Annotated in this window: 83 protein-coding genes, 2 tRNA genes, 2 other RNA genes and 2 pseudogenes; 37 read left to right on the top strand and 52 right to left on the bottom strand. The window is 37.4% G+C overall.

The genetic code is table 11. The features are described 5' to 3' along the window. The first annotated feature begins 94 nt into the window (after nt 1–94). The 7 genes from ACFIQC_RS04740 (at nt 95) to ACFIQC_RS04710 (ending at nt 4,757) form a co-directional block, all read left to right on the top strand. Nucleotides 95–1,132, top strand: a complete 1,038-nt coding sequence (locus tag ACFIQC_RS04740) for a tyrosine-type recombinase/integrase (RefSeq protein ID WP_375621395.1) — start codon at nt 95–97, stop codon at nt 1,130–1,132. A 236-nt stretch (nt 1,133–1,368) separates the two neighbouring features. After that, nucleotides 1,369–2,295: a D-2-hydroxyacid dehydrogenase family protein gene (locus tag ACFIQC_RS04735; protein WP_375629925.1), complete on the top strand. Its 927-nt coding sequence runs from the start codon at nt 1,369–1,371 to the stop codon at nt 2,293–2,295. 229 nt (nt 2,296–2,524) lie between these two features. After that, a complete protein-coding gene (locus ACFIQC_RS04730; protein WP_375621342.1) occupies nt 2,525–2,953 on the top strand; it encodes an MFS transporter in 429 nt (142 codons plus the stop codon). 88 nt (nt 2,954–3,041) lie between these two features. Next, a complete protein-coding gene (locus ACFIQC_RS04725) occupies nt 3,042–3,200 on the top strand; it encodes a hypothetical protein (RefSeq protein ID WP_375706803.1) in 159 nt (52 codons plus the stop codon). Further along, nucleotides 3,197–3,436 (top strand): hypothetical protein, encoded by a 240-nt coding sequence (locus tag ACFIQC_RS04720; protein WP_375706802.1) that lies wholly within the window; start codon nt 3,197–3,199, stop codon nt 3,434–3,436. Before ACFIQC_RS04725 ends, ACFIQC_RS04720 begins: the two co-directional genes overlap by 4 nt. A 492-nt stretch (nt 3,437–3,928) precedes the next feature. After that, nucleotides 3,929–4,282 (top strand): hypothetical protein, encoded by a 354-nt coding sequence (locus ACFIQC_RS04715; protein ID WP_375706801.1) that lies wholly within the window; start codon nt 3,929–3,931, stop codon nt 4,280–4,282. Further along, a complete protein-coding gene (locus ACFIQC_RS04710; RefSeq protein ID WP_375706804.1) occupies nt 4,233–4,757 on the top strand; it encodes a TauD/TfdA family dioxygenase in 525 nt (174 codons plus the stop codon). The genes ACFIQC_RS04715 and ACFIQC_RS04710 overlap by 50 nt, the downstream gene beginning before the upstream one ends. Nucleotides 4,758–5,427: 670 nt before the next feature. Here ACFIQC_RS04710 and ACFIQC_RS04705 read toward each other — a convergent pair. The 7 genes from ACFIQC_RS04705 to ACFIQC_RS04675 form a co-directional block, all read right to left on the bottom strand. Further along, entirely contained in the window at nt 5,428–7,227 is a 1,800-nt protein-coding gene (locus ACFIQC_RS04705) for an acetolactate synthase 3 large subunit (protein WP_375706800.1), read from the bottom strand. Between the two features lie 270 nt (nt 7,228–7,497). Next, on the bottom strand, nt 7,498–8,370 hold the full coding sequence (gene miaA, locus ACFIQC_RS04700) for a tRNA (adenosine(37)-N6)-dimethylallyltransferase MiaA (protein WP_375706799.1): 873 nt from the start codon (nt 8,368–8,370) through the stop codon (nt 7,498–7,500). Between the two features lie 706 nt (nt 8,371–9,076). After that, complete coding sequence (locus tag ACFIQC_RS04695) at nt 9,077–10,600, bottom strand: Do family serine endopeptidase (RefSeq protein WP_375621346.1); 1,524 nt, start codon at nt 10,598–10,600, stop codon at nt 9,077–9,079. Nucleotides 10,601–10,751: 151 nt separating this feature from the next. Next, nucleotides 10,752–11,690, bottom strand: coding sequence for a protease modulator HflC (gene hflC, locus ACFIQC_RS04690; protein WP_375621347.1), 939 nt, complete (start codon nt 11,688–11,690; stop codon nt 10,752–10,754). Nucleotides 11,691–11,692: 2 nt separating this feature from the next. After that, nucleotides 11,693–12,832, bottom strand: a complete 1,140-nt coding sequence (gene hflK / locus ACFIQC_RS04685; protein ID WP_375612019.1) for an FtsH protease activity modulator HflK — start codon at nt 12,830–12,832, stop codon at nt 11,693–11,695. 119 nt (nt 12,833–12,951) lie between these two features. Further along, a complete protein-coding gene (locus ACFIQC_RS04680; protein WP_375706798.1) occupies nt 12,952–13,461 on the bottom strand; it encodes a dihydrofolate reductase in 510 nt (169 codons plus the stop codon). After that, on the bottom strand, nt 13,458–14,252 hold the full coding sequence (locus tag ACFIQC_RS04675) for a thymidylate synthase (RefSeq protein WP_375612017.1): 795 nt from the start codon (nt 14,250–14,252) through the stop codon (nt 13,458–13,460). The genes ACFIQC_RS04680 and ACFIQC_RS04675 overlap by 4 nt, the downstream gene beginning before the upstream one ends. Before the next feature lie 213 nt (nt 14,253–14,465). Here ACFIQC_RS04675 and ACFIQC_RS04670 point away from each other — a divergent pair, with 213 nt between their 5' ends. The 3 genes from ACFIQC_RS04670 (at nt 14,466) to ACFIQC_RS04660 (ending at nt 19,996) form a co-directional block, all read left to right on the top strand. Further along, nucleotides 14,466–15,773, top strand: a complete 1,308-nt coding sequence (locus ACFIQC_RS04670) for an MFS family transporter (protein WP_375706797.1) — start codon at nt 14,466–14,468, stop codon at nt 15,771–15,773. Nucleotides 15,774–16,726: 953 nt separating this feature from the next. Further along, nucleotides 16,727–18,037, top strand: a complete 1,311-nt coding sequence (locus ACFIQC_RS04665; protein ID WP_375621351.1) for an MFS family transporter — start codon at nt 16,727–16,729, stop codon at nt 18,035–18,037. Between the two features lie 651 nt (nt 18,038–18,688). Next, nucleotides 18,689–19,996: an MFS transporter gene (locus ACFIQC_RS04660; protein ID WP_273790760.1), complete on the top strand. Its 1,308-nt coding sequence runs from the start codon at nt 18,689–18,691 to the stop codon at nt 19,994–19,996. 68 nt (nt 19,997–20,064) lie between these two features. Here ACFIQC_RS04660 and ACFIQC_RS04655 read toward each other — a convergent pair whose 3' ends face one another. Continuing rightward, a complete protein-coding gene (locus ACFIQC_RS04655) occupies nt 20,065–20,370 on the bottom strand; it encodes a DUF2853 family protein (protein WP_375618238.1) in 306 nt (101 codons plus the stop codon). A gap of 96 nt (nt 20,371–20,466) precedes the next feature. Here ACFIQC_RS04655 and ssrA point away from each other — a divergent pair. From ssrA to ACFIQC_RS04630, 5 genes are all read left to right on the top strand, one after another. Beyond that, nucleotides 20,467–20,823: a transfer-messenger RNA gene (gene ssrA / locus ACFIQC_RS04650) on the top strand. Nucleotides 20,824–21,002: 179 nt separating this feature from the next. Continuing rightward, on the top strand, nt 21,003–21,554 hold the full coding sequence (locus tag ACFIQC_RS04645; RefSeq protein WP_375612012.1) for an SspB family protein: 552 nt from the start codon (nt 21,003–21,005) through the stop codon (nt 21,552–21,554). Between the two features lie 8 nt (nt 21,555–21,562). After that, on the top strand, nt 21,563–21,745 hold the full coding sequence (locus ACFIQC_RS04640; protein WP_375612011.1) for a DUF4169 family protein: 183 nt from the start codon (nt 21,563–21,565) through the stop codon (nt 21,743–21,745). A gap of 10 nt (nt 21,746–21,755) precedes the next feature. Beyond that, nucleotides 21,756–22,007: a ribbon-helix-helix domain-containing protein gene (locus ACFIQC_RS04635; protein WP_273788067.1), complete on the top strand. Its 252-nt coding sequence runs from the start codon at nt 21,756–21,758 to the stop codon at nt 22,005–22,007. 120 nt (nt 22,008–22,127) lie between these two features. Continuing rightward, complete coding sequence (locus ACFIQC_RS04630) at nt 22,128–24,467, top strand: ATP-dependent helicase (protein ID WP_375706796.1); 2,340 nt, start codon at nt 22,128–22,130, stop codon at nt 24,465–24,467. Nucleotides 24,468–24,523: 56 nt separating this feature from the next. Here ACFIQC_RS04630 and ACFIQC_RS04625 read toward each other — a convergent pair whose 3' ends face one another. Next, nucleotides 24,524–25,153: a DapH/DapD/GlmU-related protein gene (locus ACFIQC_RS04625; protein WP_375668342.1), complete on the bottom strand. Its 630-nt coding sequence runs from the start codon at nt 25,151–25,153 to the stop codon at nt 24,524–24,526. A gap of 136 nt (nt 25,154–25,289) precedes the next feature. Between ACFIQC_RS04625 and ACFIQC_RS04620 the strand changes: the two genes are divergently transcribed. The 3 genes from ACFIQC_RS04620 to ACFIQC_RS04610 are packed head-to-tail and all read left to right on the top strand — an operon-like array spanning nt 25,290 to nt 28,616. After that, nucleotides 25,290–25,871 carry an SCO family protein gene (locus tag ACFIQC_RS04620; RefSeq protein ID WP_375621357.1) on the top strand — a complete coding sequence of 194 codons (582 nt, stop codon included), beginning with the start codon at nt 25,290–25,292 and terminating at the stop codon, nt 25,869–25,871. A 26-nt stretch (nt 25,872–25,897) separates the two neighbouring features. Next, entirely contained in the window at nt 25,898–26,767 is an 870-nt protein-coding gene (locus tag ACFIQC_RS04615; RefSeq protein WP_375621358.1) for a 50S ribosomal protein L11 methyltransferase, read from the top strand. A gap of 22 nt (nt 26,768–26,789) precedes the next feature. Next, nucleotides 26,790–28,616 (top strand): aminopeptidase P family protein, encoded by a 1,827-nt coding sequence (locus ACFIQC_RS04610; RefSeq protein WP_375646526.1) that lies wholly within the window; start codon nt 26,790–26,792, stop codon nt 28,614–28,616. A gap of 595 nt (nt 28,617–29,211) precedes the next feature. On the opposite strand, the gene ligA is transcribed toward ACFIQC_RS04610, so the two are convergent. The 24 genes from ligA to ettA form a co-directional block, all read right to left on the bottom strand. After that, the gene (ligA, locus tag ACFIQC_RS04605; protein ID WP_375706795.1) at nt 29,212–31,371 is read right to left on the bottom strand and encodes an NAD-dependent DNA ligase LigA; all 2,160 of its coding nucleotides are present in this window, start codon (nt 31,369–31,371) and stop codon (nt 29,212–29,214) included. A gap of 111 nt (nt 31,372–31,482) precedes the next feature. After that, a complete protein-coding gene (gene recN, locus ACFIQC_RS04600; RefSeq protein WP_375629951.1) occupies nt 31,483–33,144 on the bottom strand; it encodes a DNA repair protein RecN in 1,662 nt (553 codons plus the stop codon). A 6-nt stretch (nt 33,145–33,150) separates the two neighbouring features. Next, a complete protein-coding gene (locus ACFIQC_RS04595) occupies nt 33,151–34,044 on the bottom strand; it encodes an outer membrane protein assembly factor BamD (RefSeq protein ID WP_375613374.1) in 894 nt (297 codons plus the stop codon). 158 nt (nt 34,045–34,202) lie between these two features. After that, the gene (lpxC, locus tag ACFIQC_RS04590; protein ID WP_375613373.1) at nt 34,203–35,087 is read right to left on the bottom strand and encodes a UDP-3-O-acyl-N-acetylglucosamine deacetylase; all 885 of its coding nucleotides are present in this window, start codon (nt 35,085–35,087) and stop codon (nt 34,203–34,205) included. A 213-nt stretch (nt 35,088–35,300) separates the two neighbouring features. After that, nucleotides 35,301–37,073, bottom strand: coding sequence for a cell division protein FtsZ (gene ftsZ, locus ACFIQC_RS04585; RefSeq protein WP_375621364.1), 1,773 nt, complete (start codon nt 37,071–37,073; stop codon nt 35,301–35,303). Nucleotides 37,074–37,136: 63 nt separating this feature from the next. After that, nucleotides 37,137–38,438 (bottom strand): cell division protein FtsA, encoded by a 1,302-nt coding sequence (gene ftsA / locus ACFIQC_RS04580; RefSeq protein ID WP_375613372.1) that lies wholly within the window; start codon nt 38,436–38,438, stop codon nt 37,137–37,139. Then, the gene (locus ACFIQC_RS04575; protein WP_375613371.1) at nt 38,435–39,346 is read right to left on the bottom strand and encodes a cell division protein FtsQ/DivIB; all 912 of its coding nucleotides are present in this window, start codon (nt 39,344–39,346) and stop codon (nt 38,435–38,437) included. The genes ftsA and ACFIQC_RS04575 overlap by 4 nt, the downstream gene beginning before the upstream one ends. Beyond that, nucleotides 39,334–40,254: a D-alanine--D-alanine ligase gene (locus ACFIQC_RS04570; RefSeq protein WP_375611998.1), complete on the bottom strand. Its 921-nt coding sequence runs from the start codon at nt 40,252–40,254 to the stop codon at nt 39,334–39,336. Before ACFIQC_RS04570 ends, ACFIQC_RS04575 begins: the two co-directional genes overlap by 13 nt. A gap of 237 nt (nt 40,255–40,491) precedes the next feature. Next, nucleotides 40,492–41,469, bottom strand: coding sequence for a UDP-N-acetylmuramate dehydrogenase (gene murB, locus ACFIQC_RS04565; RefSeq protein WP_375640841.1), 978 nt, complete (start codon nt 41,467–41,469; stop codon nt 40,492–40,494). Further along, nucleotides 41,447–42,874 (bottom strand): UDP-N-acetylmuramate--L-alanine ligase, encoded by a 1,428-nt coding sequence (murC, locus tag ACFIQC_RS04560; protein ID WP_375621368.1) that lies wholly within the window; start codon nt 42,872–42,874, stop codon nt 41,447–41,449. Before murC ends, murB begins: the two co-directional genes overlap by 23 nt. After that, nucleotides 42,858–43,994 (bottom strand): undecaprenyldiphospho-muramoylpentapeptide beta-N-acetylglucosaminyltransferase, encoded by a 1,137-nt coding sequence (murG, locus tag ACFIQC_RS04555; protein ID WP_375706794.1) that lies wholly within the window; start codon nt 43,992–43,994, stop codon nt 42,858–42,860. The genes murC and murG overlap by 17 nt, the downstream gene beginning before the upstream one ends. Continuing rightward, complete coding sequence (locus ACFIQC_RS04550; RefSeq protein WP_375706793.1) at nt 43,987–45,141, bottom strand: FtsW/RodA/SpoVE family cell cycle protein; 1,155 nt, start codon at nt 45,139–45,141, stop codon at nt 43,987–43,989. Before ACFIQC_RS04550 ends, murG begins: the two co-directional genes overlap by 8 nt. 143 nt (nt 45,142–45,284) lie before the next feature. Beyond that, nucleotides 45,285–46,679: a UDP-N-acetylmuramoyl-L-alanine--D-glutamate ligase gene (gene murD / locus ACFIQC_RS04545; protein ID WP_375640839.1), complete on the bottom strand. Its 1,395-nt coding sequence runs from the start codon at nt 46,677–46,679 to the stop codon at nt 45,285–45,287. Between the two features lie 4 nt (nt 46,680–46,683). Continuing rightward, on the bottom strand, nt 46,684–47,754 hold the full coding sequence (gene mraY, locus ACFIQC_RS04540) for a phospho-N-acetylmuramoyl-pentapeptide-transferase (protein ID WP_375628822.1): 1,071 nt from the start codon (nt 47,752–47,754) through the stop codon (nt 46,684–46,686). A 22-nt stretch (nt 47,755–47,776) separates the two neighbouring features. Next, complete coding sequence (locus ACFIQC_RS04535) at nt 47,777–49,198, bottom strand: UDP-N-acetylmuramoylalanyl-D-glutamyl-2,6-diaminopimelate--D-alanyl-D-alanine ligase (protein WP_375706792.1); 1,422 nt, start codon at nt 49,196–49,198, stop codon at nt 47,777–47,779. Continuing rightward, on the bottom strand, nt 49,195–50,646 hold the full coding sequence (locus ACFIQC_RS04530; protein WP_375640836.1) for a UDP-N-acetylmuramoyl-L-alanyl-D-glutamate--2,6-diaminopimelate ligase: 1,452 nt from the start codon (nt 50,644–50,646) through the stop codon (nt 49,195–49,197). The genes ACFIQC_RS04535 and ACFIQC_RS04530 overlap by 4 nt, the downstream gene beginning before the upstream one ends. Nucleotides 50,647–50,669: 23 nt before the next feature. After that, a complete protein-coding gene (locus ACFIQC_RS04525; RefSeq protein WP_375706791.1) occupies nt 50,670–52,412 on the bottom strand; it encodes a peptidoglycan D,D-transpeptidase FtsI family protein in 1,743 nt (580 codons plus the stop codon). Beyond that, a complete protein-coding gene (locus tag ACFIQC_RS04520) occupies nt 52,412–52,816 on the bottom strand; it encodes a hypothetical protein (protein ID WP_375611988.1) in 405 nt (134 codons plus the stop codon). The genes ACFIQC_RS04525 and ACFIQC_RS04520 overlap by 1 nt, the downstream gene beginning before the upstream one ends. Beyond that, the gene (rsmH, locus tag ACFIQC_RS04515; protein ID WP_375611987.1) at nt 52,813–53,811 is read right to left on the bottom strand and encodes a 16S rRNA (cytosine(1402)-N(4))-methyltransferase RsmH; all 999 of its coding nucleotides are present in this window, start codon (nt 53,809–53,811) and stop codon (nt 52,813–52,815) included. The genes ACFIQC_RS04520 and rsmH overlap by 4 nt, the downstream gene beginning before the upstream one ends. Nucleotides 53,812–54,075: 264 nt before the next feature. Further along, an RNA gene (rnpB, locus tag ACFIQC_RS04510) (RNase P RNA component class A) lies at nt 54,076–54,466 on the bottom strand. A gap of 83 nt (nt 54,467–54,549) precedes the next feature. Beyond that, a complete protein-coding gene (locus ACFIQC_RS04505; protein ID WP_375613362.1) occupies nt 54,550–55,059 on the bottom strand; it encodes a lytic transglycosylase domain-containing protein in 510 nt (169 codons plus the stop codon). A gap of 1,361 nt (nt 55,060–56,420) precedes the next feature. Continuing rightward, nucleotides 56,421–56,798 (bottom strand): hypothetical protein, encoded by a 378-nt coding sequence (locus ACFIQC_RS04500; RefSeq protein WP_375613361.1) that lies wholly within the window; start codon nt 56,796–56,798, stop codon nt 56,421–56,423. 2,157 nt (nt 56,799–58,955) lie between these two features. Further along, nucleotides 58,956–59,894, bottom strand: coding sequence for an ArsR/SmtB family transcription factor (locus ACFIQC_RS04495; RefSeq protein ID WP_375621373.1), 939 nt, complete (start codon nt 59,892–59,894; stop codon nt 58,956–58,958). Nucleotides 59,895–60,560: 666 nt separating this feature from the next. Continuing rightward, nucleotides 60,561–62,210, bottom strand: a complete 1,650-nt coding sequence (ettA, locus tag ACFIQC_RS04490) for an energy-dependent translational throttle protein EttA (protein WP_375611983.1) — start codon at nt 62,208–62,210, stop codon at nt 60,561–60,563. Between the two features lie 160 nt (nt 62,211–62,370). Here ettA and ACFIQC_RS04485 point away from each other — a divergent pair, with 160 nt between their 5' ends. After that, a complete protein-coding gene (locus tag ACFIQC_RS04485) occupies nt 62,371–62,907 on the top strand; it encodes a hypothetical protein (protein WP_375611982.1) in 537 nt (178 codons plus the stop codon). Between the two features lie 46 nt (nt 62,908–62,953). Further along, nucleotides 62,954–63,562, top strand: coding sequence for a bifunctional nicotinamidase/pyrazinamidase (gene pncA, locus ACFIQC_RS04480; protein WP_375621374.1), 609 nt, complete (start codon nt 62,954–62,956; stop codon nt 63,560–63,562). A 450-nt stretch (nt 63,563–64,012) separates the two neighbouring features. Here the strand turns inward: pncA and ACFIQC_RS04475 are convergent, their stop codons facing one another. Then, nucleotides 64,013–65,065, bottom strand: coding sequence for a DUF475 domain-containing protein (locus tag ACFIQC_RS04475; protein WP_375706790.1), 1,053 nt, complete (start codon nt 65,063–65,065; stop codon nt 64,013–64,015). A gap of 357 nt (nt 65,066–65,422) precedes the next feature. On the opposite strand from ACFIQC_RS04475, the gene ACFIQC_RS04470 reads away from it, so the two are divergent. After that, on the top strand, nt 65,423–65,962 hold the full coding sequence (locus ACFIQC_RS04470) for a helix-turn-helix domain-containing protein (RefSeq protein WP_375621376.1): 540 nt from the start codon (nt 65,423–65,425) through the stop codon (nt 65,960–65,962). Between the two features lie 388 nt (nt 65,963–66,350). Next, complete coding sequence (locus ACFIQC_RS04465; RefSeq protein ID WP_142416545.1) at nt 66,351–66,530, top strand: DUF1508 domain-containing protein; 180 nt, start codon at nt 66,351–66,353, stop codon at nt 66,528–66,530. Between the two features lie 530 nt (nt 66,531–67,060). Here the strand turns inward: ACFIQC_RS04465 and ACFIQC_RS04460 are convergent. From ACFIQC_RS04460 to ACFIQC_RS04445, 4 genes are all read right to left on the bottom strand, one after another. Beyond that, on the bottom strand, nt 67,061–67,231 hold the full coding sequence (locus ACFIQC_RS04460; RefSeq protein ID WP_375621377.1) for a hypothetical protein: 171 nt from the start codon (nt 67,229–67,231) through the stop codon (nt 67,061–67,063). A 52-nt stretch (nt 67,232–67,283) separates the two neighbouring features. Next, nucleotides 67,284–67,595, bottom strand: coding sequence for a hypothetical protein (locus tag ACFIQC_RS04455; protein ID WP_375611977.1), 312 nt, complete (start codon nt 67,593–67,595; stop codon nt 67,284–67,286). Nucleotides 67,596–67,900: 305 nt separating this feature from the next. After that, nucleotides 67,901–68,149 (bottom strand): hypothetical protein, encoded by a 249-nt coding sequence (locus tag ACFIQC_RS04450; RefSeq protein ID WP_375613353.1) that lies wholly within the window; start codon nt 68,147–68,149, stop codon nt 67,901–67,903. A gap of 21 nt (nt 68,150–68,170) precedes the next feature. Next, nucleotides 68,171–68,296, bottom strand: coding sequence for a hypothetical protein (locus tag ACFIQC_RS04445; protein ID WP_375611975.1), 126 nt, complete (start codon nt 68,294–68,296; stop codon nt 68,171–68,173). Between the two features lie 609 nt (nt 68,297–68,905). Here ACFIQC_RS04445 and ACFIQC_RS04440 point away from each other — a divergent pair. Beyond that, nucleotides 68,906–69,220 carry a helix-turn-helix domain-containing protein gene (locus ACFIQC_RS04440; protein ID WP_007347852.1) on the top strand — a complete coding sequence of 105 codons (315 nt, stop codon included), beginning with the start codon at nt 68,906–68,908 and terminating at the stop codon, nt 69,218–69,220. Here the strand turns inward: ACFIQC_RS04440 and ACFIQC_RS04435 are convergent. Both ACFIQC_RS04435 and ACFIQC_RS04430 read right to left on the bottom strand, forming a co-directional pair. After that, the gene (locus ACFIQC_RS04435; RefSeq protein ID WP_375611974.1) at nt 69,144–69,326 is read right to left on the bottom strand and encodes a hypothetical protein; all 183 of its coding nucleotides are present in this window, start codon (nt 69,324–69,326) and stop codon (nt 69,144–69,146) included. The two genes, ACFIQC_RS04440 and ACFIQC_RS04435, sit on opposite strands and share 77 nt — an antisense overlap. A gap of 1,697 nt (nt 69,327–71,023) precedes the next feature. After that, nucleotides 71,024–71,100: transfer RNA gene (locus tag ACFIQC_RS04430), tRNA-Ile, on the bottom strand. A 170-nt stretch (nt 71,101–71,270) separates the two neighbouring features. Between ACFIQC_RS04430 and ACFIQC_RS04425 the strand changes: the two genes are divergently transcribed. Further along, nucleotides 71,271–72,014, top strand: a complete 744-nt coding sequence (locus ACFIQC_RS04425; RefSeq protein ID WP_375621378.1) for an SIMPL domain-containing protein — start codon at nt 71,271–71,273, stop codon at nt 72,012–72,014. Nucleotides 72,015–72,043: 29 nt separating this feature from the next. On the opposite strand, the gene ACFIQC_RS04420 is transcribed toward ACFIQC_RS04425, so the two are convergent. The 3 genes from ACFIQC_RS04420 to dnaG form a co-directional block, all read right to left on the bottom strand. Then, complete coding sequence (locus ACFIQC_RS04420; protein ID WP_375628795.1) at nt 72,044–72,505, bottom strand: YcgN family cysteine cluster protein; 462 nt, start codon at nt 72,503–72,505, stop codon at nt 72,044–72,046. 611 nt (nt 72,506–73,116) lie between these two features. Then, nucleotides 73,117–75,132 carry an RNA polymerase sigma factor RpoD gene (gene rpoD / locus ACFIQC_RS04415; RefSeq protein WP_375613401.1) on the bottom strand — a complete coding sequence of 672 codons (2,016 nt, stop codon included), beginning with the start codon at nt 75,130–75,132 and terminating at the stop codon, nt 73,117–73,119. 390 nt (nt 75,133–75,522) lie between these two features. Then, nucleotides 75,523–77,460, bottom strand: coding sequence for a DNA primase (gene dnaG, locus ACFIQC_RS04410; RefSeq protein ID WP_375702853.1), 1,938 nt, complete (start codon nt 77,458–77,460; stop codon nt 75,523–75,525). A 134-nt stretch (nt 77,461–77,594) separates the two neighbouring features. Here dnaG and ACFIQC_RS04405 point away from each other — a divergent pair, with 134 nt between their 5' ends. From ACFIQC_RS04405 to ubiC, 4 genes are all read left to right on the top strand, one after another. Further along, nucleotides 77,595–78,812, top strand: coding sequence for a mechanosensitive ion channel family protein (locus tag ACFIQC_RS04405; RefSeq protein ID WP_375621381.1), 1,218 nt, complete (start codon nt 77,595–77,597; stop codon nt 78,810–78,812). A gap of 69 nt (nt 78,813–78,881) precedes the next feature. Beyond that, nucleotides 78,882–80,573: a Na/Pi cotransporter family protein gene (locus tag ACFIQC_RS04400; protein ID WP_375621382.1), complete on the top strand. Its 1,692-nt coding sequence runs from the start codon at nt 78,882–78,884 to the stop codon at nt 80,571–80,573. Nucleotides 80,574–81,430: 857 nt separating this feature from the next. Beyond that, nucleotides 81,431–81,682 (top strand): GlsB/YeaQ/YmgE family stress response membrane protein, encoded by a 252-nt coding sequence (locus ACFIQC_RS04395; protein WP_375611967.1) that lies wholly within the window; start codon nt 81,431–81,433, stop codon nt 81,680–81,682. A 1,157-nt stretch (nt 81,683–82,839) separates the two neighbouring features. Then, complete coding sequence (ubiC, locus tag ACFIQC_RS04390) at nt 82,840–83,346, top strand: chorismate lyase (protein ID WP_375611966.1); 507 nt, start codon at nt 82,840–82,842, stop codon at nt 83,344–83,346. A 676-nt stretch (nt 83,347–84,022) separates the two neighbouring features. Here ubiC and ACFIQC_RS04385 read toward each other — a convergent pair. Further along, nucleotides 84,023–84,520 (bottom strand): GatB/YqeY domain-containing protein, encoded by a 498-nt coding sequence (locus ACFIQC_RS04385; protein WP_375706789.1) that lies wholly within the window; start codon nt 84,518–84,520, stop codon nt 84,023–84,025. A 234-nt stretch (nt 84,521–84,754) separates the two neighbouring features. On the opposite strand from ACFIQC_RS04385, the gene carA reads away from it, so the two are divergent. After that, a complete protein-coding gene (gene carA / locus ACFIQC_RS04380) occupies nt 84,755–85,951 on the top strand; it encodes a glutamine-hydrolyzing carbamoyl-phosphate synthase small subunit (protein WP_375706788.1) in 1,197 nt (398 codons plus the stop codon). 869 nt (nt 85,952–86,820) lie between these two features. Here carA and ACFIQC_RS04375 read toward each other — a convergent pair. Continuing rightward, entirely contained in the window at nt 86,821–88,041 is a 1,221-nt protein-coding gene (locus tag ACFIQC_RS04375; RefSeq protein WP_375629975.1) for an MFS transporter, read from the bottom strand. Nucleotides 88,042–88,568: 527 nt separating this feature from the next. Between ACFIQC_RS04375 and ACFIQC_RS04370 the strand changes: the two genes are divergently transcribed. Beyond that, nucleotides 88,569–89,408 carry a DUF1460 domain-containing protein gene (locus ACFIQC_RS04370; RefSeq protein ID WP_375611962.1) on the top strand — a complete coding sequence of 280 codons (840 nt, stop codon included), beginning with the start codon at nt 88,569–88,571 and terminating at the stop codon, nt 89,406–89,408. 711 nt (nt 89,409–90,119) lie between these two features. On the opposite strand, the gene ACFIQC_RS04365 is transcribed toward ACFIQC_RS04370, so the two are convergent. Continuing rightward, entirely contained in the window at nt 90,120–91,028 is a 909-nt protein-coding gene (locus ACFIQC_RS04365) for a cation diffusion facilitator family transporter (protein ID WP_375621387.1), read from the bottom strand. A gap of 767 nt (nt 91,029–91,795) precedes the next feature. Here ACFIQC_RS04365 and ACFIQC_RS04360 point away from each other — a divergent pair. Beyond that, nucleotides 91,796–92,605 (top strand): annotated as a pseudogene (locus ACFIQC_RS04360) (TrmH family RNA methyltransferase). A gap of 277 nt (nt 92,606–92,882) precedes the next feature. On the opposite strand, the gene mnmA reads toward ACFIQC_RS04360, so the two are convergent. Next, nucleotides 92,883–94,106 (bottom strand): tRNA 2-thiouridine(34) synthase MnmA, encoded by a 1,224-nt coding sequence (mnmA, locus tag ACFIQC_RS04355; protein ID WP_375621388.1) that lies wholly within the window; start codon nt 94,104–94,106, stop codon nt 92,883–92,885. Between the two features lie 390 nt (nt 94,107–94,496). Between mnmA and ACFIQC_RS04350 the strand changes: the two genes are divergently transcribed. Continuing rightward, nucleotides 94,497–94,772, top strand: coding sequence for a DUF1153 domain-containing protein (locus tag ACFIQC_RS04350; protein ID WP_273790817.1), 276 nt, complete (start codon nt 94,497–94,499; stop codon nt 94,770–94,772). A gap of 139 nt (nt 94,773–94,911) precedes the next feature. On the opposite strand, the gene ACFIQC_RS04345 is transcribed toward ACFIQC_RS04350, so the two are convergent. Further along, nucleotides 94,912–95,298 carry a flagellar export protein FliJ gene (locus ACFIQC_RS04345; RefSeq protein ID WP_375606932.1) on the bottom strand — a complete coding sequence of 129 codons (387 nt, stop codon included), beginning with the start codon at nt 95,296–95,298 and terminating at the stop codon, nt 94,912–94,914. A 563-nt stretch (nt 95,299–95,861) separates the two neighbouring features. On the opposite strand from ACFIQC_RS04345, the gene ctrA reads away from it, so the two are divergent. Next, a complete protein-coding gene (gene ctrA, locus ACFIQC_RS04340) occupies nt 95,862–96,563 on the top strand; it encodes a response regulator transcription factor CtrA (protein ID WP_273790819.1) in 702 nt (233 codons plus the stop codon). A gap of 223 nt (nt 96,564–96,786) precedes the next feature. Here the strand turns inward: ctrA and chpT are convergent, their stop codons facing one another. Next, nucleotides 96,787–97,425, bottom strand: a complete 639-nt coding sequence (gene chpT, locus ACFIQC_RS04335; RefSeq protein ID WP_375632317.1) for a histidine phosphotransferase ChpT — start codon at nt 97,423–97,425, stop codon at nt 96,787–96,789. A 214-nt stretch (nt 97,426–97,639) separates the two neighbouring features. Between chpT and ACFIQC_RS04330 the strand changes: the two genes are divergently transcribed. From ACFIQC_RS04330 to ACFIQC_RS04320, 3 genes are read left to right on the top strand one after another with little or no spacing between them, the layout of a single operon-like run. Next, nucleotides 97,640–98,236 (top strand): DUF1134 domain-containing protein, encoded by a 597-nt coding sequence (locus ACFIQC_RS04330; protein ID WP_375613340.1) that lies wholly within the window; start codon nt 97,640–97,642, stop codon nt 98,234–98,236. A gap of 27 nt (nt 98,237–98,263) precedes the next feature. Further along, complete coding sequence (locus ACFIQC_RS04325; RefSeq protein ID WP_375611956.1) at nt 98,264–98,650, top strand: hypothetical protein; 387 nt, start codon at nt 98,264–98,266, stop codon at nt 98,648–98,650. Next, the gene (locus tag ACFIQC_RS04320) at nt 98,640–98,906 is read left to right on the top strand and encodes a hypothetical protein (RefSeq protein WP_375611955.1); all 267 of its coding nucleotides are present in this window, start codon (nt 98,640–98,642) and stop codon (nt 98,904–98,906) included. Before ACFIQC_RS04325 ends, ACFIQC_RS04320 begins: the two co-directional genes overlap by 11 nt. 324 nt (nt 98,907–99,230) lie before the next feature. On the opposite strand, the gene ACFIQC_RS04315 is transcribed toward ACFIQC_RS04320, so the two are convergent. Together ACFIQC_RS04315 and ACFIQC_RS04310 are read right to left on the bottom strand one after the other, a co-directional pair. Beyond that, on the bottom strand, nt 99,231–100,349 hold the full coding sequence (locus ACFIQC_RS04315) for a DegT/DnrJ/EryC1/StrS family aminotransferase (RefSeq protein WP_375611954.1): 1,119 nt from the start codon (nt 100,347–100,349) through the stop codon (nt 99,231–99,233). Nucleotides 100,350–100,398: 49 nt separating this feature from the next. Continuing rightward, nucleotides 100,399–101,355 carry a Gfo/Idh/MocA family protein gene (locus ACFIQC_RS04310; protein ID WP_375613400.1) on the bottom strand — a complete coding sequence of 319 codons (957 nt, stop codon included), beginning with the start codon at nt 101,353–101,355 and terminating at the stop codon, nt 100,399–100,401. Between the two features lie 164 nt (nt 101,356–101,519). Here ACFIQC_RS04310 and ACFIQC_RS04305 point away from each other — a divergent pair. After that, nucleotides 101,520–101,596, top strand: a tRNA-Met gene (locus tag ACFIQC_RS04305). Between the two features lie 589 nt (nt 101,597–102,185). Here the strand turns inward: ACFIQC_RS04305 and ACFIQC_RS04300 are convergent. Next, nucleotides 102,186–102,407, bottom strand: a pseudogene (locus tag ACFIQC_RS04300) (hypothetical protein); the annotation flags it as partial.

The following is a 102,407-nucleotide window of genomic DNA, read 5'->3' as shown; positions in this document are numbered from 1 at the left end:
TCCAATACCAAATTCAGTTAGCCACCCAGACAAACTTTTAGATTTGTCAAAGAATGAATATTACGAAACCGCACTCTTTAAGATGTAAAATACCATGCCAAAACCACGTCCTCCTCATCTTGTCAAAGAAGTCACACGTCATGGTAAAATTATATGGTATGTACGTATTGGTCATGGACCACGTATTAGAATCCGCGGAACCTATGGAACGCAAGAGTTTGTTGACAACTACAAAAGCGCACTTGCCGAGTTACAAGGGCTTATACTTCCTAAATCAAAAACTGGTAAGCTAGTCGAAGGTTCATTCGCATGGCTCCTTAAACAGTATTTTAATAGCTCCAATTGGCATAACCTCGCTAAAGCCACAAAGAAACAAAGAGAATACACTCTTATGAAAGTGTGCGATACTATAGGTCACATTTCATACCAAGCAATCGAAAAGAAACATATCATAGCCGGTGTTGAACGGCGCAAAGAAACACCAGCAATGGCTAGAGACTTTCTACAATCCCTAAATGGGCTTTTTAAATGGGCAATTGAACACGGACTTTTGGAAAGCAACCCTACTTTAGGTATCACAAGACCTCCTCTTAAAAATAAAGAGGGCTTTCCCGTTTGGACAGAAGAAGATGTTGAAAAATATTACCAACGCTGGTCACATGGTACCCATGAACGTGTTTGGATTGATGTTCTTTTATATACGGGTCTGCGTCGTGGTGATGCGGTCCGCATTGGCTGGAAAGACGTCAAAGATAATATCATTCACATCAAAACAGAAAAGAGCCAATTTAAAACAGATGTCTTTCTACCTATTTTACCGGAATTAGCCAAAACGCTTGAAGTTGGTCCTATTGGAGAAGAAACATTCATTTGTGGTAAACGCGGGAAAAAAATACCCAAAAAAAGCTTCGGAATTACATTTTATAATGCTTGTACCCAAGCAGGTATCAAAAAATCAGCGCATGGCTTAAGAAAATTAGCAGCAACACGCGCAGCTAACTCTGGTGCAACAGTATCACAATTGAAAGCACTCTTTGGCTGGACAAATGACAGTATGGCATCTCTTTATACCAAGAGCGCAGATCGCAAAAAACTCTCCCTTGAATCGATACAAAAGCTCCAAAAAAGTTAGGGATAGAGATAAAAAAACATAATAGAATCAATAAGCACCTAATCCCTTACTACAAATATAACTTTTTGATTTAATTATTATTTGTTACCGTTGCTAGAAATAACAATAAATCAAGGGATATAATTTGTTAATAGGCTTGGCGTTATGTCAAAATATCAGCGATGAGATTGCTTTTTGGTTGTTTTAGAAATGAAATAATGAGCTCAAATATTGATGAATGAAACGGGAGGTTTAAATTGAAAATATTAATTCCAGATGACTATCAAAAAGCCACCCTAACATTACAGTCTATTACAAAATTAATGACATCACATGAAGTGCTGGTTATAAATAATTTAGCTAAAGAATGTGATTTAGAAGATAAGCTCAAAGAGATAGATATTCTTATCTTAATCAGAGAGCGGACTATAGTTGATAGAAATCTTCTCCTGAAACTGCCAAATTTAAAATTAATCTGCCAAACAGGCCCTATAGGTTCACATATTGATATAGAAACTTGTAGAGACTTAGGAATTGAAATATTAGACGGTGGTGGAGATCCAACTTCTGCTGCTGAATTTGCGTGGCTCTTAATTATGTCTGCGCGTAGAAAACTCTGTAAATCTGTATCTGATATGAAAAAAGGACGATGGCAAACAACATTTGGCAACCAAATGAAAGGGGCTACTCTTGGAATATTCGGGTTTGGCCGTATTGGTAAAATGGTTGCTCAATATGCTCAAGCTTTTGGCATGTCCATTTTGGTTTATGGGAGCGAGCGTTCAACGCAAGAAGCAAAAAATTTAGGTTATCATTTTACGCATTCAAAAGATGAATTTTTTACACGTCCTGACGTTATATCCGTCCATTTACGTTTAAGCGATAAAACCAGAGAAATCATAAAATTAGATGATCTATTGAGCATGAAACCTCATGCTATTTTTGTCAACACAGCGCGTTCAGCTTTGGTTGAAAAAGGGGCGATAGAAAAAATACTAAGTTTGGAAAATTCAATTTACTTTGCACTGGATGTTTATGACAGCGAGCCAGTATATGAAAGCAAATTATTGCAATCAGATAGAGTTCTTTGCACACCGCATCTGGGCTATGTGACTGAAGAAAGCTTTGAGAATTATTTTGAAAAAGCTTGCCAAAATATAGCTTCTTTTATAAAGAGCACTTAATGCCGGCTGAGCCAATGTTTGTAAAATTATCTTATATCACTAGCATATCAAATTTGTACGACACATAATAGCTTATTTCCTTAAATTAAGCATATTCCTTAGCTTTCATATTCATACCAATCGTATTGACAGATTTTTATGTAATCAGCATAAAATACCTCATTTATTATTGCAATCATTATTAAAAAAGGCTACTTCATTGGAATGCACTTTAATTGGAGGGGGCATAGTGGGCAATAATAAATTTATAGAAAAAAATTATTATAGATGGATTGTATTACTTGTTGCCACGATCGCTCAAGCATCAGCCTGCTTCTTTGTTCAAGGGATTGGTCCTTTAGCTGAATTTTTTAAGAAGGATTTCTCGCTTAGTGACTCTCAGATAGGTTTACTATCTTCAGCAGCACAGTTCCTACCTATTATTGGATTACTTGTAGCTGGTGAATTACTAGACAAGTTTAACGAGCACTATATTATTGGAGTTGGCGCGATCGGCGTTTCTGTCGCTCTTTTGTTGGAAGCAATCGCAGATAACTATATTTCCCTTTTGGTTTGTTTGCTAATTGTAGGGGGATTTATAGTTCTGCTCAACTCGGTAGTGCTAAATCCGTTTCTTCATGGTTTCCACAATCGCAACGCGGATTTGCAATGGGAATAAGGCAGGCGGGGCTACCATTAGGTAGAGGCATTAGCTGGGTATAGTTATTCCTGCGAGTGCCCTTGTCTATGGCATACAAGGTGCGTTTTTGGTCGGTGCCATCGTTTCTTTTTTAGGGGGATGTATATTTATTATTTTTTATCACGCACCAGCAAAAGTTGTCGCTATCGCTCCAGAAAGCAAGGCAAAAGTTTCGTTCTATGCAAATGTAAGGTCACGTCTTGCGATGTGGCTGCGCTTCATATGAAGAATATTATTTTTCCAAGCGTTTCACTTGTGATCGTTCAATATGTTTTAACCATTTTTATAACGATCTATTTTTATAGAATCTATCACCTGTCTTTAGATAAAAGTACTTATTTATTTTTTGTTTCACAGGCTTCTGGTGCCTTAGGAAGAATTATTTTAGCAGCATGGAGTGATCATTGTAGAAAAGGACGGTTTTTTCCTGTCTTGTTTTGTATGATTGCAGTCGTTTTTTGATTTTTAATATTAATTTTGGGCATGAGTAGATCCATAATTTATTTAACTATTTTATCTGCTTGGTTAGTTTTTGGAAGAATGGGATAGTATGGCCCTTGGGCTGCTTATATTGTAGACTCTTAAGCCGAAAGAAAGCGTTGTGTTTTCTCTGGGTTTAGCAATATCTGTAAATCAAATCGCAATTATTACTACTCCACCATTATTTGGATTAATCCAAGATTTTACAGAAACTTATTTACTAACATGGCTGATTTTAATTATTGTTTTTTCACTTTTCTTAATAAGAAAGTAGGGAAATATAATTGGGGAGGAAATTATAATGATAAATGAAAATACTTTTGAGTTGAGCAATATCGAAAGAGACAAACTTTGAGAGGCTTTAGACCATGTTATTTATGATCCATACGGGTGGTATTGAATATTCGGTTGAGCTAAAAAATAGCATTTTCGCTGCTACCCCATAGAATATTAACAATTCTTATGAACCAAAAGGTGTCTATTACTCCCAGACCATATCTAATCTTTGAAAATCTTCCAATTGATAGACAAATTAATACGTCACCTAATCCTTATAATTTAGATGCGTCTTGTAAAAGTGGCTATATTAGCGAAAATTTAATTATGATGTTTTCTTTATTGATCGGAGAGCCTTATTCAATTAAGTTTGAAGGCGAACATATAGTAAATAACATAGTTCCTTTAGAGGATAATAAAAAAGATTATACAGGATTAGGATCTGAAGTTGAGTTAGATTTTCATACAGAAAATGCTGCACTAAAATTTATAACGGATTTAAATTTATCTCCTAAAGGGGATAATTTTATCTGGTGTTCGCAATGGTGTTGATGGCCCGTTAACGAGAATATCTGATGCACGTCTCGCTCTAAAACTTTTAAGTGAGGAGGATTTGAGGAGCTTAAGGGATAATTTATATATAATTAATGTTTCCTATAGATGGAGAAAAAATGGGGTAATCTCTACAAGTAAAGTGCCCCTAGTTCAAGGGGACGGTGAATTCCCAGATATCAGTGCTGTTTTTTATCCGGGCATGTTAGAGCCACAATCAAAAAAAGCCAAGGAAGCTTTAGATCATTTTTATGAAGCTATTAAGGCTGTATCTTTTGGAATTGATGTACAACCAGGAAGATTATTATACATTGATAACAGAATGGCTCTACACTCTAGAGATAAATTTTTTGGATCATTTGATCGTTATGAAAATCCAATGCGATGGATTCAAAGAGTGTTTGTGTCTGCAGATTTATGGAATCATAGATATGTAGAACAAATAAAAGAAAGAGTATTTGATTTTCAATGTTAATGTCCTGATAATGATATGATGTTGAGTATTCTTCTGGTTTATATATTGACGATACATCTCATATGTATAGATTTCTCCCGCATAATCAGGTGAGGCTACTACCTGATTATAAGCTATGGTGGCCAATTGATTTTCTATGACTGCATTTGATCTTTGTTATTTTTGCCCTTCCTTTCAAGCCGCTTGGAGGATTCTCCTATCAAGCCCTTGAAAGAGGAATTTTGAGTAATTTCATAATGCAAAACCAAAACATAGTAACAAACTTTTCTATTGTTTTCATAGGCATAATGGCTTGCATGGTTGCACCCTTCAAGCAGTGTGGCTTTTTTTCTTGCACGATGAAATCATTCATATATGAGACAACATAATTAATTTATAACAGATAATTCAATGTATTATCTAAAAAATGCAACGAAATAGCTATTAATGTGAACATATGAATTAAAAAAACAAACATCGCGTACAAATAAATTCAAACATAATTGGGCACACGACTTATAACATTTTTTAGATGAACAAATAATAATACACCCCATATCTTTAAACAAAGAATGAAAATCATAAAATGAGCTCTAAGGATAATAGGAACTCTCCACAAAGAAGAGACAGAGATGAAAACTCCAAAGACTTCATCATCACCATTCTTCACTATTTTGTTAACATATTCATTTTATACAAGAATCTTTCCCTCGGAAGAAATAGCATTTGCAATAGCTTCTTCGCTTGCCTCATCGGGTAATAACATCTCATTATGAGCACATCCCGATGGGATCATAGGAAAACAGTTTTCTAAATGATAAACACGACAATCAAAAAGAACAGGCCTATCACAGTCAATCATCTGCTGAATTTTATCATCAAGTTCATCGGGTTTTGAACAATGAATTCCCACGGCTCCATAAGCTTGTGCCAATTTCACAAAGTCAGGCATAGATTCCGTATAAGAATGAGAAAGACGATTACCATGCAGCAATTGCTGCCACTGGCGGACCATTCCCATATACTGATTATTTAAAATGAAAATTTTCACCGGTGTGTCATGCTGAATAGCTGTTGCAAGCTCTTGAATATTCATCTGAATGGAGGCATCACCAGAAATACACACAACAAGCGCATCAGGATGCGCTATTTGAACACCTATAGCAGCAGGTAAACCATATCCCATCGTTCCAAGACCACCAGAAGTCATCCAATGTTTTGGTTCATCAAAATGATAATACTGTGCTGCCCACATCTGATGCTGCCCGACATCCGTTGTAATATAAGCATTCGCATCTTTGGTAAAAGCATACAGCCGTTCAAGAGCATATTGCGGCATAATGACATCTTTTTTCTCCGCATATGCCAATGAATTACGAGTTTTCCAACGGTTAATTTGCGTCCACCACGCCTCACGGACTTCACTGTTAAACGCTGGTTGCTGTATCTTTAAGAGTTGCGTCATATCTCCTAAAACACAAGCCACATCACCAATAATTGGAACTTCTGCTTTTACAATTTTATTGATAGAAGAAGGGTCAATATCAATATGAATAATACGCGCATGAGGTGCAAATGCATCAAGGCGCCCAGTGATACGATCATCAAATCGTGCTCCAACAGCTAACATGACATCACAATCATGCATGGCCATATTAGCCTCATAGGTTCCATGCATTCCAAGCATTCCAAGCCAATTTTTACCGGAAGCAGGATAAGCACCAAGTCCCATTAATGTTGAAGTAATCGGAAAATCCCCCAATTGAACCAAATTACGTAAAAGCTGTATAGCTTTCATCCCCGATGAAATAACACCACCTCCAGAATAAATAATAGGGCGTTTTGCCTCAACTAAAAGAGAAACGGCAGATTCAATAGCCTTAGTATTCCCTTTCAACGATGGAAAAGAATGTAAAGACTCCTGAACTTGAGGTGCTCTATAAAATCCTGAAGCAAATTGAACATCCTTAGGAATATCAATCAAAACCGGCCCAGGACGACCTGATTGAGCAAGAAAAAAAGCTTCATGAATAATAGCCGCAAGATCATTGACATTTTTAACCAGCCAATTACGCTTCGTACAAGGCTTTGTAATTCCAACTGTATCAGCCTCTTGAAAAGCATTTGTTCCAATCACCGTTGTTGACACCTGCCCAGAAAAACAAATAAGAGGTATCGAATCCATAAGAGCATCTTGCAAAGGTGTAACAGCATTCGTTGCCCCTGGACCAGAAGTCACAAGCATAACCCCTACCTTCCCTGTGCTGCGTGCATAGCCTTCAGCTGCATGCCCTGCAGCTTGTTCATGGCGCACCAAAATATGCTGGAGTGTATCTTGGTGATAAAGAACATCAAAAATAGGCAAAACAGCCCCACCAGGATAACCAAAAATATGTTCAACGCCTTGATCTATAAGAGCTTGAACCACTATTTCAGCGCCCGACATTATTTTTCCATCTGCACTCTCTTGCTTTCTTGGATCATTTCTCATTTTTCCCACTCACCTACTTTATAGGACAATAAAAAAGCCCCTAACGGAGCCCATAAAAAAAGCCCCCAAAGGAGCCCATTACACAACACATACTGTATGATTACCCCCATTATTCCAACGTATAAAATATATAAAAAATTCCTTGTAGAGAGATTTCTAATTCCATTGATACCATTCGTCAATAAAAAATTATATTTTCTAAAAAATTTCTTTTTCACGAATTATCTTTTATCTTTCGATAAGTTTCTTTGCAAAGCTCTAACTCTTGTATCAAAAAGTAAGCATCCATTCTTCATCAAATTGATTACGAAACCATGTCATTTGTCTTTTTGCATATCTCCTCGTTTGTATTTTTACCGCTTCAAGAGCATTCTCAAAGCTTCTATGTCCATCCAAATAAGCCATAAATTCAGGTATACCAATAGCCTTCATTGCTGGTAAAGAAGGGGAAAGTTTAAGTTTTTTCATAGCCACCACTTCTTCTAAAGCTCCTCTTTCAATCATAGAATCCAAGCGTTTATGAATACGTTCATAAAGCAGAGAACGTGGTGGCATGAGAAGAATTTTTTCGGTCAAATTCGGCGCAATGATAGGTGTTGTTTTTTGTTTCTGCCACCAACTGAGCGTCTTACCGGTTGCATCATAAACTTCCAAAGCACGGACAATACGCTGTCTATCGTGCGAAGAAATTTTTTCAGCAACAACAGCATCAATCTGCAACAACTGGCGATAAAGACTTTCAGGTCCCTCTTTATCAAGCAGCAAACGCCACTTCTGCCGCACAACATCTGGAACATGAGGGATTTCCGAAATCCCCTCTAAAAGAGCACGAAAATAAAGTCCTGTCCCACCAACAAAAATAACTGATCTTAAAGAAAAAGTAGTCAATAGCTTCTCGACATCACACAACCATTGCCCTACCGAATAATTCAAAATAGGACTCACATGACCATAAAGATAATGGGGAACAATCGCGGTATCAGCCTCCCCCGGCCGTGCCGTTAAAATATTTAAAACATCATAAACCTGCATTGAATCAGTATTAATAATGAGAGCATTTTTTTCTTGAGCCATTTGCAAGGCAAGTTCTGACTTCCCACTTGCCGTTGGCCCCGCTATTAATGTAACTGTTCTCTGTGCCATGAATAGCAATTTCTCCCAATCAATAATTTATTACAACATGCAGACACCCCCAAAGCCTTCCTGTATTTTCTCTCCATTATCATAGAGTAAATACTTCAAACAAAAAATACGAACACAAATTCCCCTTAAGACAAAGCCCCTTATGAAACTTATAAAAAAGAAAAAATGGACTTAATAACAACACCAAAGGAATTTCCAAGCATTTTTTGCTATCGTAATTCAATAACAAACCACAGCTATAATAATTCTGTTCGTTAAGGCCATTAAAAATATACTCTTTGTCATCATTTATGAAAATAATACTAAGTTTAATCTATACAATCAAATAGCTTTATTTTTTCCTATAAAAATAGCATGCTAAGCCGGTTTATAATAAGAGCCTCATAAAGCATCATATCAATACCATTTACTTGCGCATCACAAGCAGAGATAAAAATTGACTTAAGAAAGGTGTACCAATATCTCTTATGCAGCATTTCAAAGTCTAGGCTGTTACAATATTGAGAACTGAAAAATACTATGATGACACCAATTTATACTTTGATATTCAGCATAAAGATATAATGATTTCCAATAGATTTTATATTGCACACCCCATGCTCTCTATCGTGAAATGAGCTTGAGAAATATTGGACATCACATGGCTGACTTGCAAAATATCCCACACACTAAGGCTGATAAAAAACAAAAAATAATTTTTTAAGGATCAATCCATTAGGAGCGTTACGAACCGTAACTCTCCATCTGGACGTGCTACAATAAATAGAGCATTTTTGCGTCCAGCTTCACGTAATTTATGAATACGTTTTTTAGCCTCATCAATTGTTGTGATAGAACTCTGATTGATATCAACAATCACTTCACCAACGCGAATACGCTTTTTATCCGCTGCACTATTTTGTGCAACAGATGTCACCACTAGTCCTCGAAGTTTATCTGAAATTGAATAACGATGACGCAAATCCTCTGTCAGTTCAGATAACGTCATTCCCATAAATTGCATTGTCACGTTTTTCGACAAATCTTGATTTTTTTTATCATCAACTTCTTCTGTATCTTCATTTGGATCTGTTTCAATCAAACGTCCAAGCTTAACTTTTACTGTTGCTTCTTGCCCATTGCGTAAAATAGTAACGTCCACCACTTTTCCTTCTGAACTTTCTGCAACTAAACGCGGCAAATCACGTGCATGCTTAATTTTGGAATTACCAAAGGAAAGAATAACATCTCCAGTTTGTAACTGGCTATTATCTACATTATTTTCTTCCGTCTGTTCTATTTTACCAGCCACCAATGCTCCCACAGCATTGTCCAATTTTAAACTTTTTGCAATATCCTCTGTTACCGGCTGAATACGAATAGCCAACCAACCACGCCTTATTTCTCCAAAATCACGCAATTGATTAATAACAGAAAGAGCCATATCCGATGGAATAGCAAATCCAATACCGATAGATCCTCCCGAAGGTGAAACAATTGCTGTATTAATGCCAATGACTTCACCATTTCTATCAAATAACGGCCCACCAGAATTTCCCCGATTAATTGCTGCATCTGTTTGAATAAAATTATCATAGGGACCAGCATTAAGATCACGGTTACGTGCAGAAATAATACCAACCGTCACACTTCCACCAAAACCATAAGGATTACCAATAGCCATAACCCAGTCACCAATACGTGCTTTTTCTGAGTCACCAAAACGCACAGCTTTTAATTTTTTACTTCCTGCATCGACTTGAAGCAACGCCAAATCAGTTTTGCTATCCTTTCCAAGAAGCTTTGCCTTTAGTTTTGTACCATCCGTAAAATTAACTTCAATATCATCAGCATCTACAATAACATGATAGTTTGTAACAATAATCCCTTTTTGCGCATCAATCACAAAACCAGACCCTAAAGAACGCACCTTTTGAAATTGACTATCTTTTTGACCATCCTTGGGTGTAAAAAAATCACTGAAATATTCCTCCAGCAATGAACCTTTTGGGATAACGGGTACCGAGGTGTTTGCATCCTGTTCTGTTCCTTCAACAGTCTGCGCCGTAGAAATATTCACAACTGTTTCCAAAAGCTCAGAAGCTAAATCAGGAATAGAAAGCAATGCCTTGCTTGTCTCGGCTCCCCAAGACAAACTCACTGATCCTGATAGAAACAAAGTCACACAAAAAACAACTCTTGTGATAAAAAACTTTAAAAACGTATTTTTACTCACGACACTTCTATCCATGACATGCCTTTAATCAAAGATGCAAAGAGCCCCACTAAATTTATCTACGTAAAACCAGCACGGCTCGATACTCTCTACCACTTTTACCATAAAAGAAAATGGTCACAGATCATTCTTTTCATGCAAAATCTCGTATCTGCAATCCATTATTTTATCTATTCTCTCCCGATTTTGGATCAGTTTTACTGAAGCCAGTATTCATTGTCGGTAAGAATGCTTTATTTGCCTGCGGCGGATTACGAAAATAGAAAAAGAAATCCTCATTTGGAGAAATCACCATCGGTGTTTTCTCTAAATTCTTGTATTGTTCCATCGCCAACCAAAAATCGTAAAAAGACGGATTAGCCTCCCTCGCATTCAATAAAAGACGAATACTTTCAGCTTGACCTTCACCGCGGGTAATTTCAGCATCACGCTTTGCAGCTGCTACAATTTCTTCATATTCACGATTAGCTTCTGCCACAATACGATCTCGCTCCTGCTGACCACGAGCCCGGATATTTTCCGCAGCAGCTTCACGTTCAGCTGCCATTTGCCGATAGACATCTTCTGAAACAGCATCAGTCAAATCGGTTTTACGAATACGCACATCAACAATGGTAATACCCAACGAGCCTGCATCTACAGAAAATTGCTTCTGTACTTCAGCCATCATCGCGCCTCGTTCATCCGATAAGGCTGCTTTAAATTCTCGCTTACCATAAACAGCACGCAAAGCGTCAATAAACCGTGGTGCAAGGTTTTCACGTGCCGCAATTTGTGGACGCCCAGAAGCAATGCGCTGTAAAAACAACTTAGGATCTGTAATACGGTAAATAAAGAACGCATCCACCTCATAATACGCACCACCACGAACCTGTACAGATTGTGTAGGAACATCGTAACGCAATAACCGATTATCAACAATGATCATCTTATCGATAAAGGGCGCCTTGAAATAGATTCCAGGATTAGATTCTACCTGAACAATTTGTCCAAAACGCTTAATTGCTACTTGTTGACGAGGATAGACGATAAATACGGACATCCACAAAATCATCAAAACAAACACTATAGCACTAAAAACAAACAAAAAGCGAGATTGCTGCATAATTAATCTCCTCCAGAAATACGAGAATCTAAGAGTAACGCAGGACGCGCTGCTGTTGCCTTTACTTTTTCCGATGACTTGCTACGCAACAATTCATTCAAAGGTAAATAAGGCACCGCTGGAGAATTTGCCTGATCAAGAACCAGCTTATTTGGTGAAGAAAGAATCCGCCCCATCGTCTCCATATAGAGACGGTAGCGAGCAGCTTCTGGTGAAATCGCAGCCTCTCGAGCTATCGCCTGAAAACGTTCAGCACGCCCTGTTGCCTCTTCAACCATTTGTGCCTTTTCACCTTTTGCGATTTCCCGTGTGCGTGAAGCTTCACCATTTGCTAAACCAATTTTCGTAAAACGCACACGATTCCCCTCTTCAATCATTCTTCCACGTTCCTGCTCCGCCTGCTGAACAGAATTAAACGCAGCAGCAACCTTTGTCGGAGGAGCAGCTTCACTGATAGAAACACGGCTTATTTCGACACCAAGTTGATATTTATCCACAGTCAACTGGATAATCTTTCTAACGTCATTAGCAACTTCTTCTTTCTTGTCACGTAAAACATCATCAACCGGCCGCGAACCAATGACCTCACGCATTGCACTCTCAGCAACTTGGCGGACAGTTCCCTCTTGATCATTCACATTGAATAAAAACTGACTAGGGTATGAAATCCGGTAATAAACGGAAAAATTAACATTAACGATATTTTGATCACTCGAAAGCATTAAACCATCACTTTGTTGCGCCTGACCGGGCTTCCCACCAATCGCGATTGTTTTTTCCGTTAAAGGGACTTTCATATAGGTCTCAATTGGCCAAAAATGAAAATGCAACCCATCACCAATAATGCCTTCTTTAGGGATGCCAAAACGCAACTCTACCGCTTGTTCATTTTGCTGAACAATATAAATTGACTGATATAGCCAAAAAAACACAATAAGCAGAAGGAATAAAACAGAAAAACTACTTCTCCCGAATTGTTTAAATTGATCCTGCCCTTTGCGCAAAATTTCATTAAGATTAGGACCATTTTCGCCACCATTACCGCCACCAGAACCAAAGAGATTCTTAGCTGGTGTTTTTTTGTCACCACTGTTTTTATCGCCACTCCACGGGCCACCACCATTTTGATTTGTCCAGGGCATTATCACCTCTTTAACTGATTACCACTACTCGAACACCAACCATTTGCTTGATCTTATAGGGTGTCTCTTACCTCATTACAATACAACTGATAAACCCTTCCACTTCATATTACAAAAAATTATTTCCGCTCATAAACAACAAAACGTGTCGGATGACTATCTTTATCCCCTTTTGGAATATCTTGTGTTTGCACAATAGTCCACTTTTCTTTATCAAAAACAGGAAAAAAACTATCACCTTCTATAGAAGCTAAAACTTCTGTAAGGAATATTTTATCAGCCATATGCAACCCTTGTTGAAAAATTTCACCACCACCAATAATAAAAATTTCCTCTACATCATTTTGAGAAGCAACATTTGTTGCAAGAGAACAAGCTTGCGATAAAGAGTGAGCAACAACAGCCCCTTCAGCACAAAAGGTACAATCACGAGTAATAACGATATTTGTACGCCCTGGTAAAGGTCTCCCAATAGAATCCCAAGTTTTTCGCCCCATAACAATGGGCTTACCCAATGTCAAAGCTTTAAAGCGTTGCAAATCCGTTGATAAATGCCACGGCATTACACCTTCACGACCGATAACACCATTTTCTGCAACAGCAGCAATTAAACAAATGGAAATCATCATATTGCTACCGGCGCTTTAATATGGGGTTGTGCTTCATAATTAAGCAACTCAAAATCCTCAAATTGAAAAGAAAAAAGATCTGTTACCGCTGGATTTATGCGCATACATGGCAAAGCATTTGGTCTACGAGACAATTGATATTTTGCCTGTTCAAAATGATTAGAATAAAGATGAGCATCTCCCAGAGTATGAATAAAATCGCCTACTTTAAGACCGCTTACTTGCGCAATCATCATCGTTAGCAATGCGTAGGATGCAATATTGAATGGAACACCTAAGAAAATATCCGCCGAACGCTGATAAAGTTGACAAGATAATTTCCCCTCCGCAATGTAAAATTGAAAAAGACAATGACACGGAGGCAACGCCATTTCCTCTATTAATGCAGGATTCCAAGCTGATACAATCAAGCGACGAGAATCTGGCGTTTCCTTAATCATCGTTAAAAGATTGTTAATTTGATCAATATGGCGTCCATCAGGAGCAGGCCAAGAACGCCACTGATAACCATAAACAGGACCAAGATTTCCCTTTTCATCAGCCCACTCGTCCCAAATTGACACACCATGCTCTTTCAACCAAGCGATATTTGTATCGCCTTTAAGAAACCACAAAAGTTCATAAATAATTGAACGTAAGTGTAGTTTCTTTGTTGTCAACAACGGAAATCCTGCTTGTAAATCAAAGCGCATCTGATACCCAAAGATAGATCGCGTTCCAACACCCGTTCGATCTGTCCGATCAATACCCTGATTTAAAACATGAGATAAAAGAGCAAGATATGATTTCATGAGGGTATTATGTCCGATTCTTCTTATTATAGAAAATAAAAACTGTAAAATCCGTACAAACATAATTCAAATCTTTTTCCAAAAACATCTTACACAAGAAATTATCATGATCTGACTAAATTTTTGATGCAAAAGATAAAATACTATAGACAGCTTCTAAAAAAATGACATAAATGAACAAAGATGGATGAACATCAAATAAAGGGATCGACTATGGAAAAACAAGAAGCTTTAAAACCACATGATACAAGAAAACGTATCTGGGCTATCGTGTCCAGTGCATCAGGTAATCTAGTAGAATGGTATGACTTTTATGTTTATTCCTTTACATCTATTTATTTTGCATCACAATTCTTTCCCTCAGATGGCAATGACGTTACGCAACTTTTAAAAGCGGCGGGTGTTTTTGCTATTGGTTTTCTTATGCGCCCAATCGGCGGATGGCTTTTTGGCTTCATTGCCGATCGTTACGGACGCAAACGCTCAATGCTTATCTCTGTTTTTATGATGTGTGGTGGTTCGTTCTTAATCGCCCTACTTCCTACCTATGAAACCATTGGAATGGCAGCAGGAATTCTTTTACTTTTACTCAGAATGCTTCAGGGGCTTTCTGTCGGTGGTGAATATGGTACAACAGCAACTTATATGAGCGAAGTCGCCCTCAAAAATCGCCGCGGATTTTTTAGCTCTTTCCAATATACCACACTGATTGGAGGTCAACTTCTAGCCAGTCTCGTTATATTCATTTTAGCGCTTTATCTCACCGAAGATCAGCTAAAAGCGTGGGGCTGGCGTATTCCATTTGCCATTGGTGGATGCGGCGCAATTGTTGCGATTTATCTACGCCGCACACTCCATGAGACAACGACCAAAGAAAGTCGTTCTAGTGCACAAGCTGGTAGTATTAGGGGACTTCTGAGCAACCACCGAAAAGCTTTCTTTCTGGTTATTGGCTTTACAGCTGGAGGATCGCTCACATTCTACACCTATACGACTTACATGCAGAAATATCTGATCACAACCACTGGCTTTGATAAACATACAGCCACAACAATCATGACAGCTGCACTCTTTGTTTTCATGTTACTCCAACCCCTCTTTGGTGCTCTTGCAGATAAAATTGGAACAAGAACTTCACTCCTTATTTGGAGTGTCTTATCTATTATCTTTACCATTCCTGGACTTAATATGATTGGTAGTACTAATAGTACATGGATTGCTTTATCAGTCATTACTGGAATGCTCTGCATTATGAGCTTTTATACATCTATCTCTGGCATTGTAAAATCAGAAATGTTTCCCGCTTCAGTACGAGCAATAGGAGTTGGGCTCTCTTATGCTATTGCCAACGCACTGTTTGGCGGTTCTGCTGAATATGTCGCGCTTGGATTAAAAGATCTTGGATATGAATCTGTCTTCTATTTTTATATAACCGGCATGATGATTATTGCATTCATTGCTGTTCTCTTAATGCCAGATGCTCGCAAAAAAGGGTATTTACAAGGAGACGATATTCATTAACCTTTAATGTTAACAAACAAGGATTTTAATAAAAAAGCCCGGAGTACTGGGCTTTTTTATATCCTTTCCGATAGAAGTTTAAAGCTCACAATTTTTTATCCCTTCAAACACTCTAAAGAAGCAATGTTCCCTCCTGCACACGCCGCTTATAAAAATAAATGGCTTCATATTATTATGTAATAAATACTTCTTTAGCTGAATTTAATTCACTGAAGATAAAAAACGTTTGATTTATTTTAATATTCCCATGCCCACTCAAAATCGAAGAAAAGTGATTATCTTTCAAGAAATTTTATCAATAATAAAGATTACACTCATGATTTTGTTTAATACGTTCTTAATAGTACCCCCTCATGCAAAACAAATCCTTTCATGAAAAATAGAAAATACCATTTTATTATAAATTCGCACACTTTTTTGAGAAACATTTCTCAATGCACCCAACTCCATTTCACAACGGCACCCGTGAATGACATCACGTAAAAGCCCCGTAAAGTATAAACATGGGCATCACTCTCTTTACACTTAATAAAAGTGCAAGCCGCTATCATTATACTATTGAGGAACTCTTAATATTGTACTCCCCCTTAACACTTAAGATCATTCCTAAAAAGTATTTTAACTGATACACCAACCTAGCATGCAATAGTCAGTAACATCATTTTACGAAACAACATCAAGCATATAAACTAAAGAGTATCATATCTTCATAAACACTCTGCATATGCAAATAATTCACAATCAAACAAAAAATAATATTTCCTTAAGGATAGTAAAAAGCGTATAATTTACGCAATGTAACAACACCATGAGCCCAAAACACCACTGATAGCTCTAGAAAAAATCTTTATGTTTCCCTAAAAAATTATCATGATACAATAGCGTTTTTATAATGCACATCGTAAATAGCTTTAAAAAGAAGAAAAGTTATAAATCTAAAAGGGGAATACTTCATGAATAATCAAACAACTTTAGATCCAAATGATACAAGGAAACGTATTTTTGCTATCATATCCAGCGCATCAGGAAATCTGGTAGAATGGTACGACTTTTATGCTTACTCCTTTGCATCGGTTTATTTTGCATCACAATTTTTTCCTGAAGATGAAGATATTGTTACACAACTGTTAAAAACGGCAGGAATCTTTTTTATTGGCTTTCTTATGCGTCCAATTGGAGCATGGCTCTTTGGATACATTGCGGATCGTTATGGACGTAAACGCTCAATGCTTATTTCTGTTTTTATGATGTGTGGTGGCTCTTTTCTCATTGCCATACTTCCCACTTATAAAACCTTGGGAATAACAGCAGCATTTCTTCTCCTTTTAATCCGTATGTTTCAAGGGCTTTCCGTTGGCGGTGAATATGGTACAGCAGCAACGTATATGAGTGAAGTTGCGCCCAAAAATCGTCGTGGTCTCTTTGCTTCTTTTCAATATGCAACAACGATCTCAGGTCAACTTCTGGCAAGTTTTATAATATTTATTTTAGCCATTTACCTTAACGAGGATCAGTTAAAAGCATGGGGATGGCGTATTCCCTTTATCATTGGTGGCTTTGGAGCAATCGTTGCAATTTATCTGCGTAGCTTGCTTCATGAAACAACAACCCTCAAAAGCCGCTCTGAACAACACGCTGGTAGTCTTAAAGAACTTTTTCGTAATCATAAAAAAGCTTTCTTTTTGGTTGTTGGCTTTACAGCTGGTGGATCTCTCACATTTTATACATACACCACTTATATGCAAAAATATCTGATCACAACCACTGGTTTTGATAAACAAACCGCAACAACGATAATGACTGCCGCCCTCTTTGTTTTTGTGCTACTCCAACCCCTTTTTGGTTCCCTAGCCGATAAAATTGGAGCAAGAGCTTCACTCATTAGTTGGGGGGCATTATCCATTATCTGCACCATTCCTGTACTTAAAATGATCGGTAATGCCCATAATCCATGGACAGCACTCTTAATTATTATTGGAATACTCTGTGTTATGAGTTTTTATACGTCCATTGCTGGTATCATAAAAGCAGAATTGTTCCCTGCTTCAATCCGAGCAATTGGTGTTGGATTTGCTTTTGCCATTGGCAACGCACTCTTTGGCGGTTCTGCTGAATATGTAGCGCTTGGATTAAAAAATATGGGATACGAATCTGTTTTCTTTTTTTACATCGTTGGTATGATGGTCATTGCACTCATCTCTATTCTTCTTATGCCCGATATAGATAAAGGAGGATATCTCGATAAAGACGATAGACTTCATTAAACTTATTTTCTGGATAAAAAAAGCCCAAGAAATTGGGCTTTTTTTGATCTCCTCTCCACCCTAGTAAAGAACGAAAAGCCCGCCCCGCATTCGTCTTACAAACAACTCAGTTTCTTTTAAATTGTCTATAGTTACTGCCCTCTTTATGTAATTTACTTGATAAGATTCTATGGGCAGCCCTACCCTAAATATTTATCACGATATCTAAAAAACACCTCATACGGAAAACCTTATCTGAGGCTTACCTCACCCTCCTAAATGATGATGTGTTATGATACAATAAGATAATTAAGGACACAAAATCCCCTTTTACATTACTTAAGCTTTTTGAAATATTTTCAGTTTTGGGGCTTTCTGCTCATAAAGACCATCTCTTCTATAATCTTCCGGTATGCCAATAATTGCATTCTTCTCATAAAGTTTAAAGGTATCTTGATCTACTTTTCAATGTCCTCTCCCTTTAAATGCAACGTGATAACTTTTTATTCTATAACACAAGTAAAAATCTTAAAACGAATGACAACATAACTCTAATAAATCATCTTAAAGAGTTTCCCTAAGAAATTGTTATAATACCATTGAATTTTTCTGGAAATCATAAACAATTATGTTTAGAAAATATGAACTATAAATCCAAAAGGGGAACAATTCATGAAAAATGAAACAACTTCAGCATCACAGGATGCAAGAAAACGTGTTTTTGCTATTATAGCAAGCGCATCAGGAAATCTCGTAGAATGGTATGATTTTTACGTGTACTCATTTGCATCAATTTATTTTGCATCACAATTCTTTCCCTCCGATGGTGATACGATTACACCACTGTTAAAAACCGCGGGTGTGTTTTTTATTGGCTTTCTTATGCGCCCTATTGGAGCTTGGTTTTTAGGATTTGTCGCCGATCGTTATGGACGTAAACGCTCGATGCTTATATCCATTTTTATGATGTGTGGTGGCTCTTTTTTCATCGCCATACTTCCCACCTATGAAACCTTAGGAATAACATCAGCAATCCTTTTACTTTTAGCTCGGATGATGCAAGGACTTTCAGCGGGTGGTGAATATGGTACAGCAGCCACTTATATGAGCGAAGTTGCTCTCAAAAAACATCGTGGGCTTTTTGCTTCTTTCCAATCAGCCACCCTTATTACAGGTCAACTTCTTGCCAGCTTCATTATATTTATTCTAGCATCTTATCTCTCTGAAGATCAGTTAAAAGCATGGGGATGGCGTATTCCTTTTGTAATTGGTGGATTCGGGGCAGTGATTGCGATTTATCTGCGTCGTTCTCTCCACGAAACAACCACGAAAGAAAGCCGCTCTCACAAACACTCTGGCAGTCTTAAGGAACTTCTCACCAAGCATACAAAAGCCGTTGTCGTAATTGCATGCTTTGCATCAGGAGGATCACTCACGTTTTACACCTTTACGACTTATATGCAAAAATATCTGATCACAACCACCGGCTTTGATAAACATACCGCAACAACGATTATGACAGCTGTACTATTTATTTTCATCCTATTCCAACCCATAGCTGGTATCATAGCCGATAAAATTGGAACAAAAACTTTACTTATCATTTGGAGTATACTCTCTGTCATCTTTACATTTCCTGGACTCTGGATAATCGGTAATACGCATAGTATATGGGTTGCCTTTTCCGTCATTATTGGCTTGCTCTTCATTATGAGCATGTATACATCCATCTCTGGTGTCGTCAAATCAGCAATGTTTCCCTCTTCAATACGCGCATTAGGCGTTAGCATCTCTCATGCCATTGGCAACGCCTTATTTGGTGGTTCTGCTGAATACGTTGCGCTTGGATTAAAAAAGTACGGTCATGAATCTCTCTTTTATTTTTATATAACCGTCGTGATGATCATGGCATTCATTGCTCTTCTCTTTGTCCCGAGTATGCGTAAAGGAGGCTACCTCCAAGAGGATGAAAAACATTAACCCTTTTTATCAACGAAAAAGCCCAAGAAATTGGGCTTTTTTTATCATTATCACAAATTTAATATTGTTTAAATTTTATGAAGTGCATTAAGTTGCTTAGCAACTAGATAATAAAAAGTCATACGACTTTTTCTACGCTCTCCAGACATCATCTCAGCCACTTTTGAAACAGCCATTTTAGCACTCTTCTCATCGGCTTCTAAAACATCTTGAACCCATTTTTCAACACGTTCTAACTCTTTTGGATCCGATGTAGCAACAAGCGCTGCATCCTGCTTTTTCATCACTAAAGCTAAACGACGGCTAAGTCGTTCTACTGCTGCTTCATCGGGATTTGAATCATATAGTTTAATATCTGCTAGATTATTTGTCATTTTGCATCATCTCCTCTCCAAAAATGAGCGGACTATACTTTACAGCCGCATCATATAGCTCCATAAATAATTAGAGGATTAAAAATATTAACAACCCCCCTTTTCCTAAGACTGTTCTTCATCTATATTTAGAGGGCTGGTTCACCAGCTATGGTAATAAATGGACGGTGAAATAAACCTATTGGACCCGGGGGCGGTACCCGGCGCCTCCACCAAAATATAAGAAACCAAAATTATATTTTGGTGGGGGCGAAATAGGATCGACAAGGGTGTAAAGATCGCTCTTTTACTCGGCATTGTACCACCGTTATCGGGCTAAATGAGTAGTTGCAAATGACAACTATGCGGAAGCACGTCTCGCCGCTTAAGGTGGTGTGAATGTTTCAATTTAAGTCTTAAACCGTCGCAGGTTTAAGCGGGGTTCGGAGGCACCTGGCAACAGAAGCCTTCACTTTTTTAAATGTTGTTGATTGATCTTTCAGACATTATCAGACATTATTTACCATAGAGTTTCGTATTTATTCGATTTATTGAGGTGCATCGTAGAAAAAATCTGCTAATTTAAAATATATTCTGTCACACAATATCAATACGCCCCATTCTGCTACGTGAAATAAAAGGAATAAACTTCGATGGTTAAAGATCAAATCCGTTACGATATTCTCGTTCAGGATGCGCTTCGTGGAGTTATCCGTAAAGTTTTATCGGAAGTTGCCAAAGCAGGTCTTCCGGGAAATCATCATTTTTTTATAACTTTTTTGACAAATGCCCCAGGCGTTAAAATTTCTCCTCGGCTAAAAAATCGCTATCCCGAGCAAATGACAATCGTCTTACAACATCAATTTAGAGATCTCAGTGTTTCAGAAACAGCTTTCGAAGTAACCCTCTCTTTCAGGGAAATAACCGAAAAGCTCGTGATTCCTTTTACTTCCATTCAGGTCTTTTATGATCCTGTAGCAGCATTTGAAGCAGCATTTGATCTGCCCTCAAATCTGACCTCTGGAGAAAGTGAAAATTCAGAAAATACCTCAACTACGCCTATTACCTTATCAAACAAACAAAAAAAAGAAAATACGCTTACAAAAGAACAAAATCTCAGTACAAATAAAGAACCTTCAAATAACGATGCAAAACAAAATCAAAGTGCTGATGTTGTCTCTTTAGATTCCTTTCGGAAAAAATAATTTTTCTCATGACTGAATTGATTAATCTTCGCCAATTTCGAAAACAAAAAAAACGTACAGAAAAATCTCTTTGTGCTGAGCAAAATCGTTATCGTTTTGGACGAACAAAAACTGAAAAAAATTTTGAGCAGCAAAAATCTTTAAAAATGCAAAAATTTCTTGATCAAAATCGTTTGCGAAACGACGAATAAAGGTGGAAAAATGCACGAAAATAATTCTATCGATTGGTCAAAAGTCATTCCACGAAAGATATCTGTTCGCGTTGATGGACACGCAACAAGCGTCTCTTTAGAACCACCATTTTTAGATATTCTAAAAGATATAGCCCGCAAAAAAGGACAATCTTTAGCCTTTATTATTACCGATATTGATAGCAAAAGACCACAACAAGTAAATCTTTCGGCTTCGTTACGCGTTTATGCCCTTCAAAGCGTTCTCACCCAACGCCTTTAATGTTTGTGCTTATTTTTTTACGTTCTCTTTCTGTCTGTTCAACTGAAACTGTTGTGACTTTTTAAGAGAAGTTTTTTTAATCTAGAACTTCAATAAAAAAAAGACTACAAAAGAGAGATAATGAGTAATTTTTCTGATCATACCATACCTTTCTTTGAAGAAGATTCCCCTCCAGACCATGATAAGAAGAGCTCTGGTTTTTTCTCCCATACTCTAAAAGAACAAAAATCATATAACACAGACTATTTAGAACAACTCAATCCAGAACAGCAACAAGCTGTTATGAATACTGAGGGACCTCTTTTAGTTCTTGCAGGTGCTGGTACAGGAAAAACACGCGTTTTAACAACCCGTATTTCTCACATTTTACGCTCTGGACTTGCCTCTCCTCAGCAAATACTTGCTGTCACTTTCACCAACAAAGCAGCACGTGAAATGAAAATACGTATTGGTGAACTTATTGGAGAAGTTGTTGAAGGTATGCCTTGGCTTGGAACCTTTCATTCCACTGGAGCTAAAATTTTACGCCGTCACGCAGAGCTTGTTGATTTAAAAAGAAACTTTACAATTCTCGATAGCGATGATGTTCTTCGACTTTTAAAACAACTTATTCAAGCTGAAGGATTAGACGATAAGCGTTGGCCCGCACGAAACCTTGCCATGATGATTGATTCTTGGAAAAATCAAGGACTCTCACCAACACATATCTCAAAAAGTGATGCTCATTCCTTTGGTAATGGCATGGGACGTGAACTTTATCACAGTTATCAAAATCGATTAAAAGATCTTAATGCTTGTGATTTTGGTGACCTTCTACTTCATTCTATCTCTATCTTCCAACATAATCCAGATATCCTTCGCGAATATCATTCTCAATTTCGTTATATTCTCGTCGATGAATATCAGGATACAAATACAGCACAATATCTTTGGCTTCGCCTTTTGGCCCAACATCCTCAAGGTCAACATGTTAATCTTTGTTGTGTTGGCGATGATGATCAATCCATTTATGGATGGCGTGGTGCAAAAGTCGAAAACATATTACGTTTTGAAAAAGATTTTCCTTCTGCTAAAATTATTCGTCTAGAACGCAATTATCGCTCAACATCTCATATTCTCAAAACCGCCTCCCATCTCATTGCGCATAATGAAGAAAGACTGGGAAAAGTCCTTTTTTCTGCTCAAATAAAGAGCGAGGAAGAAAAGGTAAAAATTCATTCAGCATGGGATTCGGCAGAAGAAGCACGAGCAATTGGAGAAGAAATCGAACGCGCACAACAAACCGGTCATGCATTAAATCATATGGCTATATTGGTACGCGCATCATTTCAAATGCGTGAATTTGAAGATCGCTTTGTAACGCTTGGCCTTAATTATCGCGTTATTGGTGGTCCTCGTTTTTATGAGCGGATGGAAATACGTGATGCCATGGCTTATTTACGCGTTGTTGTCCAACCCACTGATGATTTAGCTTTTGAGCGTGTTATTAATACACCGAAACGCGGCATAGGAGATGCAACCCTGCGCATTCTTTATGAGAGTGCACGTGCACGTGCTGTTCCTCTCTTTTCTGCTGCCGCTGACATCATTGAAACAGATGAATTAAAGCCTAAGGCACGCAGTGCGTTACGAAGCCTCATTGAAAACTTCCGCCGCTGGCAAAATATGCTTCAAGACACTCCTCATAGAGAACTTGCCGAGATCGTCCTTGATGATTCTGGTTATACAACCATGTGGTTAGAAGATCGCTCACCAGAGGCTCCTACAAGACTAGAAAATCTTAAAGAAATGATTCGTTCCATGGAACAATTTGAAAATCTTCAAAGTTTTTTGGAACATGTTGCACTCGTTATGGAAACGGAAAATAATGAAAATATGGATGCAGTCAACATCATGACACTTCATTCAGCCAAAGGGCTTGAATTTGAAACAATTTTTCTTCCAGGTTGGGAAGAAGGACTCTTTCCCCACCAGCGCTCATTAGATGAAGGTGGACGTTCAGGATTAGAAGAAGAACGGCGCCTTGCTTACGTAGGTCTAACAAGAGCAAAAAAACATTTGCATATATGGTTTGTATCGAATCGAAGAATTCATGGACTTTGGCAACCTGCTCTTCCCTCCCGTTTTCTAGATGAATTACCAGCAGAACATATAGAAGTTGTAGAAATGGAAACATCCTATGGTGGTTATGGAAAATCTTCCTTTCAACATCACGATTCCTTTTATACTGACTATGCAACAGCAAGACAAAAGCGTGCACAAAAAAACAAGAATATTGAAGGGAAAGTTATCTCTCAATCAATCTCTCATGCACCATCAGATTTTTCTGTCAATGATCGGATTTTTCACATAAAATTTGGCTATGGTCATATTACAGCAATAGACGATCATAAATTGACAATAATGTTCGAAAAAGCCGGAGAAAAGCGTGTACTAGACAATTTTGTAAACAAAGCTTAATTACAAGTAAACCACGATCAGTTTTTTCAAGAAACCACTTTGTTTTATTCTGACTATCATTTCCATTTGCGAACAAAGGCTTCAATGGGCAAATTTTGCATATCAGGCAATGCGTCGTGAATTTTATTAAGTGGCCAATCCCACCAAGCCATATCTAAAAGGCATTCTATCACATGATTGGGAAAACGCATCCGCAATCGCTTAGCAGGCACCCCAACGACAATCGTATAAGGCATAACATCTTTCGTTATAACAGCGTTCGCGCCAATGATAGCGCCATGACCAATTGTCACCCCAGGCATAATAACCGCACCATGTCCAATCCACACATCATGCCCAATAATAACACGTTTTGCACAACGCCTTTCACGAAAACCACTATCTAATGCCATATAACGAAAATATTCGTTTGGACGATAGGTTATTTTATGCGTTGAAACGCGCTCCATAGGATGCTCCAACGCATTCATCCGTACATGAGATGCAATAGAACAAAAACGCCCAATATCGCTATAAATAGCCTCACTATTACGCTCTAAATAAGAAAAATCTCCAACGGTTACATCCCGTAAAATCACCCGCTCATTAATTTCCACATAGCGCCCTAATTTACAACCATGCAGCCGCGCTGTCGTATGGATACGAGGTTCACTTTCATGAAATCGAAGATCTTTCTCAATATTCATACATCTTTCACCAATGTTTTATCAATAGATATGGAAAGACATACCAATCAAGCCAATAAAATCAACCATGAAACAAACATTGCAAAACAAACCTGCCGATGTTACAATTTCTCGATCTATCTAAGAGAGTCAAACTATGAAAAATGTAATACGCATCTTGGGGCTGACAATCATATTTCTTGCAGGTGTTTTTATTTATGATACGCTGACAAATAAGCCTTTAGGTGATAACTTTACTCTCACTGATTCTAATGGAAAAAATATTACTGAGGCTGATGTTCGAAGCAAGCCTTCAATAATTTTTTTCGGCTTCACTATGTGTCCTGAAAGCTGCCCTACCACACTGATGAATCTTGATCGATGGCTTACAGCCCTTGGGCCTGAAGCTGATAAATTAGGTATATGGTTTGTGACTGTTGATCCTGAACGTGACACACCAAAAGTACTCCATGATTATCTCAGTAATTTTAACAATAAAATTGTTGGCATTAGTGGAGATCCTGATAAAGTTCATAAAATGGTCAATTCTTTCAACATCGTTGCTGAAAAAGTTCCTGAAACAGATGGAAACTATACATATAACCATACAGCAGCAATTTTTTTACTTAAAAAAGGTGGAAAATTAGCTGGCGTTATCCGTTATGACACTAAAGAAAGCGATAGCGAATTAAAAGATGAAATCGCCATTGAACGGTTAAAAAAACTCGTCTTAAACTAAAAAAACCGATCAAAAGAAAGAACAGCATGTCGCAACAAATTCGCCTCTATTATACTGCTTCTAAAAATGAAGCAGAACGGTTCTATACCCTTATAGAAACAGCCTTTGACGAAGAAGGTTATCCTCTTGCTCTTACAGAGATAGATGAACAAAATGCTGTATATGAGCTTTCTCTATATGTCGATCAAGACAATCAAGAGAACGCATTAAAACATTTTGCAAGCGTTCTCTCTATAGATTTTGATAAAATTAATATGGAAGTTTTACCCAACATTGATTGGGTACAAAAAAGCCTAGAAGGACTAAAACCTGTGCAAGCTGGTCCTTTTTTCCTTCATGGAAGTCACAACCGAAACGCCATTCCAGCAAATGTTCTCCCTATTGAAATTGAAGCTAATCAAGCTTTTGGCACCGGACATCATGGAACAACAGCCGGTTGTTTAGAAATGATTGCCAAAGTCATGAAACACGAAAATCCAAAAAATGCCCTTGATCTTGGTACTGGGAGCGGTGTACTAGCCATTGGTATAGCAATGCTCAAACCAATTACTGTGCTTGCATCCGATATTGACCCAATTGCTGTTCAAGTTGCACAACACAATATCGAATTCAATGGTGTCAAGGAATATATTACAGCTATTACAGCAACAGATTTTGCCCATGATGCAATTGCATCACGAACCCCTTTTGATCTCATCGTTGCCAATATCCTTGCTAATCCGCTTATTGAACTTGCGCAAGAAGTGGTAAAGGCACTTCAAAAAGGGGGATCACTTATACTCTCTGGAATTCTTGAAGAACAACATGCCCATGTTTTGGAGACTTATATAAAACAAGGAATGAAGCATATCGAAACATACCACCGGCAAGGATGGGTTACGATACATCTGAAATAAAATAAAAGAAAAGGACGTCGTTATGTATCAATCTTTTGAGGCGACAACAAATCCTGCTTATGCAGCAGAACGCATTTCTTGCCTTCGTAAAGAACTCGATCACCTTGGACTCGATGGTTTTCTTGTTCCGCGGTGTGATGAGCATCAAGGAGAGTACGTCCCTCCTCATGCTCAACGCCTTAGCTGGTTAACCGGCTTTACTGGATCAGCTGGGATTGCACTGATTTTAAAAAACAAAGCCATCATATTTACAGATGGGCGATATAAGCTCCAAGTTCGCCAACAAACTGATCCTGATATTTTTAATTATGAAGATCTCATAACTTGTCCTCCCTCACAATGGCTTGAAAAAAATGGTCAAAAACTTTCTATTGGCTTTGATCCATGGCTTCACACGATTGCTGCCACCAATGCATTGAGAAATGCATTAGAAATGAAAGCAGGTGGAAAACTTGTAGAAGTTCAACATAATCCCATTGATTTGCTCTGGCATAATCAACCAAAATTACCACAATCTGCCTTATCAATTCACCCTCTCAAATATGCTGGGTGCGATACAGATGAAAAACTCGCTTTGATTTACAAAGATATACAGCAAACTCATGCAAATGCTTTTATTTTTACAGACCCCTCTTCCATTGCATGGACATTCAATATACGGGGCAATGATGTTTCCAACACGCCTTTTTCCCTTTGTTTTGCTCTCATTCCACTTAACGAAACACCAGCTTTATTCATTGACAGCAAAAAACTTGGTGTAGAACAGAAACAATATCTAGAACGTTATGCAAAATTATATGAACCAGAACAGCTTATTCCCAAGATCAAAGAGTATGTTCAAAAAGGGACAGTGTTTGCCTTAGATCCACAGCTAACATGCGAAAAATTACGAACTGTTATTGAAGAAACAAATAGCTTTTTTATCACACTTACCGATCCTGCTGCTCTACCACGTGCCATTAAAAATGACACAGAACTCAATGGCGCACGCAAAGCGCATCTACGCGATGGTGTTGCCCTAACCCGTTTTTTTTCTTGGTTAGATAAACAAATACTAGGGTCAATAAGTGAAATTTCTGCTGCTCAAAAATTAGAAGAATTTCGCATAAATACAGCAAAAGAAATGGGAGAAAAACTTAAAGATCTTTCTTTTGATACAATTTCAGCAGCAGGAGAAAATGGTGCCATTATTCATTATCGTGTAACAACGCAAACAAATAAACAACTCAAAGCCGGTGAACTTTACCTCGTTGATTCAGGTGGACAATATCGTGATGGCACGACTGATGTCACACGCACCGTAGCAATTGGGAATATTGGAGAAGAAGAAAAACGCTGTTTTACGCTTGTCCTCAAAGGCATGATTGCTCTTTCAACTATCAGATTTCCAAAAGGCACACGAGGGCAAGACCTTGATGCTCTTGCACGCATTGCATTGTGGAAAGCTGGTTTTGATTATGCCCATGGCACCGGTCATGGTGTTGGATCTTATCTTTCTGTCCATGAAGGACCGCAAAATATTTCTCGCAAAGGGTGCCAAGAACTCATCTCCGGTATGATTCTTTCAAACGAGCCAGGCTATTACCGCGAAGGCGCTTTTGGTATCCGTCTTGAAAATTTGATGATTGTGAAACCAGCACAAAAAATTGATGGTGGAGATATAGAAATGCTCTCGTTCGAAACACTCACACATTGCCCCATTGATCGACGGTTAATCCTTCCAGAGCTTTTGACACAAGAAGAACGACAATGGCTCAATGATTACCATGCGCGCGTTTATCAGATGAATGCACCTTACTTAAATGAAGAAGATAAAAAATGGGCAAAAGAAGCAACAATGCCCCTTTAAATGAAGCAACCTATAACTTTTACTCTTTCTACAAAACACAGGATTTTCTCTTTTTAAGGGAAAAATATGTATCTGCGTCAGGAAATATGAAAAATATTTCTACAAGATACTTCAAGTTTTTTGCTGGTATGGTAAACGCTAACCTAGGTGAAGCAAGATGAGATACACCTATACGTGGTAATACTTATCTTGGCGATCTCCATCTAGACATTATTATATCCCTATTTCCTTTATATGGAAACTTTCGTTATATTTTGTAATTTTCCGCGTTATATTTCTATTACGTCATTATAATTGGTTTATTACGGCATTTTGGATTAAATTATACATATTTATTTACAATTTTTACCTTGCTTCACAATGATAATTTATAAATTTTACTAATAATAACCTTGTATATTCTTCATCATAATAGTTTAAGTTTAATATTTAAGCTCAACGTTAATTATTTTAAATAACGTAATAAATATTAAAATATATGGCGCTCTGTTTTTGCAAAAAACAGCCACTATTATCCCTCTTTTTGATTTCATCCCCCAAAAAATGTAAGAGAGATAATCATACAAACAGCATACGATCTTCTAGAAAACATCCTCTAAACATTATGTTTCTCAATCAGCTGTAGCCAAGCCTCTTCATCGATAACCTCAACACCTAATTCCTCAGCTTTAGCCAATTTGGAGCCCGCTCCAGGTCCTGCAACAAGAAGATCTGTTTTTTTAGAAAGTGAACCAGATGTTTTAGCCCCCAATCGCTCTGCCAATGCTTTTGCTTCATCACGTGACATATGCGCCAAAGTTCCTGTAAAAACAATGATCTTCTCCGCTATTGGTGAAGAATCTGCTATGATAGGCTCCTCATCAAGAGGAGTTACTTCTTCAAGCAAAACAGATAAAATCTCACGGTTATGCTCTTCTTGATAAAAATCAACAATTGCGCTCCCTACCTGTGGTCCAATTCCTTCGATATTGGTAAGCTCTATCCAAGCCTCATTTCCTTCTTCATTTTCCTTATCACATGGCATAAATGCTTCCATAGCCGCAGTCTCAAAAGCTGTATAATTTTTATAAGCACGTGCAAGGCGGCGTGCATTCACTTCGCCAACATGACCAATCCCCAATGCAAACAAAAAACGGCTCAAAGGAATTTCTCGGCGCGCATTAATGGCATCATACAATTTCCGCACTGAAACAGTACCAAAACCTTCCATATTTTCCAAACGTATCAAAGACTTTTCTTGGCGCCGTTGTAAAGTAAAAATATCGGCTGGTGTATGAATACAAAGCGTCTCATCTTGAACATGGAAAAAAAACTCTACCTGTTTTTTACCCAAGCCTTCAATATCAAAAGCATTGCGTGAAACAAAATGACGAATACGTTCAATTGCTTGTGCAGGACAAATAAGCCCTCCTGTACAGCGACGCACGGCTTCTCCCACTTCACGAACAGCATGACTCCCACAAGCTGGGCACAAATGAGGAAAAATAAAAACAGCAGCATCTTTCGGGCGTTTTTCAATGATAACATCAATAACTTGAGGGATCACATCACCAGCACGTTGTACAATCACGCTATCACCTACACGGATATCACGTCCTTCACGAATGGGCTCTCCTTTATGACCAATTCCCTTAATATAATCCTCATTATGCAAACTAGCATTGGTCACCACCACTCCACCAACAGTAATAGGCGTAAGACGTGCAACAGGTGTCAAAGCTCCCGTGCGACCAACTTGAATGTCAATATCTTCCAAAAGCGCTATCGCTTTTTCTGCTGGAAATTTATGGGCGATAGCCCAACGCGGCGAACGAGAAACAAACCCCAAACGCTTTTGGAGCATCAAATCATTAACCTTATAAACAATGCCATCAATATCATAGCTTAAAGAATGACGGCATTCTTCGATATCGTGATAATACGAAATAATTTCTTTTACTGTCTTAAAGACTTTTGTTAATGGATTGATAACAAAGCCATATTCTTTTAGCTTTTTCATCATCTCCATTTGACTTTCTGCCAATATTTCACTCACCTCACCACAAGCATAAGCAAAAAATTGAAGTTTTCTGCTAGCGGTTATCCGTGAATCAAGCTGACGGAGTGAACCAGCCGCCGCATTTCGAGGATTGGCAAAGGTTAACTTGCCCTTCTCTTGTTGGTTGATATTCAGTGCTTGGAAATCTTCCCGCCCCATATAAACTTCACCACGCACCTCAATGATATCAGGAAAATCACCTTGCAAAACTTGTGGGATATCAGCAATTGTTCGGGCATTTGCCGTCACATTTTCACCGACAGTTCCATCCCCACGCGTTGCCGCACGCACAAGCCGCCCCTTTTGGTAGCGCAAAGACAAAGATAAACCATCAATTTTGGGCTCTGCTGTTATTTCCAACACTTGTGTTTCTGGAAGACGTAAAAAACGACGAATACGCTCAATAAATTCAGTAACATCTTCAGAGCTAAACGCATTATCAAGTGAAAGCATAGGCTGTGCATGAACAGATTTTTCAAACTTTTCAGAAATTGGTGCTCCAATTTTATGTGAAGGAGAATCAATACGTATAAGCTCTGGAAAAAGAGCTTCAATTTCTGCATTACGACGACGTAAAGCATCATATTCTGCATCAGAAATTTCAGGCTGATCATCACGATTATAAAGCACATCATGACGTGCAATCTCTTTTGCCAACCACTTTAATTCACGTTCTGCTTCAACAGCTGTGAGATTTTTATATGCATCTTTGTTCATAAAATCTATTCCACATTACAAGCGCTGCCACAAGGGCCTCCCACGCCTCCTCATCAAGTGAATCTCAATAAATATAAGCTTTCTAGTATTTTTATCGCTGACTAATTACCTTTATGCTAGAAGCTTTTGAGCCGCTGCACGCGCTTCTTCAGTAATCTGTTCTCCAGCCAACATACGGGCAATTTCTTCTGCACGCTCATGTTCTTTCATTTTATGAATCGCAGTAACAAAGCGTCCTTTATCATGACTCTCAATTTTTGAAATAAGAAAATGACCATGCGCTTTCGATGCAACCTGTGGAGCATGCGTAATAGCAAAAACTTGGACATGTTCTGATAAGCGTTGCAACCGATGCCCAATAGCCGCTGCAACAGCCCCCCCAACGCCTGTATCAATTTCATCAAAAATCAGCGTCGGTGCTGATCCTCGATCAGATAAAACAACTTTTAATGCCAGCAAAAAACGAGATAATTCACCGCCAGAAGCCACACTAAGCATCGGCCCAGCACGTGTTCCAGGATTTGTTCGCACCCAATATTCAATACGATCACATCCCTCTGCACTCCGCTTTTCCATATCACTTTGCATTTCAACAATAAATTCAGCCCTCTCTAATTTCAATGCCGGCAACTCAGCCATAACACTTTCAGATAAATGCTTTGCTGTCTCCCGACGCTTTATTGTTAAGGCTTGCGCCAATGTATCATAATTTTTCTTTGCCTGCTCTGCCTCATCTTCAAAACATGTCAATATAGTCTGAGCCTCTTCAAAATCAGCGAGTTCTGCGTCCATTTTATCGCGTAACTGAATCAATTCATCCGCAGAAACTTGATATTTACGAGCAAAACCCCGAAGAGAAAAAAGACGCTCTTCTATCCGTTCCAATTCATCAGGTTCAAAATCTAATGCTCGTATTGCCGTCTCAATACCTTCTTGTGCTGTTGCAAGTGCATGCAATGCCTCATCAATAGATTTCACCACTGGTGCAATAAGTTCTTGCGCCTCAGGAATTTTCCGCTCCAAACGCCTCACCAAATTAGAAAGCACTGGGATTGGTGATTTTTGACCCGTTAAAAGATCATCCGCTTCTTTAATATCTGTCGCTATTTTTTCTAATTTAAGCATATCAGCACGACGAAGAGAAAGAGCTTCCTCTTCACCAACTTTAAAATCAAGCTTTTCAAGCTCTTCTACACACGCACGAAGATAATCAACCTCCCGTACAGCACTCTCTACTTTAAGACGCTGCCGTTGCAAACGCTCCTCAAATTCACGCCATGTGTGATAACACTGACGCAAATTTTCCACTTCATCTTCAAGACCACCAAAGGCATCTAATAATTGGCGATGTGTAGCAACATCAACAAGCGCACGATCATCATGTTGTCCATGGATTTCAACCAGCAAACGGCCAACACTTCGCATCAATGCAACACTAGACACCTGATCATTGATAAAGACACGGCTACGTCCATCACTTGATTGTACCCGCCGTAAAATAATATCACCCTCGTCATCAAGACCATTCTCACGAATAAGTTGACGTGCAGGATGTGAAACAGACACATCAAAAACAGCCGTAACCTGCCCGCGGTCAGCACCATGACGCACAAGCGAAGCATCACCCCGCCCCCCTAAAGCAAGTGATAAAGCATCAAGGAGAATAGACTTCCCCGCACCCGTTTCTCCAGTTAAAACCGTCAACCCCGCTGTAAAATGAATATCGAGCGTTTCGATCAAAACAATATTATGAATCGAAAGCTGTACCAACATAGAGAATCAACGTACCCTCTTCTTGTCACCACCTAAAGCATTTGAGATCCAAGAAGATTTATGCTCATGTGGTGATATTTTATTCTTCTGCAAGAGATTATAAGAAAATTTATACCACTCACTTTTGGGATAATTACGTCCTAAAATAGCTGCTGCTGTTTGCGCTTCCGCCGTTAAGCCAAGAGCTAAATTAACTTCCGTTAAGCGGAAAAGTGCTTCTTCAATTTGATTTGTATCGGAATACTCTTCAACCACGGTACGAAACCGTCTACTTGCCGCAAGGTAGCGCCGCCCCTCTTCATAATAACGGCCGATCTGCATTTCTTTACCAGCCAGCTGTTCGCGCCCAAAACGGATTTTATCCTTAGCATCCTTGACATATTCAGAATTTGGATAGCGCTCTATAAGAAGCTGCATAGCAGCAATAGCGCGTTTCGTATCACGTTGATCACGCGTAACATCGGGAATCCGACGGAAAGAAGAAAGACCAATAATATAGTACGCATAAGCCGAGTCAGTTGACCCTGGATAAAGCGTAATATAGCGTTGAGCCATACTAATTGAATCATCATACTTTCCGAGTCGATAATTAGTAAAAGCACCCATGACCAAAGATTTACGCCCCCAGTCTGTATAAGCGTACTGTTTTTCAATCTTCAAAAACTTCTTCGATGCATCCCCAAGCCGCCCACTTTCAAGGCTAGCAAGCGCCTGATTATAGAGAACATCTGGTGGCTCTATTTTCAAAACATAAGCAGATGGATCAAGGGTATTTTTCTCTTTAAAGAGACATCCCGCTAACATACAGGTGCTTCCTAAAAGTACCCCCCCCAATATCTTGCGTACAATGTTAGATTTTCTATATGTCATATTTCCAATGCACACATGAGATTTTTTCATAGTTTTTCCGGCCTCCAGAGAATATCACCTTGTAGCAAAAACAATTTATCAAAGGTTTTATACCATATCACTTTAAAATCCACATAACCAATTTAACAGTTTAGGTCAATCATCCCCTTAAAAATCAAATAAACGATAAAAAAATCTTGCCAATTTTTTTACTTTTTCTCTAAAAAGCTTTTTTCATAATATGATTCGTCTGCCAAAACAGCCTTCACCAATTGCGCATTAATTCTATGCCCACTACAATAAGAACGAAATAATCCAATAAAAGGTGCCCCAAGCAAAGCAGTATCACCAATCGCATCAAGCATCTTGTGCCGAACACATTCATTCTCCCAATAAGGACCATCGGGATTTAAAATTTTATCATTAAGGTCGATAACAAGAGAATTTTCCAAAGAAGCGCCTCTCGCCTTTCCAGAAAGCCTTAATTCTTCCACGTCTTTGATAAAACCAAAAGTGCGCGCACGTGACAAATCATCCCTAAACCCTCGTGTGGTAAGATCAAAACTGAAATGTTGCTTACCAATAGCAGAAGAAGGAAAAGAGATCGTTATATCAAAACGACGTCCATCGAATGGCAAAAACTCTGCAACACCATGAGCTCCTTCAACCCGCACCGGCTTTTTTATAATGAAATAAGAACGCAACGCATTTTGCTGTACAATACCAACATCTTCAAAAGCTTGGCAATATAGCCACGCTGAACCATCCAAAATAGGAATCTCATTATGTGACACTTCAATAACAAGATTATCCAAATTATAAGCAGCAATTGCCGCCATCAAATGTTCAATTGTTTCAACCCTTACATCTCCATCTCCAAGTACTGTTGATAATTCAGTTTTTCCTGTTTGCGATGCATGGGCTTGAAATATTTTCTCTGTTCCGTCTAATCCACAACGCTTAAAAACAATACCACACCCAACATCCGCTGGACAAACCTTTACCACTGACAAACAGCCACTATGAACGCCAATCCCCTTAAATGTTACTGCTTTTTTAAGAGTAGACTGATATTTTGGTACTAAATTCATCATATCATTTTATTAAATTGCTTGTACATCTTTTAACAAAATTTATAAAACTATAAAAAATATTCATAGTAAATAATAAAAAAAACCGCTTATTGTAAGCGGTCTTTTTAAAACAAAGTATTTTATCCAAAAAACAGTAATATATTTTACTGTATAATTTTTAACTGAGCATTAAAGAAATAATAAAATTTCTTACTTTACCTCATTTTTCATCAATTAATTTGCCTGACGACGTAAAAATGCTGGTATTTCCAACTGATCTTCTTCACTTATAAAAGTACGCTGATCTTGTGGTACCTGAGGATGCAGCTCACCAGAACGACGTGGAACATAAACAGAAGCATCTTGAGAAAGCGTCTGAGAATTTTTATTGTAAACATGAGAATCTTTCTGCTGAGACGATCTAACAGCAGGCTCCAGCCTCGCTTCTGGCTCAGCTTCTTCACGATGTGTCAAGCTCTGTTTCAAACGCTGCCAAAGATTACGAGGACCTTGATCAGTCACAAATGTTCTTTGACTTTGTCCATGAGCAACAGGTGGAAAATCCTTTAACTCAGGCATACGCATTGGAGCGCGCGCTTGCATTTGTTGCATTTGTTTTGGTTGCACTGGCTTTTCTTTTTGCTTCACAAGCCCTGTCATCTCATCAAGAACATGCGCTGTTGCCTCCATACTCACAGGAGCCGTCATCGCCTGTTGAGAACCACGGCTTACTTGCATACGAGGCACATTTGATCTCTGTTCCTGAACAGCATTTGAACCATACGCAACAGCATTCGTGGCACTTCGTGTCGTCATTGCTTCTGCAGGTTGTGCAAAAATTTGACTTTTGGGACGGAACTGTTCTCCGGTTGATTTACCCTTCTCTATTTCAAGTGATTCGATCACTTCTACCATTGACTCAGAACGCAGAGGCGATGATTGAACATGAAAAGAACTATGTGACGTTCCAGGATCGCTCTTGCGTATTGAAGAAGCAGGCCTTTGAATCTGAGGATGAGAGGACTGAACCACATCACTAACTTCACGATCAATACCGGTGGCAACCACAGAAACACGAATAACACCTTCCAATGACTCATCATCAATAGCGCCAAAGATCACATTCGCATCAGCATCTACTTCTTCACGAATACGATTAGCAGCTTCATCAACCTCAAAGAGAGTCATATCACGACCACCCGTAATAGAAATCAATAAACCACGCGCCCCACGCATAGAGGTATCATCCAACAATGGATTTGCAATAGCAGCTTCAGCCGCAGCCAAAGCACGCCCATCACCAGATGCCTCACCCGTTCCCATCATGGCTCGACCCATTTCGTGCATAACAGAACGAACATCAGCAAAATCAAGGTTAATCAAACCCTCTTTAATCATCAAATCCGTAATGGAAGCAACACCAGAATAAAGCACTTGGTCAGCCATAGCAAAAGCATCAGCAAACGTTGTCTTATCATTTGCAATACGGAAAAGATTTTGATTGGGAATAACAATCAATGTATCGACAGACTTTTGTAATTCTTCAATACCAGCCTCTGCCGTTTTCATACGACGTGCGCCTTCAAACTGAAACGGCTTTGTCACAACACCAACAGTCAAAATACCTTTTTCACGCGCTGCGCGAGCAACAACGGGAGCAGCCCCTGTTCCAGTTCCTCCCCCCATACCAGCAGTAATGAAAACCATATGAGAGTCTGCAAGATGATCAATAATTTCATCAATACATTCCTCCGCCGCCGCTTGTCCAACTTCAGGCAAAGCCCCAGCACCCAAACCTTCTGTCACAGCTGCCCCAAGTTGGATAACACGTTCAGCCTTTGACATAGCCAAAGCCTGTGCATCCGTATTTGCAACAACAAAGTCAACTCCCTGAAGACCAGCATTTATCATATTATTCACGGCATTCCCGCCACCACCTCCAACACCAAAAACGGTAATGCGTGGCTTCAATTCCGCGATATCTGGCCGATGCAGATTAATCGTCATTTTCTTTTCCTTCTCATAAGACACCGCAAGCCAAAGCGATGAAATTTATCCAACTAGACTTAACTAAAAACTCTCACGCAACCACTGACCAACACGCTGAAAATATCCACGCGTGCCCATCGATAAATGATTTCCTGCCGCCTGCATTGTTTTTTCTTCAAAACCCACCAATTGCGGATAAATTAACAACCCAACAGCAGATGTAAACGCCGCCCCTTTTGCAAGAGAAGGAAGCCTCGAAATACCTAAAGGCCGCCCGATACGAACATTTCTTCCTAATATAGTACGTGCCATTTCTGGCAATCCTGTTAACTGGCTTGCTCCCCCAGTCAAAATAACACGTTTACCAATGATGTGACCAAAACCAGAACGATTTAAACAATCACGGACCATTTCTAAAATTTCTTCAACACGCGCACGAATGATACGCCCAAGAACCGCGCGAGGATATTGAGTTTCACGCTGTTCACTCCCAATTTCTGCTACATTAATCATTTGCCGCTCATCAGCACTTGTTAAAAGTGCTGAACCATAAACAACTTTTAAACGTTCCGCCTCTGTTAAAGACATAGAAAATCCGCGCGCAACATCAAGAGTGACATGATGCCCCCCAACAGCAAGAGCATCTGCATGAATAAATTTCCCCTCAAAAAACACTGAAAATGTTGTTGTTCCACCACCAAAATCAATACATGCAGCCCCTAAACGCGCCTCATCATTCATCAAGACAGCAAGACCACTTGCAAAGGGAGTAGCAACCATTGCTTCAACACTCAAATGTGCACGATTAATACAAGTTTCCAAATTACGCAAAGAGGCTGTTTCTGCTGTTACCACATGCACGTCGACACCAAATGTTTCCCCTGCCATGCCAATAGGATCAAAAATTCCTTTATCTCCATCCAATACATAAGAAACTGGAACTGAGTGCATAACATGACGTTCAGCATCAAAGGCTTTACGCGAAACATCTGAAAAGGCCATACGCATATCACGCTTAGTGACTTCACGACCATTCAAATGAACCTTTCCATTAATCAAAGCACTTTGTAATCGACTTGAGGAAAAATTCACAATCACTGAATCCACCACCAAACCCGCCATTTTTTCTGCCGCATCAACAGCCAATCTTATTGATTGTTCTGCTGCAAACATATCCATGACAACACCGGATTTAATACCACGTGAACGCTGCACTCCAAAGCCTAGAATTTCCGTAGAATGTGTACGACCATGTAAATAGTGTGCATGCTTCAAAGGACGCAAACAAGCAATAAGACAAACAATCTTACTTGAACCGACATCAAGTACCGTTAAAAAACGTGTTTTACGCCCCTTCAAATGATGTGATCTGAGTAGCATCATAGGCTTCCTGCCTTTCGCGCTTTTAAAATACGTTCTTCTTCTGCTACAGTAGTATGATAACGCTCCAACGTTTCATCTGATAAAGAAACAGTAATTCGATCAGCAAGACGTAAATCAACACTGAGAATATCGCGAGATAAAAGATCTTGCATTGTACCGGACGAAAAAAGAGAAGAAAGCCTTTCAAGAGCACCATTTTCAGGCAACATAACGCGCATTCCATTATTCAAAACAAGATCCCAACGTCGATCACCTACCCGCACAAAAGCACGAATACGATCATATACTTCCGGATAGACTGACAGCGCTTGAATAAACACTTTAGCAGCATTTTGTGCACCCTGCCCAACCACAAGAGGTAAATCCCGAACAATTTCTCCTTTAAAAGGCACAATGACACGACCTGTATTATCAACAATATCCATTATGCCATCATGTTGCCAAATGGCATAGGGTTCACGCTCCACGATGGAAATGCGCATTCTATTGGGATAAATTTTCTGAACATTAGCCGATTGCACCCAAGCCTGTTTTTCCAACAGAGAACGCGCTCTTTCAACATCAAAAGTGAATATAGAAGGCGCAACATCAAGTTTTAAAATTTTAAAAATATCCTGCTTTGCCAAGCGCTTATTACCGCTTATATCGACATGAGTGACCACAAAACTACTATCCAATATGATCGTATTTACGACCACAGCCATCTGACCACTTGATGAAAGTCCATAAAAAGCCGTAACAAAGAAAAACCACACAACAGCAAAAGAGCCGAAATGGCGTGGAATATGAATATTGACAAAAACAAACTCAAACATAAACCGAAGAAAACGACGATAAAGACGTGGCAAAGCCGGCACTGAAAGCACCTCCATCGGAACATTTGTTTTATTAACATTCAACGCATACATGATGCGTCCTCCACCATCCATTGAACAATATCGCCGTAAGTACGGCCGCTCGCTTTTGCAATATCAGGAAGAAGAGACGTCGAGGTCATACCTGGTTGCGTATTAATTTCAAGCCAAACCAATTCTCCCGTTTTTTCATCAAAACGAAAATCAGAACGGCTAACACCTCGACACCCTATCGCCTGATGGGCTGCTAAAGACATTCTTTGCACACTTTGGTAAATATTTAGTGAAAGTTGTGCAGGACAAATGTGAAGAGAACCACCCGTTTTATATTTTGAGTCATAATCGTAGAATGGAAAGTGTTTATCGGGAAGAATTTCACACACATCCAGCACTTCGTTCCCCAAAACAGCACAAGTCAATTCACGACCAGGAATATATTTTTCAATCATCACCTCATCGGCATACCCCCACTCAGCTCCCCCAATATTATGCGGCGGTGCAGCTTCATTTCCTTGAACAATGACAACACCAAAACTTGATCCTTCACACACAGGTTTAATTACATAAGGAGGCTCCATGGGATGCGTTCGGCCCAAAGCAAAGCGGCTCATGATACGAGAAGGAGCAACACAAACCCCAACATTTGCAACGATAATTTTTGCACGTCCCTTATCCATTGCCAAAGCAGATGCCATCACGCCAGAATGAGTATAAGGAATTTTTAAATATTCAAGAATCCCCTGAATCCGACCATCTTCACCAAATGGACCATGCAATGCATTGAAGGCAATATCGGGCTGCAACTGTTCAAGAACAGAAGCAATATGAGCATCAACATCCACGCGGCTCACGCGATACCCCTGCACCTCTAAAACATCAGCACACGCCGCCCCTGAAGATAAACTTATAGACCGTTCAGAAGAAAAACCTCCCATTAACACAGCTATATGTTTATCTTTCATAATAAATCACCCTCTTTCGCATACTATATGTAGTCTATATAGAACACATCAGCACTACATACAGGAAAAACAAAGTTTATCCTTGCGAATCAATAACCTAGCATTTTGCATAATGAATCAGACTCAAAAGCCTGATGCAAGAGATTCTTTGTTAATTTATTGATTCTTAATAGAAATTTTTTATTATCTCTTTGAAATGACTCAATTTTTTATTTTCACTTTTTAGTGAACAATAAATCAATGAAATGGATCAAAAGGAGAAACACTTCGACCACGCTCAAATTGACCAATACGCTCTATTTCCCATTGTAAAAGGTGGGCTGAATTTGCAAAAACACGCGCACGCACTGTTTCTCCCAATGCTTCAAGATCATATCCTGTTGCTTGCCCTGTATTAATCATAAAATTACAGTGCATTTCACTCATTTGAGCGCCACCAATCTGTAAACCACGACACCCTGCTTCATCAATCACGCGCCACGCGGATGTATTCTCAGGATTTTTGAAAGTTGATCCCCCTGTTTTTTCGCGAATAGGTTGCACTGTTTCTCTGTGGAGGGCAACTTCATCCATAGCAGCACGAATATCATCTTTATTGCCGAGTTTTCCTTCTAATAAAGCAGCCGTAAAAATAAAATCTTTAGGAATATCACAATGGCGATAGGAATAATGCATATCTTTCACACTCAAGATATGACGTTGCCCTTTACGATCCAGCGCATAGACCTCGACAACACGCGCTGCGGTTTCAACACCATTCGCACCCGCATTCATTTTGAGAGCTCCCCCAAGACCTCCAGGAATACCATGATAAAAATGAAAACCTGCAATCTCAGCTTCTAAAGCGGCAGCAGCTAAATGTTTATCCGCCGTACCAGCACCAACTAAAAAGCCTTTTGGAGAAACTTGTTTCACTTGCCCAAATTTTTTTGGCGAAAGACGAATCACAACACCAGGAACCCCCCCATCACGCACCAGAAGATTAGAACCAATACCGACAATTGTTACAGGAACAAATTCAGGCAAATTTTGAAGAAAGAGAGCCAAATCTTCTTCATCAACAGGCTGATAAAAAAGCTCTGCCAACCCGCCCGTGCGAAACCACGTTACCTTACGCATCTCAACATTAGGTGTAAGCTTTCCTCTCACGCCACCCAACAGTGGTTGCAATTGCGCCAATAGCGCCTCACCATCAATGTGCTGAAAATTTATCATGACCATCCAATACCGCTAACTGATGAGGCAACGCACAAGCCCATTGTGTGATATTGCCAGCACCAAGAAAAACAACATAATCCTCTGCCTGAGCAAATTTTGAGACAAGAGACACAACATCTTCCAAACCATGTATCAAGCGCACATCACGATGACCCGCCATTTTAATATGCTCTACCAATTCTTGAGAACCAAATCCTACAATAGGCTCTTCACCAGCCGCATAAACGGGCGTAATCAACACTGTATCTGCATCATTAAAACAAGCAGCAAAATCATCAAATAAATGATACAAACGCGAATACCGATGGGGTTGTGCAATCGCAATAACACGCCCTTTTGCACTCTCACGTGCAGCACGCAAAACTGCCTTTATTTCAACAGGATGATGTCCATAATCATCAAATATTTCAATGCCACGCCAACTTCCTGTTCGCGTAAAACGCCGTTTTACTCCGCCAAATTCTGCTAAGCCCCTTTTTATAGCTTCATTTGAAATACCAAGTTCATGTGCAATAGCAATCGCCGCCGTTGCATTGGCAACATTATGCTGCCCTGCCATGGGCAAAAGCAAATTTTTCAACTCAATCTTTCTTCCTGTTTTGCGTGAGCGAACAAGAACATCAAAATGCGTTTTTTGACCATCCATCGAAAGATTAAGAAAACGAACATCCGCTTGTGGATTTGCACCATAAGTGATCACCCAACGATCATCAATACGGCCCGCCAATGACTGAACCTCTGGATGATCAAGACACAAAACAGCAAAACCATAAAAAGGAACATTTTCTATGAATTGCCGAAAAGCCTCACGCACAGCATCAAAACTTCCATAATGATCCAAATGCTCAGCGTCAATATTAGTAATAACAGCAATATCAGCAGGCAGCTTTAAAAATGTACCATCACTTTCATCAGCTTCAACAATCATCCAATCGCCATCTCCTGTACGAGAATTCGTACCATAAGCATTAATAATACCGCCATTAATCACCACTGGATCAAAATGACCAGCATCAAGAAGGGCTGCGACCATTGATGTGGTTGTTGTTTTACCATGTGTACCACCCACCGCAATTGCACGCCGAAACCGCATCAGCTCCGCCAGCATTTCTGCACGTCTGACAAGCGGCAAATGTCTTTCCTTTGCAGCAATATACTCAGGATTTGTTTTTTTAACGGCAGTAGAAAAAACAACAACCTCTGCATTCCCTAAGTTTTCAGCACAATGACCTATATGAACGTTAATTCCTTTTTTCCGCAAACGTTCAACATTTGCACTTTCAACTTGATCTGACCCTTGAACTTTATAGCCAAGATTATAAAAAACCTCCGCAATTCCACTCATACCGATCCCCCCGATTCCGATAAAATGGATAACGCCTATATCAAGTGGCATTTTCATTAAAAAGCTCCTCTTTTATATCTGACAACAATCGCCCTGCAATTAAGGATTCAGCCATATCAGCAAGGCGACGGGTTGCATGAGGTTGTCCAACTTTTTTTGCAGCAAGCGCTTGTTTTTCCAATAAATGGGGCGCACAACAAGCGTGCATTAAAAGAGAAGAAAGCTTTTGTGCATTTAAATCTTTTTCTGATATAATTTGCGCTCCCCCCACACGAGCAAGCAAAGCTGCATTGGCAGCCTGATCATGATCTAAAGCATGGGGATAGGGAACAAGCAGAGCAGGTCTACCAATCACCGCTATCTCACAAACGGACGAAGCCCCAGCGCGCGACAAAATAAAATGAGCATGTGCCATACGTTCAGCCATATCATCAAAGAAAGGAGCAACTTCTGCTTGTACCCCTATATCACGATAGATTTTGATCAACCTTCCTGCTTCACCGCGGACTTGCTGTACAATTCGTAAACGTTTACGGTTCTTATCATCAAATAAAGCAATAGCTTCTGGAACAATATGTGAAAAAGCAGAAGCCCCTTGGCTACCTCCAAAAATCAAAAAATTAAATGGCTTTTCTCCCTCTGAAGAATGATAAGGAATTTTGGCCGCCTTCAACACAGCCTCACGGACAGGATTCCCCGTCAAAAGTATTTTATGAGCATAAGCGCCATTTGGTGACAACAAACCACCAGCGATTGCACGCACAAAAATTGCCAACATCCGATTGGCACGCCCCATAACAGCATTTTGTTCATGAATAAATGTCACACGCCTCGTTAAAGCCGCAATAAAAAGAGGAGGAAAGCTCGGATACCCCCCAAATCCTCCAACAAGAACAGGACGTAATTTATAAAACAACGCCAACGATTGCCCCATACCCCTTAGCAAAGACCAAAACGTCTTTATCAGAGCAAAAGGATGGCGTCGTGTAAATGTTGCCGATGAAACGATATGAATATGCTCTTCATCAAAACACCGAACAAAAGAGCGTGCTCTTTCATCTGTTATTAAATGAACATCATATCCACGCTGCCTTAATTCAACAGAAAGGGCTTCAGCAGGAAAAAGATGTCCACCTGTACCACCAGCCACCAAAATAATAACTTTTTTATCATTCATAAGGGGTATCCAAGACAGAAGAGGAAGAAAAAGCTGAAAGGCGCGCTTCTGGCCAACGACGTGTTAAACTAAGCAAAATGCCCATTGAAAACGCAATCGCCACCATCGAAGAACCACCATAAGAAATAAAAGGCAATGTCATACCTTTTGGAGGAATTAAGTGAAGATTAACGGCCATATTAATAGCTGATTGAAAGCCAATCATCATTGCTATGCCAGTAATACCAAGACGTATAAAGGAATCACGTGTATTCATGGCTATATACAATGAACGCATAACAATAAAGCCAAACAGCATCATAATTAATACACAAAGAATAATACCATATTCTTCAGCAGCAACGGAAAATACAAAATCTGTATGGCTATCAGGAATGATACGTTTTACTGTGCCCTCCCCAGGACCTTGCCCAAACCAACCACCATTCAAAATAGCCTCACGTCCCACATCCACTTGAAAAGTATCTCCTTCACCTGTCAAAAAACCATTGATCCGCTCGCGCACATGATGCAGAAAAAAATAAGCTAAAATAATTCCTACAACGCCTAAAATGAGAAAGAGAAAAATAATAGTAAGAGGGACACCAGCAATAAAAAACAGCCCCCCCCATGTTGCACTTATTAAAACTGTTTGTCCAATATCAGGCTGCAAAACCAGAAGCACACAACAAATGGCATAAAGTAGAATCGCTAACGTATAACCCAGAATGCCCCTCTTGCGTATCTGTTCCGAAAAAAGCCAAGCGGACATAACCACAAAAGCTGGCTTCATAAACTCTGACGCCTGTACAGAAAAACCAAATAGTAGAATCCACCTCCGTGCTCCCTTTAATTCTGGACCCCAAAATAAGGTTGCAACCATAAGAGCAAGCGTTACAATGAGCAAAAGAGCACATAAACGACGAATATTAGAAAGCGAAAAAAAGGAAATGGTAACCATCGTAAAAAATGCTGAAATGCTAAAAATGATATGCCACCGAACAAAATAAAAACTATCAGCAATTCCGATTTTTTTTGCAATAATAGGGCTGGCAGCAAAAGACAGCATAATGCCAATTCCCATTAAAATTAAACAAGCTGCAAAGATAGAGCGATCAATCGTCCACCACCAATTAGCAATTGGATCTCTATCTGCACGCGTCACCATGGTATCCACCTTATCCATTTTATAAATTATCTCAAAGTGATATGGTTCCCCAGCCTGTTTAACAAACACTTTAAAAACTAAATTACACAAAAAAAGATTCTGGAGTCTTAACGCAAAAATATTTTTTTATAACTGATGCTTTTTTATTGTAACTGCATCACAAAAGAGACAAATGCTTCGCCTCGCATTTCATAATTTTTAAATTGGTCATAACTTGCACAAGCAGGTGACAAAAGAACCGTCACCTCTTTTGCCTGAAAATCCATTGCGTCAACAGCTGCTTCACACACCGCATTTTTCAAAGTTAAGCTCATAGAAAAGGGAAAAGCAGATCCAATAGTGCGAGCAAATTCTTCCGCCGCGCTCCCAATTAAATAGGCTTTACGAATTTTAGGAAAAAATTCTCTAAGAGACTCTATTCCTCCCTTTTTTGCCTGTCCCCCAACAATCCAAAAAATATCATTAAAGGTGGAAAGCGCAGGAGCTGTTGCATCTGCATTAGTAGCCTTGCTGTCATTGATAAACAAAACCGCCCCCATTTTACGCACCTGCTGCATACGATGATCCAACCCTTTATAACTTGCCAAATGCTTGTTCACAGAAGGATCAGTTATTTTTAAAGCCTGCAATGTTGCTAATGCCATAAGGGCATTTTGCGCATTATGACTCCCACGTAACACCGCCATAGGAGCAAGATCTGCAAGCATATGACGCTGTCCTTGACGAACAGAAAAGAGCTTGGTCCCATCTGCATAAAAACCATTTTCAACAAAATGATCCTTGGAAACTGCCTCAATTTGCTTCCCATCATGAAGTAACTGTTGATATAAAACCCGACAAGCTGCATCATCAACTGAAATGAAAGCCTGAGAAGCCTGAGCAATCAGATGCCTTTTGGTTTGCACATAACAGGCAAAACTCCCATGTCGATCAATATGATCAGGTGTTAAATTCAATAAAAGTCCAATGGTCGGCTGAAGAGAGGGAGTAAGATCAATTTGAAATGATGAACATTCAATCACATAGATACGTTTTTTAACAAACGGTTTAAGGGTCAATATTGCCTTTCCGATATTTCCCCCCACCTGCACATCATAGCCCATTTTTTCCAACAAATGCGCAAGTAAAGCCGTTGTGGTTGACTTGCCATTCGTCCCCGTAATCGCAATGAAAGGAACATCTTGGTCACACAAACCATAAAGCTGTAAAAAATCATGGCGCGCACGAACAAATAATTCAATATCACCGATAATTTCTATATTTTTTTTTCGTGCTTTTTCAACAACCCAATGGGGTTGAGGATAATTTACAGGAACTCCAGGAGCTACAATCAATGCAACAAATTCTGACCAATCTTCATAACGGAGATCTCGTGTTGGAATATTGTGCTGAAAAGCCATTTGCACGCTTGAAGGACTATCATCCCACGCCACCACTTCTGCGCCACCGCACATCAATGCTTGTGCCGCCGCCAATCCCGACGTCCCTAATCCAAAGAGAGCAACTTTTTGACCTTTATAACACGCAACAGAAATCAAAATCTCACCGCAATTTAAGTGTTGAAAGACCTATGAGAGCGAGAACAATCGAAATAATCCAAAAGCGTATCACGACTTGGCTTTCAGTCCAGCCTTTTTTCTCAAAATGATGATGTATTGGTGCCATAAGAAACACGCGTTTTCTTGTTAATTTGAAATAACCAACCTGAATAACGACCGAAAAAGCTTCCACAACAAAAAGCCCACCAATAAGAACCAAAACAATTTCGTGCTTCGTAGCAACCGCAACAGTCCCTAAGAGTCCTCCAAGAGCCAACGATCCAGTATCTCCCATAAAAATAGCTGCAGGTGGTGCATTAAACCATAAAAAACCAAGCCCTGCCCCAACAACAGCTCCCAATAAAACAGCCAATTCACCTGTTCCCGATACATAATGGATTTGGAGATAATCAGCAAAATTCATATTACCAGAAAGATAAGCAATCAGAGCAAAAGATAAAGCTGCAACCATCACAGGAACAATAGCAAGCCCATCGAGTCCATCCGTTAAATTAACCGCATTACCTGTCGCAACAATGACGAAAGCAGAAAAAGGAATAAAAAACCAGCCCAAATTGATAAGATAATCTTTTAAAAAAGGCAAAGCTAATCCAGATGAGCCAACTTTCAAGATGGCAAAAGCAGCAATTGCCGCAACAAAAAACTCCAAGCTTAATCGTGCTTTCCCAGAAAATCCTTTGTCTGTTTGTTTTGTGACCTTAAGATAATCGTCATAAAATCCAATTCCCCCAAAAGAAAGCATAACCAATAGCGATACCCAAAAGTAAATATTCGATAAATTACCCCATAAAAATGCCGATACCACAATGCCGGTTAAAATCATCAATCCACCCATTGTAGGTGTTCCAGCCTTTTTAAAATGTGTTTGAGGACCATCAGCACGAATCGGTTGCCCCTTACCCTGCCGCAATTTAAGAGAAGCAATGATGCTAGGTCCAAACAAAAAGACGATAAGCCCCGAAGTAAGCATAGCCGCTATCGTGCGAAAAGTAATATAACGAAATACATTCACACCTGGAAGCCAATCACTAAACGAAGAAAAAAATAGCATCATGGAACAAAAAAACCTCTTAAAACTATGAAGAAACCGCTTTATAGCGATCAAACAATGCAGTCACAATATTTGATGAACAAAGGCTATTGGATGATTTAACCATAAGCAGATCCCCAGAAGAAATTTCTGCTAAAAGAAGCGATAAAATTTTCTCAATATTTTCAGCATAATGAACCTTAACACCAGCAGACAAATCACTGACTAAAGATTTCATCGCCTCACCAAATAGAAAAACCGGATTAGCACCAGAAAGACGTATTGGTTTTATTAAATCACGATGAAGCTTTTCACTATACTCCCCTAACTCTAGCATATCTCCTAAAATAGCAATTCGCCGCCCCCCTTTCCCTACAGGTCCTGTAGCAAGAAGCTCAAGTGCAGCACGCATAGAAGCAGGATTAGCATTATAGCTTTCATCAATGAGATAAAATTCACCCCCATTCGATAAAGACAACCGATAACGAATACCCCGCCCCTTTTGAGAAGAAAAATGGCTCAAAGAAAGCACAACAGAATCCAAATCAACTCCAAAGGCATCACAAACCGCAATAACCCCTACACTATTTTGCACAATATGGCGTCCAGGAGCACCAATTTTGACCTTCCTATCCTGTCCTCCAATACGCACCATCATAGAAGAATTATCGGTTAAAAGACATATATCCCGCGCCTGATAATCAGCATTTTCACTCTCACCAAAGCTTAAGATCTTTTTCACACCGCATTGCTTTGCTTTTTGAACGAGATAAGAAAAAAAATCACTATCCGCATTTAAAATGGCAATGCCTTCCTCATCCAATCCTTCAAAAATTTCAGCTTTTGCCTTTGCTATTTCTTCAAGATCCTTGAAAAAACCCATATGTCCTGCACAAATATGCGTAATGAGAGCAATATGCGGACAAACCAGTTTGACCAGAGGGCGAATTTCATCTCTGTGATTCATGCCAATTTCAAAGATACCATAATCACTCTCCATAGGCATCCGCGCTAAAGTGAGTGGAACCCCCCAGCAATTGTTTAAAGAAGCGAGATTCGCATGAACATTCCCAGCCGTTGCAAGTGCTTGTTTCAAAGCTTCTTTTGTCGTTGTTTTTCCCACCGATCCTGTTATCGCGATAATCTTAGCTCTTGAACGTTTGCGTGCAGCTTGTGCAAGTTGTTCTAAGGCTTTCAAAACATCAGGAACGACAATGAGTGGAGCCGATATCTTTTTCATATCCCTCAAACGGTGTTCCGCAACGATAAGAACGCCTGCACCTCGTTCATAAGCTTGCGCAGCAAAATCATGACCATCAAGATGATGCCCTTTAATGCAGAAAAAAACATCCCCTTCCGCAAGAGTACGGCTATCAATGGAAACCCCAGAAAAAGTTTCTGGCAGGCTTCCCATTACAACACCATTAACTGCAGCAACAAGTGCTTGCTTATCCCATAAAGCTGTCATTTTTTTCGGTCCTCTAAAGCTTCTATCGCTTTCAGACGATCTGAAAAAGGATAAGTTGTCTGCCCTATAATTTGGCCATCCTCATGACCTTTTCCAGCAATGATTAATGTATCACCAACTTTCAAAAGCTCCACCGCGTAAGAAATAGCCTCTCCACGATCTGCTATCTCTATTGCTGTTGGCACCGCCTGTAAAATATCCTTGCGTATTTTTTCTGGCATTTCTGTGCGAGGATTATCATCCGTTACAATAACAATGTCCGCTTTATCCGCCGCAATTTTTCCCATCAAAGGTCTTTTCCCTTGATCACGATCTCCTCCACAACCAAAAACAACGATCAAGCGCCCTTGCGTAAAGGGACGAACAGAAAGCAAAACCTGCTCCAAAGCTTCTGGTTTATGGGCATAATCAATGTAAACAAGCGCATTATTTTCTGTCTTTCCCACAAACTCTAACCGCCCAGGTGCCCCCTGCAAAGTTTCAAGCGCAGAAAAAACCTTACGAGGTGAAACGCCCGTTGCAATTGCTAACCCCGCTGCCATAAGCGCATTGGCGACCTGAAAATCTCCAGCTAAAGGCAAAACAAATGTATAAATATTGTTTTCCACACGACACTCAATACACTGTTTTGAGCGTTGATGTTCGACACGATTAATCGTGATAAATTGCCCCTTACGACCAATTGTCAAGACACGGCGGCGCGCTTGTGTAACAACATCAATAACCTTTTGTGAATAAACATCATCAGCAAAAATCAAAGCAGGAGCAGATACAGGCAAAAGTGTATCAAACAACCTCATTTTAGCCCGCAAATAATCCTCTACCCCCGTGTGATAATCCATGTGATCTCGCCCTAAATTGGTAAAGGCACCAGCCGTTAAACGGACTCCATCAAGTCGTCCTTGGTCAAGCCCATGCGAAGAAGCTTCAAGAGCTGCATGAGTCACACCTTCATAAGAAATTTCATAAAGAAGACGGTGCAAGACGACCGGATCAGGTGTTGTGAGAGAACCATAAACATTCCGTTTAGGAGAAACAACACCAACAGTTCCTATACTAGCAGCACAAAATCCAGCATAAGTCCAAATTTGCCGAAGAAAAGAGACAACAGATGTTTTACCACTTGTACCAGTCACAGCAACAACCGTTTCAGGCTGAGAACCGTAAAAACGTGCAGCTGCCAACGCTAAACTATGACGAACATTAGAAACACGTAAAATGGGAACAGATAAATCCTCAAGAACAGCATGACAGTCTGTAACGATTGCTCGTGCGCCACGCTTTATCGCGTCATCTATATAGTGTCTTCCATCACTTTTTTTCCCTTGAACAGCAACAAAAACATAGCCCGGCAAAACTTGCCGAGAATCCACACTTATTCCTGTTATTTCTATTGAAGAAAGACTTTCATCTTCAACACATTCTGTAAAAACTGTTCCCAACAACATGATAACGCACCTTTATATTTATTTTACCGTTGTTTAACGAAACTTGAATTGCTCTTTTTACTTAAAAGAGGCTCATATTCTTTTTTAAAATCGGGTTTTACACCAAGAAAACTAGCAGTGCGACGAACAATATTAGCAAGCATTGGTCCAGCATTCATCGCCGCTGTTGCTGAACGCTGTCCCTCTGCGGGCTTTGGTTCATCGATAATTGTTAAAACAACATAAGCAGGATCCTCAATAGGAAAAGCAGCAAGAAAACTATTGAAATTTTTTGTTTTAGAATATTTTCCATTTTCAATTTTTTCAGCTGTTCCTGTCTTACCACCTACACGATAGCCTTCTACTTTTGCATTACGTCCAGAACCAATATCACTATTTAATTGATAAAGGTAACGCATATTTTGACTTGTTTTAGCCTGCAAAACCCGTTTTGCATGGTGCAGAGTTTGTTCTTTTGTCCGTTTTAAAAATGTCGGAGCAATTAACCAACCACCATTCATTAAAGCAGCAGCCCCGACAGCTGTTTGCAAGGGGGTTGTTGCCATACCATGCCCAAAAGAAATCGTCATAGAATGTATATCCTTCCAATGATGTGGCACAATAGGGTGGGCAACTTCAGGCAACTCTGTTGTGAGACGATCCAGTAATCCAAGTTTTTGTAAAAAACCACGATGTTTATCAATCCCTATCGCCAATGCCTCTTTAGCAGAACCAATATTAGAAGAATAAATAAAAACCTCCCATAACGTTAAGGGTCGATTTTTTCCATGAAAATCATGAATAGTATACCCACTACTTGCTTTTATTGGCTTTGAAGCATCAATAATACTGTTTAAATAAAAAATATTGGAATCAAGTGCCATGGCGGTCGTAAAACTTTTAATAATCGATCCCATTTCAAAAGCTCCTGCCGTCATCCGATTGAGACGATCACTTTTTAAAGCTTCAATAGGATTTCCAGGATCAAAATCTGGTAGTGATGCCAAAGCCAAAACTTCCCCCGTATGTATATTTAAAATAACAGCTCCTGCAGCAATTGCCTTATAACGCTTCATAGCCTGAATAAGTTCATCATGAACAATTGCCTGAACACGCACATCAATCGAAAGCTGAACTTGTTTTAATGATTCTTCCATGGCAAGACCAGCAGCACGCAGAGCACTCAAACCCGCATCATCAATATATTTTTCCATACCTGCAATGCCTTGATTATCAACATTCACCATGCCGAGAATATGGGAAGTTACAGGTCCATCAGGATAAAAGCGACGAATTTCAGTCCGAAAACCAATTCCTGGTATACCAAGAGCCATAATTTGTGTCTTCTGCATTGGTGTTAACCCACGCTGTATCCAAGAAAAACCAGTTTTTCTTTTTAAGCGCTTATAGGTTTCCTGCCAATTAAGATCAGGCAAAACTGTTGAGAGCAATTCAATTGTTTCATCCACATCAATAATACGTCGTGGCTCAGCAAAAAGTGAATAAGTTTTAATATCTGTTGCCAATAAACGACCATTACGATCAACGATATCAGGCCGTGCCATCAATTGAAGAACTCCAGGCCCTTTTGCTTCTTCAATCTGTCCACCTTCCAACCCATAAGAAATAAGGCAAGCCCCCATGATGCCATATAAAATTAAAAAGCAGAACAACGAAAAAAGCAAACGTGGACGACTAGAATAGGGACGACGAACAGAAACATTATGATTATTCAACGAATTCTTTAAGCGCTTTTTCTTCTGTGAGAATAAAAAAGTCGATTTCATTACTGCGCGCCTTTTTGGACAACACTATTGATCTGAGAAGCCCGATTATTTGTCAAAATATCTTGATTATCTTCCAAGATATTTTGTTTAATCACTTCTTCAATTTGATCATGTACCCGTACCGGAATGTCTTTAAACTCCACGATTTGACGCGGCTGTATAACCTCTAACCCAAGTTCTTTCTGATAACGTTTCGCAAGTTTTTGCATGCGTGAAGGCCTTATCATCACAGCCCACTCAGCATGAAGCAAACTTACCGTATTTTTTGCTGCAGCAATTTCATGCTCAAGATGAAGAACTTCGTTCATTCGCTTTTGAACATCATATTTTACCTTATAAGTAAGTCCTGCCATACAAATCATAATCAACACTAAAATCATATCAAATGTACGAAAAACTGTCATTTTTTGCTGCCTTCAAAACTGGCAATCTCTGCTAAACCAAATAATTTCATATCTGCTGCAAGAGCCTCTGCTTCAGTCCGTACACCAATACGCAACCTCGCAGAACGTGAACGAGGATTTTTCTGTAACTCCTCTTTAGTTGCCGTGATCCCACCTCTAAACAAAGGAAAAAATGTTGCTGGAGTAGCCTTTATTTCTGGCAGATAGCGTGATCTCATACATTCTCCAGAACGAGCCGAAAAAAATCTTTTGACCATACGATCTTCAAGAGAATGAAAACTGACAACCCCCAAACGGCCTCCAGCTTTTAAAACGCGTTCAGCAGCAAATAAACCACATGCCAATTCACCAATTTCATCATTAACATAGATACGAAGAGCCTGAAATACACGTGTTGCCGGATGAATACGATCTCCCGGCTTACGTCCTATCAACATTTCGATAGCATACGCCAAATCACCTGTACGCAAAAAAGGCTGTACAACACGACGCTTTTCAATCATCCTTGCAATTCGCCCCGCATAACGCTCTTCCCCTAATATCTTAAAAATACGTGCCAAATCCCTTGCTTTTAAATGATTGACAACATCGCTGGCTGTAAAACCAGTCTGAGCCATTCGCATATCCAATGGACCATCTTTTTGAAAAGAAAAACCTCTTTCTGCTTCATCAAGCTGCATTGAAGAGACACCAATATCCAAAATAACTGCATCCACCTTCTCTTCAACGACACGATCAAGCTGTGAAAACGCCATATGGACCAAACGAAGGCGTGGAAAAAATTCTTCAACAAGCGATTGTCCTGCACTGATAGCATAAGGATCACGATCAAGAGCAATCACCTGTGCCCCTGCCTTTAACAAAGCGCGCGTATAACCACCAGCACCAAAGGTGCCATCAATCACTTTTGCTCCAACCAATGGCATAAGCCCAGCCAAAACTGGCTGTAACAACACTGGAATATGGCGTTCAGCTCTTTGATCCTGCTTTATCAAAATAATCCGTCTTGAAGTTATGCTGTCTTAAATCAACAGCTCTCTCATGGCAACTGATCTTAGAATAACCTAGCCTTCAACTTTCACATTAATCACAATGAACGAAAAAACTAAAGTTATCCCAAAACAGATCCTAACGCATTATACTTAAAGAAATGTTATAATTTTTTAAAACACTCTTTGCTCAAGTGTCTATTTCAAACACATAGACTCCATAAAAGACCATATATAATTGATCTTATAAAATATCGCGTATCATCATGAAATATCAGTCGGCCTATAAGCCGGGTTCTGTAGAGTAAAGCTTACACTTTACATGGCAACCATTCATCTGGGACGGATGTTACCATCCGCCTCGTGCAACCTACCCGAATGACTCGCCCGGAAATCGGCTGCAAATTAAATTTTGCACGTCATTTCTATTTGGTCTTGCTCCCGGTGGGGTTTACCTTGCCACATTCATTACTGAATGCGCGGTGGGCTCTTACTCCACCCTTTCACCCTTACCTATAAAAATAGGCGGTTTACTTTCTGTGGCACTTTCCCTAGGGTCACCCCTGCCGGGTGTTACCCGGCACCGTCTTTCCATGGAGCCCGGACTTTCCTCACCTGCCGTATTTCAGTATCAGACAAGCGCGGCTGCCCAGCCGACTGACATACTAGTTTATAAAACATTTTCTGCTCCGTGAAAATAGCATCTTAAAATATTTTATGACAAACCTCTCTCAACAGATGTTTTTATTTTAATGAAGCCAGATAAGTCTTTACTTTTGCGCAATATTTCGCTGAAATGGAATTCATTTTTTTTGCAGCATGACCTGCGTTATATTTAAGGATTGTACCACACGTACTTCCACCACTGAGTTTATAGGCCCTTGCCAAATAACGCATACCATATTCAAGATTGGTCGCAGGATCGTACAAATCCTGTACAGAACCACTAAAGCCCAACCCTCGTGCCGTAGAGGGTTTAATTTGCATCAAACCTATTTCGCCAGCAGCCCCCTTTATACCTGCCTTATAATTACTTTCAACTTTTACAACAGCATGTGCTAAATTAACGGGAACATTATATTTATTCGCAAGTTTCTGAATAAGAAACTCATAAGGACGAGCAGAAATCTTAGAAGCAACAATCACTGAGGTTTCTCCTGATTCCGCAACATTTAAGACACTATGAGTCCAACTTATATCAAATACAAAAAATACAGCACATGCTGTATTTAACAAGATTTTCAAAAATTGCATTTTCTTTCTCTTCACTCAAACATTCTCAAATTCTAGCCGCAAGTAATTTGCAAATGTATTATACAAAAAAGAAAGCAAAAGAACGTCTTTAAAAAGGAAATAGTAAGACAATTTCAAGCTAAAATTATGAAATAAAAGAATATATCTTTATGCACAAGTCTCAGATTTCTCTATATCATAAAATAAAAAAATAAAAAGACTATAATTAATCTTATAGCGTATCAAATAAAATGATATAATCTATAACTTGCGGCTATCACTGTTGTATCAATCAATTTTTATATTAAAAAAATAGCATCTGAACTAGATGTAATATTTTTTACATAAGATTATTAATTTTTTTATTGAGATCAATCCCTCAAAGAAAGAGAGACAAGAGCATCTTTTTACCGAAGATGCTCGATATCAAAAAAGGTTCACAAAAAATATAAACCGTTATCAACGCTTCTCTCTGATTAATAAACACCCACTGCACTCTTTATGTCCGATAAAACCTCAAAAAATCACAAAACAAATCTCCCCATCATTGCGCATAAAAAATTCATAAATATATTAAAACCATCATACTCTTTACCAATTCAAAATATTGGAACAGACTTTTAGCTCTCAAGATGTCTCAAAGAAGCTTTTTAATTCCTTTTTAAAAGAGTTTTTATCCACACAAGCCTCTACTTGTGGTATACAAGAAACTGATTTTAATTTTTTCACCATGGATAAATTTAAAATGAGAGGATTTTACAATTCTTAAGATTCTCATTCAATATAAAATGATAAATTATCATTATAAAACAATATACTAAAAAAGTTATATCCGTTTTTATCCCTACAACAAAGCTTAAAAATTACTTGTGTCTATTTTTTTGAAAAATGTTAGAAAACTCAATACCCCCAAAGCCTTTTTAAATAAAAATAGACCTCTCATCTTCATTCAAATATTTTTTCTTTGTTACAGACTATCATCTTATCAGTCTTGCACCTCATTTTCAGAAATCATACAAGTGGATAAATATCCTAAAATCCGTAGAACAAAAAAAGCTTAAATCCTTTAAAAAATTTTATTTTCTCATATCAAATAAAAAAATAACCGGCATATAAAATGCAGTTAACGTGTTTTATTATAATCAATACTGCTTTTGTCATTGTAGCGATTGATAATGCAATTAACTTGGACCAATACCCTTGATAGACTTTCTATCACTCCTGTAATGATTGCAACATTACCCTTATACTCCAATTGCTTACCTTTTGAGAGATAAATTTTGTTAATACCTTAAAAATTGATTATCTCCTCGCACTTTTCAAAATTTCACGAAAAGCTCTTTCTCCTTAAAATAAAACCCAAAAGCGCAATTAAAAAATAGCTAAAAATAAGCATTAGCAACGGAAGGACGAGAAATCGCTTTTGAGAGAGCCATAGCAACAGTTTCACCAGATTTTTGAGCCTGCTCACGACTCTGACCACTTTTAGAAGCAAGCGCAATTACATCACGACGCAGCTGCGCAATAAACAACTCCTGCTGTTGAGGGGTCATCTTAGAAAGATGCTTGATAATATCTGGAAAAGATACGGATAATCTCTCTAACAACTCCTCCTCTGTTACATCAAGCTGCTGAGAAGAAAAAGAAGAGCGACCGGAAAAAAACTGATAAACAGCACTACTTTGAGAAGCAAAAAAGACAGCGCCAGAAATAAAAAATACAAATAAAATAAAAATAATACGATGTGAAAAAGATCCCATTATCTCTTACCTAAAGATCACAGAATACAAACATAGCTTCCTTTTATGATTCTTCTTATAACATGCAACAATGCCTCAATAAAGAAAAATCAAATTATTAAAAATGAATACGCTAACACTATCCGCCCAATAAGACTCGCCCCTCTATGTATTTAGGTACTATAGGCGAAACAATAACAGATCTTACACTCCCCCCCTAATAACACCTTACATTTCCTAAAATAATTACAAAAAGCCTGACTGAGGAAATCCTCAGTCAGGCCAGACAATCTAGGGGATCCACGCGGGGGGGGGGGGGGAGGAGGTTCCCCGATTGTCCTCTTACATCAACCACTAAGATAGCCGATGCAATATTCTTGCTATGGAATAAAATTCTTTAAACAACAAGAAATTCTTATCATCTTCTACGCAAAAAAACATAAAAGAATTATAAATTATTTAAAAATGTTTAAATTTAGGCAAAAAAAGTTTAAAATGACCCAATTTGAAGCAATTTTATTTCAATAAGCATCAATTAGAATCTACGATCATTATAACTTTTAAATAGTTTCTTTCATAACTCTGATGATCATATTAAAAAACCGTAATTTCTACGTATCCACCCTATAAAAATCAAACTACGTAAAAGTAGAATCACTTTTCCAACAGCAATCACCACAAAAAGAAAAACGTAGATTTTTAAAATCTTACACAAATAACCGTAAAAAATGGAAAACATCTTCTTGCAAGAAAGCTATGAATTATTTAAATAAAACAATAAATTAGAGAAAATAAAATCTTATCTATCTTTATAAAAAATTTCTGTAAATGATCATTAAAATATTGTTACATCCCTCATGTAACAATCAATGAGGAACTTAAACAGCTTAATCTTATGAGAAAATGAGAACTCTGAAGGTATTTTTTTCGAATCACGCCCCATCGTCATTCCAAATAACGATAAACCATTTTACAATAACCAACAGTCTCTAACGCATTTTAACATAACAAACCGAAATCAATGCAGACATTTTCTCTTAATCTCTATCATTTAAATGATCCCGTAAAATAATACACACAGTAGTTTCTATGCTCAAAAATTTTTATATTCTGTTCTTCTAACGTAAACAATTCATTAATTTACAATCACAACTCATCATTTTACAATTTACATGAGAAACCTCAAGAACGTAAGATTCCCATATTTTCAATCTTCGTCTATTGAATTAATGAATAGCCATACTATCGCACATCACAAACAAGAAGAAGCATATGGATAAAAAACATAAAACGATGATGCCGGCTTACAACTTTTACTTAAACTAAAGACGATAGTGCCCTCTCAATTTTACGCTATAACCACGGACTGCGTCATAAGATGAGCGGCAAACATAAAAAGAAAGAAAATACTTTTGGCAAAAACAATGGACTTATTTAATAATCTTCATAACTTCTCATGATAAAGAGATACGAAACTTTAGTGTAATATCACGCTTTTCTTTCCTACTTTCAGCCACAAACTATCCATAGATCATCGCCGATCTTATTTTATGAATATAATGCATTGTCTTACCCTTTTACTTTTTCGTCTTTTTAGAGCATCTCTTTGCACCCCTCACTAAAAGTTCCAAGGTACTCCTTATCTAAAAACCTGTTTTAAAGAGATATTTTAAGATCTATTGGGCACCACCATCTCTGATATTTATAAAGGTATGAGCCTTCACTATGATTATATTGTGCGGCATTATATCATATTGCAGCCGCTCTCACATTTAGAAAATGTATTTTCTTTTACAAACGGTATCATTAAGATAAATACCTTCTTTTGTAGCAGACAAACAGACTCTTTCGGATTCTGAAACAGGAAATTTGAAATGAAACAACATTCCTGTATTTAAACCTCTTATTGAGTCTAAAAAAATCAATGATCTTTTAAAATCAATGTATTGGCTAATAAAATATAATATCAAGACACCTTAAATAATGATCCTCATAGGCTTAACTCTATAGAAGGTGCTTCATTATACAGCCTACACGCCGCTATAAAACACCAATACTTCCATATAAAAACATAATACAAATGTAAAAAACAATAGCTCATCAATGATTGAATAAAGTTTTATCTCTACGCTATTCCTTGAGAAAAATCAGAGTATAAAGCACGTTAACAAACGCGATTTATGCAAAATCTACTTGTTTATCTTTGATATCGTCAACCAATAAACGCGGATCATGAGCAAGCCAAAGCGTAGCAATCCCCTCCTCACTGTTTTCATTTTGTATAGGAGTAAGACAAACCGTTTGTTCTAGAACAAGTCCCGCATTTTTAAGCCATTGTTCTATTTGTAAAGCCGAAAATCCAAAACGCATATGCACTTGATCAGAATATGAAGACTCAATTTCATGATAACCAAAATCCACAATCAATAAACGGCCATGAGGACGCAAAACACTTGATATCTCATGAAGGAATATTTCAGGATTTTCAAGAAAATGTAAAACCCAATGAAGAATAACTAAATCAAAAGTTGTATCTCCAACAGACAAGTGAAAAACATTGCTATCAAGCACAACTTGAACCGCATGCGTATAAAGATTAGAAAACAATTTTAAGATAGAGTCTCCACCTCTTCCAATATTCAGCATCGTCTGAAATGGTTTATCGCCAATGATTTCAAGTAAAGAGTTTTCTACACGATGATCTGCCATATAGGATGACCGTAATACATCCCGTTGCAACGCATTTTGTAAGAAATGCTTCTTCCTCGTTTTTTGACGCTGCTTTTTAACATCCTTCAAACGTTCTAAATCATGCGCTAACAACACATCATTCTTTGGCAAAGCCGAAAGAATACCCATCACAATGTCTTTACCCCAAAAATCATGACAAAGCTTAAAATAAAGGCTATCCCCCTTCTGATAACGCTCAATCAATCGTGCTTCGTACAATAAACGTAAATATCGTGATATACACGCTTGCGACTGATCAAGAATAAAAATAAAATCAGGAATTGTTAAATCTTCATGATGTAAGAGCCTAAGAACACGTAAATGGCTTACTTCTGCGACCGCTTTCAGCAGCACAATCATTGCATCTAAACTTGCACTTTTTTTCATAATTATCCCCTAAACATTCCTATAAACATTTGTTTATAGGAAAAAAAGTCAAGCATACAACGCATATTCTCATCTATTTTGTTCTCTCTATTTTATCATACTATGAAAAAAATAGGCTAATGTAAAAAACAAACAGATCTTATCTCCCTGCTTCTCGTTATAATGAGAATACATTGATTTATAATAATAATTCATTTTTAACTTGAATAAAAAACCGTAATACCGTAGATTTTCCTCATTTCAAATCTATTCATGATAAATCAATCCAAATCATTCTCTTACAGCTCATAAACGGAGGGGACAGATGGATAAAAATGCCTTTTATGCCCACCTCAAAACAAGAACTGCATACTATTGAGAAAAAATAACATGATAATGCCAGCTTGCATTTTTATTAAGTAAAGATGATAATACTCAATGACCAAGGCATTTGTAGAAGTAATACTATACGCTTCATCCCCTCCTTTTCATTGCAGTTTTACAAAAAATAACCGGTTATATATCATGAGTAAAATAACCCTATTTAGGTCATAATTTCATAAAGTGTCTCTTACTCTTTTCAATGAATAAAAACTCCCACAGAGTACACACACACTTTATTTATGAAATAACAAACGCAATAAAATACACTATTATTCTAACAAAGTTGCGATAAGATAAAAAATTCTAGCGTGTAAGAGGTTTATAATTTGCATGCTTAGGATTAAGAGATTCCGCCCCAAGACGACGAACTTTATCAGCCTCATATTCAGCAAAATTACCTTCAAACCATTCTACATGACCATCACCTTCAAAGGCTAAAATATGTGTTGCCAATCGATCAAGAAACATACGATCATGCGATATGATAACTGCACAACCAGCGAAATTTTCCAATGCATCTTCCAATGCACCCAATGTTTCAGTATCAAGATCATTTGTCGGTTCATCAAGAAGAAGCACATTCCCCCCCTCTTTTAGAAGTTTCGCCAAATGTACGCGATTGCGCTGCCCTCCTGATAAATTTGCCACCTTCTGCTGCTGATCTGCCCCCTTGAAATTAAAAGCCCCGCAATAAGCGCGGCTATTCATCTCATATTTGCCTAATTTAATAATGTCATTTCCACCAGAAATTTCCTCCCAAACAGTTTTATCCCCCACCAAGGAATCGCGACTCTGATCCACATAACTCATGTGAACTGTTTCACCGATACGTATCTGACCTGAATCGGGCTTTTCCTGTCCCGTCAACATTTTAAACAAGGTCGACTTTCCCATACCATTGGCCCCAATAACGCCGACAATGCCACCAGCAGGAAGTTTAAAAGAAAGAGAATCAATCAATACACGTTCACCATAAGCTTTAGAGAGATTATCAACCTCAATAACAACTTGTCCTAATCTTTCTCCAATAGGAATAATGATTTGCGCCTCTCCAGGACGGCGCTCACGTGCTGATTGAACCAACTCATCATAAGCCTTAATCCGAGCTTTTGACTTTGCTTGTCGCCCTTTTGGACTAGAAGCAATCCATTCTTGCTCACGTGATAAAGCACGTTGACGCGCTGCCTCTTCACGGCCTTCCTGAGCCAAACGCTTGGCTTTAGCCCCCAAATAAGCAGAATAGTTCCCCTCATAAGGAATACCTCTACCGCGATCTAATTCTAAAATCCAACCCGTTACATTGTCGAGAAAATAACGATCATGGGTTATCAAAAGCACAGCCCCAGGATATTCACGTAGATGCCTCTCAAGCCAAGCCGTCGTTTCAGCATCTAAATGGTTTGTCGGTTCATCCAAAAGTAATAAATCAGGTTTTGACAAAAGCAATTTACAAAGTGCAACACGCCGCTTCTCACCACCCGAAAGTTTTGTTACATCCCCATCGGCTGGCGGACAGCCAAGAGCAGCCATAGCCATTTCCACTTGACTTTCTAAATCCCAAAGATTCTGACTGTCAATAATGTCCTGAAGCTGTGCGCTTTCATCAGCCGTTTCCTCGCTATAATTCATCATCAATTCGTTATAACGCTCAAGAACTTCCTGTTTATCTGCAACACCTTCCATCACATTACCACGCACATCTTTGCTCGCATCAAGCAAAGGTTCTTGTGGTAGATAACCACAGCGTGCTCCTTCAGAAATCCATGCTTCTCCCGTATATTCCTTATCTAGCCCAGCCATAATACGTAAAATAGTTGACTTCCCTGCACCATTCGGCCCTAAAATACCGATCTTCGCATCTGGATAAAAAGACAAATGAATATTTTCTAGAACTTTTTTATTGCCGTAAGACTTGTTAAGCCCAGCCATATGATAGATAAATTGACGTGCCATAAATTTCTCTTTATATTATGCGATATTAAAGATTAGGATTTTGAAAAAACTGCTTTTGCTTTTTGAAACTGTACAGTAAATAGCACTTACGTCGTATCAAAAGCTTTCGCTTTATATTGGTACATTTTTTCTAATCTCACAAGCCCCAGTATGGTCCTGAATGCAAAAAAACATCCCCCTAAAGAGCAAAAAGCAAATCTTTTTAGCTGTACCTGAAACCTGTTATCAAACATTGCCTCTCTTTTCCATACCAGATATAACATTGTATTTTTATCGTATTAAACCGACTTATCAATGTAATATGATACCACAAAGAAAAGCAATTCTCTATGCGCCTTCTTTTCTCGCTTTATGGGCTTTATATTACGCAGTAAAAAATCCTTCTCTTTTTTCATCGATTTTTTGCTACGGAAAGCAATGGACTTCACCCCTTGCCTTGATATGGCTTAAATTACGTTTACAAAACGACCGCCGCCTTATGGGATCTGACGTCCCAAGCCCAATGATCATGAAAGCTTTGCATCAACACGTAGCAACAAATGACTACAGCGCACTTCCCATTGGTACGTGGTTACAATTCGTAAAAAACTATAAAACCAATTGTAAAAACTTATCCATCCCCCTCTTTTGGCTTGATAATTATAAAAATAATATCAATATCCAGCACATCATTTCAAAACTTCAAGACGACATATAGCTTTTTAAAAATACGATAAAAGCTCATCTCGTATAGGAATATATTTATGGAAAAAAAAGCCTTAATCGTTATTGATGTTCAAAATGACTTCTTACTAGGTGGAGCACTTGCCGTACCTCAAGGTGATGCTATTTTACCCGCCGTCAATAATCTCATAAATCATTTTGACCACGTTATCTTAACCCAAGACTGGCATCCCAAAAACCATTGCAGCTTTGCTTCCTGTTATCCTGAAAAAAAGCCCTATGATACAGTCATTCTTGACTATGGTCCTCAAATACTTTGGCCTGATCATTGCATACGAGGAACACAAGGAGCAGAATTCCATCCATCTCTTAGAGCAGAAAAGGCACAACTTATCCTTAGAAAAGGCTATAATCAAAAAATGGATAGCTATTCTGCTTTTCTTGAAAATGATCAAAAAACACCAACAGGTTTACAAGTTTATCTCAAAGAACATGGTTTTACTAAGCTCATTATGTGTGGCTTAGCAACTGATTTTTGTGTCGGATTTTCTGCTCTTCACGCTATACAATGCGGTTTTAAAGTCAGTGTTTCATTAAATGCCTGTGCTGGTATTGATGTAAACGGATCACTAAACACTATGCTTAAAACAATGAACGAAGCCGGTATAGAACTTTTAATGGTCTCTTAAAATATCCTTCTCTAATCTACCATTATAATACACTGATTTATAAAGGATAAATCATTTTGCACATATTTAAGTAAGAGTCCAGAATATCGTAAATTCTCTCATTTCAAACCTGTTTCAAAAACATTCTTTTACACGTTACAAAGAGAATCAATGTATGAATAAATCATTCAAAAAAACAGTAAGAATGCTTCTTATGACCCATTAAATGTAAGAGCTTGTCATAATATTGAAAGCTGGTAAAAAGTATAACATCAGCTTTCTATCTTATATTTAGGTCAAAAAGTATCCTAGAGATTGTACATTATTGGCTTCATGGGTAGTATCATGCAATGAACTCAACTTTAAAAAAACGCAAATAAGTAATAAAATAGTATTTTATTTTGCATAAAAGACCTCTTTCTATTCAAAGATATGCGATAAACAAAAGTGTGAAAAAGGAAGAAATCTCCATTACTTAGATACAACATGTTTATCTAATTGACGATGCTTAAAACGAATCGAAGAATATAATGCCATTCCAATAATACAGACTCCCACAAGTCCTGTTAAAACTTCAGGAACCGATATAATCGTTTGCAGATACATAACCACTGCAAGAACTAGAATTGCATAAAAAGCACCATGCTCTAAATAACGATAATGCAATAATGTTCCTGATTCAACCAACATAATTGTCATAGAACGAACGTAAAATGCTCCGATACCAAGACCTATCGCAATAATAAAAAGGTTGTGTGAAAAGGCAAAAGCACCAACCACGCCATCGAAAGAAAAACTAGCATCAAGAACTTCTAAATAAAGAAACGCCCCTACTCCCCCGTGAGCTACTGTTGTTAAAGTCTTTTGAGGAGTATCCAAGAGATGACCGACAACTTCAACACCGATAAAGGTCAAAAGTCCATAAAGTGCTGCCAATAAAAAAGTTATTTTATTTTCTGCATCAATCTGAGCTGAAACAAATAAGATCAAAATCAAAACAATTGCAATATCAATTCCAACAAGCGCCCCAAACTTTTGAGCAGGTCTCTCTATAATATTAAGCCAATGCACTTCTTTTTCAGAATCAAAAAAATATTTTAAGCCAACCATCATAAGGAAAGTTCCTCCAAAAGCAGCAATCCCCATATGCGCATCGGTTAAAACTTCAGCATATCGATGTGGTTCCCATATCGCTAATTTGACTGCCGCAATTGGATTAATCCCAACAGCAACGACAACCACCAATAATGGAAAAACAATTCTCATCCCAAATACAGCTATCAAAATGCCCCATATAAGAAAACGACGACGCCACAATGGACTCATTCTACTAAGAACACGCGCATTGATAATAGAATTATCAAAAGATAAAGAAATTTCCAAAATTCCTAAAACAAAGCAAATAAAAAAATATTTAAGAAAACCAGTAATACTTTCCGTTTCAAACCAACCAATAACCCCTCCTAAAAAGACACCAATAATCGTGAAAAAAAAAGCAAACCCAAAATAGCGTAATAGGGCCATGATCATTCCTCAAAGTTTATTTTCTACTTCATCTAAGCACACCCAGTACCAATCCAAAGTTTGCATCTCTTTAAAGTTGCATCTATTAATGCAGAGGTGTATAGAATATATATGGTAAAGTTACATGAAAATTCTCTCAAAAAAAGCAAGAGACAAATGTAGCAACAAGGAATTTTGTTTTGAAGTGAATATCAATTGTCAATACAATAAGTGCAAGATTGCTTTCTATCTACACAAATAAAAAAAAACAAGAAATTAAAGCTATAATATTGACATTATATCATAGAATATTAATACATAGTGTGCTTTTATTATTTAATGATTTATACCATGATGATTTACCGAGGGAGATAATTCGTGGCACGTCCTGAAACTGAATCAAAAACCATATTTGGAAAACGTTTACGTTATGTACGTCTTGCTTTAGGCGATCCATCACGTGAAACCTTAGCTAAAAGTTTTAGCATGACAAAAAATTCCATTGCTTTTTATGAGCGTGGAGAGAGAGAACCCAATCTTAGTGTCTTACAAACATACCGCACGTTATATGGTGTCAATATTAATTGGCTTTTAACTGGACAAGGAAAAATGTTTGACACCGAATATACAAAAGGTGATTTTGACTGGAATTATTTTATTAAAAAAATCGAAGGACTGGAAGAAACACTTGCCGATAGTGATCGTAGCGAAAAACTAAATCAAGAAAAAATCGACAGTTCTTATGAAAAATTGCAGCAATATTTGTCAAGACAAGGTTTATCAAATGGTTTTAACCCTAAAACTACAACCTCTCTTATCGATATGAAAGCTAAAATGGCCAATTCTTATACCCTTAGCTTATTCATTGATTTACTCATTCGAAGCGTATCCCAAAAAGAGGTTATAGCTAATCAATAAACGTCTATTTCAAAAGAAAAAGCAAGAAATGATTAAACACCAGTATGGAAAAAAGTATTTTTTACTTTATCCATGCTGGTGAAGTTTTATATAATTTATAGACTTTATTTCTGTAACGACAGAAAAATATTTGCATTGTAAATGAAAGTATAGTGTCTTTAAATTAAAAAAAATAATTTTATAGTATAAAATTCTCATTCATGTCTTATTGACAATATTTTTTTTCTTGTTAAAAGAATAATAGCTCTCATAGAAATTATTTTTTAAGGTCAGAAAATTTAAGGGGAATATATTGACGACTTCCTAGAGAGACATACATTAATGTTTACAAGTGGATTAGTTAAATATTTATCCTGAAAATTATCAGCTATTTTATGAGGTGGGAAGCATGTATTTTGAGGTGTTTCAAGGAGTTCACAATCAATGGTACTGGCGTTTAATCTCAGGAGATGCACAAAAAATTGCTTTTTCTAGTAAAGGTTATCCAACAAAACAAGATATCCTAATCAATATTGAGCAAATAAAAGAAATTACACATAAGGCTCTTATTAGAGAACTACAGTCCTAACATTCTTTACCATTAAAACAAGCGTTTATTTTGTATAATGGTATGGTAGTTACTTTTGTGACAAATGAAAAGTGATTGATTTGCCCTCAATGAGAGGAAGTTTTTGTATTATTTCTGACACTCACAAAGAACATTCATATTCTTACAGATTATATGTTTATTTTCAATCATACTCAAATCTCTATAGCCTTTATCAAAAAGAAAATCTCTTAAGTTTTGTATTTTTCATAAAAAATAAACGCACATGAAGAGAAGATAAATCATCAATGAGAAATATATTTACTCTACAAGATATTAATATCTTTTACGTTCATATTCCTCTTCTGTATCTGATAATCATAACTGACTTACCCATTTCATCTTCATAAAAAGCAAATATCTCTTTCTTTCTATTATCATGCAATTTTTTATACCTATTAGCTGAAACTATCGTAGCATTTATACCTTACATCTAAAAAGAACGTGCAAAACTGTTTCCAGCAATAATATAAAATTGCTGGATTGTATAGACGCGCTTTTTAATAACTAGCCTACCTATAAACTGGTTTATCATCATAAACTCTTATTTTATGATCAACGACGCTCTGTCTTATAAACTTAAATGTTGTCATAAAATCAGAGTAAACTTGAATATTCTCTTCCAATACAATCTCTCCATCAGCACCATAATTGGCTTCATTAAAGTTTATCTCTCTCGTCATTCCAATCTTCCTAACACATTTCCAAACCCTTTAATGCAAAATATGAATACAATCACTCTTTATCATCTTCAGATTTAAGCATTTTTTTATATTTCTTTTCATTTTTTTCATATTGCTTAATTTGTTTTTTCAGTTTTTCAATTGCTTGGTCGCGTCTTTTAATCACCATACTTTGCTCTCTAATAGCCCTATCTCGTTCTTCAGTCATCTTCATAGTATCTCTTAAAAACTCATGCTTTATTCTTCTAGATTCCTCTTTTAAAATTTTCACTTGACTGCGATAATATAAAGAAAATCGAAATATAACCCCGCTGCACAACAAAACAACAATCATTGCTCCCAATAAAATTTCGTTTACACTCATTTGGATCTCCCTTAATTGTCGCTCAAGTGATCATCTTGACCAATTTGTTTCATCCTCAATCAAAAAAAGAATGCAATAAATCGCATGTTCCAAGTGTGAACAATCACTCTCGGCGTTCTTATTTTCTCCATTAAAGCATTGATAAATGACGCAAACAAATCTCTGAAAGCGGCTAAATCTACACTCACACCAATTATTTGCGACATATTTATTGACACAAAATACAAAAAATAAGGAACGTCAAATAAAACTAACGACGCAATCCAATCATACAAGCCTTGCCCAAATCGTTCCTATCTTCCTTTTTACGCCATGTGGAATGCGGCTATATATGAAAGTTTTTCATTATTACAAAAATCTTCAGTGTCACAAAGCACAGCATTTCTGTAAAATTTTGCCTTCCCACAAATCTTTACATCACCACAAACTAAAGCATCATTATAAACTCGAGCCTTTCTAAAATCACGAGTATCACCACAAAATTCAATACATTGAGCATTCAAAACTTGATCAAAAAAGACCGCATTAGCATAAACATATGCATCTCCACTCATATTCAAATAACGATAAAGTTCTTATTTTTCATAAACATGCGAACTCTTACGAACCACTAAACAACCATATGTTAATGCATTGTTATCAATAACAACATCATTATAAACACAGACTTCATTATAAACCGCAGCATCATAAAAACACATTCATCCCCATAAGGGCATTGATCGAATGTACAATTCTACCAAACAACCACCTTTGTGGATCAGATTACCTTCCTGTTTAATAAAATATCCAAGATCACTTTTTTGATATTTCCCATTTTTTTACGCATATATACGATATACCATCTGATAGTGATCTAATTTATTACAATAAAGAAGAAATCAGTATTCTTTGTCTATGCAATTTACATTTTTTCTACAGCCATTATCCTATCTCTTAAGGCTCTAAAGCTTCGTTATATTCACACACTACCTCAACGCAGAATTTTTTTTACAAATTCTGATGTTGGGGTATATCTTGATTTATAATGCTGCTACGTATACTATCATAGTGAAATCTCATAAACATACGAGTGTGTATCGCCCTTTCTGGTATACACATTTACTTTTTCACAACCGTGGAACTAAGCAACCATTTTTATTGATTCGAATCTGAAAGTGTATGGGGACATTTTGTTATTAGTTAAAAACAACTCTATATGCTTCCTTAGCGAAGAGCTACACATGGATATTTTCACGCTCCTTGTATCATATATTCTGGATTCGCAACGCAATATTAACGCTATAGCGTAAATATGTAAAGGTCTAAAAATGACAAAGACTGAAAAAGATTGGTTCCAACGCTTAGTTGAATTGATAAAAAGTGACGGACGAACAATGATTGAAATAAGCAGAGCTGCAGGCTGTGGACAAAATTACGTCCAACAAATGATAAATGGAGGCAAGAGACCTTCTGTAGATAAACTCATGGCTATTTTGAATACACTGGGAAATGCTAGTGCCATATATGTAATAACTGGTTTCAACATCTCCGATGAAGACTTAAAACTCATAACTTTGATTTCGTCTGGAGATAAAAAGAAGATTGAAGCCTTAAATGTTCTGTTGAATGAGCAGAATCTGTAGCATTTTCTACTTTATCCAATATCGCTTGCTTTTGAGACGTCGATAAAGACTCCCATTTCACAATAATATCAGATAAAGTTGTTTCAAATTTTTTATCATTCTTCATAGTCATACTCCATGTAGTCACACTATATAACGCTAAAGCGTTCAAAATATATCTCATACCTTAGAAAAAAATATTTGCAATAGGCAGTATGGAAGCAATTGTGTACAAACTTATTTTACAAAATCAGATGAAGTTCTATTAGTCATGTACCATAGTGAAACAGAAAGCATCACACGATCCAGACCTTCTTATGAAAATTGGTATAATCTATCAAAAACGCGAATAATGTTACGCAGATCTTGCGATTCGGACCAATAAAAACTAATGTGAAAATATCCCTGAAGACACTCCTGAACTCTATATAAGAGAACACGAAAAAGCTTTTTTGAAAAAAATACATCACAATTTATTCTACATAGCACCATCTATGTTTTTTTAACAATATTGCAAAGCAAGAATATAACAATGTTATAGGAATAAATTCTTATAAACAGAGCCACACTACCTAAAACTCTGTAACACATTTACAGGTAACCTCTCCTCTAAACGCACCTTGTAAATACTAATATAAGTCTCTATCATAAGCAAAAATGATACTATTAAAAAATAAAACGAATCATCACGCACAATCTTTGTACGTAAATTTTATACAGATTTACAACAAGAGAAAAATCCCCTTATGCAAATGAAGAATTATATTTTCAAAGTATGACTTTGAAGAAGAAGTATACTTTTCCAAAAAAACACCCTCCCTGCCAATAATTTTTCATAAGAGAAAAAACTCATAATAAAGATAAAACTCTCTATACGATCAATACGAGAAAAATGTTAGCAATACAAAAAAGTGCTAGGGTTACCGCAATATTGCCAATTCCTTATCAGAGTAAAATCAAAAAAGACATCTGCTCTTCAATAATAATTCGGATCACATGAAAACTCTATAATTTAAACATTAAGCAAAAAATACACAAAAACAGAAAATGGCATTTTAACAAATTTTCCAATATCATAGAAAACATTTCTTACAGAATAATAAAATGCTTATTACAATAGAATCTGGATGATGCAAAGCGATAGAAACAATCACTCAATTGACTTTTCAAAGAACAATTAATAAAATTCTTTTCAGAAAACACGCCACCGTCACTATGAACAATATTTCTCAAAATATTAAATAGAATTCCTTTCTTGAGAAAAAGAAAATATCAACAAATGTTATCATCGTTGCCCCCATGATACATATGAATGCCCATAGATCACATTCTCTTATACACTAACCTTTCATCACAATGATGCTATTCGAACGTCTAAAAGACATTAACATCACTTAGAAAAAAGCAAATTTACACTAAATGTTTTTTGAGCCATTTGTTCTGAACAGGTACAATCTTTAAAATTGGTTTTATTGAGGTCTGTTTATTTGCAGAACAAGTATAAATAAACTTATCCAATGAAGCTTTTAGCCTTCTATTTTATGAAGAACACCATATAGAAAAAGTACAAAACAGTATATGAATTAAGAAAGTAAATAGCGACCCATATCAGTTAATCCAAATGCTAAAAGGTTGCAAATGAGAGAACTTCTTTGATGAGACTAAGAAAACATACCATCATATTAAAGCGACTGAGAGAAAAAACTGCAACAAACAACGACCAAAAGCTTCTAACACAAACAGGAAAATAAATAAAAAACGAAAAAGGTAGAATCTCAAAACTTTTATATAAGCGATCCATTTTTCTATTGTACATTTCCCTATTGGTGGGCCCGGAGGGACTCGAACCCCCAACCAAGCGGTTATGAGCCGCTGGCTCTAACCAATTGAGCTACAGGCCCTAAATAGGTTGTTTCTCTCTAAACTAAAATGCCCTATGATACAAGAGCTGACAAAGATTATAACCCATCTTTTTCTCTTTTCTATTGGTTTTTTTTTCAGTGCTCTAATTTCTTTACAAAAACTCTTAAAAATGAGAGAATAATTAACTGACAAATATAAAGGTATAGATATGATAGAAAAGAAAATTCAACCACTGAAGAGTTCTCGGGTTAAAACAGTTATATTAGCATTTACACTCTTAGCCACATCGTTGACTGTACGTGCTTATGCTGAAGAAAATAAAATGAAAAATGCAACGATTACAGTGACAGCAATCGGAGAAAGTCAAGCAACACCGGATATGGCCATTATTAATCTAGCCGTTGTTACCTATGACAAAACTGCCCAAAAGGCATTAGCTTCCAATAATCAATCCATCAATGATATTATAAACGCTTTTAAAAACAATGGCATCCAAGCAAATGATTTGCAAACATCAGGCTTATCCATTTATCAGTCGACCTCTGATAAACACCACGAAAAAAAGAATAATGAAAAACTCTATCATGTTTCAAATTCTTTAACCGTGCGCATTCGTGATCTTACCAATGCTGGTAAAATCTTTGATCAAGCGATGACACTAGGTGTTAATTCAGTTAACGGCATTACTTTTACCAACGCAGATACAAAGCCATTTTATCAAGCAGCACGTAAAAAAGCCATTACTGAAGCCATTGAAAAAGCGCAAACGATAGCGCAAGCAGCCGATTTAAAATTAGGAAAAATTATTGAAATCAATGAAAAGGATGATTACTATCACCCAACACCACGTCTCATGAGTAGAGCAGCAGATGTAAGCTACGCAAATACAAATTTTGCAGGTGGTGAATTAAATTATAACGTGAGCGTCACTGTAGTCTTTGCGATCGATTAAGTCACAAACAAGTTGTATAAAAAATCATATTACTGGCCTTCACGTAGAAGACCAGTAATGTGATAAAGATAATCTTCCTCAGATAATAATTCGTCTTCGTAAATCTCTATTTGTCCGCGTGCAGAAATATGCGCTGTATGTACCGTCTGACAATCCCCTGATACCAATGGATGCCACCAATGAAGATCTTTTCCCTCATAAATTAATCTATAAGCACAACTTTCTGGGAGCCAACGCGCTGTTTTAACTGTCGTAATGTCTAGCGATATACAATCTGGTACAATTGATTTACGATGAGCATAATCTCGACACCTGCAGGTTTCCCCATCTAAAAGACGACAAGCAATACTGGTTGCATAAAGGTCACCCGTATCATCGTCCTCAACTTTATGGAGACAACAACAGCCACAGCCATCACAAAGGCTCTCCCACTCAGAAATGGAAATCTCTTCTAATTTTTTTACTTTCCAAAAGGGAAGTTCTCCACTCATAAACTCAGACACACCTTTTTTAATTAAGACGATCTATAAAAAATGAAACGTTTAATTTCTATAATTTTATCTATTTCTGTCTCTTAAAAAGATTCAACTCAATGTATACTTTAAACCATGTTCTTAAAAGCTATCTGAATAAAAAGAGAATATTCAAAAATAGCGCATATAAATGAACATAACCTATTGAAACATCTCTTTGTAAACTTAACGAAGAATAAAATGCGTCACCTAAAATGATAGAAAAATTCCGTAAAGAATATACATTTTTCATCAAAAAGTCCGTATGTTGCAATATAAGTTTATTCCTAATAGATCTCATTTCTTAAAAACGAGCCGCGCTATACGCAAGGTAATGTTTTTATCGTTCATTTCTTGAAAGCCCCCCTACTCTCTACTCCATAACCACCCTTTGCCCTATATCTATTCTTTTGAGACAGAGAAGTATAAAGCCCCAAAACTAAGAAAAACATTAAACATCGAAAACTTTCTAGATTGTTCAAATTCTTCCTATGTTTTTCTCAAGAAAGCATCCAAGTACAACATGAAGCACCTCCCCCCTTCATTAGGAAGAAAGAGGGAGTTATTAAAATGCACACGAATTCTTTTATTTAAGAATCGAGAAAACTGCGCAATTTTCGTGAACGGCTAGGATGTTTTAATTTACGAAGTGCCTTTGCTTCAATTTGACGAATACGCTCTCTTGTAACTGAGAACTGCTGTCCCACTTCTTCCAATGTGTGATCGGTATTCATCCCTATTCCAAAACGCATCCGCAAAACACGTTCTTCTCGTGGTGTTAATGAAGCAAGAACGCGTGTTGTCGTATCTCGCAGATTAGCTTGGATAGCTGCATCAATTGGTAATAACGCATTCCTATCCTCAATAAAATCACCCAAATGGGAATCATCTTCATCACCAACAGGCGTTTCGAGAGAAATAGGTTCTTTTGCAATTTTAAGAACTTTTCGTACTTTTTCTAACGGCATAGAAAGCTTGCTAGATAATTCTTCTGGTGTTGGTTCTCGTCCAATTTCATGGAGAATCTGACGCGAGGTACGAACGATTTTATTAATTGTTTCAATCATATGAACAGGAATACGAATTGTACGTGCCTGATCAGCAATTGAACGTGTAATAGCTTGACGAATCCACCATGTTGCATAAGTTGAAAATTTGTAGCCGCGCCGATATTCAAACTTATCCACAGCCTTCATCAAACCGATATTGCCCTCTTGAATAAGATCAAGAAACTGCAAACCACGATTGGTGTATTTTTTTGCAATTGAAATGACAAGACGCAAATTAGATTCTACCATCTCTTTTTTCGCAATTGTTGATTCGCGTTCACCTTTCTGCACCTGCATAACAATCCGACGAAATTCACCAATCGAAATAGCCGTTTCTTGCGCAAGATTTTGTATTTCACTTCGCAGTTTTTGGATTTCTTTTGCTTCACGCACCGAAAACTCTTTCCAACCAGGTGTAGGCAAAGCAGAAATATAATTCATCCAATCCGCGTCCAATTCACGCCCTTGGTATTCTTTTAAAAAGTCCTCATGGCCAATGCCATAGCTATTGGCAATCCGTTTCAGCTTACCTTCATTATGAATCAATCTCTTATTAATGTCATAAAGCTGTTCAACCAAAGCTTCGATACGATTTTGGTTTAAAGAAAGAGATTTTACTGCTTGAATCAACTCACCCTTTAATTGAATATATTTCTTCTTCTGAGAGGATGTAAGGGCCCCCTCTTTACGCTCTGCCAAACTGCTTTCAACATGCTGATCTTGTAATTTTCGTAATTTTACATAGGTTTGAGCAATAAAATCCAATGTTTCCATAACTTGAGGACAAAGTTCATTTTCCATTGCAGCAAGCGATAAGTTAACATCGTCCTCGTCCTCTTCATCATCGTCTTCAATGTTTCTCTCTCCTGCGCTCTCCCCCATATTACGTATACCAGAAGACATTTTTTCTTCTACGGTCTTATCAACTTCACTTCGCTCAATAACAGGAGCCTGCTTTGCTTCTGGACCAGCATAAGTCGTTTCAAGATCAATAATTTCACGAAGAAGAATACGCTGCTCTTTTAACTCGTCACGCCAGATAATAAGAGCCTGAAAAGTCAAAGGACTCTCACAAAGTCCTGCAATCATTGTCTCACGCCCTGCTTCAATACGCTTAGCAATGGCAATTTCGCCTTCCCGCGAAAGAAGCTCAACAGCTCCCATCTCACGCAAATACATACGCACCGGATCATCCGTACGATCTGTTACTTCGCGTTTATTCGTTGTCGTTGCAATTGCGTGGCTAGAGGCTTCTACTAAATCACCCCCCTCTACCGTAACTTCTTCTTCATAATTTTCAGACTCGACTTCATCCTCATCATCCACAACATTAACCCCCATCTCAGAGAACATCGCCAAGATATCTTCAATTTGTTCGGATGTAACCTCGTCAGAAGGAAGAACTGCATTGAGTTCATCCATTGTTACGTAACCATTTTTTTTGGCAAGTTTAATCATTTTCTTGATGGCATCATCAGAAAAATCAAGAAGAGGACTATCCAAACTCGCTTGGTTTGTTACTTCTGCATTATCTTTCTGTTTAACCTTTGTTGCCATACCATAACTCCACTCGATCACTTCACAGTTTCCATGTAACCATAGTTTCCATGTGACCAGTTTTTTTGTTCTCACTAAAATCTACCAATAGTTACTCATATATACTTCCTGTTAAGAGATTACCATTGGAAAGAATACATTTTGTATACGCCCTGACATCCAGACAAACTTGACATCCAGACAAAAACGCGGGAAAACTCCAGAAGTTTCCCCGACACCTCTCAGCCCTTCTGAGATAATCTCTGCACCCTATCGTAAGAACCAATTTCCCGCTTTTCCTAAAATTTACCCGCTTTTCCTAAAATTTAATTGTCATCTTTATAAAAATGTCACTCCACATAAACTTCCTCATCTAAAATTTAAGTGACTGATTCGCATTAAAAAAGCGAATCATTTTATCGTATCTTGTGTATTCCCGTCTATTTTTTCATCCAACCAACTTCCAAATCCTTCAATTAACGCTTCTGTTGCCTGCATCTGCTCCAGCTCATTTTTTACCTCACGAAGCAGATCAAAAACCTCACTCTTAGGATTTTCTACAAGTTGCTCTTCAATATCCTGTAACCTCTTATGTAGGTGGTGTTCTTGAAGATGCAAGTAGACAGCTTGTTTTAATATAGCACGCGCATCTTCTATAGGGGCTCCACCAAGAATAATACGCATACCAATATTTTGCACAAGATGTTTCATACGCTCTAACAGAGCCTTTTGCCCTCTTTTTTCTAAGAACGCAACCATCGTCTCTTTATCATGAAGCTGTTGGTCCCCAAGAATTTCCAACATAGCTTGATGAAAAATTATCAATTGAGTATTTTTTAATTCTAACTCAGAAAGAATTTCAAAATTTTCATACCACAACTCAGGATAGTAAGCTAAAGTGAGTAAAATGACTGCTTCACGCAAAGGGATAGATTGCGAAGAATTTCGTACTATTTCAGAATTTGCTAACAGAGAAAAGGTTTGATCTTTAAAGGTCCTATTTGGTGAAGATTGACCATATCGCCCTTCCCCCTTTTGTTTTGAAAAAGAGGGACGAAAAAAATCAAAAAGGCGTTTTTTTACATCTTGCAAATAATAACGACGGACATCTTCATCCTTAATCGTAAAAATTTGTTGTTTTAGTTGTTTTTCTAGCGCTGCTCGTGCCTCTGGAATTTCAAAATGCTTTCCATAGGTAGCACGCCACCATAAAAGCTCACTCAAAGGAATAGCTTTTTGCAAAAAAGAAGAAAAAAGCTGAGCTCCACCAGCACAAACAATTTCATCAGGATCTTTCCCTTGTGGCAACAAAACAAAGCGTACACAAACCCCAGCCTTTAAAAGAGGCAACACACGATCAGCAACACGAAAAGCAGCTTTTAAACCAGCATCATCACCATCAAAACACAAAATAGGTTCCTTCCCCATCTGCCATAAAAGCTCAATTTGCGCTTCCGTTAATGCTGTCCCTAAGGGTGCTACAACTCCTTCAAAACCAGCTTTAGTCAATGCAATGACATCCATATACCCCTCAACAACAAGGAGTGAATGAATTTTTTCATCGCCAACAAAGCGACTATTTTTGCGAGCTGCTGCCGCGTTATAAAGTATATTTCCTTTATGAAACAGCACTGTTTCAGGGCTATTGAGATATTTTGCTCGTGTCTCTTTCTCTAATGCACGCCCTCCGAAAGCCACCACACGTCCACGCAAATCTTCGATAGGAAACATAATGCGATTTCTAAATCGGTCATAAGAATCCGCGCTCTCCTCATGCACTGAGAGAAGCCCACATTCTTCCATTTGCTTTATTGAAATGCCCCGTGTACCTAAAGCTTCTTTCAAAGCCGTACGCCTTACCGGTGCAAAACCAATGCGGAAACGCTCTACAAGCTCTGGTGTAACACCACGTGCATCCAGATAACGACGTGCTTGTATACCTCCTTTATCGCGTAAATTATATTGAAAAAAATCTGTGGCAATTTTCATCACATCATAAAGGTCAGCTTTTTCCAGTTGACGTTTATGACTTTGTGAATCCAAAATAGGGAGTTTCATTCCCGCAAAATCAGCCAAACGCTCTACACTTTCTGAAAAGTGCAATCCATCAAGCTCACACAAAAAGGTAAAAATATCTCCACTTACACCACAACCAAAACAATAATAGCGCCCTTTATGATCATCACAATGAAAACTTGGCGTTTTTTCACCATGAAATGGACAACAACACCAAAAGTCTCCCCGTGAAGGCTTACTTTTTCGAGGATCAAAATCCACCCGTTGACCAATCACTGTTGAAATTGGGAGTCTCGTACGCAGTTCATTAAGGAAATCGGGCGGAAAACGCATTATCTCTCACAGAGTTTGAAAATTCTTTTTTGCATATTTAACGACTTTAGAGCATAATTCCAATACTTCCTCTTAAGCAGTTGTAAAATTTTAAACCCTCAACTGCATATATTTTTAGAAATGGAGAATAAAAAGTGATCGAATTTATTGCTCAATATCCTTGGTTAGAGGCTATTTCTTGGCTTGTTATTCTTACCATAGCTGCCCTTTTAGTGAACTTTCTAGGACGAAAATTACTTATTCACGGAGCAAAAAAACTCTCTTCTTTTCTCCCCCAAAATACAACGATCGATATTAATAATGCTATTCAATACATAGCGGATATCATTTCAGCTTTTATTCTTTCAATTGGTGTTAATTTTATCTCAACATTGCCCGATGCATTTAGCACTGTCATCAGTAATGTTGCCAACGCCTTCATTATCTTCTTTGTCGTCCTGACAATTTCTTCCTGTCTCAATGTCATTAACATCCTTTACGAACAACGACCAACAGCACGACTAAAACCAATAAAAGGTTATATTCAAATTGCTAAAATTGCACTTTTTGCTGTTGCAACAATTTTAATGGTCGCTACATTGATTGACCGCTCCCCTCTTATTCTCTTCTCTGGTCTTGGTGCAATGGCCGCGGTTCTCATGTTAATTTTTCAAGATACGCTTCTCTCTCTCGTTGCCGGTATTCAAATTTCATCTACTGATATGGTTCGCGTTGGTGATTGGATTGAAATCCCCAATCTCGGTGCCGATGGTGATGTTATTGAAATTGCCTTGCATACTGTTAAAGTTCAAAATTTCGACAACACCATCACCTCAGTTCCTATCCGTAAACTTGTGACCGACCCTTTTAAAAATTGGCGTGGAATGCAAGAATCGGGTGGAAGACGCATCAAACGCTCCCTTTTTATTGATCAATCAAGTATCCATTTTCTCACAAAAGAAGAGCAAAAATATCTTTCCCGATTTAATTTATTAGAAAATTATTTCACGCAAAAAGTAGCAGAAATCGAACAATGGAACGCTCAATTAGATAAAAATCATGATGTCTTAGCCAATACGCGCCGTTTAACCAACATTGGAACTTTTCGTGCTTATGTTTTTGCTTATCTACAACAGCATCTAAACATCAACCCTAATATGACCTATATGGCACGACAATTACCTCCTACAGAAAATGGTTTACCCTTAGAAATCTATTGCTTTACGAACACCACCGTTTGGATCGACTATGAACAAATTCAAGGTGATATCTTTGATCACCTTTATTCCATTCTACCCTGTTTCGGTCTAAAGGTTTTTCAAAATCCAAGCGGTTATGATTTTAATCAAGTATTAAAAGCAAAAGTGAAATAAAAACAATAAACTTCAATTTATTAATTTGAGGCAACCACATTCACAACAACAAAGAAAGAATAAAGTATCATGAATGGTTCATTGGTACTCCTTCATCTTGCCGGCGCTATTTCTTTACTTCTCTGGGCCACACGCATGGTGCGCACAGGAGTTGAACGCGCCTATGGTGACAGACTTAAATATAAAATGTGCCACGTCGTTTCAAAACCATTGTTTGCCGTAAGTTTTGGGCTTTTTACAGCAATGATTTTACAAAGCTCTACAGCAATAACACTCCTCGTTGGCTCTTTCGTTGAATCTGGTTTTGTCTCTGGAGTAGCAGGACTTATGGCTGTACGTGGAGGAGAATTAGGATCAGCAATCGTTGTAAAAATTCTCACCTATGACCTCACTCTTGTTGTACCCTTGTGTCTTTTAATTGGCACTTGTATCTTCATGACAACAGAAAAACGTGAATGGCGTCAAATAGGACGTATTGTCATCGGTATTGGTCTTTTGATTTTATCTTTAGAGATGATAAGTACCGCGACAGAACCTTTACGTGAAAGCGAAATTTTACCTAGCATCATTCGTTATCTTTCAACCGATCCTATTTCCACTTTTTTGTTGGCTGCTGGCTTAACCTACCTCTTACATTCATCCATTGCAGGAATCATTTTGCTGGTCAATTTTGCCAACTACGATCTTATCCATACGCAACTCTGTGTTGTCATGGTTCTTGGTGTCAACTTTGGCTCTTCTCTTATAGCACCACTTTTAACGCGCAACGCCTCTCCTAATACCCGCCTCGTTCCCTTAGGAAATTTACTCATGCGTGGGGCAGGGTCAATCCTTATACTTATCTTATTTCTCTCCTTTCACCCTCCCATCACATGGCTTGGCAATAACGCCCCTACTCAAGTGATCAACGCCCATATCATTTTTAATGTTTTCATTCTCCTTGCTGGAATACCTCTTTCAAAATGGGTTTTAAAATTAACCACTCAGATCGTGAATATAAGTGCAAAAAAAATGCAAGCCGACAAAACACTCAATTTATCCGATCAAACAGCTCTTGATGACAGTGTTCTTGATCGCCCAACTCTCGCCCTCTCGAATGTCATGCGTGAAGTCATTCATATTTGTGATCTTGTAGACATCATGCTAGAAAAAATTATGGGACTTTATGAAAAGCCTGATCCCAATATTATTCGTGAACTCAACCAACTCAACACCATATTGGACAAAAAACATATCGCCATCAAACTTTATCTTGCCCGATTAGCGGGACAAAAATTATCTGACGAAGAAGCTCTTCAAACGCAAGAACTTCTAGGCGCCTGTATAAAATTAGACCAAGCAGGGGATATCATTATTCATAATATGTTGATGCTGGTTAAAAAGAAACAACAAAAAGGTTTACAGTTCAGCAGCGAGGGCTGGAATGACCTCCTTCGTTTCCACGCCATTGTACTAGCCAACGCGCATATAGCATTTAACGTTCTCGTCTCACGTGATACACACACTGCACACCTATTGGTACAAAAAAAAGATCAGCTACGAAACTTAGAAAAAGAGATGAGTTTAAAACATTTTAAACGTCTGCGTGAAGGGGATCTCAAAAATGTAGAATCATCCAGTCTTCATCTCGACACTGTGCGCGACCTTAAACAAATCAACTCTCTTTTGACCTCAATGATCTACCCCATTTTAGAAGAACAGGGACTTCTTCAAAGTTCTCGTCTACGCAACCCTGCTGAAGAACAAGCAGAAAAAACTTAAACTTTTCAAATAACTTGAATAAAACACACATCACATCGATTATTCAATTTTGAATATGGTCAAGATATTGATCTAATCAATAATGTCTTATTATTCGACAATTTAAATGAGCTTTCTTCATCGTAAGTTTCTTTCATTTAAAATCTATTCATGATGATTTGCTCAAAGTCATTTGCTTGCACATTACAAACAAAGCAGCATGTAGAATAGAACTCTTGAAGAAAGATGTAAAAATGCCTAACCATCTCAAAGCCAAGACTGTTAAACACATAAAGAGTAGGTCAAGAGTATGATAGTTCCAACCTAAACCCGCCTTGTAAAAAGGGAACCGCTTCACAGTAGCAGCGAAACAGAAATACTCTATAAGAAATACAAAACCCCACAAAAATGCAACATTTATATCAAGATTGGTAGAGGTTCAACCTATACAGCCATGCTATAACGTATCAACGAAACAGTTTTCATTTCAAACATCATTGATATCAATTGGCAAGCTCCAAACTTTTAAATATCCATTTTACTTATTGCTTTAATCACAATTGTTTTTTTAATTTAAGAGAGAGATTTAAAAAGCTTATAAATACACTTTATGAGTTCTTAGAACATTTCTACTAATATTTTCTTCTTTTATTCATATTTATCAATTAATTAATTTATTTATAAATTAAAATATGTTGTATATTTATACTTATTAAGTATTATTATGATATAAATGTGAATGTTATTTTTATATAAAGGAAAGTAATAAGTAAAATATCTAAAAGAAATATCCTTTCCACTGGTTAAAAAAGGAATAAACCTTGATTTTTACAAAGTTTACTCTAGTTACAATTTAAATTCAGGCAAAGGAGGGTATCATGGAAAATGCAAACATCGGTTGGATTGCTGCTATTATTATCGGCGGAATTGCAGGTTGGGCAGCACAGTATATTATGAAAAGCCAAACAGGAATATTGTTAAATATTATCTTAGGGATTATTGGCGCTGCGCTAGCAAGCTTTCTTTTTAGTCTTTTAGGTGTAAGTTTTGCTGGTTGGCTTGGCTATCTTATTTCAGGTTTTATAGGAGCCTGTATTCTTATATGGATAGGACAAAAAATTCGATCATAGAGTATTTATTTTTTATACCTTTTGGGATTCAATACAAAACTAGGAAACAACGAGCAGAGTTTAAAATATTCCCCTGTAACTTGTTGTTACCAATTTTGATATGATGGTGAGATGCTTAAGCTGTGATTTTAGGCATACACCATCACCGTATTATAAAACCAAATGCAGTAAAGAACTTTATAACGCACCATTTCATACCTATATAAACTTACGCATATCAGAGGAGAGATATGTTGCGTTATTTTAACAAAATACGAACTGATTTTTGTACCACATGCGCAAATCCAGCATATCTCACTGTAATAACAATTCATAAGGTTACAAAAATCACTAACGATGATTAAAGATTTTACCGTATAATGCTTAACACCTATACACTCTATCAACAATACCCTTTTTACCGAAAAACTCGAAGCGCTTTTTTACATTCTTAAGAAATAAAGAGAGACGGCAAGAATAAAATGATAAATATTTTTTTCTAATCTATGAAAGAAAATAGTATCTAAAATAAATATAAAAATTAAATTATAATGTGTTTTTTTAAATTATTTTTAATAATAAAAATATATAAGTAAAAATTAATAATATTAATGCAAATTTATTATAAAATTAATACACATTATGTGATGTAATATTTCAAAATTTTAATAATATAATATATTTTAGAGTTTGCAAAAATATATGCATTAATATAAACTTCTTTATTATAAAGAATACGATCTCCTTTACATCTCAATTCAAAAGATTTGAATATCTCTTCACTTTCTAAAGTATAAAATAAAGTTTTGTTCCTCTTAAAATTTCCTCTTTATATCATCTTGCATAGATGAATTTTTAGCTCTTCTTTATATGCGTTACAAACGAATTTTAAAGCACGAAACATTTTTCCCATTGCTCTCATGCGATAAAGAAATTTCCGTAATGCATTGTGAAAGCGCTTTGAACAAAACATAATACTTTATTTTGCTTTTTTAAATGAAAAAATCCTATAATATATACTTCCTGCATATCTTCTTTTAAAGACCTTTGCTTTCGATTTTCCCTTTGATATCTTCCTGTTAAAATCTTGCTGCTTTTATACTCCTTGTATTACAATAGAGCTATCTATTTAACCCAACATAACATATGGAATAAGACTTTAGCTGTGGAGTAAAGCGATGTCTGATCTTGAAGATTCCATCTTACCACCTCTAAAGTGGTTTTCTGATCAAAATCCTCCAATACCAGAAAATGTTCGCGATTGGCTCATGGAATCGGGCTCAATGACGCTTCGATTAAAGAAATATTGTACCTGCCTCCAAGTTCAACCACAACGCGAATGTTTTATTACGCGAGATAAATTAACAGAAGAAGCAGAGCATCTCCCCGAAAATGCGCGTTATTGGCTACGCGAAGTCATATTAATGGGAGATAATAAACCTTGGCTCCTTGGACGCACTGTAATTCCACAAGAAACCCTCCTACACAATCAAGCCTTGATGCATTTGGGAACTGTACCTTTAGGACATTATTTATTTAACAATGACAAATTAACCCGCGATTACATTCATATTGGTCAACAAGGTGCGCTATGGGCACGCCGTTCCCGTTTGCGGTTAACGGGTAAGCCATTGTTGCTAACTGAACTATTTTTAACAGATTCACCACTGTATCCCCACAAATAGAGGTTACTCATTTTATTCTGCATAACTTATAGATTTCATATAGCTTATAAGGGATTTAATCAAAGAAAAGAATTTCAAAATCATCTCAAGAACACATTACAAACAAAGACTTCTTTTCAAAAGATCTTTTTATTTCATAAACTCAGCTTAAAAATGTCTCCCCTAGAAAAAACGTTTTCAAGTTCTGATTTTCTTATCATTAAAATCAGCACTTGAATTAAAAAGATACACACCATATTGGTAAAACCATCTACGTTTAAATTTTTTGCTGAATAATCACTACTCTAAAATACGGTAACTCTTTATCAAACAAATGCTTTGAAACAGCAAAAAAAACAATAATACACTCCCCAAAATTGGAAATCTGTATCAATTAGCTTAATCATTCTGTTTTAAAATTTTTAACAGTGCTGACAATAGATCTTTTTAAAAAAGTAAAAACTCTATAATCTTTTTGTTTTTTAATGGTCTAACAGCTTTGAAGAACAGAAAATATAATACATAAAAGATATTTCATTGCTCTATAAGAGCCGAAAAAGTTTAGTTGATATCAAAAAGTTATTTTTTTGATAATAGTATGTATGTACAAGATAAATGACATTTATCAACATCCTACTGACTTACAAAAGCGACGCACAATAAAAAATATTTTCCAATCCCCTTGAATTAACAAGATCTATTGCAATTTCTTACGAAGACTATTGCACACTTTAGAAAAATTCATTTGCCCCGCATACCGTTCCTTAAGCCATGCCATCACCTTACCGATATCGCGTAATTTTTCTGCCTTTGTTTGTGCCAAAGCTTCACAAAGAACCTGTTCTACTTCCATCTCCTTAAGTTGATAGGGAAGAAATTCACGAATAACTTCTATTTCTGCTTGTCCTCTCTCTGCCAATTCCAAGCAACCAGACTCTTTATAGGCTCGCATCAATTCTTCACGCTGTTGAAGCATTTTAGTGAAAACAGACTGTATCTGCTGATCATCCACTTCTAGCTTCCCTTCACCATAATAAAGAATATCACGATCCCTAACTGCAGCATTCATTAAACGAAGTGTAGCAAGACGCGCACTATCTTGCGCTTTCAAAGCAGCCCTAAGAGCCCCATCAATCTGGTTACGCAACATAAATTTATCCAATTTTTGTTCAAGAAGAAGATGCCTTTTAACCAATCTTTATCCATCTTGCAATGGAGAATAAAAAATAATTAAGGACTCGATCTTCGAAAAGCTAAAACAAGACTTTACCTCTTCATGGAATGTACTTATACTGCCTACTTCAAGCGAAACGTTACCAGAATAATATACACAGCATCTGTTAAAGGTATGATTTTTGTGTAAAGTTGATCATTATACCTTTCAGAGAATAAGCCATCATACCTTTAGAATAAATTGTGGATACATACTATGATACAAGCGACTTCACCCAGCCACCCTTGGAGTATCAAAAAACCGACAGCCCTCTTAGTCTTAGCAGATGGAACCGTTATTGAAGGCAAAGGAGCAGGTGCTACAGGTATAGCTGAAGCTGAAGTGTGTTTTAACACCGCCATCACAGGCTATGAAGAAATCCTCACAGACCCGTCATACACACAACAAATCGTTAATTTTACTTTTCCTCATATAGGAAATGTAGGGGCAAATAGCGAAGATATTGAAGATCTCTCTCCTCTCAATTGTCATGGTGCTGTTGGCGCTATTTTCAAGGCAGACATTACACATCCCTCAAATTATCGATCCAATGAAAATCTTAATCAATGGCTTAAAACGCGTAAAATTATTGCACTTTGTGGTATTGATACACGTGCACTCACAATTCTTATTCGTGAAAAAGGTGCACAAAATGCTGTCATTGCACATGATGCTAATGGAAATTTTGATATTCCTTCTTTAAAGAAACGTGCGCAAAAATGGCAAGGTCTTGTCAATCTTGACCTTACGAAAGATGTGACATCTCAATCATCAATGCAATGGGATGAAAAACCATGGAGTTGGAATAAAGGATACGGTACAAACAATGTGCACAATCTTCATATCATTGCAATTGACTACGGTATTAAACGTAATATTCTTCGCCTTATGGCAACACAAAAAGCCCGCATTACTGTTGTGCCTGCTCACACAACTGCAAAAGAAATTCTGGCAATGAACCCTGATGGCGTTTTTCTTTCTAATGGACCAGGAGACCCCGCAGCTACGGCTCAATATGCCATTCCAACAATCAAAACATTAATTGATCATAATTTACCAATTTTTGGAATATGTCTTGGTCATCAACTTCTCGCTCTTACGGTTGGTGCAAAGACCGTGAAAATGCACCAAGGACATCATGGTGCCAACCACCCAGTTAAAGACCTTAACACTGGAAAAGTTGAGATTGTATCGATGAATCACGGTTTTGCCGTAGATTCTTCCTCTTTACCACAACATGTTCAAGAAACACATATTTCTCTCTTTGATGGCTCAAACTGTGGTATTCGAATCATTGGAAAACCTGTTTTTTCTGTTCAATATCACCCTGAAGCTTCTCCGGGACCACAAGATAGCCACTACCTCTTTCAGCATTTTAGTGATCTCATTATGAATTATAAAAAAATATCTTAAAATAAAAAGCCTCACCTTTTAGCTTCTCTCCTTTAAATTATATCATCTTCCTACGCACAATTATATTATTTTTATACCTACAACTTATTGAATAAATATTCTTATTGATCATTCTGAAACTAAAAAGAGCGCTCTGAATAGCTTAAATTTTTCTCATTCCTCTCCTCTTAAGGTCGTATCCATCAAAATCATTGGCTTCTCCCCCCAAGCAAGATAAGTGGGTCGATAAAAACCATTTTTAAAAAGAGTAAAGTGCCTAATATTCAAATAAGCATTTGATTCACAATATAATTTTAAGCATTCTATTGTGCATGAGAAACATAATCCCTCCTAAAGAATAAAAAAATTAAAGTGTAAGACAGTGCAACAAATCTCTACTTTTTAAAAGATATTGCCGTAGATGGTTTTGAAAACTGTAAAGTCGAATAAAAAAGTAATCGCAAAACAGAAAACATCTTTTCAATTTTACAACTTTATATTCTTCCAAAATGAGGTTTTCTTTCGATTCCAGAAATGATGCCAACAAATATAAGCAATATTTTACTTCCAATTTGCCATATAAAATTTGGAATTGTTCATACAATACTGATACATCTAACTCAGATACGTTTTAATCTTTTTTTTCAATATGCTGCTACATTAGCACTGGATATTAATTTGCAAGCAATAGAAAAAATACAGTCTCCCCTATACAAACAATATCACAAAATAAAAAAATTATTTTCACTAAATGAGAAGGATATATCGATATTCTATACAACACTTTGTGAAACAAATATCACAAAAAACTTTCTGCCTATAAAATGATACATTTTGTTTATCTTGTGCATTCTCTAGCAAAATAGTACGTACCAGCCCCTCTCAACAAATTAACGTACCCGCAAGACAAAAATAACTGTCGCAACAACAAGAAGAAAAAAGCCTCCAACAAAAGGAGCTCCAGAAAAATAAAACAGTGCATTTTTATCTGTAAAACATTCAAAAAGAAACACATAAAAAACAGAACCAAATGTTAAACTCAACGAAATAACAGATGTCATCGCTCCTTGCAGTTCTCCTTGTACATTTGTCGGTACCTGCGCTGAAGCAATAGCACGTATAGGTGCATGAACAAGATACTCAAGCATAGTACACACACAAACCATATAAACCATCCACCCCTGCGTCGCAAATGTATAACCCAGCATAGCAACAGAGGCAAACAAAAGCCCTACTATAACAATATGCCAATCACTCCATCGTTTAGAAAAATAAGGCAAAATGAGAGCGACTACAATAAATTGGCCTATCCCAAAAACACTATAGGAGAGTCCAATAGAAAAAGAACTCCAATCATAGCGTTCTTTTGCAATGAAAGCCCAAATGCTTAACCATACAGATTCCGCAAACCAATAAAGAAAAAAGACCAATAACACCCAAAGAACCATCGGGTATTGTTTCAGATGCCAAAAAGCACCTAAGGGATTTGCCCGCTTAATATCAAAAAAGCGCCTATTCCATAAAGAAAGGGTTTCTGGAAGCATAACCCAAGAAAAAATAAAATTAATGAGTGAAACACCAACAGCAAAATAAAACGGAATACGCGGACCAAACTGACCTAAAAAACCACCAATAAACGATCCTAAAATAACCCCCAATGCGGATGCAATGCCTAACAGACCAAAATTGCGTGTACGGGTTTTATCATCAGATATATCCGCAAGATAAGCTGTACAAGTTGCAAAACTAGCGCCACTTATCCCTGACAAAAGACGCCCGATAAATAACATAGAATAGCTCCATGCTATAGCACATATGAGATTATCAAGAGCAAAGCAAATAATAGAGAGAAGCAAAATAGGACGACGACCATAACGATCAGAGAGATTGCCAATAACAGGAGCAAACAAAAACTGCATCACTGAATAAGCTGCAAGTAATTTTCCTCTTTCTACAAAAGATGTACTGACCTCTTTTCCAGTTAATTGAGAAAAATATTCAGGCAAAACAGGACAAATGATCGCAATACAAAGAATATCTAACAATAAAGTGATGAACACTAAAATGAGCCCACGCTGAACAAATTTCGGATTGAGCATTTGGTCTTGCATAACATACACACTATTTTACGCATACAATGACTCCCCCGCTCTCTTTTAACTCCCTTTTCCTTTTAAAAGTATTCTATGCTGTATAATTTTCATATATGAAATAATAAAAAATTAAAAATTACAAAAAGAGTCAAGATAAAAATATAAAATTATTTTTTACTTGATATATCATTATCAAAATATAAAAAATATATTTTATATTAATTTAAAAAAATACTTATGAGAATAAATCATTAAACAATTACTCGTAAGACATATAATGTCAAAATAATTTTATAATACATTATTACAACTTATCATACTGCTAATTTTTAAAACATCAACTCTATTAGATAAATCAATGCCATATAATAATTTAAATATTTAATAATCATCGTAAAATATATTAATACTGTAAAAACTGATTATATTTATTGAATCAATCAATATTATATGTTATTAATACATTAAAATCTAATAAGCATGAGAAAACAGTTCTTTTAGTACGTGTTGTCCGTGAATTGTTAAATTTAAAAATGGTGTGTAAAATGCAAAAAATATCCCTATTAATTCTCACTTTAATGCTAGTGATAGGACGTGATGTCCAAAATTCTTATTCACAAGAGGGGGGGATAGAAAATAAAATAGAAACACAACAAACAACCAGCGTAGAGCTAGATCCCTATACTTTAAATAAATTAAATGCTCTTCTCAAAAAGCGTTCAGAAATAAATGATCACGAAAAAGGAGCCGTGATTGACTTTCTTTCTGAAGCTTTTTTAGGAACACCTTACAAAGCTAATATGTTACATGGCTCAGAAAATACACCAGAAAAACTGATTATTGATTTTAGAAGCTTAGATAACTTCACTTGTATGGATTATGTTGAAGCATTGCGCAAATCAACATCCCAAACAGAATTCATAAATAACGTCATAAAAACGCGTTATATTAACGGTAATGTTGATTTTTTAAATCGGAAACATTTTTTTACGGATTGGGCTTATAGAGAATATAAACTCGCCACTGATATTACCGCTGAAATAAGTCCCCATGCGGTAAAAATAGAAAAATATCTCAACAAAAAAGCTGATGGTGAAAGCTATCTTCCTGGACTTCCAGTTGTGAAACGCACAATAACGTATATTCCAAGTAACTTTATTAATGAAGAGGTTATAAGCCGTTTAAAATCAGGGGATTTCATTGGTATTTATGCAAAACTTGCTGGATTGGATGTAACACATGTGAGTTTCTTTATCATGACAGATAAAGGGCCGATGTTACGACATGCTCCTTCACACAAAGAAAATGAAAAAGTCGTCGATACCCCTTTTATGGATTATGTTGCAAAAACACCAGGAATCGTCGTTTTAAGAGCCCTTGAATAACATCATAGCGATATGAAATAGCTTTTCTATTCTTAATAGATATACTGAAGCTATTCAGATAAACGTCTAACTTTGTATAATCTACACGGATAAAATCATATTTGAAGAATGGCGGTTATAATTACCTTTACTGACTGAAGGCTGAAGGCAAACAAAACTCTGTTATTTCTTGTATCATACTTTCTTTTCATATGCTCGAGCTAAGAATTATCTATAGACCACCGCCATTCTAATCTTTATGAATATAAAAATATTTTTTTTGCAAGCATAAGTAAAATAAGGTATGTTATGATTATTGTCTCACAAAGTATTTTATATAAAATTTATAATTAAGCTCTATTTCCTCTCGCCCTCAAAAACAAGAGATCTATTCTTGACAGCCACGTAAACAATACATCTTCTTAAGCCAATTTCAGCGGATAACCATTTCATGTAATTCAATTAAACGCCACCAGCAAGCCTTACTGCTCGGCATTGACCGCGCACTCAAAAAATACTTAAGAGATCAAATTTTATAGGTCTTATCTCACCACACCCTAAATGACAGTGTACGAAATAAATCTTGCCTTAAGAGACTCTGTTTAATCTTCCCCTTTATTGATGCAAAAATACAATCAACAAAAGAGCATCATCGTATTTTCAAGAGATATGAGTTGCCACACCGTAAAAAATTAATGTTCGTAACATGACAACCCATTTGAAAAAATCTTTTTATATAAAAGGGATCACCGTTGTACCAGGAGGCAATTTTGCCTCATCTTCAGGCTCGACATGAATAGAAATACGCACATTATCAAATTCTTTTTGAAGAACAGCTTCGATTTTATCACAAATTTTATGTGCTTCTCCTACCTGCATTATAGCAGGCACAACCAAATGAAACTCTATAAAAGTAACCCTCCCAGCAACACGCGTCCGCAAATCATGGACCTCAAGCGCACCCGATGCATTTGCAGAAATCAGCTCACGAATCCGCATGCTTTCATTCAATTCAACGCCAACATCCATTAATCCCTGAACAGCATTTCTAATCACCTTCCAGCCCTGTAAGAGAATATTAACGGCAACGATTATCGCTAAAATTGGATCTAAAGCTCCCCATCCTCCGACAAAACCGGCAATCAAACCAATTAAAATTGCAAGCGACGTAAAAACATCAGTTATAAAATGTACTCCATCAGCTTTAAGAGCCGGTGAGCGATGGAGTTTTCCCTGCCCAATAAGAACCATTCCCCACATACAGTTTATGACAGTTGCAATAAGATGAATAACAAGCCATATTCCAGGTTTCTGCAACAATTTAACGGTAGAAAGAGCTATCCATGCTTCTCTTAAAATAACAATTGCCGCAATAATAATGAGTACCCCTTCAAGAATTGCGGAAAAATATTCCGCTTTATGATGCCCAAAGGGATGATCATGATCTGCTGGCTTCATACTCACTTTAACAGCCCACCATGCTGCCAATGACGCAAGAATATTAACGATTGATTCCAATGCATCAGAATAAAGTGCAACCGAATCTGTGATGTGATATGCCCAATATTTCAAAGCAAAAACAATACACGCAATAAAAATAGAGTATAAAGTTAAGCTTTGTATATTGATTTTTACATCCATGAACCTCATCCTTTTCTTCACGAAATAGGGAATTAATATTTTCAACCATATCATTATACTTTTGGCATAACGACGATCTTTCCTCAATATTACAGAAGCTTCATCATACAATAAACGCCTCAGCTCACCATTATTATCGTAAAAACTGCTCAGTTACACGAACAGCACCAATAAATAAAGAAGAGAGAAAATAATAGAAAAAAGAGCTTTCCCAAGAGCAATCAAACACATAACCTTCATTATTAATCGTTTTCTGAATAACTTAAAGCCATCTCACTTCTCATAAACGAAAAACTTGTTTTTGCTCAAATCTATCATGATCATGCATTATTTTTCAGTCTTATGATGTGCATTATAACCCATCTATAAGCCATCTTTGCACCTTAGAAAAAATATCTTAGCACTCTACGGTAACTTTACAGGTCAACAGGATTTTAAAATATGATTTACTGAAAAATTTAGATATAAAAAGAAGAACAATGATTACCCTCAAAAAAAAAGAATCTGGGCATTGGGGACCCAGATTCTTTTCCCTTAAAAACTAAGGGCATACAGAACTTGGGAAATAGCGGGGACCCAAGACACTGCACCCGATACGAGAAAAAATATATGATTCCGTATCAGTATTTTTACATTATACCTATGGTTGCATATTGTCAATACAAATTCTACCATAAGTTTTAAAAAATATTTTTTTATCTCTTCTTTTTAAATAAAACAAATTCTAACATCTGGAAATCATAAGAAAAAAGCACTAAAAATCTCGCATGCATTTGAATATCATAACAATCAATGAAACAGATGATCCACGCCTAAAAGCCTATCATAATATCCGTGAAAAAGATCTTGTTGGACGGCAACATCAATTTATTGCTGAAGGCAAAGTAACATTGTCCGCATTACTACATTCGAAAGAGTTTTCTGCCATCTCACTGCTCATCGTAGCAAACCGTCTCTCTGGACTTCTACCGCTTTTAGAAAAAACACAGCCCCTATGTCCCATTTATTGCGTTCCACAAAAAGTTATGGATAATATCACCGGCTTCCATGTTCATCGTGGTGTTCTGGGTATTGGTAAACGCAAAATACTGCCATCCTTACAAAGTTTTTTACAATATCTTCCAGAAAAAGCTTTGATTCTTGTTTTATGTGGTATCTCAAATCACGATAATATGGGATCAATTTTTCGTAATGCAGCAGCCTTTGCCAGTAATGGCATTATTGTCGACAAAACCTCATGCGATCCACTTTATCGCAAATCAATAAGAGTTTCTGCCGGCGCTGCTTTAAAAGTACCCTATACGTAAAACGCTGATATAGATGACATTATAGCTGCTCTAAACGATGAAAACTTTCATCTTTATGCACTCTCCCCTTCTGCCTCACACACTCTCAAACAAGCCAACAAAAGCAAAAGAATAGCACTTATTTTTGGAACAGAAGGCGATGGCTTACCACTCCACATACTAAAACAATCAAACACCTTACGTATTCCCATGACTGACGGTTTTGACAGCCTTAATGTTGCCACAGCCTCAGGTATTGCACTTGCTCATTTTACCAACTTTGACCACTAAAGATGATAACACTTCAAGTTATAGAACATACCTAATGTTGTATGTTATCTACCAGTCTCCAATAATATTGCCGTTCCCTAGCCTTTGAAAGCATTGATAAAAAACATTTTTACATTTTTTTCATCACTTTCCACACCCTAACCCCGCTTATGACGTGCAGAAGATATAATTTTGATGGATTCAATCATAAAACAAACTTTCAATGAGAAAATCTTCCGGAAGTCTCTCATTCAAGTTTAAGATTAAAAAATATCATTATAAATCAATCTACTATGCTTTATAAAGCTGTTGTTTTTAGTTCTGAGGAAACAGGATCTTTTGTTTCGAGATTGCATAAAACGCGCTTCAACATCATTTCAGTATCAGCTGCACGTTCTGAATGTGTTACAAATCCTCCCCCAAGAATACGCGCCTCATGACCATTTCCATCATAAAGAACGCAAGCTTGCCCTGGTGCCACACCATTTTCACATTCCAATAAATCAACAGAAAAAATACCTTCTTTATAATGTAAGCGCGCAAGGTGAGGAGGACGCGTTGAACGCACCTTTACAGCCACCTCAATACCTTGAGAAGGGAAATTATCTAACGACTCATCACCAAGCCAATTCACATCACGTAAAAAAAGCTTATGCGTTTCTAACATTTCACGCGGTCCAACAATAACACGTGCATTTTCCACATCGAGATAAACTACATAAAGCGCTTCACCCGTTGACACCCCAATACCACGACGTTGACCAACCGTATAATTAACAATTCCCGAATGTTTACCTAAAATCTTTCCATCAATATGGACAATAACGCCAGGATTAGCTGCTTCTGGACGCAGTTTTGCGATAACATCTGAATATTTTCCTTGTGGAACAAAACAAATATCCTGACTATCATGCTTATTGGCAACCACAAAGCCCATTTCTGCTGCCATTTCACGAACGCGGGCTTTTGGAAGGTCACCAAGTGGAAAACGCAAATAATCAATCTGTTCTTGTGTCGTTGCAAAGAGAAAATAACTCTGATCACGATCATTATCGAGAGGACGAAAGAGTGCTCGATGCGCTCCGTTGGAACGCGAACGAATATAATGTCCCGTAGCCAAAGCATCCGCCCCCAATTCGCGTGCGGTTGCTAATAAATCAGCAAACTTAACCGTTTGATTACATGCAATACATGGTACTGGGGTCTCTCCATGAGCATAACTTTCTGCAAAAGGATCAATAACAGCTTCGCGAAAGCGCTTTTCATAATCAAGAACATAATGCGGTATTCCTAATGTTTCTGCAACGCGGCGTGCATCCTCAATATCTTGTCCTGCACAACACGCCCCCACCCGATGCGTTGCTTCCCCATGATCATAAAGCTGCAACGTAATGCCAATAACATTATACCCTTCCTTTTTCAAAAGACCTGCAACAACCGATGAATCAACCCCCCCCGACATTGCAACAACAATGCGAGAATCCTCAGGTTGTCCTGGTAAATCAAGACTGTTTAAAAACATGTATTCATTCTCTATTTAATGCTCTGTTTAATGGCTAGCCATATGTTGACATTCTGATGCACGCTCTTTAGCACTTTTACGCGATTGATTGTCTTTATATTATTTTTTTATCCTTTCCACAACCATAGGCATTACTTTCTTAAAAGCTGCTGCAAACAAAAAAAGAATGATGGAAATAAGGCATAATGGTAATCGTTTAGGAGAAAACCTTTTTTCTCTTTTGAAAAATCCGGTAAAATATTGCAAGAATCTCTTCTACACACTTCAACTTGAGCTTCTTTTTACATACCCAATCACTTTATTAATTTTTTCTTTCAGCGCTTTTAGCTCTTTTTTAAATTTCATGCTCTATAAACGAATCAAGTCCTTGACTAAAGGTAGAGGATACGAATGAGCAACTTGATAAAAACACAAATGAAATATGTTATTGGGCCAGATGGAAGTCCGCTTACAATTGCCGACCTACCGCCGCAAACAACACGGCGCTGGGTGATTCGTCGCAAAGCTGAAGTTGTTGCGGCTGTCAGAGGTGGATTGTTAAGTCTTGACGAAGCGTGCCACCGTTATACTTTGACTGTAGAAGAATTTCTTTCATGGCAAAGTTTAATCGATGAACACGGTTTAGCGGGATTACGAACGACCAAGATTCAACACTACAGGCATTAAGTTGCCATTGATTAATAACATAAAGCAATCTATAAAACAGCCAAACTTGATAAAAGTTTGGCTGTTTTATACTATATCCAAAAGATAAACCTGAAAGAATGGATTTTTCAATAATTGCTTTTATCATCCAGCCATTAAATTAGCCAACCATTGAATTAGATTGAATCAAAATATCCTTATCATCCGCAGCAATCTTCTTTTCTCGTGCTTCCAAAAGCTGTGCACGTTGCAGCTCTGTATTAGCTTCATGGAGAGCAATTTCAGCATTTGTTTTTTGAAGTTCTAAATCACGAATTGAATTGATCAGATTATCACGTCTTTGCCGCGCTGCACGCGCAAAAGCAGAATAAGCAAAATGGTGAACATCATTGTTTCCAGATTTACGTTCTTCATGAGTAATCTGTGCTTCCAACTCTAACACCATTCGTTCAAATTCTGCGATCATCATCTCAAGCTGTGCAATTTCACGGCGCTTTCCACGCACTTGAAACATCCTCAATCGCACCATATTTTCTCGTGGCTTCATACTCACTACTCCTTGATTGCGCCAACTCAAAACTCGCATTCACACCCAATAAATATCTCTTAGTTATATATCTATCCGACAAAAACAGTCTATTAACTTGAAATTATAATAATTTTTGCCTTGCATTAAAGCATCTGAAAATACAATCTGCTTTAAAGAGCAATAACTATTTCTTTAACTTTTCCCCCATTATAAACTGAAGAGGTTTAAAGCTCAGTAAATAAACACTGAAATTGTAAAAAAGTAATTTATAAAGCTCTTTTACAAATTTTTTTAAGTTAAAGTTTATAGAAAAAGCCCTCCTTTTTTATTATGTTAAAAAATATAGGATTTTTCTAAAATAATTTTGTAGCCTCTTTCAAAAATAAAAATATTTTGTTAACCACTATCATGGATAGTGGGGAATTTAGTAGTGATTGTTACGCGTACTACTGAAATGTTCATAAACGCTTTGTTATAAGTGTTTGATTTAATGAATTGTTTTTATAACAGTGGTTTTGCTAACTGATATAAAATAGAAATGCTCCTTATGATTCGTGAAGGAGCAAAGTGAGGGATCTAAAATGCGCGTATTATTAATTGAAGATGATAGAGCAGTTACTCAAAGCATTGAGTTGATGTTAAAGTCGGCTAACTTTAATGTTTATATCACTGATCTGGGTGAAGAAGGTATCGATTTAGGAAAACTCTATGATTATGATATCATTTTGCTTGATCTGAATTTGCCTGACATGTCAGGGTATGATGTCTTGCGGACTCTAAGGTTGGCAAAAATAAAAACTCCTGTCCTAATCCTTTCTGGTATGAATGCCATTGAAGACAAGGTTCGTGGTTTTGGCTTTGGAGCAGACGACTATATGACGAAGCCTTTTCATAAGGATGAGCTCATTGCACGTATCCATGCAGTTGTTCGTCGTTCAAAAGGACATGCACAATCGGTTATTGTTACCGGAGATCTCACCGTTAACCTTGACACAAAAACTGTCGAAGTTGCAGGGCGCCCTGTTCACTTAACCGGTAAAGAATACCAAATGTTAGAGCTTCTCTCTTTACGCAAAGGTACCACCCTTACCAAGGAAATGTTTCTCAATCATCTCTATGGTGGAATGGATGAACCAGAACTAAAGATTATCGATGTTTTTATTTGTAAATTGCGGAAAAAATTGGAAGCAGTCTCTTCCAGTGTAAATTACATTGATACAGTTTGGGGACGTGGTTATGTATTACGTGATCCAGTTGAAGAGAACGTACGAAAAACCGCTTAAGCAGTGAACATGCACATTGTAAAATCTCGGAGTGTAGCGGGCCGAGATTTTTTCCCGAGATCTTTTCTCTGTTAAAAGTAGAGAACTCGCACACTAAAAATCTCATATAGAAAGCGCTTAAAGCTTAAGAAGTAACCACACCCAATTTACACATATAACCTTATCGCTCATAAGTTCAATCGAAGCCACTTTTCCCAACACAGCTTAAGCGCTTCTCTCTTATTCAAAGCTTTTTTACACTTTCTAAAACAATACAACCATCACTTTCATCAATATTTATTTTCATCTCTGTCATCTGAGCAAGTAACATTGTGTAATAAAATTGGATGACATGTGCATCAATAAGCTCTTCTTGAACTTCTCCACGAAATAACGCAAGAAAATGAGGGGGTATACGGAGAGTTCTACCGAAAACCTCAAATCGAAAAGAACGTTTATTTTCTTCTTGCAAAATCATAACAACAATTTCACCACCACGAGAAACTGTTGCGTTTGCAATCAATAATAAATTAAGCAAAAGTTTAACTTCATCTTTTTCTAACAATAAAGAAGAAGCTTGCCATTTTAAAGTTGCTTTTTCTTCTTTCATATATTGTTGAGCAACCTGCTCTGCAGTCCGTGTATCTATTTGTCCTCCACTTGCACCAGCAAAACCAAAAGCCAATCGCGCAAATTGTAGACGTGCAGCAGCACTCGCAACGGATAAACGCACCAATTGTAAAGCATCTTCTTCAGCTCCTCCTTCATCATAAAGCTCCATTGCATTTTGAATAGCCCCCACAGGTGAAATCAAATCATGGCAAATACGACTACAAAGCAAAGCAGCAAGATCCATAGGCTTCAAAGAAATATCTAACGTCATAATGATTGAAAACTCCTAGATTCAAAAAAACAAACTTTATTTTAAAGAAAAACTCTTAACATCTGATGCATAATAGGAAACATTAACAATCATGCTAAAAAATTCAGAAATAAATTCAAGAATTTAAATAACCTTATATCTTATTTTTTATTTGAATAGAATGAAAATTCTAATATTATCTTTTTGTTTATCACTAATAAAAGGAGAAAACTCCATGGCTCTCTCTCTGCTCAAATACTGGTACAAAAATATTATATCTTTAATCTTCCTTTTATTCATCACCATAAACACTACACAAGCTCGACTAAAACCAATAGAGCAAAACGAACCTCATTATTCACTCCAAGAAATTATTGATTCTGGTCATATTTTTTTTGGAAAAACAGCCAGTGGTCTGGCTGTTGCAATTCAAAATATTTTTTCAAAATACGGTTATCCCAATGCCTATATTTTAGGAGAAGAAGCTTCTGGTGCCTTTTTTGCTGGATTAACCTATGGCGAAGGAATGGTTTTTACCAAAAGCTATGGTCAACATAAAGTTTTTTGGCAAGGTCCCTCAGTAGGATGGGATTTTGGCGGCCAAGGCTCCCGTTTAATGATCTTAGTTTACAATCTTAATGGCATAAATAATTTATGGAGACGCTATGGTGGTATTTCAGGTTCGGCCTATTTAATTGCAGGTGTTGGTTTTCATGTCCTAAAATACCACAATACCTTGTTAATCCCAATACGTACAGGAGTCGGCGCACGCCTTGGTATCAATATAGGATATTTAAAATTAACACATAGACCGACATGGAATCCGTTTTAAACGGTTTCTTATTTGAAAAGGGGTATTATGCTTATTCAATCATTTCTTTTTTTTATACTTGGAGTTGCTTTCACTTCCTGGTTACTGGTGCTTTTATCTCCTTTTATTTGGCGTAAAGCCGTTCATTTTGCGTATAAAGATGTTTGTGCGAAAATGCCATTATCACTCGCGGAAATAGAAGCAAATCACGATTTTCTTCGTGCACAACATGCTGTAGAATTAGCAAACAACCAACAAAAGTACGAATTTTTGCAAAAAAAATATGTCCAACAAAAAATACAACTGAGCCAAGTAACAGAACAATTTTATCGGCTATGCCTCCCCACAAAAGATACTCTCACCAAAGAAGCGATAGCAATCAAACAAAATATCGCCACACTACACACTTCCAAAGGAAAGACAAATGATGCGTGAAAAAGTCGCACACTATCAGCAACGCTTACAAAAAATCCAAACTCATGAGCTGGACACGACCGCTAACCACCAATTGCTAGAAGAACTCCGAGAAGAAACAAAAGAACTTGCAGCAACATTGGCAGCTCAAATAGCGCTACAAGAGGGGAATACATCACCCATCAACACATTGATTCAAAAATCCAAAAGCAAAAATGACCTAGCATCACGTATTCGCCAAAAAATAACTTTTCTCTCCAAAAGCCCTGTTAAATAAGTTATCTTTTAAAACACCTTAAATGAAGAGTAAAATCAACAAAGGTTCATTGTAACTTTCATAACCCAAATCCTTTTTACTAAACGTGACTTTTTTGCTAAGCTAAAGGACAAAGTTTCTTAGCCCATAACGTTCTGTTAAAAAATATCTTCTTGTCTAGAAGCTTCACTTTCTAATCATATCACCGCTCTAAAGGACAACATTTCATAGGTCCTAGAAAGGAAATAATACCAAAATATTGGCCACACACTCTAACAAAAAATACCTTCTAAGATGGATCACCAATAGAGCTTTGACCATAATTTTAAGGATAAAAACACGCTCTCAAGAGTGATAAAAATCTCTTATTTTTTTGATAATCATATCCTGATCCGTTTGTGTCAAGTAAGGATGCATTGGTAAACTTAAAACACACTCTCCTAAAGACTCTGAAACAGAAAGGGAATCTTTTACATAAGGGAAGTGTTTATAAGCTGGCTGTTGATGTAAAGGAGTTTTATAATAAATCATTGTAGGGATAGAATTTTTTTGTAAAAAATCTTTTAATTTATCCCGTTCTTTTACCTTAATCGTATATTGTGCATAAGCAGAACGAATATTTTCTCCTATTTCTGGAACTGTAACAATATCTCTTAAGCCATTGGAATAGCGTTGAGCAATTTCCACACGCTTTTCCATTTCATCTTCAAAAATCGCAAACTTTTCTAGTAAAATTGCAGCCTGAATGCTATCTAGGCGCGAATTCATACCAATACGTACATTGTCATATTGCGTTTCACCTTTACCATGAAACAAAATAGAGCGTAAAAGTTCTGCAAAATGATCATCATTGGTCATCATAGCGCCTCCATCGCCATAACATCCTAATGGTTTTGCAGGATAAAAACTTGTAGCAGCCACATCACCAAAAGCACCACACATAGTATTACCGCTTCTCCCCCCCATAGATTGAGCAGCATCTTCAATTACAAAAAGATTTTCCTTTGCAGCCACTTGAGCAATTTGCACATAGTCAGCAGAAAGTCCAAATAAATCAACGGCAATAATAGCTTTTGGCTTTAGACGTCCCTCTTTTTTTACCATTTCGATAGCGTGAGAAAGTTTTTCAACATCAATATTGAATGTATCAGGTAAAACATCAACAAAAACAGGTTTAGCCCCCACCAAAGCAACCACTTCAGCCGTTGCTGAAAATGTAAAACTAGGACAAAAAACAGCATCGCCTGGACCAATATTTTTAGCCATAAGAGGCATCTTCAAAGCATCTGTTCCATTAGCACATGCAATCACATGTTTAACGCCAAGATATTCTGCCAATTTCTCTTCAAATTCTGTTACTTTTGGCCCCAAAATATACTTACCACTAGCGACTACATGCGCAATTGCAGAATTAATTTTATCTTCAATACGCGCACGCTGCGCCCCAAGGTCGATGAATTGCATATTAACTCCATTGATCATCACAAGAATGCAAAAGCGCTACCTATCTCTTTTATCTATTATAATTGACATCAGCAGCTGTTAAAATCCGTAAAACCGCAATAGCATCATCACCATTTGTACGAGGTGATTGACGCGTTTCAATACAATGAAGGAAATGCCGTAATTCGCAAGTAAGCGGCAAATCTTCACAAACATCAATGTAATTCAGCTCATCCATGCTAAAAGCCCACTCTTGATTTTCTTTCCAAACGGCAAAATGGTGCATTGCCAATTTACGACTCCACGGTTCCATATCATCAAAAACGAGTATAGCCTTTGTTCCAACAACAATTAAACGCCTCTCACGATAAGAACTCAAGCGTGAAGTAAAAAGATGACTACGCACACCATTTGGAAAAATCATATGAATATGAGAAAAATCAGAAATCTGATCAACGACAGCAGCCCCCTCACCGCGAATTTCGGAAGGTTCACATCCTGTCAACGCCAAAATCATTGAAAGATCATGAGGGGCAAGATCCCATAAAGCATCACTGTGTGTGTGAAATTTTCCAAAGCCTAATCTATGAGAATAAATATATCGCACATCTCCCACATCTCCGTTTTTCACCAATTCACACATTTTTTCAAAAGCTGGATGAAAACGCAAAATATGGCCCACCATAAAAACTCGCTCATAGGCCTCAGCCTCCTGAACTTGGCGTTTAGCATCAGAAACATTCAAGGCTATTGGTTTTTCCACCAAAACATCTTTACCATTTTTAACAGCACGGAGCACATTTTGCGTATGCAATTGTGGCGGCAACGCTAATACCAGCGCATCAATATCTCGATGAGTAAAAAGATCATCTGGTGTAACAACCTCTACACCATACAGTGTTGCAAAACTAGCAGCACGATCATTATCAATATCAGAAACTGCTGCTAAAGCCCCGAGAGAGTGGAGTGTCCGTATATGATTTTCACCCCAATGACCGCATCCTAAAACCGCTACACGTGGCACCATTTTCATGCCTTACCTTACTTTATCATATGAAAATTACACTTTTACATATCGAGGATAAAATAGAATGACAAGAGAAAAGCTTAAAAACGATGCTTGACATCTTACTATTCTACCCCTTATATCCGCAAAAGATGTAATTATTGACAATTATGATTGCTTATTTTGGCGGAGTAGCTCAGTAGGTTAGAGCAGAGGAATCATAATCCTTGTGTCGGGGGTTCAAATCCCTCCTCCGCTACCATTACTTTTTTATTGTGTGTGTAGCTTACTGTATGTAGCTTGCCAGCAGGTTTTGTATATTTTGCCACTAGGTTTTGTACCAATTTATTTTTTTTCAAAGAGTTTTTAAGGGGTTCTCAAAGGGTCTTCAAAGGCCTTTCAAAGATCATTTAAAGCCTCTTTTTCTTTTTTGCTCAAAATCGCAATTTGAGATGATCAATCATTGAGTTGGAATCGTATTATTTGAGAAGCAGCGTATATAAGATGTGTTCACCTCTTTTAGCATAAATTGACTGATGATTTTTCTGTATCCTAAGCACATTATTCAGGACATTATTAAAAAGGGAAGCGTTTAATTAAAAAGGGAAGCGTTTAAGGAATTCGGTCAACTTGACCAAATTGCTCTTCAGTATGCAATTGTGCAATGTTTGCACCATTGCTCCTTTAAGACATTGGGTAAACATTACCCTATTGCTGTACTCATGCAATTGGATCAACTTGATCCTATTGCTCTTTGAGCAATTGGTGCAAGTTGCACCTATTCCTTACCTCCACACCAAAATGCGAACTTTTGATTTTGGTCTCAATACTCTTCAACACCGATCAAAGGGTCAAGTTGTCCCTTTGATTTTCTGTCTCTCAGAGTTTTCCTTTTCTCCTGCCTCTTTTCCCTTGTTTGGTGCCTCGAGTGTGATTTCTGTTGTGTATCCGCTTTGTTTTTCATAGCGGTGGGTGACGGTTGCGGCTTTCCATGGCCCATTGATTTGCCCACGAAACCCTTGAAGGATGAGAGGTTGATCCGCCATGATTTCAGGGCGTCCCTCAAGGGTCAA

Source organism: Bartonella sp. AA126HLJHH, from assembly GCF_042197425.1.
Lineage (GTDB): Bacteria > Pseudomonadota > Alphaproteobacteria > Rhizobiales > Rhizobiaceae > Bartonella.
Note: the sequence above shows the minus strand (reverse complement) of the source record. Positions and strands in the feature narration are given on the sequence as shown.

Coding starts and splice junctions, on each gene's coding strand:
- ACFIQC_RS04670 (WP_375706797.1), top strand. CDS start 14,466: ATGGAAAAACAAGAAGCTTTAAAACCACATGATACAAGAAAACGTATC.
- ACFIQC_RS04660 (WP_273790760.1), top strand. CDS start 18,689: ATGAAAAATGAAACAACTTCAGCATCACAGGATGCAAGAAAACGTGTT.
- ACFIQC_RS04475 (WP_375706790.1), bottom strand. CDS start 65,065: ATGGCCCTATTACGCTATTTTGGGTTTGCTTTTTTTTTCACGATTATT.
- ACFIQC_RS04625 (WP_375668342.1), bottom strand. CDS start 25,153: ATGAATATTGAGAAAGATCTTCGATTTCATGAAAGTGAACCTCGTATC.
- ACFIQC_RS04705 (WP_375706800.1), bottom strand. CDS start 7,227: ATGAGAAATGATCCAAGAAAGCAAGAGAGTGCAGATGGAAAAATAATG.
- ACFIQC_RS04550 (WP_375706793.1), bottom strand. CDS start 45,141: ATGGTGACGCGTGCAGATAGAGATCCAATTGCTAATTGGTGGTGGACG.
- ACFIQC_RS04450 (WP_375613353.1), bottom strand. CDS start 68,149: ATGAGTGGAGATGCATATGTTTATGCTAATGCGGTCTTTTTTGATCAA.
- ACFIQC_RS04310 (WP_375613400.1), bottom strand. CDS start 101,355: ATGGTGCCACGTGTAGCGGTTTTAGGATGCGGTCATTGGGGTGAAAAT.
- ACFIQC_RS04485 (WP_375611982.1), top strand. CDS start 62,371: ATGCAAAAAAACATCCCCCTAAAGAGCAAAAAGCAAATCTTTTTAGCT.
- ACFIQC_RS04345 (WP_375606932.1), bottom strand. CDS start 95,298: ATGAAGCCACGAGAAAATATGGTGCGATTGAGGATGTTTCAAGTGCGT.
- ubiC (WP_375611966.1), top strand. CDS start 82,840: ATGTCTGATCTTGAAGATTCCATCTTACCACCTCTAAAGTGGTTTTCT.
- mraY (WP_375628822.1), bottom strand. CDS start 47,754: ATGATGCTATTTTTTTCTTCGTTTAGTGATTGGCTTCCAGGTGTGAAT.
- ACFIQC_RS04610 (WP_375646526.1), top strand. CDS start 26,790: ATGTATCAATCTTTTGAGGCGACAACAAATCCTGCTTATGCAGCAGAA.
- ACFIQC_RS04365 (WP_375621387.1), bottom strand. CDS start 91,028: ATGGATGTAAAAATCAATATACAAAGCTTAACTTTATACTCTATTTTT.
- ACFIQC_RS04435 (WP_375611974.1), bottom strand. CDS start 69,326: ATGAAGAATGATAAAAAATTTGAAACAACTTTATCTGATATTATTGTG.
- ACFIQC_RS04680 (WP_375706798.1), bottom strand. CDS start 13,461: ATGATGATTTCCATTTGTTTAATTGCTGCTGTTGCAGAAAATGGTGTT.
- ACFIQC_RS04575 (WP_375613371.1), bottom strand. CDS start 39,346: ATGTATGCGTTGAATGTTAATAAAACAAATGTTCCGATGGAGGTGCTT.
- ACFIQC_RS04525 (WP_375706791.1), bottom strand. CDS start 52,412: ATGAAATCGACTTTTTTATTCTCACAGAAGAAAAAGCGCTTAAAGAAT.
- ligA (WP_375706795.1), bottom strand. CDS start 31,371: ATGAACAAAGATGCATATAAAAATCTCACAGCTGTTGAAGCAGAACGT.
- ACFIQC_RS04640 (WP_375612011.1), top strand. CDS start 21,563: ATGACTGAATTGATTAATCTTCGCCAATTTCGAAAACAAAAAAAACGT.
- ACFIQC_RS04495 (WP_375621373.1), bottom strand. CDS start 59,894: ATGAAAAAAAGTGCAAGTTTAGATGCAATGATTGTGCTGCTGAAAGCG.
- chpT (WP_375632317.1), bottom strand. CDS start 97,425: ATGACGTTAGATATTTCTTTGAAGCCTATGGATCTTGCTGCTTTGCTT.
- ACFIQC_RS04505 (WP_375613362.1), bottom strand. CDS start 55,059: ATGCAATTTTTGAAAATCTTGTTAAATACAGCATGTGCTGTATTTTTT.
- hflC (WP_375621347.1), bottom strand. CDS start 11,690: ATGCAGCAATCTCGCTTTTTGTTTGTTTTTAGTGCTATAGTGTTTGTT.
- lpxC (WP_375613373.1), bottom strand. CDS start 35,087: ATGATGAATTTAGTACCAAAATATCAGTCTACTCTTAAAAAAGCAGTA.
- ACFIQC_RS04520 (WP_375611988.1), bottom strand. CDS start 52,816: ATGACAGTTTTTCGTACATTTGATATGATTTTAGTGTTGATTATGATT.
- miaA (WP_375706799.1), bottom strand. CDS start 8,370: ATGGCACAGAGAACAGTTACATTAATAGCGGGGCCAACGGCAAGTGGG.
- ACFIQC_RS04595 (WP_375613374.1), bottom strand. CDS start 34,044: ATGAAAAAATCTCATGTGTGCATTGGAAATATGACATATAGAAAATCT.
- ACFIQC_RS04720 (WP_375706802.1), top strand. CDS start 3,197: ATGAAGAATATTATTTTTCCAAGCGTTTCACTTGTGATCGTTCAATAT.
- ACFIQC_RS04645 (WP_375612012.1), top strand. CDS start 21,003: ATGGTTAAAGATCAAATCCGTTACGATATTCTCGTTCAGGATGCGCTT.
- murG (WP_375706794.1), bottom strand. CDS start 43,994: ATGAATGATAAAAAAGTTATTATTTTGGTGGCTGGTGGTACAGGTGGA.
- murC (WP_375621368.1), bottom strand. CDS start 42,874: ATGAAAATGCCACTTGATATAGGCGTTATCCATTTTATCGGAATCGGG.
- ACFIQC_RS04440 (WP_007347852.1), top strand. CDS start 68,906: ATGACAAAGACTGAAAAAGATTGGTTCCAACGCTTAGTTGAATTGATA.
- ACFIQC_RS04445 (WP_375611975.1), bottom strand. CDS start 68,296: ATGTGTTTTTATGATGCTGCGGTTTATAATGAAGTCTGTGTTTATAAT.
- ACFIQC_RS04460 (WP_375621377.1), bottom strand. CDS start 67,231: ATGACGAGAGAGATAAACTTTAATGAAGCCAATTATGGTGCTGATGGA.
- ACFIQC_RS04315 (WP_375611954.1), bottom strand. CDS start 100,349: ATGCAATTCATCGACCTTGGGGCGCAGCGTGCGCGTATTGAAGATAAA.
- ctrA (WP_273790819.1), top strand. CDS start 95,862: ATGCGCGTATTATTAATTGAAGATGATAGAGCAGTTACTCAAAGCATT.
- ACFIQC_RS04570 (WP_375611998.1), bottom strand. CDS start 40,254: ATGAAAGATAAACATATAGCTGTGTTAATGGGAGGTTTTTCTTCTGAA.
- murB (WP_375640841.1), bottom strand. CDS start 41,469: ATGATAAATTTTCAGCACATTGATGGTGAGGCGCTATTGGCGCAATTG.
- ACFIQC_RS04630 (WP_375706796.1), top strand. CDS start 22,128: ATGAGTAATTTTTCTGATCATACCATACCTTTCTTTGAAGAAGATTCC.
- ACFIQC_RS04665 (WP_375621351.1), top strand. CDS start 16,727: ATGAATAATCAAACAACTTTAGATCCAAATGATACAAGGAAACGTATT.
- ACFIQC_RS04675 (WP_375612017.1), bottom strand. CDS start 14,252: ATGAAATCATATCTTGCTCTTTTATCTCATGTTTTAAATCAGGGTATT.
- ACFIQC_RS04615 (WP_375621358.1), top strand. CDS start 25,898: ATGTCGCAACAAATTCGCCTCTATTATACTGCTTCTAAAAATGAAGCA.
- ACFIQC_RS04420 (WP_375628795.1), bottom strand. CDS start 72,505: ATGAGTGGAGAACTTCCCTTTTGGAAAGTAAAAAAATTAGAAGAGATT.
- ACFIQC_RS04500 (WP_375613361.1), bottom strand. CDS start 56,798: ATGGGATCTTTTTCACATCGTATTATTTTTATTTTATTTGTATTTTTT.
- ACFIQC_RS04425 (WP_375621378.1), top strand. CDS start 71,271: ATGATAGAAAAGAAAATTCAACCACTGAAGAGTTCTCGGGTTAAAACA.
- pncA (WP_375621374.1), top strand. CDS start 62,954: ATGGAAAAAAAAGCCTTAATCGTTATTGATGTTCAAAATGACTTCTTA.
- ACFIQC_RS04375 (WP_375629975.1), bottom strand. CDS start 88,041: ATGCAAGACCAAATGCTCAATCCGAAATTTGTTCAGCGTGGGCTCATT.
- ACFIQC_RS04400 (WP_375621382.1), top strand. CDS start 78,882: ATGAATGGTTCATTGGTACTCCTTCATCTTGCCGGCGCTATTTCTTTA.
- ACFIQC_RS04740 (WP_375621395.1), top strand. CDS start 95: ATGCCAAAACCACGTCCTCCTCATCTTGTCAAAGAAGTCACACGTCAT.
- ACFIQC_RS04620 (WP_375621357.1), top strand. CDS start 25,290: ATGAAAAATGTAATACGCATCTTGGGGCTGACAATCATATTTCTTGCA.
- dnaG (WP_375702853.1), bottom strand. CDS start 77,460: ATGCGTTTTCCGCCCGATTTCCTTAATGAACTGCGTACGAGACTCCCA.
- ACFIQC_RS04455 (WP_375611977.1), bottom strand. CDS start 67,595: ATGAGTGTAAACGAAATTTTATTGGGAGCAATGATTGTTGTTTTGTTG.
- ACFIQC_RS04655 (WP_375618238.1), bottom strand. CDS start 20,370: ATGACAAATAATCTAGCAGATATTAAACTATATGATTCAAATCCCGAT.
- ettA (WP_375611983.1), bottom strand. CDS start 62,210: ATGGCACGTCAATTTATCTATCATATGGCTGGGCTTAACAAGTCTTAC.
- ACFIQC_RS04395 (WP_375611967.1), top strand. CDS start 81,431: ATGGAAAATGCAAACATCGGTTGGATTGCTGCTATTATTATCGGCGGA.
- ftsA (WP_375613372.1), bottom strand. CDS start 38,438: ATGATGCTACTCAGATCACATCATTTGAAGGGGCGTAAAACACGTTTT.
- hflK (WP_375612019.1), bottom strand. CDS start 12,832: ATGCCCTGGACAAATCAAAATGGTGGTGGCCCGTGGAGTGGCGATAAA.
- ftsZ (WP_375621364.1), bottom strand. CDS start 37,073: ATGACGATTAATCTGCATCGGCCAGATATCGCGGAATTGAAGCCACGC.
- carA (WP_375706788.1), top strand. CDS start 84,755: ATGATACAAGCGACTTCACCCAGCCACCCTTGGAGTATCAAAAAACCG.
- ACFIQC_RS04350 (WP_273790817.1), top strand. CDS start 94,497: ATGAGCAACTTGATAAAAACACAAATGAAATATGTTATTGGGCCAGAT.
- ACFIQC_RS04465 (WP_142416545.1), top strand. CDS start 66,351: ATGTATTTTGAGGTGTTTCAAGGAGTTCACAATCAATGGTACTGGCGT.
- ACFIQC_RS04635 (WP_273788067.1), top strand. CDS start 21,756: ATGCACGAAAATAATTCTATCGATTGGTCAAAAGTCATTCCACGAAAG.
- ACFIQC_RS04325 (WP_375611956.1), top strand. CDS start 98,264: ATGCTTATTCAATCATTTCTTTTTTTTATACTTGGAGTTGCTTTCACT.
- ACFIQC_RS04535 (WP_375706792.1), bottom strand. CDS start 49,198: ATGACAGCTTTATGGGATAAGCAAGCACTTGTTGCTGCAGTTAATGGT.
- ACFIQC_RS04530 (WP_375640836.1), bottom strand. CDS start 50,646: ATGTTGTTGGGAACAGTTTTTACAGAATGTGTTGAAGATGAAAGTCTT.
- ACFIQC_RS04695 (WP_375621346.1), bottom strand. CDS start 10,600: ATGGATAGAAGTGTCGTGAGTAAAAATACGTTTTTAAAGTTTTTTATC.
- mnmA (WP_375621388.1), bottom strand. CDS start 94,106: ATGTTTTTAAACAGTCTTGATTTACCAGGACAACCTGAGGATTCTCGC.
- ACFIQC_RS04370 (WP_375611962.1), top strand. CDS start 88,569: ATGCAAAAAATATCCCTATTAATTCTCACTTTAATGCTAGTGATAGGA.
- recN (WP_375629951.1), bottom strand. CDS start 33,144: ATGTTGGTACAGCTTTCGATTCATAATATTGTTTTGATCGAAACGCTC.
- rpoD (WP_375613401.1), bottom strand. CDS start 75,132: ATGGCAACAAAGGTTAAACAGAAAGATAATGCAGAAGTAACAAACCAA.
- ACFIQC_RS04320 (WP_375611955.1), top strand. CDS start 98,640: ATGATGCGTGAAAAAGTCGCACACTATCAGCAACGCTTACAAAAAATC.
- ACFIQC_RS04330 (WP_375613340.1), top strand. CDS start 97,640: ATGGCTCTCTCTCTGCTCAAATACTGGTACAAAAATATTATATCTTTA.